The following is a 113,719-nucleotide window of genomic DNA, read 5'->3' as shown; positions in this document are numbered from 1 at the left end:
CTCCAGCCGGACGGTCGCTGGAACGGCCAGATCCGGGCGATCGGCACTTACATCACCGGCGCAGAATTGGAGCGCTCGTCGATCGCCGACTACAACAGGTATGATCCGGGCGCCGGTCCCGACTGGCGTGTGCGGCAGGGCTACGGAACATTGATCGCGCTTTATGGTGCGCCGCTCCGGACAAGGCTTGGCGTCGAAGCAAGACGAGTCGACCACCGCCATGCCGGCCGTATCAGCATCGAGACGAGCCAGGGATTGATCACCGCCCGGACTGTGCTCGTCACTGTTTCCACGAACGTGCTTGCCGCCGGCAGGATCGCCTTCGATCCTCCCCTGCCCGACAAGATCGAAGCGGCAGCTCGTTTGCCGCTGGGGCTTGCCGACAAGCTCTTCCTCGGCCTCGCCGATCCGGAGGCAATGCCGGCGGATACGCATATGCTCGGCTCGACCAGTCGCGGTGCGACCGGCACCTATCAGCTGCGGCCGTTCGGCGCGCCAGTCGTCGAAGCCTATTTTGCCGGCGATCTCGCGCATGATCTGGAGCGAGCGGGGGCAGAGGCTGCCTTCTCCTTCGCCGCGGACGAGCTGGCGGCACAATTCGGCGCCGACATCCGCAAGCAGCTGTCGATGGCGGCGGTCTCGGCTTGGGCCGCGACGCCTCATATCGGCGGTTCCTATTCCTATGCGGAACCCGGCGCCTCCGATCTGCGCGGGGTCCTCGCCGCACCGCATGACGGGCGGATTTTCTTTGCCGGCGAAGCCTGTTCGCGCGCCCGTTATTCGACGGCACATGGCGCCTATGAGACCGGTGTTGCCGCCGCCGATCTGATCGCTGCTCTGTTTCGGCAAAATCCGTAAACGTTGTCGGAAATATTTTTTCCACTTGTCGCACGGGCGCGATTGGCTATTCTGCTCTCGCCCCGCGCTACCCCAGCCTGGGACGCTGTACCTCATCCGGCGGCAGAGGCCGCTTCAAGCTCGATATTGTCATTGGATTGCGGGGCCCCGGCCTCTACCCCGAGCGTTTGCGCGTCGGCTGCGGGCGTCCGCATGAGGAGGAAGACATGCATTATCGCAAGCTCGGTCCGAGCGGGACCGTCGTCACCGCCTATTGCCTGGGCACCATGACCTTTGGCGCGGAGGCCGACGAAGCGGCCTCGCACAAGCTGCTCGACGATTATTTCGCCTGGGGCGGCAATTTCATCGACACCGCCGACGTCTACAGTGCCGGCAAGTCGGAAGAGATCATCGGCCGCTGGCTGAAGGCGCGCCCGACCGAGGCCCGCCAGGCGATCGTCGCCACCAAGGGGCGTTTTCCGATGGGCAACGGACCCAACGATATCGGCCTGTCGCGCCGGCATCTCGGCCAGGCGCTCGACGACTCGCTGCGCCGCCTCGGCCTCGAGCAGATCGACCTCTACCAGATGCATGCCTGGGACGCGCTGACGCCGATCGAAGAGACGCTGCGCTTCCTCGACGATGCGGTTTCATCAGGCAAGATCGGCTATTACGGCTTCTCCAATTATGTCGGCTGGCATATCGCCAAGGCTTCAGAGATCGCCAAGGCGCGCGGTTATACCCGTCCGGTGACGCTGCAGCCGCAATACAGCCTGTTGGCACGCGACATCGAGCTCGAAATCGTCGCGGCCTGCCAGGATGCCGGCATGGGTCTCTTGCCGTGGTCGCCGCTCGGCGGCGGCTGGCTCACCGGCAAGTACAAGCGGGACGAGATGCCGACCGGCGCTACCCGCCTTGGCGAGAACCCCAATCGCGGCAGCGAATCATATGCGCCGCGCAACGCTCAGGAACGCACCTGGGCGATCATCGGCGCGGTCGAGGAGATCGCCAGAGCCCGCGGCGTCAGCATGGCGCAGGTGGCGCTCGCCTGGACGGCGGCGCAGCCGGCCGTGACCTCGGTCATCCTCGGCGCCCGCACCCCCGAACAACTCGCCGACAATCTCGGCGCGATGAAGGTCGAACTCTCCAAGGAGGAGATGGCGAAGCTCAACGAGGTCAGCGCCCCGCAGCCTCTGGACTATCCCTACGGCAAGGGCGGCATCAACCAGCGCCACCGCAAGATCGAAGGCGGCCGCTGAGCCCTCCGGCCGCAACTGAACGAAGCCTGTCTGCTTCGTGCCGAAGTGGACAGGCCGTCCGGGTCGAGGCTTATCGACTCGTGCTTTGGGCTGCTGGTCGGTCGCCCGTGCTGCCGATTGTCTTCAGGTAGATCGATAAAAGCTGCGTCTGCGAGGAGATGCCGAGCTTGCGGTAGACGTTGCGGCGATGGACCTTCACCGTGCCCGTCGAGATGTTGAGCCTGAGGCCGATCGATTCCGAGGAATGTCCCTGCAATACCAGATCGACGATCGCGGTTTCGCGGCTCGTCAACTTGAGGTCGCGCCAGACAGTGTCGGCCGGCTGCAGCGCCTGTGCCGCCGCACCGCTTTTCCTCCCCTTTCGCAAGCCGGCATCGCGTTGCGCGTCGAAGCGGGCGCCGAGCCGCGGCCAGAAATGCCGGACAAGGCTCGCCACCAAAGGTTCGGCCTTTTTCAGAAGCGCGAATTCAGCCGGCGGAAACGGGCCGGTCTTTTCCCGACGCATCAGCGACAGCACGACGGTGATATCGTCGTCGAGTGTCACGAAGAAGCCGATCTCCTCGGCAAGTCCCGTCTGGACATAATAGCTCCGGTAATATTCGCTGGAGAAGAAGCGGTCGGGCGCCAGCTCGCGCATGCGGAAGACGCCCGGGCGGCGCGCGCGGGCAGTATGGTAAAATGGATCGAGCAGGTACGGACCAACCTGATAGAGGGTGACGAAAACGACGTTTTCCTCTGGATCGAAGGTGCTGTAGAGATCAATCGGCCGTTCCTTGCCGCGATAGGCAAAAACCACGACATAATCGAAGCGCACCAGCGCCGCCATCATCCGGCGGAACGTCTCACCAAACTCCGCATCCGCCATGGCGGGCTTTCCGACGGTGACGTCGAAAGCCTGAAACAGCGCCTCGAGATCGATGCTCATCGATAGCCTCTCTCCAAACCGTCTCAGCAGGAATACGCTAAGTTTCATATACACCTTCCACGAAGAGATGTAAGGCAGAATACCTCTTTCGGGGTATATACCGCGCCGACGGCCCTGGCTTACTGTTTCCCCAACGACGGTGGCAAAAAGGCAGCGCTAGACTGCCCATACCAACCAACCGCAGGGAACAGACGCGTGGCATCCGCTTCGACGAACGATATCGAATTCCGTTCGGTCACCAAGAATTATGGCGCGGTGACCGCCGTGACCGACATAAATCTGAATGTACCGAAGGGGGCTTTTCTCGCTCTGCTCGGCCCTTCCGGCTGCGGCAAGACCACGTGTCTGCGCATGATCGGCGGCTTTGAGCAGCCGAGCGAGGGCGCCGTGCTGATCGACGGGCGGGAGATGAACGGCGTTCCGGCCTATCGTCGCCCCGTCAACATGGTCTTCCAGCATTATGCCCTGTTTCCGCATTTCAACGTGGAACAGAACGTCGCCTATGGCTTGCGGCAGATGCGGCCAAGGATTGCGGCGGCCGAGATCAATCGCCGCGCGGCAGAAGCGCTCGAGATGGTGCGGCTTGGCGGTTTCGCCAAGCGGCGCATCCACGAGATGTCCGGCGGCCAGCAGCAGCGGGTGGCCTTGGCGCGCGCGATCGTCAACCGGCCTTCGGTGCTGCTGCTTGACGAGCCGCTGGCCGCGCTCGACAAGAAGCTGCGCTCGGCCATGCAGATCGAATTGCAGACGTTGCAGCGCGAACTCGGCATCACCTTCGTGCTCGTCACCCACGATCAGGAAGAAGCGCTGTCGATGGCGGACGTCGTCTGCGTCATGAGCGCTGGGCGCATTCGTCAGCTCGGTACGCCGCAAGAGGTCTACGACCGCCCGGCCGATCTTTTCGTCGCCGATTTCGTCGGCAAGACCAACCGGATCGGTGCGACGATGGAAACCGGTGGCACGACGCTGCGCCTTGGCGACGGTTCGGCGCTTGCAGCCATTGCCCGCCCTGGCCTTGCGACGGGCGACGTGATCGTTGCGATCCGTCCCGAGGCGATCCGGCTGACGCGGGCTGCGGTCGGCAGCACGTCCTTTGCCGGCACGGTCACGCACCGCATCTTCCTCGGCTCCTCGGCCGAATATGCCGTCACTGTTCCGGGTCTCGGCGATTTCCTCGTCACCGCCGACCGGCGCAGCATGAATGAGAGCGATCTGGTCGAGCCAGGTGAAGCGGTTTTCCTCGGCTTCGATCCCGATATGGCCCACGTTTTTCCAGGCGAGATTTCTTCACCCCAAGTTTCATAAGCATCGAATGCATAAACCAGAACAAGGGAACAGCATCATGAGCAAGGACTACAAGGATCATCTGCCTATTACGCCTGAAGGCTTCATGGACGAGTTCATGCGCCTGAAGCGCGGCTCCGTCAGCCGCCGCCACTTCCTCGGCGTCACCGGCCTCGGGCTTGCGACCGCCGTGCTGTCGCGTTTCCCCGGTGCCCTGTCGACGCCCGCCTACGCCGAGGACCTCGGTACCCAGATGTCGATCGCCACCTGGCCGAACTACCATGACCCTGCGACATTCGAGAATTTCAAGGCGGCGACCGGCGTTGCCGTGGAGGTCAACGTCTTCGGCTCCAATGAGGAAATGCTGGCCAAGCTCCAGGCGGGCGCCTCCGGGTGGTCACTCTTCGTGCCGACCAACTACACGATCTCCACCTACCACAAGCTCGGCCTGATCGACGAACTCGATCTCTCCAAGATCCCGAATTTCAGCCAAGCGACGGAAAATCCGCGCTTCACCAAGGAAGGCATGATCGACGGCAAGACCTATGCCGTGCCGAAGAACTGGGGTACGACGGGGTTCTCGGTCAATACCGCGAAGATCAAGACCAAGCTTTCGAGCTGGAAGGACTTCTTTGACATCGCCCAGACGGAAGCCGACGGCCGCGCCATGGTGCACGACTATCAGCTGACGACGATCGGCAGCGCGCTGGTGTCGCTCGGCTACGATTTCAATTCGATCAAGGCGGACGAACTCGCCAAGGCCGAGGAACTGCTGATTAAAGTCAAACCGCACCTTTTCGCCATCAACAGCGACTACCAACCGGCCATGCGCGCCACCGACGCCTGGCTCACCATGTGCTGGACCAATGACGGGGCGCAGCTCAACCGAGATGTTCCCGAGATCGCCTATGTGCTTGGCACCGACGGCGGCGAGATCTGGACCGACTATTACGCAATCCCGAAGGACGCGCCGAACAAGGCGGCGGGTTACGCGCTGCTCAACTACCTCATGGATCCGGCCAATGCCGTCAAGGAGCACGTCGCCAATGGCGCACCGACGACCGACAGCCGGGTCATCGCGCTGCTGCCGAAGGAGATCACGGCGAACAAGATCGTCTATCCGGACGAGGCTTCATTGACGCCGCTGGAATTCGGCGCGGCGGTGACATTGACCGATCCCGGCCGGGCGGAGCTGATGGCGCGTTTCAAGTCGGCTTGATCGCCGTTCCAAACTCCGGCCCCGCCGCCTTGGCGCGAGGGGCCGGTCTCGTGCCTAGAATCGTCGGATAAAGAACCTTTCGATGCCTTTTGCTCCTGACACCAATCGGCGCCTTGTCACCGCGGCTCTTGTCGGTCCCGCCAGCATCTGGCTGTTCGTGTTCCTGGTGCTGCCCTTCATCGCCATCATCGTCTTTGCCTTCGGCGAGCGGGCGCCCGAAGGTGGTTATCAGGCGGCTTTTACCTTTGCGCAGTTTGCCAATCTTGGGTCGCGCGCCGCAGCCTTCAAGAACACGCTGATCCTTGCGCCGATCGGCGCCTTCGCCTGCCTGCTCGTCGCCTATCCGGTTGCTTATTACCTGGCCGTCAAGGCGAGCGCCAAATACCGGCTGCTGCTGGTCTCCCTCGTCGTCGTGCCCTTCTGGACGAGCCTTCTCGTGCGCACCTACGCCTGGATGTACATCTTGGGCGCCCGCGGCATTCCGCATCTCCTGGAGATGGTCGGCATCGAAAATGTCAGGCTGCTGAACACACCGGGCGCCGTGCTGCTCGGCATCGTCTACGGCTACCTGCCGCTGATGATCATGCCGATCTATGTGAGCCTCGAAAAGCTCGACCGCCGCCTTCTGGAGGCCTCCGCCGATCTCGGCGCGCGGCCGCTTTCGACCTTTTTCGGCATCACGCTGCCGCTGTCGCTTCCCGGCGTGATGACCGGCATCGCCCTCGTTACCATCCTGCTGCTCGGCGAATATCTGATCCCGCAGTTGCTTGGCGGCGGCAAAGTCTTCTTCATCGGCAATGCGCTGGTCGATCTCTTCCTGCAGTCGCGCAACTGGCCGTTCGGCTCTGCGATCGCCGTCACTCTCGTCGTTGTCGTCGTCATCGTGCTGTTGATTGCCATGCGCATCGCCTGGCGCGTTGCCGGTACGCGCCAAGTGGATCTCGTCTGATGCGCGCGCTGGTCACCGCAGTCTACCTGTTCCTCTATACGCCGATCGCGCTTGTCGTGCTGTTCTCCTTTAATGCCGGCCGCAATGCCAGCGATTTCACCGGCTTCTCGACGCAATGGTATGGCAAGGCGCTTGCCAACACCTTCCTGATGGAAGCGCTGCAGAACAGCCTGGCCATCGCCTTTACCAGTGCCGGGCTGGCGGCCATTTTCGGCACAATGGCGGCGATCGGCATGGAGCGGCTCGGCGCCCGGGCGCGAGCGGTCTTCGACGGGCTGTTCGCTGCGGCGATCGTCGTTCCCGGCGTCGTTATCGGCATTGCGACGCTGGTGGCGCTGGTCGAGGTCTTCGGCTTCGTCAATCCGCTGATTGCCGCCGTCTGGCCAGGCGAACAGGCGCCGAAGCTATCACTCGGCTATGGCTCGATCATCGCCGCCCACGGCCTCTTCACCATGGCGCTGGTGACAATGATCGTCAAAGCACGCATCGCCAGCCTCGGCCGTGACATCGTCGAAGCGTCGAGCGATCTCTACGCCACGCCATTGACCTCTTTTCGCCAGATTGTGCTGCCTCAGATCCTGCCGTCAATCCTGGCCGGTTTTCTGCTCGCCTTCACCTTCTCCTTTGACGACTTCATCATCGCCTTTTTCGTCGCAGGCTCGAACACGACACTGCCGATTTATGTCTTCGCCTCGATCCGTCGTGGCGTGACGCCGGAGATCAACGCCATCGCCACGATGGTGCTTGTCGCATCGCTGGGACTAATCCTCATCGCGCGCTTTCTGATGCGCGAGAAAACAACAAACTGAACGGGAAACACCAATGATTCTTGAAAATCGCGTCGCGATCGTCACCGGAGCGGGCTCGGGCATCGGCCAGGCCGGCGCGCAGATCATGGCAGGAGAAGGTGCTTTCGTCGTCGTGGCCGACCTAAATGCCGCCAGTGCCGCCGAAACCGTCGGCCGGATTGAGGCCGCCGGCGGCAGGGCTGAGTGCCTTGTTCTCGACGTCACCGACGACACGGCACTCGAAGCCGGCATCGCTGCGGTCGCCGAACGTCACGGCCGGATAGACATCCTCCACAATCACGCCGGCGCACAGGTGGCGGGCGATCTGGAGCAGGTCGCTGTCGAGGGTTTCGACAGGTCCTGGACCCTGAATGTCCGAGCGCATTTCATGGCGGCTCGCTTCGTCATGCCGCTGATGAAGAAGGCGGGCCGCGGCGTCATCCTCAACACCTCTTCCTCGTCGGGCGTACTCTACGATCGCGAGATGATTGCCTATACGACGACGAAACATGCGGTCATCGCGATGACCCGGCAGATGGCCGGCGACTACGCCAGGTTCGGCATCCGCGTCAACGCGCTCTGCCCGGGCTGGGTGGATACGCCGTTCAACGAACCCTTCATCGCCCAGATGGGCGGCCGCGGCGCGATCGAGGCCTATGTCGCTGAGAAGGTGCCGCTCGGACGCTGGGCTGATGTCTCCGAAATCGCCGAGCCCATTCTCTTCCTGGTCTCGGACCGCTCGTCCTACATGACCGGGCAGATTCTCGTCGTCGACGGCGGCGAGACCATTGTCTGACGGTGGTGGAATGGGTTTGCCCCTAGGTCGGATCTGCTGACCCTCATCGGATCAAATCAAAGAATCAGCGCATGAAAAAGCCGCCATGTTTCCATGGCGGCTTGGCGGCTTTTCTGCTTGGGAGGCGATTTTAAGCCGGAAGCTGAAAGAACCAGTTGGCGAAAAGGACGATTGCCAGGCCGCCGACAAGTGCGAGATAGGGCAGCATGCCGGCTTTCTTGACGCCGAGATCCTGGCCGATGAGGCCGAGATCCTCCATCGCGCCTGCCGGGAACTTGCCGCCGTCGCGGACATAGTGGCGATAGGCGAAGACCGGCAGGATCAGGGCGGCGAAGATGAAGCCAACCCAGAGCGCATTGGAGTAACCCCAGACCTTGGCGCCGGCGCCGAGGAAGAGCGCGTTGACAAAGGCGAGCACGGTGTTGAGGCCGATCAGCCAGCTCGGCGCCTTCCAGGGGCGTTCGATATGGCCGGAATCTATCCGGTGGATCCAGCCGGAATTGAGGTTCAGGAAATTGAAGATGATGTAGCCGACATTCGAGACGGCAAGCACGAAGAAATAGCCGCCGGCATCCGAAGCGATCGCCAGAAGGAAGAGGTTGAAGGCGAAGTCGGTCCACATGGCCCGCGTCGGGGCGCCGTGCTCGTTGGCATGGTCGAGATATTTCGGCAGCCAGCCATCCTTCGAACCCTGGTAGAGCGTGCGCGACGAGCCGGCCATCGCCGTCATGATGGCGAGGAAGAGCGCCAGGATCATCAATACGACGAGCAGCTGGGTGATCACCCGGCCGGCGCCGATCAGGCCGCCGAGCGCTTCGGCAACGCCCGTGCCGTCGACGATGCCCGGGGCGAGCATACCGGCATGGCCGAGAACGCCCTGGAAGGCGAATGGCACCAGGAAGAAGAACAGGCAGCAGGCCAGGCCGGAATAGAAGATCGCCTTGAAGGTATCGGTCTTCGGGTTCTTCAGTTCCCGGGTGTAGCAGACGGCCGTCTCGAAGCCGTAGGTCGACCAGGCGGCGATGTAGAGACCGCCGAGGAAGAGCGTCCAGCCGCCGTTGCTCCAGGTGCCGTCGGAGGCAGTATAGGCGGCCGTCGGCGGCAAGAGGCCGGTGACGTTGGCGGCGACGACCTGGCCGCTGATGATCGGGTAGAGGCCGATGATCAGCAGCGGCACCAGCACGATGATCGCCAGCCACTTCTGCACGCTTGCGGTTTCCGAGATGCCGCGATGCTGGATCGCGAAGATGATCAGCATCAGGATGCCGCCGATGAAGAAGGTGGCGTTGATGTTGGCAGTGGCGAGGTATGGAATGCTGAAGCTTGCGAGCGACCAGCTGCGGATCGCCGGCGTCAGAGCGGCGACGCCGTCGGCGCCGAGCAGCGCCTTGACGGCATCATCAGGCGTCGTGCCGGCATGGGCCGCAATATATTCGGCGACGCGGGGGCTGTCGGCCGCAACGGAAGCGGCATGCGCGGCGATCCAGTCGAGGACCATTTGCGAATCGGCTGCCGGAATCGGGAAAAATGCATTGAGGATGTAGCCGGCGGCGATGGCGCAGCCGAGCGAAAGCACCGGCGACCAGGCAAACCAGTTGCACCAGACCGACAGCGGCGCAATGAATTTTGAATAGCGCAGCCAGGCGGTGGCGCCGTAGACGGAGGCTCCGCCGGATTTGTTGCCGAACATGCCGGCGATCTCGGCATAGGTGAAGGATTGCAGGAAACCCATCACCATCGAGATGATCCAGACGACGAAGGCGAGCTTGCCCGTCGTGCCTGCGATGCCGCCGATGGAGAAGAGAACGAGCGGCGGCACGCCGGCAGCCACCCAGAATGCGCCCTTCCAGTCGAGCGCGCGTATAAGCTTACCTTCGGTGCCGGATGCAATTCCGGCCTCCACAATATCTGTCATCGTTGAAATTCCCCATTCGATTGTTCCGGACGTATCTCTGTACGTCTCCCTGAACGTGTCTCCCTGACCGTCTCAAGCCCGCTCGGATGATTTTGGTGATCCGCGCTCCCGACGGATTCTCCGAGTCTGAACTCTTGATACATAGTGAAGATATTTTCTTTTTAGTCAACATCACTTTACTTTCCACAGGCATTTTGTAACCTGTATGGGTGTATGCCGAAGGGCATGCCGATCCCCATGAGGGTAGAATGCGAGAACTCCATCCTATTATGCCAAGCCCTCGAACGGTCGTTCCGAGCCTCGTCCATTATCCCGGTATTCCAGCCCTGCCGGAGGGCGCTGAACGCTACCGGGCAAAGGGTGGCGGATCGGTGGTCGTGCGCGTGGAGGCGGGCGACCGCGTGAGCGTCATCGACAGCGAAGGCGGGCAGATCTGCGAACTCTCCTTCCTTGACGAAAAAGGTCGCTTCCAGGCAGCCGGTCTCGGAACGCCATTCAGCAATTCAGCCGAGGGTTTGAAGGCCATTCTTCAGGCGGAGGATGAGAGTGCTGCCCGCACGCGCGCGGCACTTCAACGGCGCGGGGCCGATCTCGCAGCCGCCGGAGCGCTCCGCATCTTCGGAGCAGGATCGACCCCGGGCAGCCCGGCAGAGTTCACGATTGCCATGAAGGGTCTGCTGATCGTTGCGGCACCCGCCAGCGCCATGTCGCCAGAGGCGCAGGATACGGCGACGCCGATTGAGATCCGGATCAAGCGCAGCCTGCTCATTCGCGACTATGCCTCCGCCCTGCCGGAACCGGCGGCCGATCCGATCGAGGACATCCGCATCCGGGCGGCAAGCGCAGCCGCTTATTTCGTGCGCGCCGGCGAATTCATTCAGATCATCGACGTCTATGGGCGCCAGTGTACCGATTTCCAGGCCTTTGCCGCCCGCAAGGTCGACAAGGGGCTCGATCTTGCGCTCGATTCGACCGTCACCCGCACCCTGCTCGGCCGCAGCTATCCCACGCCCGGCCTGCCGTCCAAGGCCTTCGACCGTGACTTCGAGCCGCTGGTCGAGGTCGTCCAGGATACCGTCGGCCGCCACGACGCTTTCGCGACCGCCTGCAATTCGCGCTATTACGACGACATGGGTTATCCCGGCCACGTCAACTGCACGGACAACTTCAACGCGGCGCTGGCGCCTTACGGCATCGCCGGGCGCAAGGGCTGGGAAGCGCTGAACTATTTCTACAACACCAATATCGATCACAACAACCAGCTCTATCTCGACGAGCCCTGGTCGCGTCCCGGCGATTACGTGCTGATGCGGGCGCTGACCGATCTCGTCTGCGTCTCATCGTCCTGCCCTGACGATATCGATGCGGCGAACGGCTGGGATCCGACGGATATCCACGTCCGTACCTTTTCCGGAAAAGAGAAATTCTCACGAGCGGTAGCCTATCGCATGACCCCAGATGCCGAAGCCGAACTGACGCGCGAAACAGCCTTCCACCCACGCCTCTCGGCATTGACGCGAGATTTTACGGAATATCGCGGCTACTGGTTGCCGAACCGCTTCTCGTCCGAAGGTCCGGTCGAGGAATACTGGGCCTGCCGCGAGCGCGCCGCCGTCATCGATCTCTCGCCCTTGCGGAAGTTCGAAGTGACGGGCCCGGACGCCGAGGAACTGCTGCAATACTGCCTGACGCGCGATGTTCGCAAACTCTCGACCGGCCAGGTCGTCTATTCCGCGATGTGCTACGAAAATGGCGGCATGATCGATGACGGCACGCTCTTCAGGCTCGGCGACAAGAACTTCCGCTGGATCGGCGGCGATGATTTCAGCGGCATATGGCTGCGTCAGCAAGCCGAGAAGAAGGGCTTCAAGGCCTGGGTTCGATCATCGACCGACCAATTGCACAATATCGCGCTGCAAGGCCCGAGGAGTCGCGATATCCTGAAGGAGATCATCTGGACGGCGCCGCGCCAGCCTTCGATCGGCGAGCTCGAATGGTTCCGCTTCGCGGTCGGCCGCATCGGCGGCTTCGAGGGCGCCCCGGTCGTGGTCTCGCGCACCGGCTATACCGGCGAACTCGGCTACGAGATCTTTTGTCATCCGAAGGATGCGCTGACGGTGTTCGACGCCGTCTGGGAGGCAGGCCAACCGCACGGGCTGAAGCCGATGGGGCTGGAAGCGCTCGACATGGTCCGCATCGAGGCGGGCCTGATATTTGCCCACCACGAATTCACCGACCAGACGGACCCCTTCGAAGCCGGCATCGGTTTCACCGTGCCGCTGAAATCCAAGCAGGACGATTTCATCGGCCGCGAAGCGCTGATCCGGCGCAAGGAGCATCCGCGCCATATGCTCGTTGGCCTTGATATCAAGGCCAACGAGGCGGTCGGCCATGGTGACTGCATCCATATCGGCCGGGCCCAGATCGGCGTCGTCACCAGCGCCACGCGCTCGCCTGTTCTCGGCAAGACGATCGCGCTCGCCCGTATCGACGTGATGCATGCAAGCCCGGGCACCGAGGTCGAGATCGGCAAGCTCGACGGCCACCAGAAGCGCCTGCCGGCGACGATCGTGCCGCTTTCGCATTACGATCCGCAGAAGGCGCGCCCGCGATCGTAACCCACTTCGTGTTCAGGAGACGACGATCGGTTCCGTCCGTCGTCTCCCGGATCTTGCCCTCAAGCGGCCTGTACGGCTGCGTTCAGCGGGATTTCCACGTCGATCTCAAGAGTGGAGACAAACTCGTTGCGGTCGATCGTCACCTGCACCTTGTCGTGGTCGAGCTCGACATGCTTTGCGATTACCGCAAGGATTTCCTCGCGCAGCAGCGAAACAAGGTCCGATCCTGCCGATGAGCGTTCGTGTGCAAGGAGCACCTGCAAGCGTTCGCGGGCGGCGGGTGCCGTTCTCTGCTTGTTGAATAGACGGAAAATGTTCATGCTGCCCTCCGTCCGAAGATCTTGCCGAAAAGATTGCGCTTTTCCTCGGGGATCGTGATCGGCAAGGTTTCGCCGGCGAGCCGGCGAGCCGCATCGAAATATGCCATCGCAGCCGCGCTGCGGCTTTCCGCCAGCGTCACCGGCGCGCCTATGTTGGACGCACGCAGGACGTCCATGCTCTCCGGCACGATGCCGAGGAGCGGGATGGAGAGGATCTCCAGGACGTCGTCGACCTTCAGCATGTCACCGCGTTCGGCGCGGTTGGCGTCGTAACGGGTGAGCAGCAGGTGCTTTTCCATCCGCTCGCCGCGTTCGGCCTTGGCGGTCTTGGCATCGAGCAGGCCAATGATCCGGTCGGAGTCGCGCACCGACGAGACTTCCGGATTGGTGACGACGACGGCTACGTCGGCATGGCGCATGGCAAGTGTCGCGCCACGCTCGATCCCGGCGGGGCTGTCGCAGATGATCCAGTCGAAGTAGCGCTTCAGATCGTTGATGACGCGCTCGACGCCCTCGGCTGTCAGATTGTCCTTGTCCCGGGTTTGGGAGGCCGGCAGCAGGAACAGCGTCTCCAACCGCTTGTCGCGGATCAGCGCCTGGGTGAGCTTGGCGTCGCCCTGGATGACGTTGATCAGGTCGTAGACGACCCTGCGTTCGGCGCCCATCACGAGGTCGAGATTGCGCAAGCCGACGTCGAAATCGACGACGACGACCTTTTCATTGCGTTGCGCCAGCGCCGCTCCCAATGCGGCGGTCGAGGTCGTCTTTCCGACCCCGCCCTTGCCTGACGTGACGACGATCACTTTCCCCATTTCTCTCTCCTTTGCCGTGGCCGCAGCCGAGTCAGATCAGTTTTTCCGCCATGATCGCGTCCTCTTCGAGCCAGAGCTGAACAGCCTGTCCACGAAGATTGGGGGCCATGTCTTCCGCCATTTTGTAGATGCCGTCGATTGCGACGAGCTCAGCCTCGAGCTTGCGACAAAAGATCCGCGCCGATGCGTTTCCGATGGAGCCCGCCATGGCTCGGCCGCGCAACGCGCCGTAGATATGGACGGAGCCGCCGGCGATCACCTCGGCGCCCGAGGCGACTGAGCCGACGATGGTGACGTCGCCTTCCGGGAAGATCACCGACTGCCCCGAGCGTACCGGTTCCCTGATGACGATGGATTGCGTTGTCGTTACGGGGCGGGTCTCGGTCGCTGCCGGCTTGGTCGCCGAATCGGCAGGCTCGTTCGGCTGAACCTCGATGTCGGAGGCGGAGCGGCCGCCTTTCAGCGCCGGAGGCATGCCCGCGCCCAGAATCGACGGCCGAGCGCCCTCGATACCCATGATGCTGACATTGCGCTTGGCAAGTTCGGCGATGAGGTCCTTCAGCTGCGGCCGGTCGATTTGCAGGTCCGTCAAATCGAGCACGACAGGCCGTCCGAGGAAGAAGCCGGCCGAACGGGCAGCCAGATCGTCCAGCCTGGCCAGCCAATCATCGATCGGCAGATCTGGGGAGAGCATGACCGCCAGGAAAGAGCGGCCCTTGATGCGGATAGAGCGAGCGTCTGTTAGCACTTTGGTCATCTATGTGAAGAAATCGTTGACCATGTCTACCGCCGGTATGGTTAACAAAAGGTTAACGCGGCCTTAACATTCCCTGCAACGGCACGAGCTTTTTCGCGGGCGGGATTGTACCAACTCATTGGAATTACAGCGCGACTAGAAGATGCTCGACATAGTTAACCGGACGGCCTTCATCGTGAGCCGCAAATTCAACCATCGCTTGGGTAACGATCAGCCTTGCGCCTTGCGTTGGGCGTCGGAAATGGCGCGTGCGGCCTCTTCCGAGGAGTTGGCGAGCGTTCGCATCTCGGCGGCAAGCACCGCAAAGCCCGATCCGGCGGTCCCGGCGCGCGCGGCCTCGATGCCAGCATTGACGGCGAGCAGCTTGAGATAGCGCAGCGACTGCAGGATCTCGTTGGTTTTCGAGGCGGTGACGCGCATGTCGGCGGTCTGTTCGTCGATTCGCTGATAGAGCGATTCGATATTGATGATGCTGCCCTCGAGATAGAGAAGTTCACCCTTCTCGTCCCAGATGCCGCCACCGGTCTCGGTCACCCAGATGAGATGGCCCTTGGCGTGGCGGATGCGGTATTCCATCGTCCAGTCCGTCCGCTGCTCGAGCGCCCGCCCGACCACCTCGTCCATCAAAGGCACGTCTTCCTCGTACATGATCGAGGTGAAAGTCCGTGTCCTGTTGCCGATGATTTCGTCGGCGGGGTAACCGAAAATGCGCTCGATGCCGTTGGTCATCTCTAGCATCGTGTAGTTTTCGTCGGCGCGGCAGCGGTAAAGAAAACCGCTCATGCGCCCGAGAATGCTCGTTTGGAAATCCATGAAGGCCTCGCTCGAAAGGAGGAGTTGCGAATTGGATTACTCACTTCACTTTAAACGTTGGAGGAGCCGCAACGAACGGCTCTCTTCCTGCCATGCGGGGCCGTAGCACATTGAATTTGCCGAATGATTTTATCCGAAAATCGATTCGGACCTAATAAATATGCGGCATGCCGTCTTCAGTTGCGCAGATATTCCTCCATGGAATCGTCCAGCGCCTCGACCCACGGCGTATGATGCTTCGGCGACATGTTGCCGGTCATGAGCGACCGGTAGGCATGGTCGCGGAAGCCCATGATGTTGTGGGCCTTGTGATGTTCCCATTCCATGAAGGTCCGGTTGGTACCCTCGATGTCGAAGGAGGGATAATCGGTCTCGGCGAGCAGTTCCTTCACGTAGTCGCCCTGATACCAGATCATCTGCTCGGCATCTTCGAGCGTCTCCTCGCGGGCGCGCCACATGTCGAAATTCGCCTTCAGTTCCTCTTCCGGCGGCAGGGTGATGCGGCCCATCATCACGTCGCGCGCCCACCAGGCCTGAACGTCGAACATGTTGAAAGTATAGAACTGGTCCTGCATGCCGATATAGAAGAGCTGCGGGTTCTTGTCGAAGATCACGCCCTTGTAGAGGCTGTCGGCCCACAGGCGGTTGGCCGTCTTCAGCCGGAGGTCGTCGGGCAGGAAGGGGAAATGGTGCTGGTATCCGGTGCAGAGGATCAGGGCGTCGACTTCCTTACTCGACCCGTCGAGGAAATGCGCGGTGCGGTTTTCGAGCTTGGTCAGCAGCGGCCGTTCTTCGAAATTCTCCGGCCATTTGAAGCCCATCGGCTTGGAGCGGTAGCTCGTCGTCACCGATTTCGCGCCGTATTTCCAGCACTGCGAACCGATGTCTTCCGCCGAATAGCTGCGGCCGACGATCAGGATGTCCTTGCCCTTGAACTCGAGTGCGTCGCGGAAATCATGAGCGTGCAGGACGCGGCCGTTGAAGGTCTTGACGCCCTCGAAATAAGGCACGTTCGGGGTCGAGAAATGGCCTGATGCAACGACGACATAGTCGAATTCCTCGTCATACATCCGGTCTTCGATGCGGTTATGCGCCGTCACCGTGAATTTCTTCGTGGCCTCATCGAAGCGGACCATGCGCACCGGCGTGCTGAAGCGCACCCAGTGACGGACATTCGCCTTCTCGACGCGGCCCTTGATATAGTCCCAGAGCACGGCGCGAGGCGGATAGGAGGCGATCGGTTTGCCGAAATGCTCCTCGAAGGAATAGTCGGCGAATTCGAGGCATTCCTTCGGGCCGTTCGACCAGAGATAGCGATACATGCTGCCATGGACCGGTTCGCCATATTCGTCGAGGCCGGTGCGCCAGGTATAGTTCCAGAGCCCGCCCCAGTCCGACTGCTTTTCGAAGCAGACAATCTCCGGGATTTCGGCGCCCTTCTGGGCAGCCGATTGAAAGGCGCGCAGCTGCGCAAGCCCGGAAGGACCGGCACCGATCACGGCTACTCTTGTCATGAAGCATTCCCCTTTTGATTATATGGCATCGTCTCCTGGATAATTCCTCGAATTGAAATCGAAGGAAGATCTAATTATCCAGAAATTCAAAATGTTACGGCATTTCTCTCAATCCGGATAAATACCGGGGCTGGTCGGAGCCCCGTCGTCATATTTGGAAAGCCAGTCGATCGTGGTCTCGCGGTAGCGGGTGAGGCCCTTATAGTCGATGAGTTCCGGCGGCAGCGTCTTCAGCACCCGCGGGAAGCGCCGCGCCCATTTAGGCACAGTGATGAGCTCTTCCATGTTCATCAGGTAGCAGCGGATGACGAAAAGGATGGCGTTGGAGCGTGGCAGGCGCCAGAGGCTTTGCAGCTCGACCCGCAGATGCACCTTCTCGCCGACATTGTCAGGCGTCACCGTCGTGCGGTCGGGACCCCATTTGTGATAATTCTCCGGGCTGGTGTCGAGCCGCGGATTGATCGTCATCGTCCAGTTGAAACGCCGCGTTGGCTTGCCCTGCTGAAGGTTCAGAAGGAATTTCAGCGCCCGGTCGAAGACGCCGATCTGATGGGCGAGCGGCACCGGCCCGTGCCATTCCATGAAGTTCATGCCGATGTCGAAATCGAGCGACCAGTCGGCCTGCGTCGTCACCATGCCGGCATCCATCCACAGATTGCCGTCGCGCTGATCGACGATGCAGAAATCGCCCTGGGCCTGGCGGGTGATATATTCGAAGGGCTCATAGGGCAGCGTCGAGGCATCGCCGAAGGTGAAGCTGTCGTCGATGCCGAGCGGCCGGTTGATCCAGCGCCACTGGTCGCCGTTGCGGATCAGCGTGAAGTGGTCGGGATAACCCGCCGCCTGCTCTTCCATCAGAAGTTCGAGCGTATCCCATTGCGCACTCATCATGTGCGGCAGCGCCTGGTAGCGCAACGGATCTTCCTTCAGCACCAGCGCCCGATCCTGCATCTCGGCGACGTAATGCTCGTCGACATCGATCAGGTTTTCGTAGACGGTTCCCGCCCGGCCGCGCACATGCGGTTCCATGTTGACCGAATACATGTATTCGTCGCGGTCGAACGGAAACGGGAAACGACGGATATTCCCGGGGCTGTTCCGGTAGCTGAAATCGTTCCGGAATGTTTCTTGCTTGAAGGCGATTGCCATGTCCGGTCTCCTTTTCCGATGCCGTCAGAGATCAAGATGCAGCGTGTTCCCCTCGAAGCGGGAAACACAGATCATCACCTTGCTGCCGGATGCCTTTTCTTCGCTCGTCAGATAGACGTCGTTGTGCAGCAGTTTGCCCTCGCAGACGGCGACCGCCGTTTCGCATTGACCGCAGGCGCCGCCGCGACAGAGGAAGGGGGCGTCGACGCCGGCCGCCTCGATCGCCTCCAGCATGCTTTCGTGATGGCCGACCTTCACGGTCTTGCCGGAGCGTAGAAGCTCGATCGTGAAGGGCTTCCCGGGCAGCGACGACAGGAACCGTTCCGAATGCAGGTTCTGCTCCGGCCAGCCGGCGTCGAGCCCCGCTTTCATCACGCCATCGATCATGCCGGAGGGGCCGCAGACATAGAGATGCGTGCCGAGCGGCTGGCACTCGAGCAGACGCGTCAGCGGGATGGCGCCGCCTTCCGCGTCGCAATAGATCTTGATGCGATGCGGACCGTAGCGCTCCAGGAGTTCCCGCCAGTAGGCGCCGCGGTCGCGTGTTCGGATGGCGTAATGGAGCTCGAAGGCGGCGCCTTCGCGGGAAAATTGCTCCATCATCGCGATGAAGGGAGTAATGCCGATGCCCCCGGCGATCAGAAGATGCTTGCGCCCGCGCCAGTCGGGCTGGAAGAGGTTGACGGGATAGCTGACCTTCAGCTCGTCGCCTTCGCTGACCTTCTCATGCATGAAGGTGGAGCCGCCGCGTGAATCCTCGACATGCAGCACGCTGATCTCGTAGGCCGCGCAGTCATGCGGGGGAGACATCAGCGAATAGGCATTGCGGCGCATATGGCCGCCATCGTTCATCGAGACGATGATATGGGCGCCGCCTGAAAAATACGGCATCGGCTTGCCATCCAGTCGCTCGAAGCGGAAACGCTTGACACGCTCGGCGATCGGAGTGATCCGCGCTACGCGCACGGGAATTTCAGTGCCGCCGCTCAAAGGAACAACTCCTCTGGCTGAGGCGCGCTGCCTGGCTCTTCCGCGTCGATGTTGACGCCCTGGAATGCTGCGAGCCGCCGCGAATAGTGATCGCGGACGAGAAGCGTCAGCCCGCAATGGCTGCAGGCGAAGGGGCTGGTGGTGACGTCGTCCGTGATGCCCTTGCAATGGACGCATTGCACCCGCCTGGCCAGCGAGCCGCGATGTTCGGTGACGATGGAGGCGTGGTCCATGCCGTAATCAAGCGCTACGAGCATCGCCTGGCCGATGAAGCCTTCCGTGCCGGAGATATAAAGCCGAGTGCCCATATGGGCCGTCCCGAGCGAGCCCTTCAGCCGGAAGAGCAGCGTTGCGATCGTCGGCGCCGTGAAGAACATGTCGGCGCCGAGCCGGCGTAGCGTCTCGTCGAGGCCGGACCCTCGAGAACCGCGGGCGACGTAGAGAATCTCGCTGCGGGAAAGAGCCGTTTCGTCAAGCGCCGGCTGCTGATCGAGGAGAGCCTTGGCGCCCTCCCCTTCGAGTGCGAAAATGTGCCGCCGGGCGCGCGGCTGGATGGTCAGGCCCTTGTAGACTGGTCGGCTCTTGATGCCTGCAACGAGCATTGGCGTGCTCCTTAACCCACGGCAGTCCTCTTCTTCTTGTCCGGATCGTCGAAGGGAAGCGTATGGGCGGTGGCGCTTGCCTTGACGGTCTTGCCGCGGACTTCGAGTTTCGTCCCGTGCACCGCCTTGTCAACGTCGAGGCGGGCGATCGCCATGGATTGTTTCGTCAGTGATGAATAGCTTGGGCAGGTGATGACGCCGACCTTCTTGCCGTCGGCAAAGACCTCGTCGCCGAGATCGGCCGGTCCGTCGGCGTCAATCAGCATGCCGAAGATCTTGAAGCGCTCCTTGCCCTTGAGGCGCGCATGTTCCTCGGCGCCGCGGAAGCCCGTCTTGCCGGGGCTGACGGTAAAATCGAGCCCGAGTTCCCAGAGACTGTCGCCGGGCTGCTGGTCGGCGAAGGGATACATTTGAGAATTGTCGTAGGGGTAGAACAGCAGGTAGCTTTCGACGCGCAGCATGTCGAGGACCGAGAAGCAGCAGGGGATGATGCCCATCTCCTTGCCTTCCCAGACGATCCTGTCCCAGACCATGACGGCGTCCTGGCCGCGCACGAAGATCTCGTAGCCGCGCTCGCCGGTATAGCCGGTGCGCGAAATCATCACGGGCGCGCCGAACAGCGTCGTCTGCATGTGGTGGAAATATTTGAGCTCGCGGATGCCGGGCACATATTTGGCGAGGTAGTCGACCGCAAGCGGACCCTGAAGCGACAGGTCATGCAGGTCGTCGTCGAAGAGTACTGCGCAATTGCGGCCCGCCGCCTGCTTGACGACTTCCTCGTGACCGGAGCCGGATCCATGCACAAGCATCCAGGAATTCGGGCCGGTGCGATAGACGATGCAATCGTCGGTAAAGTGGCCGCGGTCGTTCAGCATGGTCGCGTAAACCGAGCGGCCGGGATAGATCTTCGTCAGGTCGCGGGTCGTGATGTAGTCGAGGACGGCGATGGCGTGCGGGCCGACCAGATGCACCTTCTTCAGCCCCGAGACATCCATGATGCCGGCCTTGGTGCGGACCGCGACATGCTCTTCCGACATGTCCTTCTCGTAGGTCCAGGCGGTTCCCATACCGCTCCAGTCTTCGAGCTTCGATCCCAAATCGCGATGCCGATCCGCCAAGGCGGAGAAACGCCATGATAGAGCCATTTCCGTTCCCTCTTATTTCCTCTACGGAATATTTATTTCCTGACTATATAAATCTTTCGCGTCATGGCAAGCCCACCAGACGGCATTCCACTCAAAACTTTGGCGGCGTCTGCCCTGCGGCCCGGTGGGCGGCGATGACAGTATTGGCCATCAGCATGGCGATGGTCATCGGACCGACACCGCCGGGAACGGGCGTGATGGTGCTGGCGATCTCGGAGACTTCGCGGAAGGCAACGTCGCCGACGAGCCGGGTCTTGCCCTCGCCTTTCTCAGGAGCCGGGACGCGATTGATGCCGACGTCGATCACCGTCGCACCGGGCTTGACCCAGTCGGCCCTGACCATTTCCGGCCGGCCGACGGCGGCGACCAGGATATCGGCATTGCGGCAGACCTCGGCGAGATTCCTGGTTCTGGAGTGCGCGATCGTCACCGTCGCATTGGCGTTGAGCAGCAATTGCGCCATCGGCTTGCCGAACAGGTTGGAGCGGCCGATGACGACGGCATTGAGCCCGGAGAGATCCTCGCCATGGGTGCGGCGGACGAAGACCATGGCGCCGGTCGGCGTGCAGGAGACCAGCCCGGTCTTCAGGTCGCCGGTGGCGAGCTTGCCGGCATTGACGACGCTGAGGCCATCGACATCCTTTTCCGGCAGGATCGACTGGATGATCGGTTCACTGTCGAGCGGTTTCGGCAAGGGCAACTGCACCAGGATGCCGTGGATCGACGGATCGGCGTTGAGGGCGGCGACGAGGCCTGCCAGCTCCTCCTGTGTCGTCTCGGCCGGCAGCGTGTGCTGAACGGACTTGAAGCCGCATTCCTTGGCCATGCGGCTCTTGGAGCCGACATAGGCATGGCTTGCCGGATCGTCGCCGACGATGATGACCGCAAGGCCTGTCGTGACGCCGCTCATCTTTTCCAGCGCTGCCGTCGCACTCTTGACCGTCTGAATTACGGATGCAGCAACAAGTTTGCCGTCGATGACCTCGACCATCTCTCAGCCCATGCGTTCTGAGGCGTAGCTTCCGGGGCTGGCCGGGAAGACGACTGTGCGATTGCCGTTGATGAAGGTGCGGTGATGGATATGGGCGTGGATGGCGCGCGCCAGCACCTGGCTTTCGACGTCGCGGCCGATCGAGACATAGTCGTCGGGCGACTGCGCATGGGTGATGCGGGCGGTGTCCTGCTCGATGATCGGGCCTTCGTCGAGGTCGGCGGTGACGTAATGGGCGGTTGCGCCGATCAGCTTGACGCCGCGCTGGTAGGCCTGCTTGTAGGGGTTGGCGCCCTTGAAGCTCGGCAGGAAGGAGTGGTGGATGTTGATGATCTTGCCCGACATCTGCTTGCAGAGCTGGTCGGAGAGGACCTGCATGTAGCGGGCAAGCACGATCAGTTCGGTGCCGGTCTGCTCGACGAGGTCGACGAGCTGTGCTTCGGCCTGCGGCTTGTTCTCCTTCGTCACCTTGATGTGGTGGAAGGGGATGTCGTGATTGACCACGACCTTCTGGTAGTCGAAATGGTTGGAGACGACGCCGACGATGTCGATCGGCAGGGCGCCGATCTTCCAGCGGTAGAGCAGGTCGTTGAGGCAATGGCCGAAGCGCGACACCATCAACAGCACCTTCATACGGCTCTCGCTGTCGTGGAAGTCGTATTCCATCTCGAACGGCGCGGCGACGGCGGCAAAATCGGCGCTGATTGCGGAGCCGGAAAGTCCTTCCTCGGAAATGAAGCTGACGCGCATGAAGAACCTGCCGGTATCGAGATCGTCGAACTGGCTGGAGTCGATGATGTTGCAGCCCTTATCGGCCAGATAGCTCGAAATCGCCGCAACGATGCCGCGCGTCGACTTGCAGGATACGGTAAGTATGAAGCTCTTCATGCTGTCTCTTCCTTCGCCCTTTCAGGTACAGAGAGTCCGGTCATGCCGAGCTGTTCAACCCGGCATGGCGAAGACGTCGGTCCGGCTGCTCAGATGTCGAGCGTGCTGTCGCGTTCCCACTGGGTGAAATGCGAGCAGTAGGCATTCCATTCCAGGTGCTTGAGCTTGAGATAGGCGGAGGAAAACTCAGCCCCGATTGCCGCCTTCAAGCCCTCGTCGGCATCAAAGGCGCGCAGCGCATCGAGCAGGTTGAGCGGCAGGCGCGGCGCATCCTTCACCAGGTGGCCCTCGGCATACATATCGATATCATAATGCTGGCCTGGGTCCGCCTGGCTGCGGATGCCGTCGAGGCCGGCCGCAATGATGATCGCCTGTAGGAGGTATGGATTGACCGCGCCGTCCGGCAGGCGCAGCTCGAAGCGCCCCGGTCCCGGCACGCGCACCATGTGAGTGCGGTTGTTGCCCGTCCACGTCACGGTGTTCGGCGACCATGTCGCGCCCGAGGTGGTGCGCGGCGCGTTGATGCGCTTGTAGGAATTGACCGTCGGATTGGTGATCGCGGCCAGCGCCGAGGCATGCTTCATGATGCCGCCGAGGAAGGTTTTACCCTGAGCCGACAGCCCAAAGGCCATTTCCTTGTCCGCGAAGGCGTTTACCCTGCCATCGACGTCCCAGACCGAGATGTGCGCATGGCATCCGTTTCCGGTCAGGCCCTTGAAGGGCTTCGGCATGAAGGTGGCGCGAAGGCCGTGCTTTTCGGCGACCGATTTGACCATGAACTTGAAGAAAGAGTGCTTGTCGGCGGTCTTCAGGACATCGTCATATTCCCAGTTCATCTCGAACTGGCCGTTCGCATCCTCGTGGTCGTTCTGATAGGGCTTCCAGCCGAGTTCCAGCATATAGTCGCAGATCTCGGCGATGACATCGTATCGACGCATCACGGCCTGCTGGTCGTAGCAAGGCTTCTCGGCGGTATCGAACTGGTCTGAAATCACCGAACCGTCAGCAGAGATGAGAAAGAATTCGGGCTCCACGCCGGTCTTTACCCGAAGTCCTTCCTTCGCAGCTTCAGCCACCAGTCTTTTCAGCACGACACGCGGTGCCTGTTCGACAGGCCGTTCGTCCATGACGCAGTCGGCGGCGACCCATGCGACGTCCTTCTTCCAGGGCAATTGGATGACGGAGGAAGGATCGGGAACAGCAAACAGGTCCGGATGGGCCGGCGTCAGATCGAGCCAGGTTGCAAAGCCTGCAAAACCGGCGCCATCCTTCTGCATGTCGGCGATGGCTTCCGCGGGGACCAGCTTGGCGCGTTGACCGCCGAACAGGTCGGTATAGCTGATCATGAAATATTTGATGCCTTTGTCTCTCGCAAAAGCAGCAAGGTCCAGTGTCATTCTCGTTCCCCTTTGGATTTCTTCGAGACACTTTGGTTATGGATATGAGACGGCCGGGATATTGCCCGTCCGGTAGAAATCAGAAGCCTCCCTTGCCAGGGATCCAGTTGGTACCGGCGAGCGGCACCTGCGCCATGGCCGATGCCTCGATCGTCAATGCAACGAGGTCTTCCGGCTCGAGATTGTGCAGGTGGTTCTTACCACAGGCGCGTGCGATCGTCTGAGCCTCGAGCGTCATGACCTTGAGGTAGTTGGCGAGGCGGCGGCCGGCCGCAACCGGGTCGAGGCGTTGTGCCAGTTCCGGGTCCTGGGTGGTGATGCCCGCCGGATCCTTGCCTTCATGCCAATCGTCATAGGCGCCGGCAGTGGTGCCGAGCTTCTGATATTCCTCTTCCCAGCGTGGATCGTTGTCGCCGATGGCGACGAGCGCCGCCGTGCCGATCGCGACCGCGTCGGCGCCTAGCGCCAGCGCCTTCGCCACGTCGGCGCCCGAGCGGATGCCACCCGAAATGATCAGCTGCACCTTTCGGTGCATGCCGAGATCCTGCAGCGCCTGGACGGCCGGACGTATGCAGGCGAGCGTCGGCATGCCGACATTTTCGATGAAGACATCCTGAGTCGCCGCAGTGCCGCCCTGCATACCGTCGAGCACCACGACGTCGGCGCCGGCCTTCACGGCAAGAGCGGTGTCGTAGTAGGGGCGTGCGCCGCCGACCTTGACGTAGATCGGCTTTTCCCAGTCGGTGATCTCACGCAATTCCATGATCTTGATTTCAAGATCGTCGGGTCCGGTCCAGTCCGGATGGCGGCAGGCCGAGCGCTGGTCGATGCCCTTCGGCAGGTTGCGCATATTGGCGACGCGGTCGGAGATCTTCTGGCCGAGCAGCATGCCGCCGCCGCCGGGCTTGGCGCCCTGGCCGACGACGACTTCGATTGCGTCGGCGCGGCGCAGGTCCTTCGGGTTCATGCCGTAGCGCGACGGCAGATATTGGTAGACCAGCGTCTGCGAATGACCGCGTTCCTCATCCGTCATGCCGCCGTCGCCTGTCGTGGTCGACGTGCCTGCGATCGTCGCACCCCGGCCGAGCGCTTCCTTGGCGTTGCCGGAAAGCGCGCCGAAACTCATGCCGGCGATGGTGATCGGCGTCTTGAGCGTGATCGGCTTCTTGGCGAAGCGCGAGCCGAGCACCACTGTCGTATCGCACTTCTCGCGGTAGCCTTCGAGCGGATAGCGCGAGATGGAGGCGCCGAGAAACAGCAGATCGTCGAAATGCGGAACCTTGCGTTTGGTGCCGGCGCCGCGGATGTCATAGATGCCGGTGGCGGCCGCGCGGCGGATTTCGGCGAGCGTATAGTCGTCGAAAGTCGCGGACTTGCGTGGCGGGGTATAGGGGTTGTGATAGCTCATGAGTGTCCCTCGCCTCAGTACGCGTCTGCGTTGTCGATGTTGAAATTGTAGAGCTTGCGGGCGGAGCCGTAGCGTTTGAACTCTTCGGGTCTGACGTCCGTCACGCCTGCCTTGCCGAGCAGTTCGGCAAGCTTCTCCAGATGCTCCGGCCGCATCTCTTTCTCGATACAGTCGGAGCCGAGGCTCTTGACCTCACCGCGGACGAACAGCTTGGCTTCGTAGAGCGAATCCCCGAGTGCATCGCCGGCGTCGCCGAGCACGACGAGATGGCCGGACTGACCCATGAAGGCCGACATGTGGCCGATGCTGCCATGAACGACGATGTCGATGCCCTTCATCGAAATGCCGCAGCGCGAGGCGGCGTTGCCCTTGATGACGAGCAGGCCACCCCGGCCGGTCGCGCCGGCATATTGGCTGGCGTCGCCCTCGATGACGACGGTGCCAGACATCATGTTTTCGGCAACACCCGGTCCAGCCGAGCCATGAACCGTAATCTTGCCGCCGTCATTCATGCCGGCGCAGTAATAGCCGACAGATCCCCTGACAGCGACCGTCACCGGGCTGTCGATCCCGACGGCGACGGCATGGCTGCCGCGCGGGTTGATGACCTCGAATTCAGTGTCGTTCGCACCTTTGGAGAGAGCGTGCAGCGCGCTGTTCAATTCGCGAAGAGGCGTGTTGGAAAGATCGAATGTCGGCATTGAATCCTCATTGGTCCGGGAGACGGTCCGCGCCGCCTCTTGGCTTTCAGCGCGCCTCAGGCCGCCTTGTCGTGATCCCAGAAGTAGACAGTTGCCGGCTCCGGCTCCCAGACGCGGGCATTCTCGATGCCGGGAAGATTGACCAGCGCGCGGTATTCCGAGCCGAAGGCGACATACTGGTCGGTCTCGGCCATGACGGCGGGCTTGCAGGCGATCGGGTCGCGCACCACGCCGAAGCCGGACTTGGTGCCGACGACGAAGGTGAAGAAGCCGTCGAGATCGTCGAGCGCACCGGTCAGCGCCTGGCCGAGATCCTTGCCCTTGGCCATTTCGGCCGTCAGATAGGCGGCGGCGACTTCCGAATCATTCTGCGTCTCGAAGGTCATGCCTTCGCGCGTCAGCTCGCGGCGCAAGTTGTTGTGGTTGGACAGCGAGCCGTTGTGCACGAGGCACTGGTCGGCGCCGGTCGAGAACGGATGGGCGCCGAGCGTGGTGACGGCGGATTCCGTCGCCATGCGGGTATGGCCGATGCCGTGGGTTCCGCTCATCGCGCGGACTCCGAAGCGCGCCACGACCTCTTTCGGAAGGCCGATTTCCTTGTAGATCTCGACGCTCTCACCCGAGCCCATAAGACGAACTGCCGGGCGAATCCGTTCGAGCACCTCGCGCACTGCTACAAGCTTGGAGGCATCAAGCTCAATGACCGCGTGCGTGCTCTTGATCCACACATGGGCCTTGATGCCGTCTGCCTCGAGGTCAGCGGCGAGGCCCTCGAAGTCCGCTCCTGGATTGCTGGACTGAATAGTGATTTTCGCCTTGCCCTCTGCGGAGCCGCCATAGATCGCGATACCGGCCGAGTCCGGCCCGCGATCCGTCATGGTGATCAGCATATCCGAAAGCAGGTTTCCGAGCTGAGGCTCAAGGCTCTTGTCCTTGAGGAACAATCCAACAATGCCGCACATCGCCTGTGCCTCCTTTCATGTTGAGAAAGGACTAGCAGGTCTATGGATGGACTTCAACTGGTAGGAATAAACTTTTCTTCTAAGGCAAGTCAGCTTCGCGAGTTCTGCTGGGGATAGCTGATAATCGAAAGGTACCTGCTCGGCAGTTTTACCAGTTGCTCCGGCCCATGCGGCGCATCGGCGTCGAAGAACAGGCTGTCGCCCGGCTGCATCTGGAAAAGCTGGTCGCCGTGGCGGTAGATGACCTCGCCTTCGAGCATGTAGAGAAACTCCATGCCCTCATGCTGGAAGGTCGGGAAAACATCGGAATCGGCCGTCAGCGTGATGAGATAAGGCTCGACGATGACGCCGCTGGTGTTGTTGTCGATATGGCCGAGCAGATTATATTGATGGCCGGCGCGGGTGCCGCGCCGTTCCAGCTCGACGCCCTGCCCCGCCTTGACGAAGACGGCATTGCGCGGCTCCTCGTAGCGGCGAAAAAAGGCCGTCAGCGGCACGCCGAGCGCCCTCGACAATGACTGCAGCGTCGTCAGCGACGGCGAGATGTTGCCGTTCTCGATCTTCGACAGCATTCCGAGTGAAATGCCGGTCGCAGCCGCGAGATCGGTGACGGTTATGCCGAGTTTCTTGCGGTACGCCCGCACCTCATGGCCGATCGCCATTTCGAGGTTGTTTTCCTTCGGTTCGCGAACGGCGTGCGGGTCCTGGGAAAAGGGGGTGCGTCCGCCCTGCGCCTGTTCCGGTTGGTCTGCCGCTTCACCTTTGGCTTTCATCGGATTTACTGCTGCCTTCTCTTTTGGGTCAAGGCAACGCTATCGCCATAGTGAAAATTTCTCAACCGTGAAGAAAACTTATTCCCGCCGCGCCTCTCGCGGGGCGATGCCGTAGACGACACGGAACATCCGGGAAAAATGGCTGAGGCTGGAAAAACCGGTGGCAACAGCGATCTCCGAGACGGAAAGCGGGCTCTGCTTCAGCAGGCGATGGGCATGCTGAAGCCTGATCCTGCGGTATTGATCGAGGAAGCTGGTGCCGAGATGGGCCGCAAAGAGCCGGTCGAGATGGCGGGTGGTGACACCGGCGATCCGCGCCATTGCGGCGCGCTCGAGCGGCATCTCGATCGTCTCCTCCATCCGTTCGAGAACGCTGAGCAGGCCAGGGTGGTGGACACCGTATCGCTCGGCGAGAGACGCACGCTGCGGAGCAGCGGGTTCGTTGACCTCGGTGTGAAGATACCAGTCGCTGACCCGGCGGGCGAAATCCGGCCCCATCCGCTCGGCGATCAGTACATGCATCATGTCTAGTGGAGCGATACCGCCGCCGCAGGTGATCCTGTTGCCGTCGATCACGAAGCGCGCCTGGCGCGGCGTGAGATCCGGGAAGGCTTCGAGAAGGGCGGCCGCATGCTCCCAATGGATAGTGAAGTCGCGGCCCCCAAGCAGTCCGGCGGCGGCCATCAGATAGGGGCCGCCGGAAATGCCGCCGATCCGGATGCCTTCGCGCGACAACTGCCTTAGGCAGGCAAGCACGCCAGGAAATCGCCAATCCCGAGGCAAGCCGCCGGCGCAGACGAAGGCGGTACTAAGGCCCGATCCCCTCATGGGAAGGGGATCGGCGGGCACGCTGACGCCGGAGGAGGAAAGGGCCGGCGCGCCATCCGGAGAATAGGTGGAGACACGATAGATCTCGCGGCCAGCCAGCAGATTTGCCGCCCGCAGCGGCTCCGTCGCCGAGGCATAGGACATCAGCGCAAATCCTGGAATCAGGATGAAGCCGATCGTCTGAACATTTCTGCCATCAAGTGAGGACATGTCCCTTTCTTAGCGGCATATGTCCGTTTTGTGCAAGTCTCGTCGATTCTTTCTGGCATCATGCAGCTGTTCTTTCCGGGTGACCCATGCGCTATTCCGCTCTTTCGATTTTTCTGAACGGCCTTCGCGGCAACAAGGGCTGGGCGCCCGCCTGGCGCGATCCGGCGCCGAAGCCGCATTACGACGTCGTCATCGTTGGTGGCGGCGGTCATGGTCTGGCCACCGCCTACTACCTTGCCAAGGAGTTCGGCGTCACCAATGTCGCCGTCCTCGAAAAGGGCTATCTCGGCTCCGGCAATATCGGCAGAAACACGACGATCATCCGTTCGAACTACCTGCTGCCCGGCAACAATCCCTTCTACGAACTGTCAATGAAGCTTTGGGAAGGGCTGGAGCAGGACTTCAACTTCAATGCCATGGTCTCGCAGCGCGGCGTGTTGAACCTCTTCCATTCCGACGCGCAGCGTGACGCCTATACGCGTCGCGGCAACGCCATGCGGCTGCACGGCGTCGATGCCGAGCTGCTCGACCGGCAGGCCGTGCGCAGGAAATTGCCCTTTCTCGATTTCGACAATGCCCGTTTCCCGGTCATGGGCGGCCTGTTCCAGCCGCGCGGCGGCACGGTGCGTCACGACGCGGTCGCCTGGGGTTACGCCCGCGGCGCCGACAGCCGTGGCGTCGACATCATCACCCAGTGCGAGGTGACCGGCATGCGTACCGAAAACGGTGAGATTGCGGGCGTCGAAACCAACAGAGGCTTCATCGGCTGCGGCAAGCTGGCGCTGGCGGCGGCCGGCAATTCCACCGTGGTCGCCGATATGGCCGGCCTTCGCCTGCCGATCGAGAGCCATGTGCTGCAGGCCTTCGTCTCCGAAGGGCTGAAACCCTTCATTGACAATGTCGTCACTTTCGGCGCCGGTCATTTCTACGTCTCCCAGTCCGACAAGGGCGGCCTCGTCTTCGGCGGCGATATCGACGGCTATAATTCCTATGCGCAGCGCGGCAATCTCGCCACCGTCGAGCACGTGGCCGAAGCTGGGATCGCGATGATTCCGTCGCTGTCGCGCGTGCGTTACCTGCGCTCCTGGGGCGGGGTGATGGATATGAGCATGGACGGCTCGCCGATCATCGACCGCACCCATATCGACAATCTCTATCTCAACGCCGGCTGGTGTTACGGCGGCTTCAAGGCCACGCCCGCCTCCGGCTTCTGTTACGCCCATCTGATCGCCCGCAACACGCCGCATCAGACGGCGCGTGCCTTCCGGCTCGACCGTTTCGCGCGCGGCTATCCGATCGACGAAAAGGGCGTCGGCGCCCAGCCCAACCTGCACTGAGGACATTTAGACAATGGCAAGCCTGATTTCATGTCCCCATTGCGGCGTCCGGCCCAAGGAGGAATTCTCGATCCGCGGCGATGCGAACCTTGTCCGGCCGGCGCCGGATGCCGGGGCGGATGCCTGGTACGACTATGTCTATCTGCGCGACAATCCGAGGGGCCGGCATAGTGAATATTGGCACCATTCCTCCGGATGCCGCCGCTGGCTGATCGTCGAGCGCGATACTCTCACCCATGCGGTCCATGACGTTCGGGACGCCGCCCTTGCCAAGCTCGGCGGAGAACCGGCATGACGAGCTTCCGTCTTTCCTCCGGCGGTCGCATCGACCGCGACAAGGCACTCGGCTTCACCTTTGACGGCAAGGCGCTGCAAGGCCATCCGGGCGACACGCTCGCCTCGGCGCTGCTTGCCAACGGTATCCAGCTCGTCGGACGCAGCTTCAAATATCACCGCCCGCGCGGCATTCTGACGGCGGGGGCCGCCGAACCGAACGCTCTGGTGATGACAGGCAGCGGTGGGCGCACCGAACCGAATACGCGCGCGACGATGATCGAGCTCTATCAGGGGCTGACGGCCATGAGCCAGAACCGCTGGCCGTCGCTCGGCTTCGATGTCGGCGCGGTCAACGGCCTGCTCTCACCTTTCCTCAGCGCCGGCTTCTACTACAAGACCTTCATGTGGCCGGCAGCGCTCTGGGAAAAGCTCTACGAGCCGGTGATCCGCAAGGCTGCGGGCCTCGGCAGAGCCTCTTACGAGGCTGATCCCGATTCCTATGAGAAATGCTGGGCGCATTGCGATCTACTGGTGATCGGCGCCGGCCCTGCCGGCCTTGCTGCAGCGCTGACCGCCGGCCGCGCCGGCGCGCGCGTCATTCTTGCAGACGAGGGACCCGAACTCGGCGGCAGCCTGCTTTGCGAAAGCGGCGCAGTTGACGGCAAGCCGGCGGGGAGCCTTGTCGGCGAGCTGCTTGCCGAGCTGGAGGGCCTGGAAAATGTGCGCCGCCTGCCACGCACGACTGTTTTCGGCTGGTACGACGACAATGTTTTCGGAGCCGTCGAGCGCGTCCAAAAGCATTTAGCGCTGCCCGATCCGGATCGTCCGGTGGAACGGCTGTGGCGCATCATTGCCCGGCAGGCGATTCTTGCGACGGGGGCCGAGGAACGACCGCTGGTCTTCGGCGGCAACGATATACCCGGCGTGATGATGGCAGGCGCCATGCGCAGCTATCTCAATCGGCAGGCGGTGGCGCCGGGCCGAAGCACGGTGATCTTCACCACCAGTGATAGCGGATATGACACCGCCGCTGACCTCGAATTCGCCGGCCTTCGAGTTGCGGCGATCGTCGACAGCCGCCCCGATGGCGGCGAGAGCTGGCCGGGCCGCGCCGAGGTTCTGCGGGGCGCGCGAATCATCGATGCCCATGGCGGCCGGCGTCTGCGCGGCGTCAGCGTCAAAACCGAAGAGGGTGTTCGCCGGATCGAAGCCGATGCGCTTGCCGTGTCGGGCGGCTGGAGCCCGATCATCCATCTTGCCTGCCATCGCGGCGGCAAGCCGCAATGGTCGCGGGAGGCCGCGGCGTTCCTGGCGCCGGCTGCGCAGGATGGTCTTGCCGTTGCCGGCTCGGCTGCCGGCCTTGCGCAGATTGCCGCCTGCCTCGGCGATGGCGCGGGAAAGGCTGCCGCCGCCCTGAAGTCGATCGGTCTCGCAGCGGAACCGGCCTTTGCCTCAGCTGCCGATATGGCTCAGCGCACGAAGCCGCTCTGGTCGGTCAAAGGCGCGAAGGGCAAGGCTTTCGTCGATTACCAAAACGACGTGCACCTCAAGGACCTCGGCCTCGCCGTCCGCGAAGGCTACGGCCATGTCGAGCTTGCCAAGCGCTATACCACCAGCGGCATGGCGACCGACCAGGGCAAGCTTTCCAACATCAACGCCATCGGCATCCTTGCCGAGGCGCGCGGCGTGTCGCCCGCCGAGGTGGGCACGACGACCTTCAGACCCTTTTATACGCCGATCTCCTTCGGCGCTTTGACCGGCACATCGCGCGGCAAGGATTTCCAGCCGGCGCGCAAATCGCCGTTGCACGGCTGGGCGAAAAAGAATGGCGCGGTCTTTGTCGAAACCGGCCTCTGGTACCGCTCTTCCTGGTTCCCGCGCGCCGGCGAAACGAACTGGCGCCAAAGCGTCGATCGCGAGGTGCTGAACATCCGGAAGAATGCTGGCCTCTGCGACGTCTCGACCCTTGGCAAGATCGAGATCTTCGGCCGCGATGCCGCAGCCTTCCTCGACCGCATCTATTGCAACGGTTTTGCCAAGCTGGCCGTCGGCAAGGCCCGTTACGGCATCATGCTGCGCGAGGACGGCTTCATCTATGATGACGGCACCACCAGCCGCTTCAGCGACGACCATTTCTTCATGACCACAACGACGGCGCTGGCCGCCGGCGTGCTCACCCATCTCGAATTCTGCGCCCAGACGCTGTGGCCGGAACTCGACGTCTGCTTCGCCTCCTCCACCGATCAATGGGCGCAGATGGCCGTTGCCGGGCCGAAGTCCCGCGCGATCCTCTCGGAAATCGTCGACGAGGATCTTTCCGATGCGGCCTTCCCCTTCATGAGCGCCCGCAAGGTGTCGCTATTCGCCGGCCGCCTCGAAGGCCGGCTCTTCCGGATTTCCTTCTCCGGTGAACTTGCCTACGAACTCGCCGTCCCGGCCGGCTACGGCGAAAGCGTTGCCGACGCCATCATGGCATCAGGAGAGAAACACGGCATCTCCGCCTACGGCGTCGAAGCGCTCGGCGTCATGCGCATCGAAAAGGGCCACGTCACCCATGCCGAGATCAATGGCACGGTCACCCCAGGCGATCTCGGCTTCGGCCGCATGGTCTCATCGACCAAGCCGGATTTCATCGGCAAGGCGATGCTTGCCCGCGAAGGCCTGCAGGATCCCGATCGCCCGCGCCTCGTCGGCGTCAAGCCGCTCAACCCGGCAAGCGGCTTCCGCACCGGTTCGCATATTCTTGCCGAGGGCGCTGCGGCGACGCTCGAAAACGATCAGGGCTATGTCACCTCAAGCGCCTTCTCGCCGAGCCTCGGCCATACGATCGGCCTGGCCCTCGTCCGGCGCGGACCGGAGCGCATCGGCGAGAAGGTGACGGTCTGGAACGGCCTGCGCAACGAATTCACCGAGGCGGTGCTCTGCCATCCCGTCTTCATCGATCCTGAAAACGAGAAGCTTCATGCTTGATCTTCCACAGCACAGACCGGTTCTTGCCGGAACGGCACATAACGGCGTGACGGGACCTGGCGTCCGGCTGGAAGCCTTGCCTGAAGGTCATCTCCTGCATGTGCTCGGCGCCATTGCGCCCGCCGAACTTGGCCAGGAATTGGCGAAGGCGGGTTTTGCGAAAAGTTCGATCCGCGAAGCAGGCTTCCGGCAATGGTTCGTCGCCGGCGACGAGCCGCTTCTGCAGGCACGTCTCGAGGCCCTCTCCGCCGCACTCGCCGGAAAAGCCTTCATCATGGACCAGAGCCATGGGCGCGTGCGCATCGGCGTTTCTGGCCGATATTCGCGCGTGCTTCTTGCCAAGGGCACCGCCGTCGATCTCGATCCTGCCGTCTTCCCGGAAGGTCGTTCCGTCATGACGATGGTCGGCCATATCTCCGTGCAGATCGCGCGCACCGGCGATGACAGCTTCGAACTCACCGTTCTGCGCAGCTTCGCCGAAAGTCTCTGGGACGAGCTCAGGCATATGGCGGCGAGCGCCGAAAAGGATAGCGCATAAAGGCTATCGTTGCCGTCAACCGCCAATGTTTGTCCATGGATGGAAAGAGATGATCGGCGTCATTGCTGCTCTATTTCCCCAGTCGCGAGATCGCAAACAAGGCTCTGCCCGCCGCGCTTGCCGTGGCATGTGAGGGCCATAACGCCGGTCAATCCCTGTCAGCTTGCCGGATTGCGCGCCGAGACGATCCACACTGCGCCGTCGATCATCACCGACCGCTCACCGGGGCGGCCCGCGAAGGCGTCACGAACCGCTTCCGAGGCGCGGGCCCGGATGTCGTCGGGTTGATCAGCGAGAGCGCGCGACAGCGGTCCGACCTCGAGTGCCATCTCCACCGCGTCGTCGATTGCCGCGTCCCGCGTCCTCCCCTCGCCGAACGGGATGGAGGCATCGAATGGCGCGATAGCGATATCGGTGAAGCCAGCCGCGGTCAGGATACGCGAAACCCGCCCCCGGTCGCCGAACGAGAATGGGCCGGGCGCTTGGGGATCGGGCGGCGCGGTCGGCGGGAGAATGCCCTTGATCGCGCTCATCGGCAAGCGCACCCAGTCGTTCTCGGCCATGCCGCGCCAGCAGACGAAAGCGACCCGCGCGCCCGGCTTGAGCGCACGGCGCATATGAGCGAACGCCGCCGTAGGATCGTCAAAGAACATCACCCCGAAACGCGAGAACAGGATATCGAACGCGCCCTCGGGCAGCTCGGCGCTGCTGGCGTCAGCCACTTGGAACAGGGCCGGCGTATCCTGCGGCGCTAGTGCGCGCGCTCTGCCGATCAGCGGTTCGGATATGTCCACGCCCAGCACATGACCTCCCGCGCCGACCCGGGCGGCCAAATCCAGAGTAGACGCCCCCGCGCCGCAGCCGACGTCCAGCACGCGCTCGCCCGTCGCGGGCGCGGCGGCTTCGATCGCGGCCTGGCCGAACACCGCCAGCATGGCGTCGAGCCGGGCCTGGTGGGTAACCCAGCGCTCCCCGCTTTGGCCTTTCCAGTCGGCTACCTGATAAACATCTTTCTCTGCCATGCCATATCCTTGTTCTGATCCGTTCTTAACTAGGCTATCCCGCCGCCTGGTCGCTGCCACCGTGCGCGGCGATGAACATGGCGACAGCCGACCGGCAATAGGCTTCAATTTCGTTGTCGTCCTCTGCTCTCGCCTCATCGAAGCGTGCGATAATCAGGAGATCGGATCCTTTAAAAAGCGCGGCAAACAAGCGGGCGGACCGGAGAGGATCGGGCACGTTCAAAGCCGCCTTCGCATGCAACTGACGCAACAGGGCCTCGACTTGGGCGATGATATGGGCGGGGCCGGCTTCGTAATGGAGCTTGCTCAACGACTTTTGGTTCGTCTTGTCGGCCATGACCATGGCTTCGACACTGCGGACGTCTGGGCTCAACAGCGTGCGAAGCAGCGATGATCCCGCCGCCATGAGTTGATCTTCGGCCGAACCGTCGACGCCTTCAAAAAGGGCTTGTGGTGCAAACTGATGGCAGCGGGCGGCGACGGCCGCGCTGAACAGCGCCTCCTTGTTCTCGAAGTGCCGATAGATGCTGAGCTTGGATATCTTCGCTCGCTGGGTGACCTTGTCCAATGTCGTCGCTTGAAAACCCAATTCCACAAAGAGTTCGTATGCTGCGTCGACTATCGTTTGGCCAAGCGCCTCGTTGGCCGGCCGGCCGCGCCGGCCTCGACTATTTTCGGACACGACCATTAAGATCCTTGACAGTATCGTTATTCGTATTTTACGATACCATGTAGTATCAAAAATATGCAAGTCAGAGAGTGGGTTTTATCCTGTCCTCCATCCGCAACACGGAGACCATTACCATGGATGACGTCATCATCATCGGCGGCAGCTTTGCCGGTCTCGCCGCCGCTTTGCAGCTCGGCCGTGCCCGCCGCAAGGTCTCCGTTCTCGATACCGGCCTGCCGCGCAATCGCTTCGCCGGCCACTCCCATGGTCTGCTCGGCCACGATCACAAGCCGCCGCTGGACATCCTGGCCGAGGCGCGGCGGCAGCTGGCGCGTTATCCCACGATCAAGCTGGTCAGTGCCCGGGCTGAAAGTGTCTCCGGCGCAATCGACAACTTCTCCGTCCTCACTGGCGATGGCGAAAGCCTCAAGGCGCGCCGCGTGATCCTGAGCTATGGCATCGCGGACCAGATGCCTGATGTTCCGGGCTTTGCCGAAAGCTGGGGCACCTCCATCGTGCCCTGCCCCTATTGCGACGGCTTTGAAGTCGCCGGCCAGCATTGGGGCCTCGTCTGGTCCGGCCGGCAGTCGCACAATCAGGCCAAGCTTTTCCACGATTGGACCGACAGGTTGACGCTGTTCGCCGATGGTCATGACATTCCGCCGGATATCCGGGCCGATCTCGCACCTCGCAACATACCTGTCGTCGAGGGCCGGATCACCGGGATCGTTCATCACGGGGGCCATGGCACCACCGTCAAACTCGATACCGGCCCCGATGTCGCGGTCGACATCCTGTTCGCCCATCCGCGCAACAATCCGTCGGCCAGCCTGCATGAATCACTGGGCCTCGCCACAGTCGATACGCCCAGCGGCATCGCCCTCAAGATCGATGAGCGCCGCGAGACCAGCATGCCCGGCATCTATGCCGCCGGCGACCTCGCCAATCCCGGAATGCCATCGGTCACCACCGCATCATGGCAAGGCGCGATGGCGGGTATCTTCGCCCAGCAGTCGATGCTGGTTTGAGAGCCGCGAATTCCTTCTCCGGGTTCTGGCGGGGACGAGCGCGCCGCCGGCGCTGGTTCCTCAGCCTCGAAATGTGTAGCCGCTGATCGAAGCCGGTTTCATCTCGATGGAAAAGCCCGGCAGAACCGGCGGCATATAGGCGGCGTTCTCGATCCGGCAGGGGTCGAGGAAGTGTTCGTGCAGGTGATCGACATATTCGATGACGCGGCCTTCTTTGGTGCCTGAGACCGCGACGTAGTCTATCATCGACAGGTGCTGCACATATTCGCAGAGCCCGACGCCGCCGGCATGCGGCCAGACCGGCAGGCCGAATTTGGCGGCGATCAGCAGGACGGAAAGGACTTCGTTCAGCCCGCCCATGCGGCAGGAATCGATCTGGACGATGTCGATCGCGCCTTCGGCAATGAACTGTTTGAACATGATGCGGTTCTGGCACATCTCGCCGGTTGCGACCTTCACCGGTCCGATTGCCTGGCGGATCTTGCGGTGGCCGGCGACATCATCGGGGCTTGTGGGTTCCTCGATGAAGAAGGGCTTGGCGAAAGCAAGCGCCTTGACCCAGTCGATCGCCTGACCGACGTCCCAGACCTGATTGGCGTCGATCATCAGGTAACGATCGGGACCGATCACGTCGCGGGCGATCCTCAGGCGACGAATGTCGTCGTCGAGATCGCGGCCGACCTTCATCTTGATATGGTTGAAGCCGGCATCGATCGCTTCCTGGCAGAGCCGGCGCAATTTCTCGTCTTCATAACCCAGCCAGCCGGCCGAGGTCGTGTAGCAGGCGTAGCCTTCCTTTTCGAGGATGGCAATCCGTTCCGCCTTGCCCGCTTCTGCCTTCTTGAGGATAGCGACCGCTTCATCGCGCGTCAGCACGTCGGTGAGATAGCGGTAGTCGACGATATCGGCGATCTCTTCCGGCGACATGTCGGCGACGAGCCGCCAGACCGGCTTGCCGGCCTGTTTGGCGAGCAGATCCCAGACGGCGTTGACGACCGCACCGGTCGCCAGGTGAATGGCGCCCTTTTCGGGGCCTATCCAGCGCAACTGGCTGTCGCTGGTCAGATGCCGCCAGAATTTGCCGGGATGGGCAAGCACCTCGCCGAGATCGGCCCCGACGACGAGGTGGCGCATCGCTTCGATCGCCATGCAGCAAATGTCGTTGCCACGGCCGATGGTGAAGGTCAGGCCATGGCCGGCAAGGCCCGGGACATCCGTGTCGAGAATGACATAGGCGGCCGAATAGTCGGGATCGGGGTTCATCGCATCGGATCCGTCAAGGCTTTGCGAGGTGGGAAAGCGGAGATCGAAGACGCGAAGGTCGGTGATGCGGGTCATGTTGTTCCTCCCGATTTAAGGTGCCAATTGCGATAGCCGAATCGGCCGGCGCTCTGCCGACCGCTGACGAGCCGACGTCAGATCGTCCAGCCGCCGTCGATGGCGATCGCCTGGCCAGACGTGTAGGTGGCGCCGGCGAGATAGACGGCGAGATCGGCGATCTCTTCCGGCGAGCCGAGCCGGCCCATCGGCTGGCGGGCGATGAAGGCGGCGCGGGCCGCATCGTAATCGCCCTGTGCGCGCATGCGGTCCTGCAAGGACGGACTTTCCACCGTGCCGGGGCAGATCGCATTGCAGCGGATGCCTTGAGCAACATAATCGGCGGCGACCGATTTGGTAAGGCCGATGACCGCCGCCTTGGTGACGCCATAGGCGAAGCGATTCGGCACGCCCTTGATGCTGGAAGCGACGGAGGCCATGTTGATGATCGACCCGTCCTTGCGTTCGAGCATTCCGGGCAGCACCGCCCGGATGGTGCGGATCATCGCCTTGACGTTGAGGTCGAAAGCGAATTCGAGATCGGAATCCGGCATTTCCAGGATCGAGCCGGCATGGACGAAGCCGGCGCAGTTGAACAGAACGTCCACAGTGCCGATTTGGGCGACGAGCGCCGTGACCGCATCCCCGTCGAGCACGTTGAGCTTATGGGTGAAGACGCCGGTTTCCGCGGCAAGGGTTGCCAGCGCATCGGTGTTGATGTCGGTTGCATGGACCTTGGCGCCGGCCGCGGCAAAGGCTGCCGCCGTCGCCCGGCCGATGCCCTGGCCGGCGGCGGTGATGAGAACGGTCTTGCTGGAAAGTCTGTTTGTCATGTCACGGGCCTCTTCTGGATTGTCTACATGAGACGATGCATGCGGTTATCTTGCCGAAGGCCGCGCTGTGATGGAATAGGACGTCCATCAGGGCCTGCCATTTTCTCTCTTTGCGCCTTTCGGCCGGCGTCGGGCAAGGCGCGAAGCCCCGCATCTCGGCGTTTCTGCTGATCGGCTGTCTTCAATTATGATTTGTCTGTTTATAGACAAACAGACGATTGGCCAAGGGTCAAGCGCGAAGTTTTCCTTTTCCGGCCATGGTTCTGCGTATATGCAGAATAATATTCACAGGAGGAAGGAATGGAGACCGACGAGTCAGACCGCTATCGCGCTCCTGCTCTGGACAAGGGCCTCGATATCCTGGAGCTGCTCGCCGGCGTCGACAGCGGCCTCACCCAGGCGGAGATTGCCAAGCGGCTCGACCGCAGTCCCAATGAATTCTATCGTATGCTCGATCGGTTGGTGCGTCGCGGTTACGTCACCCGGCTGGATGGCGATCGCTACTCGCTGACGCTGAAGCTCTTTGGCCTTGCGCAATTGCATGCGCCTGTGCGCCGGCTTGCCTCCTATGCCACGCCGCTGATGCGCGATCTCGCCCAGCGCACCCGTCAGGCCAATCATCTCGCCGTTTTTGACCGTGGCGCCGCCGTTGTCATCGCCCAGCAGGAAGCGCCGGACTATTGGGGCTTCTCGATCCGCATCGGCGCCCATATCAGCCTGTTCGACACCGGCTCGGGGCATGTGCTGCTCGCCTTCCGCAGCGACGAGGAGCGGGAGATGATGATATCGGAACATGCGCGCAACCGCGCCGAGATCGACCTTGGCGCCGAATTTTACGATCGCCTCGACCAGATCCGCGAGCGCGGCTACGAGATGATGGCGAGCGCCCAGACATCGGGCGTCTACAATCTGTCGGCGCCCGTTCTTGGGCCGGATCGGCGTTGCATCGCCGCCCTGACCTGCCCCTTTATCGCCCTTGTCAATGCGCCGTCCGCCCCCGACATCACCCAAACGATCACGCTGGTGCAGAAGACCGCCGCTCAGCTTTCGCTGCTGGCCGGGGCGGATGTCGGCCCGACCTGAGCATCGCGCCGCGGCCCCTCATCCGGCTGCCGCCACCGGGGTCGAGCCACGGGTCTCGACCCATCCTCCGGACCCCCGAGGCGGGGCGAAGGGGATATGCCGCGGCCTCTCCGTCCCTCTCTCCCCTCGCCCCGTTTTACGGGGAGGGTTAGGATGAAGGGCTGCTTTACGGCATGCCAGAGTGAGGCAGCCATGCCCAGGGCAGCATGAAATTTCTATTTGAATAATCCATTCACGAGAAATAGGTTGCGGCAAAGACCATTCCTGGAGGAGGAAAACGTGCTCATCGACACCCATTTGCATATCATCGACCGGTCGGCGCTTTCCTATCCCTGGCTCTCCGGCGTGCCGGCTCTCGACCATGACTTTCTCTATGAGACCTATGCGGCCGAGGCGCGGCGCTGCGGCATTATGACGGTGCTGCATATGGAGGTCGATGTCGATCCGACCGTCATGCAGGCCGAGACCGACCACATTGCCTCGATCGCCAAAAGGCAAGGCAGCCTGATTGCCGGGGCGATTGTCTCCTGCCGTCCCGAGGAGGAAGGCTTTGCCGCCTATCTCGAGCGGCAAAAGGCCGATCCCTTCGTCAAGGGCTTCCGCCGCGTGCTGCATGTCGTGCCCGACACCGTCTCGGAAGGCGTCCTGTTTCGAGACAACATCCGGCGCATCGGTGGCAGCGGCCTGACCTTCGACCTTTGCACATTGCCGCATCAGGCCGGTCGCGTCACCGCTCTCGTCGATCTCGCGCCCGACGTGCAGTTCGTCCTCGATCATTGCGGCGTGCCGGATATCCGCTCCGATGCCTTCGAGCCATGGAAGGCCGGCATATCGGAGATCGCCCGCCGGCCGAACGTGATCTGCAAGATATCAGGCGTCGTCGCCTATGCGGATGCGCAGACATGGACAGCACAGACGCTGACGCCCTATATCGAACATGTGATCGCAAGTTTCGGCTGGGATCGTGTCGTCTGGGGCAGCGACTGGCCGGTCTGCACGCTCGGCGGCGGCCTTTCCACCTGGGTTGCAGCGACCCATGCCGTGCTCGCCGGCAGCAGCGAGGCGGAGCGTTCCAAGCTGCTCTTCGACAATGCCCAGCGCCTCTGGTCATTGTAACTTTTATTTACGCCGTGCCGATCCTTCGGCTGAAAGGTCGGCAGCAAACTTACCATGCTCTGCACCCTGAAATCGGATGATGTAACCCCCCAAAAGTGCTACTTTGGCATGTTTTTTGCTGCTGCTAATATGAAGCGATGCGATGTTTCGGTTTGGGACGACTTTCAGCCAGACAATTGCTAGCTTTGTGTGTCTCAGTTACAAGTGTCAGACACGGATATGGCGAATAACCTCATGTCCGTGTCCTCAGGAGGGAAACAAATGAAAGAAGAACCGCACGCAGTGGATGTTCATGTCGGAAAGACGATCCGCATACAGCGTCTGCTGCGCAAAGTTTCGCAGACGGAATTGGGCGATCGTGTCGGCGTAACGTTTCAGCAGATCCAGAAATACGAAAAGGGCTCCAACCGGGTTTCCGCCAGCATGCTGGTTGAAATCGCCGGCGCGCTGAACGTCGACGTCAGGACGTTCTTCGACGACCTCTCAACGCCCGAGACGGCTAACGACAACCCCGCTCCCAGCGAGGAATTCGTCATTTCGCGCGAGGGTGTGCTTCTGAATGCGGCGTTCTTCTCGATCAAAAACGAAGCTCTTCGCAAGAAGATCCTGAAGCTTGTTCAGGCAATCGCCCACACCGAACAGGTCGAGGGTGAAGCGGCCGAATAGGCCGGATCTCCTTCACGCGATTCTAACGGACGGCATGAAGGTCAATGGCGATCGATCACGATTAGATTCTCGCTAGCGTCCTTCATAGCGATCTTGGCCTTGCTGCCGAGCAGTTTCTCGAGGTTGACGTCAAGTTCCCTGTCCGGATCTATGCCGTCCCAATCGATTACGACCTGCAGCAGTGCCATGTTCGTCAGGTGCATCAGATTACGCAGCTGAAGCTTTTCAGCCTCCTCCTTGGCTGCCGACAGCAGCCGGAAGATCCTTGCGTATTCGCTGCCTGTACCTTCGTTACGTTGTTCAAACATTGTTCCCGCCCCTTTGGCCGTGAAGCCTCAGATTCCATCACCCCTGCATCATCTAGCCGAGACCGTTATTCAAGCGTTACAGGAGTCACGTTGCGGGTGACTTCGGCGTGCAAAAGCTCCCAATGCGAGGTTGCGGCAAAGCGCCAGTCACGGTTGACGGGTGCGAATTGCTCGCGGTGCAGCCACTCCAGCACTAGCCGCGCGTCATCATGTTTGCGTTCGACCCTATTCTTGCGGAGAGCGGCGAGGAGGAGGTCACGACGCGGCCTGCGGAAATGGCACTCGTCGACCACGCGCGCATAGGTGCGCTCGGAGAAATGCAGGAAGCGGCCGGCGAGCAGTAGTTTCTTGCGCTCGGCCGTGGAGATCTCGCCGCGGGCATGAAGCGCATCAACCGTGGGCTCGAAATCGACCCAGGGTACGGAAAGCGGCAGCCAGCCAAGCGCCTGCGGCGCATGCACGAGTGCGACGGCCTCATCATCGAGCAGCCGCCCGGACTCGTAATCCTCGAAGATCGAGCCGAGCCCGACCATGCCGAACGGAGCGCATTCTGCAGCCCGCAATGCGCCCATGCTGGCGCCGCCTGCTACGGCGACATCATGTTCGAGCGCGTAGAGAATTTCCTTGTGCCAGACCGATGGCAGCTCGCCGAAATAGCCGTCGACAAGGCCGATCGCGGTGGCGCCGTCTTCTACTGCCTTCAGGATGTCGCCGCGGGCGGCAGGCGGGCGGAAATCAATGCAGGGAGACATGTTTCTCGCTGCGGCAAGACCGCCACCAAGGCTCGGACCGACGAACAGAACCTTCATGATTGGGCTCCTCTCATGGTGTTGACGGCGCGCAGGCCGAGCTGGACGTATTGGCCTGATATATCGACCTCCAGGCCCGGCACGATCACCCTGACGACCGAGACCGGCAAAGTCGGATGGGCAAAGGGCACGGCGACGATCTGTTCGATCCCGCTCGCCACCAGCCTGTCGGCTATGTGGCGGATGGTCTCCTGGATCGTCGCCACACGGCGATGGCGGTTCTGAAAGGCGCGCATCCGGCCGTCGCTCTTGCAGAGTTCGACCAGCTGCTGCATAGCCGCACTCCGATCGAGCCGCTGGTAGATGCGCGGCGAGAAATCGTCGCGGCTGCCGGCGATCGCCGTCAGCCGGCTCTGGGCCGCTTCGGTGATGGCGCGCAGTGCGGCGCGCACAGGATCGGGATGGCAGCCGCAGCCCCCGCAGACATGTGACCAGCGCGCATCGGCGCGGTCGGAAAGATTGCCAGGCATGATGACGGCCAGAAAAGCCGGAACGCCGATATCTGTGGTCATGTCGAGCAGCAGCAGCCGCATGCCGGCGCGTGTGATCCGGTCGGTCATGACGTCGATGACCGCATCGCCGAAGGAGGCGGGGTCGATGCGGCTCTCCTTCAGGCGCTGTGGTGATTTCAACTGGGTCAGGGCCCAGGCATCGCGCTCGACCAGCTCGCAAAGTCCGTGCAGGACCGCTTCGGACGGCGCATTGCCGGAGGCAAGCCCATCGCTTGATTGCTCGAAGCCCGGCGGCCGCTCGCCGCGATGGTCGAGGCCGACAAGCCACCAGGGGACGAAGACGCTGCTGCCGGACAGAATGTCGAGGCCGGAGCACCAGGGGATGGGGTCACCGCCGATTTCATCGGGCGCGCATCGTGCGACATTGTCGAGATCGATCATGGCGGCGCCTTCCGCTCCCATGCTCTCCACCGTCGCCTGCGTCAGGTCGGCGGGCGGAATTTCCGCGATCCGCGTCTCGATCGCCTCCATGGCGGCCGAGGCCATGGCGGCATCATTGTCGATGCCTTTGCCCTGGAAGACCGAAAGCGTGTGGCTGTTCGGCCTCGTCGCGAAGGCGACGGGGATATTCAGCACGTCGAGAGCGGTCAGCAGGCCGACGCGCGTGATGCCGAATTCGCGCAGATGCGGCTTGATGGCCGCAAGTGTCTGCGCCGGCGTGATTGCACGGTCGTGATAGTCGCTGACGCCAGCCGATGATCGTCTGAGATCATCGGCTAGCGTTTCAAGATCGGCGAAGGCGGACATACCGATCTCGCCCCTTTAGCGGAACTTCAGCGCATGGGTCAGGTTTTCGAGAGCATTTGCCGTGACGTTGAGTTCGTCCTGCTTCATCGCAGCCTTGGCTGCGGCCGAGAAGCGCGGCTGGGAAGGCATTGCTGCATGGGTTTCAACAGTGGTTTTCATTGTCCATCTCCAATGGGATAGGCAGCCGGCTGCCGTTAACCATTGCAGAGGAACATTGTCTGCGTCATTTAACCGTTACAGGCTTCGTTAAAAGGCCATGCAATCAGGGAAGTCCGGCCAGTTGGAGGCCATGAATCAGCGTTTCGGTATAGCGGGGATCGCGGTCGGGAACGAAATGGCGGATGTCCTCGCTGCGGAAATCCGGGAAATTTTCCAGGACAACGTTAGCGTATTTGCCGGCCTTTTTCATATCGCCCGCCATGGCGTGGGCGGCTGCCAGCAGTCGCGCGGTCGCCTGTTTCGACTGCACCGGCTCAAGCGCCTCGATCGCCTGATTATATTCGCCGCGGTCGAAGTGGATGCCGCCACGATTCCAGTAGTAATAATCCGGCGGCAGCGGATTGAGCTTGAATGCCGCATTGTTCAGATCCAGCGCCTTGTCAAAGTCGCCGTAGTGGCACAGCGCGTCGGCGTAATCGGCGAGGATGTCGGCGTCGTTGGGATTGAGATCCTGGGCCTGCTGGAAATAGTCCAGGCTTTCGTCGAAACGGCGGCGGTACAGCGCCACGAAGCCGAGCTCGCGATAGGCCCGGCCGCTGTTCGGGTCGGACTGTTGCGCCAGCCGGGCGGCGCCATTCGCCTCGTCGAGCAGTTCGGTGTCCTGCATGCCGCGGATCAGCCATTCCATGCCGAGCGCACGCGACACGCCGGCATGGGCAGCCGAGAAATTCTCATAACGATTGAGCGAGGATCTGAACCATTTGCGCGCCTGGCGCAGATGCTGCAGATCGGTCTGGGCGATCAGCCGCTTGCCTTCGAGATAGAGACGGTAAGCGGATGGCGGTGCCTCGCCGATCGGCATCGCCAGCTCGTGGCGTTCGACGGTGTCGGCGAGCGAGGAGACGATGCGCCGTGTCAGATGCGCGAAGGATTCGCTGATCTTCTGCATGACCAGGGGCAGTTCCAGAGCCCAGATCACCTCCGATGTCGTCGTCCGCGTCAGACGGCAGGTCGCATAGACATCCTCCTCGCGGCCCTGGATGGTGACGTAAACCGCGTAATCGAAGCTGAGGTCGAGCGCACGGGGCACAGCGCGGGCCGGATCGACCGAACGGCTGAGGATTTCGAGGCTCGTATGGGCTGCGATCACCTTGAAGCCGCGCTGCTGGCTGAGGCCGATGGTGACTTCCTCAAGAAGGGCTCTGCCGACGCGCTCCATCAGCGGATCGGTGAAAATGCTTTCCGGCGGCAGGATGATGATCCGCGGCTGGCCGAGCAGATCGGCGAAGGCGCCGGGCGCTGGCGATGGACGTTCGGCGGCCGCGGGCTGAGCTGCCGGGATCAGGCCGAGTTCGCGGGCAAGCGCGGTGGTGCTTTCCTCCGGTTCGGTTTCGAACTCGTCCTTCAGCTGGCTCTTGCACTTCAGATAGGACTGCCGGGCCGCGGCCGGGTCGTTCATCCTGACATAAATGCGCATCAGGGCCCGATAGGCCGTCTCGCTGGCGGGGTCGAGCTCCAGCAGGCGACGGGCAAAGGCCACCTGCTCTTCGTCCGATCTGTCGTCAGCAGTTTCGACCAGCCGCGTCAGATGGGCGGCGCGCAGTTCATCGATACGCTGGCGTTCGAAGGTCAGCCAGTCCTCGGCGCCCTGCGTCGGCGACTTGGCTCCTTCTAGCAATTCGCCATTCAGAATGTCGCCGTCTTCGGCTGCGAGCGGCGCTTTCTGTTTGAGTATATGGATATCGACTTCCCAGCCGTCGGCAAGGCCGATATGGGTTCGGGTCGCTTTCAGCAGCGGCGGAAGGCCGGCGGGAATGCTTTGCTCGATGCGCGCCAGCAACTGGCGCAAACTGCCTGCGCGTTTTTCCGGCGCTTCCGATTGCCAGAGCTGCCGCCTGACGGTTTCCCGGTCGAGTTCGAGATCGGCTTCGGCGGCGAGCATGGCGAAAAGAAAATAAGACTTCTCCGGCAAAGGGAGTTCCCTCCCCGCTGCCAGCAATCGCGGTCTTCCGAGCAGGCAGAGCCTGTTCGTCGACATCTGTCCGGATGTCCGTTGCATCCCGCTTCTCACCCCTGAAGACCAGGCGCGCATGCACACCGGCCGCGCAGGAACATGTTAGAGCGTTAATTGGCCCGCGCATAGCGCAAAAAGAGGTTTTTACACCGAATATTTGCATTTTCTCACATTAGCCGGCCGGGAATGCTTGCCAACACTTTGCCCCCGGACCTGATTTGGCGCAGTTATTTCCGCTGCGGCCTCCATAGCCGCAACCAATAGCGAGCGAGCCTAATCGATCACAGCATTCGGCGCGATCTATTTGGTGCTGGTTTACGCAGCGCTGGCGGCCTCGACGAAATCGAGGCCGATATCCAGCACGGGCGCGCTGTGCGTGAGCCAGCCGACCGAAATGAGGTCGACTCCGGAAGCGGCGATTACCGCGGCCGTTGCCGGCGTCACCCGGCCCGAAGCCTCGGTGATCGCCCGCCCGGCGACGATGGCGACGGCCTCGCGCAGCTGATCCGGCGTCATATTGTCGAGCAGAACGGCATCGACACCGACCGCCATCGCTTCCTGCAGCTGATCGAGCCTGTCCACCTCGACCTCGATCTTCACCAGATGGCCGATGCCGGCCCGCGCCCTGCGGATCGCCTCGGCCACGCCGCCTGATATGGCCACGTGATTATCCTTGATCAGCACCGCGTCATAAAGCGCGAAACGGTGGTTCATGCCGCCGCCGGCCCGCACTGCATATTTCTCCAGCGCCCGCAGCCCGGGCGTCGTCTTGCGCGTGCAGGCGACCGAGGCCCTGGTGCCGCTGATAGCGGCGGCAATCCCGGCCGTGACGGTGGCGATGCCCGAGAGATGGCTGAGGAAATTCAGCGCGGTGCGCTCACCGGTCAAGAGTCCGCGCGAAGGTCCCTCGATGGTGGCGATGACGTCACCTGATTTGACCGCATAGCCGTCCTCGATGTGGCGGCGCATGACGATTTCGGGATCGACGAGCGTGAAGGCGAGGTCGGCCGCATCAAGGCCGGCGATCACGCCGGGCTGGCGGGCGGCCATCACCACCGTGGAGCGGTGATCCGAGGGAACGACCGACGCCGAGGTGATGTCGCCGGCAAGGCCGAGATCTTCGAGCAGGGCTGCCCGCACCAAGGGTTCAATAATCAGGCGCGGAAGGGGGGCTAGGCTCATGTCAGGCGCTCCTGGCAAGCGAATAGGGTGGTGTGGCGCGGGCAATCTCCAGCGCTTGGGAAAGGCGCATCCGGCGGCGCTGCGCATCGGCGAGCTTCAGGGGAAAATCGGTGCGGGCGTGGGCGCCACGCGATTCCATCCGCAGGCTGGCAAAGACGGCGACCAGCAATGCGACGATGGCCGGATCGGAGGCAGGACCGTCGGCCTCGACAAGTGGCAGCAATGCGGCGATTGCACCGTGAAGGGCATCGGCATTGCGCAGCACGCCGAGATGACGCGAGACAGTCATGCGGATGGAGGATGCGTCGGCCGGCGCCGGTAGCTGTTCTGCGAGGATGGGGCCGGTGCGGTCTGCTGGCATGGCCGATATGTCGCGCGCCGCCCGCATGCCCATGACAGCTGCCTCGAGCAGCGAATTGCTGGCAAGACGGTTCGCGCCGTGCAGACCGGTCGACGCGGCCTCGCCGGCGACCCAGAGGCCGGGAACCGAGCTGCGGCCATTGTCATCCGTCGCGACGCCGCCCATGTGGTAGTGAACGGCTGGGCGCACCGGCACGAGGTCTTTGGCCGGATCAATGCCGACCTCGCCGCAAAGGGCTGATATGACGGGGAAGCGTGCGGCAAAGCGGCTGCCGAGCGCGTTGCGGGCATCGAGGAAGACGCGGCCGCCGCGGGCGATCTCGGCACTGATGGCACGCGCCACCACGTCGCGAGGCGCAAGTTCGGCGCCCGATATGCGGGCCATGAACCGTTCGCCGCGTTCGTTGACGAGCAAGGCCCCCTCGCCGCGCACCGCCTCGCTGACAAGCGCCAGTGGCCTGCGGCGTGAATCGAGCGCCGTCGGATGGAACTGCACGAATTCCATATCCGCAAGCTCGGCACCCGCCCTTGCCGCGAGCGCAATCCCCTGACCGACATTGCCCATCGGATTGGTGGTCGCATCATAAAGCCCGCCGATCCCGCCGGTGGCGAGCACGAGCCTCGCAGTCGGAAGGACGGCGGCCCCGCCGCTTGTGGTCGCGCAAAGCAGGCCGGCGACGCGCTCGCCGTCCATCAGAATACGCCGCGCCTCGAAGCCTTCGAGCACGGTGATGGCGGGCGTCCGCGCCACCGCCCGCACCAACGCTGCGATGATCGCCGCACCCGAGCCGTCGCCTTCGGCATGGACGATGCGGCGGCGGCTATGGGCGGCCTCCAACCCGAGCGAGAGTTGTCCGGCGTCATCGCGGTCGAAGGGAACGCCGGCGCGCGCCAGTGCGGCAATGGCTGCCGCCGCCTCGGCGGTGATGCCCGCGGCAATGCTCCGGTCGCAGAGCCCGTCGCCGGCCGCAAGCGTATCGGCCAGATGCAGCGCGGCGCTGTCGTCGGCGCCGATGCTGGCGGCAATGCCGCCCTGTGCCCAGGCGCTCGAGGTCTCGGCACCGAGCGCGGCGCGTGTGACGACGACGGAAGGTTCCGGCGCCAGCGTCAGCGCCGTCATCAGCCCTGCGAGGCCGCTGCCGACGATGACGGTGCGGCCGCTCAACTGTTCGAGGATCTCGGTCATATCGCCAGCATCCTCTCGACGGCGCGGCGGGCGGCCATGGCGATGGCCGGATCGACCGTCACTTCATGGCGATTTTCCTCAAGTGCGGCGCGGATATTGGCAAGCGTGATCCGCTTCATGTGGGGGCAGAGATTGCAGGGGCGGATGAACTCGACGTCAGGATGGTGCACGGCGACGTTGTCGCTCATCGAGCATTCCGTCAGCAGTACCACTCGTGCCGGCTTCTGCCTGCCGACATAATCGGACATGACAGCGGTGGAGCCGGCGAAATCGGCCTCTGCCACCACGTCGGGCGGGCATTCCGGGTGGGCGAGCACCGTCACGCCGGGATGGTTTTCACGCAGCTGGCGGACATCGTCAGCGGTAAAGAGTTCGTGCACTTCGCAGTGTCCATGCCAGGCGACGATCTCGACATCGGTCTCGCGGGCGACGTTGCGGGCGAGATATTCGTCGGGGATCATCAGCACCTTCGGCACGCCGAGCGACTCCACCACCTGTTTGGCATTGCCCGAGGTGCAGCAGATGTCGGAGGCTGCCTTCACCGCGGCCGAGGTATTGACATAGGTGATGACGGGGACGCCGGGGTGCGCTTGGCGCAGCAGCGCGATATCCTCAGGCGTGATCGAGTCAGCCAATGAACAGCCGGCGCCGAGATCGGGGATCAGCACCGTTTTTTCAGGATTGAGAAGCTTGGCGGTCTCGGCCATGAAATGCACGCCTGCCAGCACGATGACATCGGCATCGACCTCGATCGCCTTGCGGGCGAGTGCCAGGCTGTCGCCGACGATATCGGCCACGCCGTGAAAAATCTCGGGCGTCTGATAATTGTGGGCGAGAATGGCCGCGTTGCGGCGGCGCTTGAGCTCGAGAATGGCGTTGATGTCATCCTCGAACGACATCCATTCGGCTTTGGGAATGACGCGGCTGACGCGGTTGTAGAGCGAGGATGCGGAAACTGGGTGATTCATGACCGACTCCTAATTATGCTCGAGTTGAGCATATCGTGGACAAAGACATATTCTCGCTGTGAGCATATGTCAATTGCGGGAGAGCGGTAATTTCGTTCCTGCGAGCGCCCGTTCTTCGAGCACGGTGTGACGGAAGCGGAAGAGCTTGGCCGGCCGGCCGCCGGTTTCGCTTTCCGTTCGACCGGTTTCCTCGACCAGTTCCTGCTGTTCGATGAGGCGGCGGAAATTCTGCTTGTGCAGCGTCAGTCCGGCCAGCGCCTCGATTGTGCGCTGCAGCCGCAGAAGCGTAAAACTCTCCGGCATCAGTTCGAAGACCACAGGGCGGTATTTGATCTTGGCGCGCAGCCGGGCGATCCCGGTCGCCAGAATGCGGCGGTGATCGGCAAACATCGCTCGCCCAAGATTGGCTTCCACCCCGCATCCGGCTTCGGCCACAAGGCCGGCTTCATACAGCAGTTCGTAGCGCTGCAAGGCCAGATCCTCGTTCCAGCCGCCGCCGTCGAGCCCGAATGTGAAGTCGGCGCGGCGATGGCGATGATCGCGGCGGGCCGGATCGGCATCTGCCCAGGTTTTGAGGCGTGCCACGATCTCGTCCAGCACGGCCGGCCGGCCCTGCCGATGGTCTTCCCAGGGAAAATAGTCGTACCAGCCGTGCCACCCCGGCCGGCCGGCGCCCGCCTGCTCGTTGACGAGGCCGAGATAGCTGATCGAGATCGTCCGCCCGCCAAGAATCTCGTTGTTCCGGTCGCGGTCGGCGAAGGTATAGAGTTGTTCGAGATAACCGACCGGGTGTTCGGTCTGCTCTTGCACCCATTCGCGCAGGCCCGATTGCAGGGTTCGATGGCCCATTTCGAACGGACCTGACGGCAGCGCATTGCCGGAGCGGATGGTCATGACGCGCGGCTCATCCCCCGTCACCGCGACGAGCACTGCAATAAGTTCCGCATGCGCAAAGCCGATCGTCACAGGGGGCCGAATACTCCGTTCCGAATGAATCGAACGGATCATTCCTGCCACAGGCGGCGACGGAAGCCAATGGAACTTTCCCCCTCTCCCCGCTGGGCCCCGCTGGGAAGAAGGGAGTCGCCGGTAAGCGTCAGCGCTTTCCCGTCTCGTTGGTCAACCGGTCGAGGAAAATCTTCAGTTCGGCCTCGTCGATACCGACGCAATGACGCTTTTCCGGATAGGCGCCGGTCCTGACATCCTCGGCGAATTCGGTGAAGGCGGCGATGCGTTCGCGCTGCAGCCTGTCATATTCAGCGGCGAAGTTGCGGTAGACCTTGGCATGGCGCGGATAATGGTCGCGATTGGCGCCGAGCACATCGTCGGCGAAGAGATATTGGGCGTCGCAGCCGCTGCCTGCCCCCATGGAGATCATCAGCATCGAGGTGTTGCTGCTGATGGCGGCGGCGACATCCCCCGGCACGACTTCGATTTCGGCGGCGAAGGCGCCGGCCTCTTCCAGCGCCTTGGTCTGCCGCCAGATCTCGGCCGCACTTGCCGCCGTCTTGCCGACGGCGCGAAAGCCGCCCGTCCAGGTCGCTTTCGAGGGGATCAGCCCGAGATGGCCGCAGACGGGAATGCCCTCGTCGCGCAGGCGCCGAATCGTCTGCAGACTGGCGGCGCAATAGACGGCATCGCCGCCGGCCTTCAGCGCCGCGAATGCGGCGCGCAGATAATCTTCCGCCGAGACATGATCGCCATATTCGAGACCTGGAATGGCAAAGGGCGTGGGGGCGATCTCGCGGAAGACCGGACCGAGCAGCGACGGCGGCACCGAGACAATGTCGATCCCGGCCTTTTCGGCGGCTTCGGCCTCCTCGAGCGAGGTGACGCGCAGCATGGTCAGCTGGCGCTTGCCCCTTTCCGCAAGCAGATCGGCAACGGTTGCACGCTTATGTTTTTTCATCATCAATTCCTTTAAAAATATCGGGAGGCTCAGGCGGCCAGAAGAGATTTCAGCTTGATGTTGCTTGCTGCCAGCGCAGCAGGGTCTGGATGGGCGCCAGCCGCGATCAACATTTCCGCAAGCCTGATGTCACGCGCCACGGCATTGCCCGGTCCGATGCCGCTGGCGGCGATCAACCGGCCATCGAGGTTGAGGTGAAAGAGAATGAACGCGTGTGGGCCGAGGTCGCGACGCAGATGCAGAGCCGCCCCTTCGGAGAGGCCCGCTATCTGCAGCGTCATGTCATATTGATCCGACCAGAACCACGGCACGGATGAAACGGGTTCGCCGAGGCCGAGCATGTTGGCTGCGGCCAGTGTGCCCTGCTCCTGGGCATTGCGCCAGCATTCGAGCCTTACCCGCCGGCCACCATAGACCGGCAGCGGAAATGAGCAGCAGTCGCCGGCGGCAAAAACATCAGGCGCGGAGGTCCGCAGATAAGTGTCGACGGCAATGCCGTTTTCGATTGCAAGCCCCGCCCTTTCGGCGATGTCGACATTAGGCCGCGCGCCGATGCCGACGAGGGCGAGATCGGCCTCTACCACCTCGCCGGTCGATAGTTTGACGACGGCCTTCCCGCTTTCCTCGGTCAATGTCTCGATCGAGACGCCGCAGCGGATATCGACACCTTCGGCCCGGTGGCGTTCGGTGAGCAGATGGGCGATCTCTTCCGGCACGCCGCGTTTCAGCACCCGCTCCAGCCCCTCGATAACGGTGACGTCGGCGCCAAGCAAGCGCGCCGTCGCGGCAAGTTCCAGCCCGATGAAGCCGCCGCCAATAATGGCGATATGCCGCCCCGGCTTCATGGCTTCGCGCAGGGCGGCCGCATCATCGTGGGTGCGAAGCGAACGAATATGCGGATTGCCTTCCGGGGCGCCGGGAAACGATCGGGCGGCCGCGCCCGTCGTCAGCAGAAGCTTGTCGTAGGAGAGCGTGGTGCCATCCGCAAGCATGACCGTCCGGGAGGCAGGATCAAAATCCCTGGCCTCAATGCCGGTCAGTAGCCGGATGGCGCTTTCGGCGTATTTTTCCGCAGCTGCGATGAATTTCGGATCGCCGGCATCGGCAGCAGACGCCTTGGAAAGGGGCGGCCGCTCATAGGGGTGAAGGGGTTCGGCGCCAACGAGCGTTATCTCGCCGGCAAAACCTTTTTCCCGCAGAGCGAAAGCGGCGCGGGCACCGCATTCGCCCGCACCGAGGATGACGAAATGAGCCACATCAGCCTCCCTCAGACCGAAATGAAGACGGAGCCGCCTTCGACCTTTACGGGATAGGTCCTGAGATTGACGCAGACCGGCGCACCCTTGGCCTCGCCCGTCTTGTAATTGAAGCGGCCGTTATGTTTCGGGCATTCGATGATTTCATCCATGACAAGCCCGTCGGCGAGATGGATATGTTCGTGTGTGCAGAGCCCGTCGGTGGCGAAGAATTCGTCGTCGGGGCTGCGGTAGACCGCGAAGGTGCGCCCGCCATGATCGAAGCGGATGACATCCTCTTCGTCGATCTCGTCCTTGCCGCAAACTTCGATCCAGTTTCCGCTCATCTTTCATTTTCCTCGATTGTGATTATTGCGCCGCCGGGGCGAGTTCGTTGTGGAATTCCTCGCGGTAGGGCCGCGCGGTGGCCGGCAGTTCCCGCCTCAAGAAATAATCCTCGTTGCGCAACTGGCGCAGGAAAGCCGGAATCATCTCGCGGTAGCCCGACCAGATGGATCGGTTCGGCGCCGGCAGATCGTGCTTGATCATTGCGTGCAGCCGGGGCAGCGCGTGATAGGGCACCATCGGGAACATGTGATGTTCGACGTGGTAGTTCATGTTCCAATAAATGAAACGGCTGATGGGGTTCATATAGACCGTGCGGCTGTTCAGCCGGTGATCGATGACGTTGTCAGCTAGGCCGCCATGCTGCAGGAGCCCGGTCAGCACGTGGTGCCAGGCGCCGTAGAGGCGCGGCAGGCCGATCAGCATCAGCGGCAGGATCGAGCCGGTGGCGACCGCGACGGCGATCGTCGCCAGATAGACGGCCAGCCAGATACGGGCGAAGCGGATCGCCTTCGGCTGCTCCATCTCCGGAATGAAGGTCTTTTCCGCCGCGCTGATGACGCCGAAGGCGTTGCGCAGCATATCGACCATCGCATGCCAGACATCGAGGATGCCGAAGAAATTAAGAACCAGCCGGAAGAGATCCGGCGGCCGCATGACGGCGATTTCCGGATCGCGGCCGACGATGACCGTATCGGTGTGGTGGCGCGTATGGCTCCAGCGCCAGGTCACCGGATTGCGCATGATCATGAAGCAGGCGATCTGGTAGACGGCATCGTTCATCCAGCGCGTTTTGAAGGCGGTGCCATGGCCGCATTCGTGCCAGCGGCTGTCGGAGGCTGAGCCATAGAGCACGCCATAGGCGAGAAAGAAGGGCAGCGCGATCCAGGAACCCCAAAAATAGATGCCGAGACCGGCAAAGACGACCATGCTGCCGAGCCAGATGGCGGTGTCACGGATCGCCGGCGCATCGGAGCGCTGCATCAGCGCCTTCATCTCCTTGCGCGGAATCTCCGTGTGATACCATTCGGCAGCCGCCAATCCCGTCTCCACCGCGGTGCGACTGCTTTCCCCGAGCAGGTCGTAGTCACGCTTCTTTGTCTGGCTCGCCATTATCCGCCTCCTATACTGTTGCCGAGAGATTAGGTTGACTTTGGGCGACGCTCAATGCAGGCTTGATGTAATCTATCAAAAGCCATCATGAATGGCTCGCATCCATGAGCGAATACATCAGGGACCCCATGCGCCGCCCCACCATCTCCGATCTCGCCCGCGCCTCCGGCGTCAGCGTCGCCACCGTCGACCGCGTTCTCAACGCCCGTCATCGTGTGCGGGAGGAAACGGCGCGGCGGGTCTATGATGCGGCGCAGGAGATCGGCTATCACGCCGTCGGCCTCATCCGGCAGCGCGTCTTCGAAGATCTGCCGCAATACAAGCTCGCCTTCCTGTTGCAGAAGCCGACGCAGGCCTTCTATCAGACCTTCGCCCGCGAAATCGAAACAGCGGCGCGCGCCGTCACCACCGCCCGTCTCCAAATCCAGATCGAATACCCGTCTGCGACGACCCCTGCCGCCATCAATGAGAAGATCAAATCGCTCGGCGCCCGCAATCAGGCCGTAGCCGTCGTCGGCCCGGACTATCCCGCGGTGACCACCGCGGTGGAGGAATTGAAGGAGCGCGGCATCCCCGTCTTCTCGCTGCTCTCCGATCTCGCCACTGGCGTGCGCGACGCCTATGTCGGCGTCAACAACCGCAAGGTGGGACGCACCGCCGCGTGGATGATTGCGCGCACCGCGCACAGGCCAGGCAAGGTCGCCTGTTTTGTCGGCAGTCACCGCTTCCACGGCCATGAACTGCGGGAGATCGGTTTCCGCTCCTATTTCCGGGAGAACGCGCCGGAATTCGATGTCGTCGAAACATTGATCAACCTCGAGACCGCCGAAATCACCCATGAGGCAACGCTGACGCTGCTGCAGAAACATCCCGACCTCGTCGGCCTTTATGTCTGCGGCGGCGGCATGGAGGGGGCAATTTCGGCGTTCCGTGAAGAAGGTGTCGGCGGCCGGATCGTGCTTGTCGTCAATGAATTGACGCCGGAGAGCAAGGCCGGTCTCGCCGACGACATCGTCACCATGGTGGTCGCCACGCCCCTGCCCGCGCTCTGCAAGGAGCTTTTATCGCTGATGCTCGGCGCGATAGAGCATGGTGAGGCCGCCGTTCCCGGCCAATCCTTCCTGCCTTTCGACATCTACATTTCCGAGAATATCTAGGGAATGATGGAATTCTCTCATCTCGGCTGAAATTCTTTCAGCAATGAGGGCGAGCGCCGGCGATGACGGATGGTTTGCCCGGTAAATTCGGATAGAGATTCGCTCGCCCATTCACGAATACCGCTCCGCTTATGTCGCGGAGATGAGGAGGAGATATCCGTCATGACTTCGATCCGTTTTGCGCTGAACCATATGGCTGCGCCGTCCCTCGCAATCGATGATTTCTTCGCGCTGGCAAAGTTGCTCGGCATCGACTCGGTCGAGATCCGCAACGACCTTTCCGGCAATGCCATTCTCGACGGCACCAAGCCCGAAGCGATCAGAGAGGCCGCCGCCCGCCACGGCCTGACGATCATTTCGATCAACGCCCTGCAGCGCTTCAACGAATGGAATGAAACGCGCGCCAGGGAAGCGCAGGAATTGATCGACTATGCCAGCGCATCGGGCGCCAAGGCGCTCGTCCTCGTTCCGAAGAACGACGGCACAGGCTGCGCGGACGGCGAACGGCAGGCCAATCTGCGTGAGGCGTTGTCCGCACTGAAGCCGATGCTGGATAAGGCCGGCATTATCGGCCTCGTCGAGCCGCTCGGTTTCGAGATCTGCTCGCTGCGCTCAAAGACAGAGGCGGCCGAGGCGATCAAGGAGCTCGGCGCCCAATCGACCTTCAAGCTCGTTCACGACACCTTCCACCATCACCTTGCCGGCGAATCCGCGACCTTCCCCGAACTGGCCGGCCTCGTGCATATTTCCGGCGTCAGCGATCCCTCGGTTTCCATTGCCGATATGCGTGACTCCCATCGCGTGCTCGTGAACGGCGACGACCGACTCGACAATGCCGGGCAGATCAAGGCGCTGCTGCAGGCGGGCTATAAGGGTCCGTTCTCCTTCGAACCCTTTGCTGCGGAAGTTCATGCGGTCAAGGACCCGGCCGCTGCGCTGCGCGCCAGCATGGATTATCTGACCACGCGGGTCTGAAGCCCGATGCACGCTTCTCTTCACGATCGGCCGCCGGCGAGCGGTCGATCGTAACCCACTATTCCCGGCTTCGGAATCGACGCTGATAGGCCGGATCATAGAGCGAGCTCTCGCGAAAATCTTCCGCCTCGAGCGACGGTCCGACGAAGATGATCGCCGTGCGTTCGATCGGTTCGGCCGCAACCTTTGCTTCGATATCGGACAGCGTACCGCGCAGGATGCGCTCGTCCGCCCATGAGGCCTTGACGACGATGACGACCGGGCAATCGGCGCCGTAGAGGGGTGTCAGTTCCTCCACGACCTGCTTCAGCGCATGGATTGCCAGATGGATCGCGAGTGTGGCGCCCGTCGCGCCGAATTTCGCCAGCGTCTCGTCGTTCGGCATCGGCGAGGCGCGGCCGGAAACGCGGGTGAGCACCAGGCTTTGGGCGACGGCCGGGATCGTCAGTTCTCGTCCGAGTGCCGCGGCCGCGGCCGCAAAGGCCGGAACGCCCGGTGTCATCGTATAGGCGATTCCGTGCTTCTGCAGCCGGCGCACCTGTTCGGCGACCGCGCTCCAGACGGAGAGGTCGCCGGAGTGCAGCCGGGCGACATCCTGGCACGCGGCGGCAGCGCAGAGATATTCCGCCTCGATCTCATCGAGCGACATCGGGGCAGTATCGATAATGCGCGCCCCAGGAGGGCAATATTGCAGCAGTTCCGGCGAGACGATCGAGCCGGCATAGAGGCAGACCGGGCAGCGGGCCACGAGATCGCGGCCACGCACTGTGATCAGATCCGCGGCGCCCGGCCCCGCTCCAATGAAATGCACCGTCATCCCGCTATCCTTTCGTCCAGCGCCATTGCGTCACCGGCATCGCCGGCCGCCAGCCGCTCATGCTGCCGAGCGGCGCAGCGCGCGATATTTCGATCCGCGTGAGGGAGCCGCCGCGTTTGCCATGTTCGCAGATCAACGCCGCCTCCATGTCAAGCGTCACGCCATTGGCGACGAGCCGCCCTCCCCGCTTCAGCGCAGTGATGGCAGTGTCGATGACATCAGGTACGCTGCCGCCGCCGCCGAGGAAGATCGCATCCGGTTCCGGCAGGCCTCTCAGCGCATCGGGAGCTGAACCCTCGACAACGGCCAGATGCGGCACGCCGAGGGCAGTTGCGTTGCGGGCAATCCGCGCCGCCCGCTCCGGCGATTGCTCGACGGCGATCGTCTTCAGCGATGGATCGGCCAGCATCCATTCGATGCCGATCGATCCCGAGCCGGCGCCGATATCCCAGAGCAGTTCGCCGTGACGTGGCGCAAGCGCCGAAAGCGTCATCGCCCGGATTTCCCGTTTGGTGATCTGACCGTCATGCTTGAACAAATCGTCCTCGAGACCTGCGGCAAAAGGCAGGATGCGAGCCCCCTTCCCTGCCGTAACCTCGAGCGCGCAGACGTTCAGGGGATCGATGTCAGTGAGATCGAAATCCGATGCCACGGCGTGTCTCTGTCGTTCCCGCGCACCGCCCAACGCTTCGAGTACGGTAAGTCTCGACTGACCGAAGCCGATGGCGACAAGCAAGGCAGCAAGTTCGCCGGGACCATTTTCATCAGAGGTCAGAGCAATGATGCGCCGCCCGGGGTGCAGATGCGGTCGGACAAGGTCGAGCGGGCGTCCATGCAGCGAGATCGTCGTCACGTCCTGCTGCGGCCAGCCGAGCCGGGAGGCGGCAAGGCTGAAGGCCGAAGGCGCGGGAATGACGCGCATCTCTTCCGCCGCGACACGGCGGCAGAGGGTTGCGCCGACTCCATAGAGAAACGGATCGCCGGAGGCGAGCACGACGACAGGCGTGCCGCGCCGTTCAAGGACGGCATCGACCGAGCGCTCGAACGGGCTCTGCCAGGCAAGTTTTTCGCCCGATATCAGCGATGCGGCAAGGGCGTGGTGCCGCGTTCCGCCGAACACCGCCGGTGCGGTGGCGATCAGCCTCTTCGCCTCCTCGCCCAGCCCTGCTGGACCATCTTCGCCGATGCCGATAATAGTCAGCCAGCGCTTGCTGCAAGTGGGAAAGACATCAGACATGGGAAGACTTCGCATCCTGATTCTCGGCGGCACGAGCGAAGCGCGCCTGCTCGCCGAAGCGCTCGCGGCGCGTGATGATTGCGATATTCTGCTGTCGCTGGCAGGACGTACCGAGAAACCGGCCGAGCAGCCTGTTCCGGTCCGTATTGGTGGTTTCGGCGGTGCCATGGCGCTGGCCGACTTTTTGAAAGCCGGCGGCTACGGGCTGCTTATCGACGCCACGCACCCTTTCGCCGAACGAATTTCCGAAAATGCCGCCATCGCGGCCGCGGCCTCCCCTCTCGCTGCGATCGCTCTGCGTCGTCCGGAATGGCAACGCTTGCCGGGCGATCGCTGGCGGGAAGTGCAGAGCATCCCGGCGGCCATCGAGGCGCTCGGCCAATCTCCCCGCCATGTCTTCCTGGCGACGGGCCGGCAGGGCGCTCACCACGCAGAAGTGGCGCCGCAACATCAATATCTCATCCGCAGCGTCGACCCCGTCGAACGGCCGCTTAGGCTTGCGAATGCCGAATACATCCTCGATCGCGGCCCCTTCACGCTGGAAAGCGAATGCACTTTGCTGAGGCAGCATCATATCGACGTCGTCATTGCCAAGAACAGCGGCGGCACCGCCACCTATGCGAAGATCGAGGCGGCGCGCCTGCTCGGCATCGAGGTGATGATGGTGGCGCGCGCGCCGTCGCCAATCATCACATGGGTCGAAACCGTCGAGGCGGCGCTTGCGGCGGTCGATCACCTCTTTCCTCCCGCCATGAAACGCGGCGTGTAGACCAGGTCGGGCTTGCCGGAACGCGCGACGATTCGCGTTTCGGCGGAGCCGATGATGATGCAGGTCGCCATATCGGCGATCGATGCATCCGCTTGCGATAGCGGCTGCACCGCGATGTGCTCGTTTGCCCGCCCGGCCGCGCGCCCGAAAATCACCGGGGTTGTTGCCGGCAGATGGTCGCGCAGCAGCTTGAAAGCCTCGCCGAGTTGCCACGGCCGCGCCCGGCTGATCGGATTATAGAGCGCGATGACGAAGCCCGCCTTTGCCGCCAGTTCAAGCCGAGTTTCGATGATATTCCAAGGCTTTAGGTTATCTGATAGCGATATTGCGCAGAAATCGTGCCCAAGCGGCGCCCCGGCTCTTGCTGCCACCGCCAGCATCGCCGTGACGCCGGGAAGCACGGTAAGATCGACGGCGCGCCACGCCGCCGGCCCGTTCTCGATTGCCTCGCAGACGGCAGCGGCCATGGCGAAGACACCGGGATCGCCGCCGGAGACGATGCAGACGTTAGCGCCATCCGCTGCCATGGAAAGCGCCGCCTCTGCCCTGTCGAGCTCCTCGCGATTGTCCGACGCATGCCGCAGCTGATCGGAGCGGAGCTGCAGCCGTTCGAGATAAGGTCCGTAGCCGAAGAAATCCGTCGCCGCATCGACGGCGGCCAGCGCTTCCGGCGTCATCTGCTCGGGATTACCGGGACCGGTGCCGATGACGAAAAGCCTGCCACTCATCGGCTGCCCTCCCAGCCCGGCACCAGCACGAGCGACAAATAGGGCGCATCGCCGTCGCTCCTGTCGGCAAGCTTTTCCATCGCCGCGTTCGCCATGGTGCCGCGCTCGACATAGAGGGCGTCCGCAAGCCGGCCGGCTGCCGAAAGCGCCCGGCGGATTTTCGGCAGATTGCGGCCGACCTTCATGATGACGGCAGCTTGGGTATCGACAAGGCGCCGCGTCAGTTCGCCTTCGGCCATCGTCCCGGGCAGTACGGAAAGCACGTCGTCGCCCTGGACGATCGGCATGCCGGCCAGCGACCAGCAGCCCGACATGGCGCTGATGCCGGGGATCACTTCAGTGGGGTAGTGCGTGGAAAGCCTGACGTGCAGGTGCATATAGGAGCCGTAGAAGAGCGGGTCGCCTTCGCTGAGAACGGCGACGGTCCGCCCGGCGTCGAGATGCCCGGCAATGTCTCTTGCAGATCGGTCGTAGAACTCGGTGATCAGGCTCTGATAGCGTTCGTCATTCTTGTCGATCTCGGTGGTGACGGGATAGTAGAGCGGCAGCAGAGTGACCCAAGGTTTCAGCAGCGGCTCAACGATCGCCTTGCCGTTACCGCCCCTGCCCTGCTTGGCAAAGTAAGCGATGACATCCGCGCGTTCGATGGCGCGCACGGCCTTGAGGGTCAGAAGCTCGGGATCGCCGGGACCCGTGCCGACGCCGATGAGACGGCCTGGTGTCGTCATAGGCCCGGCCTTGCCAGCGCATTGATGGCGGCAGCCGTCATGGCGCTGCCGCCGAGCCGGCCTCGCACGATGGCGAAGGGAACGCCATAGGAATTTTCTGCCAGCGCATCCTTCGATTCGGCTGCGCCGACGAACCCGACGGGCATGCCGAGGATCGCCGCGGGTTTCGGCGCGCCGTCGCGCAGGAGTTCGAGCAGATGAAAGAGCGCGGTCGGGGCGTTACCGATCGCGACGATGCTCCCGCCGAGCCGATCGAGCCAGAGATGCATGGCGGCGGCCGAGCGTGTATTGCCGATCTCGCGTGCGAGCTCCGGCGTTGCGGGATCGCGCAACGTGCAGACCACCTCGTTCAGCGCCGGCAGCCGCGCCCGCGTGACGCCATGCGACACCATTTCCGCATCGCAGAAGATCGGCGCGCCGGCCTTCAGCGCATCGCGTGCGGTGCTGACGAAATCGGTGGAAAAGAGGAAATTCTTCGCCGCTTCCACCAGGCCGCAAGCATGAATCATGCGAACGGCAATTTCAGCCTCGTCTTCGGTGAAAAGCGAAAGATCGGCCTCGGCGCGGATGATCGCAAAGGAACGCTCGTAGATCGCGTCGCCGCTGCGGATGTAATCGTAGTCTGGCATTCTTATTCCTGTCGCGGCGCCTTCGAAACGCCGATTGCGCCAAGCCGTGTAAGGCAGGCGGCGGCCGATTCGCCAGCGTTCCTGTTGTCTTCGATGAACCGGGCGAGCCTCTCTATAGCGAAATCGATCCGACTGCCAGCGATCCGTTCATCCGGCAGATCTGAAGCAAGCCCGTTGAGAATGAGACCGAAACCATCCGCCGATCCGGTCAGCGTCAGCGCCGGCCCGGCATGGGCGCAGCCTTTCGAACAGCCGGAGAGATGGAACGTCAGAGATCCGTCGAAGAGAACGGGTGCTGCGGTAATGAGGCGGTGCGCCAGGGCTCTCGTCTCGTAAAAAGCGGAGCCGCAGGCGCCGGCGCCGGCGCAGGCCGCGACATATTCGCTTTTCTCGCCGGGTTGCACGGTGAAGCCATGTTTGCTCGAAGTTATCTGCAGAGCAGGCGCGGCCCCTGCCGGAAAGCCGGTGAAGAAGAAGCCGCGGCCGGGCGCAAGTCGGATAGCTGTTGCGCCGTGAGCTGTTGCGTCGTCGAGCAGGGCGGTCAAATCGGGGGCCCGCATCTGGCCGAATTCCGGCCGCACACCAAGCACGTGTTTTCCGTCCTTCAGCCGGTGCAAGCCGGAAAGCGGCGTCTGTTTTTGATGTGACGGAAGAAATCGGATGATGTCCATAGCGGGAAAGCGCGCTCGCAGAAGGGCCGGATCGATATCCCTCGCTCGCAGGCACTGCCTGACCGCCAGCAGATCGAAAATTTCGCCAACGGCCGATATCGCCGCTTCTGCTGCACCCTTCGCCACAGGCGTTGCCGTCTCGTCATCGCCGTTGATCGCTACGAGCCATTGTGCGCCGGGCTGTGCGACGATACGGATATCGGCCGAGAGCGCCGACAAACCGAACGCTCCGCCGCCGTCGATAATGAGGGAGAGTTTTGGCGCGAGCCGCGGCGAGGCGAGCAGCTGTGCGAGCTTGCTGCGCAAGGTCTTTTCCAGTGCTGCTGGATCGCCTGTCTCCTCAGGATCGATACCGTGCAGTGGCGATATTTCGATTGCCGGCCCGTCCGGCACGGCGATCCCGGCGGCATCGATATCGGCGGCGAGCCGCTTGACGGTTTCAGCCCGCAGTCCGCGGATCTGCAGGTTGCCGCGGGCGGTGATTTCCAAGATGCCGTTTCCATGCTCTGCAGCCGAGCGGGCAAGCGCTGAGAATTGCGCTAGCGTCAAGGCGCCACCGGCCGGACGCAACCTTACGAGCAAACCATCGCCGGTCGGCATCGGTGCGGCAAGGGCCGGGCAGGCGCCGCGCGGGCGTGGCTTCGCCGTCGGCCGATCATCGAGATCCGCCTCGCCTGTCCTGTCGATTGCCTTGGCGGCCTTCGTGCCCATTCTCAATCCTCTGATCATCTCTTACATGATCGCGGCCGGTGCGGCAAAACATGACGGCGCCGGCTATTCCTCGAAGTCGCGTCCCTTACGCAGCAGATATATGTCCATGATCCAGCCGTGCCGCTGTCTCGCCTCGGAACGCAGCGCCTGAATATCGGCGGCGATGTCTGCGAGCCGTCCCGACCGGATGATCTCGTCCCCGGTGCCGAGATAGGCGCCCCAGAAGATCTCTGCGTCTGGATCGTCGATCTTCGTAAAGGCCTGTTCGCCATCGAGCATGACGACCGTTGAAGCAGCCTGGAGCCCGTCGCGCGCTAGCCTGCGCCCGGTGGTGATCTCAACCGGCTTGCCGACGAGGTTGAGCGGGATTTTGTGGCTGGCCGCCAGGGCCTGGATGCTGGTGATGCCGGGAACGACGCTGAAGTCGAAATCCAGGCCGGCGGCCTGCCGCACGCGTTCGATGATGCGGATCGTGCTGTCGTAGAGGCTGGGATCACCCCAGACGAGAAAGGCGCCGCTGCCTTCATCGGGGAGGCTGGAGATCAGCTGTAGATAGATGCGGGCGATTTCGCCATGCCATGCGTCGACGCTTTCCGCATAGGTTCTCTCTGCTGTCTGCCGTTGCGGCACCTCGAATTCCGATATCCTGACGCCTGGCCGGGTGATGTAGCGCTCGCAGATGTCACGCCGAACCGCGGCGAGCTCTTCCTTGCCTGCGCCCTTGACCGGTAGGAAGATCGCATCGGCGGCATTCATCGCCTTGATCGCTTGCATGGTGAGATGCTCCGGGTTGCCCGTGCCGATGCCGATGATAAGGATGTGCCTCAAGCCGATACTCCCGTGGTTCCTGGCGGTCTTGCCGAAAAAGCCGGCTCGCTGCAAGGGCAGAGCAGCGAGTTGGCCGCGGCCAACCGAGCCTGTGGACGCGCCGGAGCCCTATTCTTGCTGCAAATGCCGAATCGTGTCACTTTCGATACGCTTTTTGACGCTATGTTGACAGAAAAGCGCATCGAAAAGGATTGGGTGTTTTGGACAACATTAGCGTATCGACGACGGACGTGCGGATCGAGCGGCATGCGAACCAGCTTTCGCGCCAACTGAAGCTTCTCCGCGACAAGCTGTTTCCGCCGCTTGCGCAGAAGACGCTGCGCACATTTTCTTCCGGCGAAGCCGCCCAGATGATCGGCGTTTCCGATGGTTATCTTCGCCAGCTTTCGCTGGATGGCAAGGGGCCGCAGCCGGAGCTTTCCTCAAATGGTCGACGCTCCTATACGCTCGGGCAGATCAATGAATTGCGCCACTACATGGCGAACCTCAAGCCGAAGGACGCGCTGAGTTATCTCCCGTGGCGTCGCCCCGGCGAAAAGCTGCAGACGGTCGCCGTCACCAATTTCAAGGGTGGTTCGGCCAAGACGACGACGACACTCTATCTGGCGCAATATCTGGCGCTGGAGGGCTACCGGGTACTGGCGATCGATCTCGACCCGCAGGCCTCGCTCTCCTCCATGCTGGGCGTTCAGCCGGAATTCGATCTTTCCGACGGCGATACACTTTATGGGGCCATTCGCTACGATGCGGCTCGTAAGCCGCTGAAGGAGATCGTCCGCAAGACCTATTTCGACGGACTCGATCTGGTGCCCGGCAATCTCGAACTGATGGAGTTCGAGCATGAGACGCCGCGGGCGCTCAATGATCGCCAGAAGCCGGCCGAGCTGTTTTTCCGCCGCGTCGGCGTCGCGATTGCCGAGGTCGAGGCCGATTACGACGTGGTGGTGATCGACTGCCCGCCGCAGCTCGGCTACCTCACCCTCGGTGCCGTTTGCGCTGCCACGTCGCTGCTCATCACCATCCATCCGCAGATGGTCGATGTCGCCTCCATGTCGCAGTTCCTGTTGATGACCTCGGATCTTCTCTCTGTGGTTCGCAGGGCCGGCGGCGACCTGCAGCACGACTTCATCAAATATGTCGTCACCCGCCACGAACCCTTTGATGCGCCGCAGTCGCAGATCGTCGCGCTGCTGCGCAGCCTCTTCGGTGACGACGTGCTGACGGCAACCATCCTCAAATCGACAGCAATCGCAGATGCCGGGCTGACGAAGCAGACGCTTTACGAAATTGAGAAGGGGCAGGTGCGCCGCTCGACGTATGACCGGGCGCTGGAATCAGTCAACGCTGCCAATGGCGAGGTTCTTGCCGGCATTCACAAAGCCTGGGGCCGCACATGAGTAGACGCGATCGCCTAAAAGGTCTTTTCGACGATACGGCGCAGGAGTTGGCCGCGGCCAACTACGAGGAGCCGTCTTCGCGCGGATCGGCCGGGCCGGTGCGGACAATGGCGCTGACCCTCGGCCGCATGGAGGAAGAGAGCAGGGCGATGCAGGAAGCTTTGCTCTCCGGCGAGCGCATCGTAGAACTCGATCCCGATCTGATCGATTCTTCCTTCGTCCGCGACCGCCTTGCCGACCAGCCGCTCGATCTTGAGGACGAGCTGGTGCAGTCGATTGCCGACAATGGCCAGGAAGTGCCGATCCTTGTTCGGCGACATCCCGAAGTCGGCGAGCGTTACCAGATCGCCTACGGCCATCGCCGGCTGCAGGCCGTCAAGCTGCTCGGACGCAAGGTGCAGGCGATCGTCCGTCAGCTCGACGACACCGATGTCGTTATTGCGCAGGGCATCGAGAATTCTGCGCGCCGGAACCTTTCCTATATCGAACGCGCCGTCTTCGCTCTCAATCTCGAGCTCAAGGGTTTTGAGCGTCCTGTCATCATGAAGGCGCTGTCTACAGACAAGACGGAGCTATCGAAGCTGTTGTCGGTCGCCAAGGCCATTCCGGCCGAAATCATCAGGTCGGTGGGGGCCGCGTCCGGTATCGGACGACGCAAGTGGATGGCGCTTGCCCAAGACTGGAATGGGACGGCGGCGCCGCGGCTTGCGAAGCTTATCGCCTCGGATGGGTTCAGGGCGGAGGAGAGCGACCGCCGATTCGAGCTTCTGGTCGCCGAACTCGCCAGGAAAGAGGCGAAGCCGGAGCCCTCCGAATATGACTGGAAGCCGAAGAACGGCGGCAAGATTGCCGGCCGAATCAGACGCGCCGGCAATTCCTTCACAATCGCGTTGAAAACAGGCGATGCGCCGGATTTCGGCGCTTACATTTCACGCCGTCTCGATGAGCTTTACGAAGCCTATCAGGCCGGCAAGTTGCAAGCAGGAGAGTAGGCCGCAAAAGAAAAAAGCCTCCGAACGTTGCCGTCGCGGAAGCCTTTCTCATATCTGGACAATCTGAGAATCGCACTTCCTCGAATCAGTGTCAAGCATCTTCGGCATCCTTTTGGATGGTAGATTTCTTTTGCCTTGAAAAAAGGTGAGGGACATGGAGCCTCAATATGTATCGACGCCCTTCGGGCGGCGATCGATGACGCTTGGCATGCTGGCAAGTCAGGAAAGCGCCAGCAGGATCGATGCGGACGCATCGGTCGACAAATGGAAGATCTTTCGCGCGCTCTGCGAAGCAAAGAGCATGATCGGCGTGTCCGACCGTGCGCTTGCCGTTCTCAACGCGCTGTTGACCTTCTATCCGAAGAACGAGATTGCCGAGGCCAACGGTTTCGTCGTCTTTCCGTCGAATGAGCAGTTGTCGCTGCGCACCCATGGCATGGCCGGAACGACGCTGCGGCGAAATCTGGCGATGCTGGTGGAGGCAGGCCTGATCATCCGGCGCGACAGTCCGAACGGAAAACGTTTTGCCCGCCGCAACGGCGAGGGCGGGCTTGGGGAAGCCTTCGGCTTCAGCCTGGCGCCACTCCTCGTGCGCGCTCGCGAGATCGAAGCCCAGGCAGCGCAGGTGCTTGCCGACAAGCTTGAATGGAAGCGTCTGAGGGAGCGGCTGAGCCTTTGCCGGCGTGATATCGCCAAGCTCATCGAGATCGCGCTGGAAGAGGAAATTGCCGGCGAATGGATCGAGATGCAGCAGCATTTCAATCACCTCTCGGCAAGCCTGCCGCGCCGGCCATCGACCGCGGAGATCCGGAGTCTGCTGACCGATCTCGAAGGCTTCCGCGAACTGATCGTCAAGACGCTGGAATCGAAGACAAAAGCAAAAGAAACAGACGCCAATGACAGCCAAAACGGTCGGCACATACATAATTCAAACCCACACCCCATCTCTGAACTTGAACCAAGCTTCGAAACGAAGCAGGGCGCAAAGCCGGAGGAAGAAGCGCGGCCGTGGCGGGAGCCACCGAAATCCTTCCCCCTTGCCATGGTGCTGCAGGCTTGCCCCGAGATTGTTGCCTATGGGCCGGGTGGCGGGATCGGCAGCTGGCGGGATTTGATGGTCGCCGCCGTCGTCGTCCGTTCCACTCTCGGCGTCAGTCCCAGCGCCTACCAGCAGGCCTGCGATGTTATGGGGCCGGAAAATGCTGCCACGGTAATCGCCTGCATTCTCGAACGCGGCGGCCATATCAATTCGGCGGGCGGCTATCTGCGTGATCTGACGCGGCGGGCGGAGCGCGGTGAATTCTCGCTCGGTCCGATGCTGATGGCGTTGATGCGGGCCAATGGTCCGATGGCGAGAAAAACCGGATGAACGCCCCAAAAGCTTCGCGTCAGTTGCAGAGGTTAAAGGGATTGTGGATCGGCGATCTTCTTCGCTTCCTTCCCCGCGCTCTTGTTGAAACAAACCGTTAACCATGTCATAGATGGCGGAAGGAAATGGCTATTTTGCTTCCATTTGTGAAAAACCATAAAGCTTAACAATGCGCTATGATATCGACGGTGTAATGCTCCAAACCCTGCTTCCATTGCTTGCCGCGGCGGAGGATGCGGTGGCGCGACTGGACGAGCGGGTGTTGCGTTCGTCGGTTGGTGTGGGATTTGCTGAACGCAGTCACTTTTTCGATGCTGCAGGTGCGTTATGGATTGCCGGCGAGCTCGTTCATGTCGAGGATCTCGTTCTGCACGACGCGCATATGGATAGCCGCGCTCCTAGCCACGAGCTGACGATCGCCCATTCGGTGCTGCGGACGCGTCGGCGCATATGGACCGGCGAACCGTCCTGGGCTCTCGGCGCCTCGGGGCTGGCAACGCTGACAGCGACCACAGGGGAAGGGGAGGGCCTCACTCAGGAAGCCAAGAGCCGTGCGGCTTCGGTCGAGGCCGACGATGAGGGCGAGGATGAAGACGCGCCGCTCGCCGCCGAAATGGCCGAGATCGATGCCATTCTTGCCCGCTCGCAGAAGCTCATCGACATCCATACGGGCAAAGCGCCGCCCGGCGAGGCGGCCGCAATATCGCCGGCCAAGCGCAACGATGACCCTCTCGGCCTGCTTGGCGACGAGGAATGGGATGAGGAGCAGCGGCTTTCGGAGTGGCGGTGTGTGCTGCCCCTGGCCGACAACCTACCGCCGGTTCTAGGCGCCGTGATCCTGTTCGAAGCCTGGGACAGGATCGAGCCGTTGCGGCGTCAGCATTGGCTCGGCGGGCTTCTGGTCGAAAGCTACCTGCGCGCCCGCGGCAAGGTCGCTTCGCATCTCTTTTCCTTTTACGGCGGGCTGAAATTGGTGCGCCACGAGCGGCGTCGGGCCCGTGACCGGGTGACGCGGCTGCAAGCTTTTCTCGAAGCGATGCAGCTGGCTGCGGCGGCCGGCCTCAAGGAAATCGACCGGTTATCGCTGGCCCGCACGCAAATGGAGCTGCGCTTTCGCGGCCGTCGCTCGAACAGCAGCCTGCCGGAGCTTGCCGATTTCATCCTGTCGCGGCCGATGGTGTCGGCAGCGATGATCGCCCGTCAGCTGCGCATCACGCCGCGCGGCGCGCTGAACCTCGTCAACGAGATCGGCATTCGTGAAATCACCGGCCGCGGCCGCTATCGCGCCTGGGGCATCATCTGAAATAAAAAACCGGCCGGGTGGACCTCCGGCCGTACCTTTGAGAGTGAGCGCCCGGTCTGCCATCCTGTCACAGATTGCAGACCGGACGCTCTTGCGCTTCCATTGCCCCCAGAAGCGCGGTCCTATTCCCGCTCGCCGGTGAAGTTGAGCAGAAGCTGGAAGATGTTGACGAAGTTCAGGTAGAGCGAGAGCGCACCGAAAACGGCAAGCTTCTGGTTCGATTCCTGATCGAAATTTTCCGAATATTGTTCCTTGATGTTCTGCGTGTCGTAGGCGGTCAGGCCGACGAAGACGACGATGCCGATCACCGAGATGGCAAACTGCAGCGCGCTCGAACCCAGGAAGATGTTGACGATGGCGGCGATGATGATGCCGAAGAGACCCATCATCAGGAACGAGCCCATCTTCGAGAGGTCACGCTTGGTGGTGTAGCCGTAAAGGCTGGTGGAGCCGAACATGGCCGCGGTGATGAAGAAGGTCTGGGCGATGCTCGTCTTGGTGAAGACCAGGAAGACGGAGGCAAGCGACAGACCCATCACGGCGCAGAAGGCCCAGAAGGTGATCTGAGCGGTGCTCGCCGACATCGTCTGGATGCGGAAGGAGAAGAAGAAGACGAAGGCGAGGGGCGCGAGCATCACCACCCACTTCAGCGGTGAGCCGAAGATCGGGACATAAAGCGCCGGCGTCGAGCCGACGATGAAGGCAACGATGCCGGTGATGACGAGGCCAAGGCCCATATAGTTGTAGACGCGCAGCATATGCTGACGCAGACCCTCGTCGAAAAGGGCCTGTGAGCCGGCGACGGCTCCATAGCGGGGATTGATCGGGTTCATGCTGATCTCCTCGGTTTGAACTAGTAGAGCGAGCGGGCGAGCCGTTCGGCCGCCTGATCGAGATTGAGGCCGCTATCGTCGGCGATCAGCGCATAGGCGACGTCGCCGATCTGCCAATAGGCGGCTTCTGCTTTTTCGAGTGCGAGATGGCTGACCGGCCGGACTTCGAAGGCTCCCGGCCGGACGGCGAAAAGCGACAGCCGTTTTCCATCGGCCACCGTGATCGCCATCTCGACGCTCGGTCCGAATTCGGACGGGAATATCTGCACGTCGGCGATCTTCCAGTCTTTCGGCAACTCAGGCATGACGATCGCGGTGGCGGCGCGGATGTCCTCGGCACTGTAGCTGGTCGGGGTCTGCGAAGGCATCGAGGCGCGAAGGGCCGCGGTCTGATAGGCGCGGACGGCATCCTCGACATAAGCAGGCGCCGGAACGGAAGCCGCCACCTCGGTCGCCGAAAAAGCGCCGAAGGAATTATGTGCCACCCAGCCGGCGGTGACCAGAATGCCGACGGCGGCGATGCGCTGCATGGAATGAAGGATACGGCCATAGGAAAGGCCGCGCTCCAGCCGGCGGGCGGCATCGCGGGTCTCAGGACGGCCGAGGGCATTTTCGCCGGCAAGCGCCAAGCGCAGCTCACCTTTCATGCTGAGATCGGCCATGACCTTGGCGGCAATCGCCGGATTCTCCGAGAGATAGGACTCGACCTGAATACGGCGCGCGACATCGAGCTCGCCATCGACATAGGCATCGAGATCGGCATCGATGATCGGATCAACTGCTTTCATTGCCGCTCCCTCCGATTAATTTGAGATGCGAAACGCGCGGCGTCTTCTCCTCGAATTCGCGCAGTTGCGCCCGGGCACGGGAGATGCGCGACATCAGGGTGCCGATCGGAATACCGAGCGCATTGGCGGCTTCCTGATAGGAAAGGTCTTCGATGGCAACGAGATGCAGCGCCTCGCGCTGTTCCTCCGGCAGGTCGAAGAAGGCGTCGCGCACCTGCTGCAGGCGCACCGCATGTTCCTGGCCGGCCGGCAGCGACTGCTCGCCTTCGACAGCCGCTTCGTCGTGGCGACGCGTCAGCGACCGGTTCCGGCGAAGACGATCGATATGGGCATTGTGCAGGATGGAAAGCAGCCAGGTGCGCAGATTGCCACCGCTTCGGAAGCTTTTTCTCTTCTCTAAGGCGCGCACCAGAGCATCATGCACCAGGTCCTCCGCCTCGTCCGAGTTGCGCACCAGGGCGCGCGCATAGCGCCGCAGCGCTGCAAGCTGTCCGATGACATCGAAGGGGCGGTCTTTGCGTTCCATGCTTGAGTATACGCAACCGCTGCGGATTTTATTCCCGGCGGCATAAAAAATGATGCGGGGAAATACCACCCGTCAGCGCAGGCCCTTAAATCGGCGATTGTTTATGACAATTACATGACAGATCATCACGCCGCTGATTTGCGGGGACGATATAGGATGAAGGAAAAGAAGCGGGTCTACGAAGCTCTCGTGGACGGCGCCATGGAAGGGCTGACGGGTGAGGCACTCTATGATTTCGTCAAGGCGCGATGCCCGAAAGCCACCAGCAAGAAGATCGTCAGAGCTTCGCTTCTCGCTCTGACCGATCCTCATCTCAAAGACCGCAATATTCTCGACGTGATTTACGCGCTTGCGATCAAGCACCGCCTCGATGAGGGCGTGTTTGACGACGGCGACGAGGACGAGCCCGCCGAGCCGGCGCCGTTCCAGACGGTCAGCTAGAGCCTTCCGGCTTTCCCAGGATGGTCAGCGACCCTCCGAGAGCTCTTCGAGAATCGGGCAATCCGGTCGGTCGTTGCCATGGCAGGCATGCACGAGGTGCTCGAGGGTGCGGCGAAGTTCCGTCAGCTCGCGGATCTTGCGGTCGATTTCTCCGAGTTTCGTCTCGGCAATGTCCCTGACATCGGCGCTCGCCCGGGCTTTGTCCTCATAAAGCGCCAGCAACTGCCGGCATTCCTCGACGGAAAAGCCGAGGCCGCGCGAACGCTGCAGGAAGCGCAGCTTGTGAACATCGGCCGCAGCATAGTCGCGATAGCCGTTTCCGCCCCTTTCGGGGCGGATCAGGCCAATATCCTCGTAGTAGCGGATGGTCTTCGAAGGCAGGCCGGACCGCTCAGATGCTTCGCCGATATTCATGGCCGTCTCCTATAATTTTGCAAAGCGCAGTCTCAGCGCATTAGCGATCACCGATACGGACGAGAGGCTCATCGCCGCCGCCGCGATCATCGGTGAGAGCAGCAAGCCGAAAACGGGATAGAGGATCCCGGCAGCGACCGGAACGCCGAGCGCGTTATAGCCGAAGGCGAAGCCGAGATTCTGGCGGATATTGCGCATCGTCGCCTCCGCCAGCCGCCGTGCCCTGACGATTCCATTGAGATCGCCTTTGACCAAGGTAATGCCTGCGCTTTCCATTGCAACATCGGCGCCGGTGCCCATGGCGATGCCGACATCGGCTGTCGCAAGAGCCGGGGCGTCGTTGACGCCGTCGCCTGCCATGGCGATCACCGCGCCCTTGGCGCGCAGTTCCTCGATCAGCGCTTTCTTGCCTTCCGGCAGCACGTCGGCGCGGACCTCGTCGATGCCGAGGCTTCTCGCGACCGCCCGCGCCGTGCGCTCGTTGTCGCCGGTCGCCATGATGATCTTCAGCCCGCTGTCGTGCAGCGCCTTGATGGCAGCTGATGTCGTCGGCTTGATCCGGTCGGCGACGGCGACGAGACCGGCGAGCTTGCCGTCGAGGGTCACGAACATCACCGTCTTGCCATCGCCGCGCAGGGCTTCGGTCTTCTCCGACAGCGCCGACGGATCGACGCCGAGATCGGTGAGCAGCGCCGCATTGCCGAGTGCCACCTTTGTACTGTCGGCTATGCCTTGGACCCCCTTGCCGGTCTTCGCCTCGAACCCGCTCACCTCCACGAAGGCGGCACCGCGCTCTTCGGCGCCGGCAACGATCGCCTCGGCCAGCGGATGCTCCGAGCCGCGCTCAAGGCTTGCGGCCAGCGACAGCAGCCGGTTCGCCTCGACGCCGCCTGCGGCGACGATGTCGGTAAGCACGGGCTTGCCTTCGGTCAGCGTGCCGGTCTTGTCGACAATCAGCGTGTCGACTTTGGAAAAGCGCTCCAGCGCTTCGGCGTCCTTGATCAGCACGCCTTCGCCAGCGCCGCGCCCGGTTGCGATCATGATCGACATCGGCGTCGCAAGGCCGAGCGCACAGGGGCAGGCGATGATCAGAACGGCGACGGCGGCAAGCAGCGCGTTTGCCAGGCTCGGCTCCGGCCCGATCGCTGCCCAGACGACGAAGGCAAGCATGGCGACGGCGACGACGGCGGGCACGAAGAAGGCCGACACCCGGTCGACCGCGCCCTGAATCGGCGCCCGCGAACGCTGCGCCTTCGAGACCATGTCGACGATACGAGACAGCACCGTGTCTGCGCCGACTTTCTCGGCCGACATGACGAGAGAGCCGTTCTTGTTGATCGTGCCGCCGGTCAGCCCGTCGCCCGTCGTCTTCTCGACGGGCAGGGGCTCGCCCGATATCATCGATTCGTCGACCGTCGACTGGCCCTCCAGGACGGAACCGTCCACCGGTACGCGCTCGCCCGGGCGCACGCGCAGCCGGTCGCCGGTCCGGATCTCCTCTACCGGCACGTCACTCTCACTGCCATCGGCATCAATGCGCCGCGCCCTCTTCGGCGCGAGGTCGAGCAGCGCGCGGATCGCCGAGCCGGTCCGCTCGCGTGCCTTCAATTCCAGCACCTGGCCGACGAAGACCAGGGCGACGATGACGGCGGCCGCCTCGAAATAGACAGGCACGGTGGCGCCATGGCCGCGAAAGCTCATCGGGAAAATTCCGGGGACAAGTGTGGCGATGACGCTGTAGACATAGGCGGTGCCGACGCCGAGGCCGATCAGCGTCCACATGTTCGGGCTGCGATTGACGAGAGAGGCCCATGCGCGGCGGAAAAAGGGCAGGGCGGCCCACAGCACGACCGGCGTTGCGAGGGCTAGCTCAATATAGGTTGCCCGTGGCTCGCCGATCGCCTCGCGAAGCGGCAGGCCGAGCATCGGCCCCATGCCGAGCGCCAGCAGCGGCAGGGCAAGGCCGGCGCTGACCCAAAGCCGCCTGATGAAGTCGACAAGCTCCGGGCTAGGTCCTTCATCGGCCGGAGGAATGCCCATCGGCTCCAGCGCCATGCCGCATTTCGTGCAATCGCCGGGCCGGTCGCTGACGACTTCCGGATGCATCGGGCAGGTATAGAGCGTACCCTTCGGCGCCGGCTTTGCCGCCGGACGGGCGCCGTCGCGATAGGCCGACGGACCGGCCTCGAATTTGGTTTGGCAAGCGGCCGAGCAGAAGTAGAATTTCTCGCCCTCGAATTTGACGAAGTATTTTGCCGTCGAACGATCAACGGTCATGCCGCAGACGGGATCCTTCGCCGTCAGATAATCCTGCGGCTGAGCCGCAAACTTCGTCCGGCAACTCTCGGAGCAGAAATGATAGACACGACCCATGTGGTCGAACGAGGGTTTGCCGGCTTGCGGATCGACCGTCATGCCGCAGACGGGATCGCGGATGACCACTTCGGTCGCCTTCTCCTGATGATCATGGCCGCAATGGCAGTGACCGTCGCCGTGGCTGTGGTGATGGTGGTCGTGTTCGTGCTTGGTATCCATGACTATCTCCTATGCCCGAAGGGCAGTTGGAGAGGCTTATCCACCTTCCAGCAACTGGAAGGTCAAGCACCAAATTTAACGATGTCGATTTATCGAAAACTGCCGCTTCGCGTGTCGCTGTGGTGGCATTGCCGGATTTCTCAGGTCCCGCCCGATCCTCAAATCGGGCTGATCAGACCGAGCGGCTGGCTCCCGAGCAGTGCGGCCACCGAAATGCTGCCTCCCGGCTCGATCGTTTTTCCGGTCACGAGATCCGCCTTCAACCCATGAAGAGGGGAGGGGACCGCGATCGCCGTATCTTCCCAGAACTCCGGGCCGGCAAAAAGCGCGCCGGGATCGAGCCAGCCGAACATCAGCCGCGGGGCGACGGTGATCGCGAATTCGCTGTTGTGCACGCGGGCAAAGGCCAGCACGTGATCACGGCGGCTGCCGGTCGTCTTCAACGGCAGATAGTCACCCCGGGCAAAGAGAACCGGGTGCCGCTGGCGCAGCTGCAGGCCGATTGCGATGATGCGCTGCTTCAAGGCCGCCGCCTGAAGCTTGGCGATCGGTCCGGCTTCATCAAGCCAGGCGGCCAGCTGTGCATGATCGACCGGCCGGCGATTATCGGGATCGACAAGACTGAAATCGAAGCCTTCCGCGCCTTGGTAAATGTCGGGAATTCCCGGCGCGGTCAGCTTGAGCAGCGTCTGCGAAAGGCTGTTCACGTACCCCGCCGCAATGAAGGGCTGCAGCACTCTTTCGAAATCTTCCATAAAGGCGTCATTGTCCGGCGACACCAGCGCCGCCGCATAGGCTGTGATCGCCTCCTCGTAAGCGTTATCCTGTTCGGTCCAGTCGCTGCGCAATTTTGCCTCGCGCACCGCCTTGACCGCGTAGTCGGTGAAGCGCGCGCGAAGGTCTTCCCTTTGTGCTCTGTCGAATTCCTCTGGCCAGACGCCGGCGAGCGCCTGATACAGCATCCATTCGGTGTTCGTCTCCGGCGCTGCACCATCCGGCAGATGCTTCAGCCACGGCCGGTTCATGTCGCGCCACCGCCCTACCGCCTGAGCAAAAACATCCGCACCCTCGCTCAAGACATAGAGCCGCGCGCGTGCATCCTCGCCGCGTTTGGTGTCGTGAGTGGAGCTTGCCGAAAGCCCGTGCGGCTGCAGCCGCGCCCGCTCGGCCATGCGACGATGGAATCCTTCCGGCCCCTCGGGTGCCTTTCCGGGTTCGCCGCCGACCTCGTTTGCGGCAAGCAGCCTGTTATAGCGGTAGAACAGCGTATCCTCTGTCGCCTTCGCCATGACAGGCCCGCTCAGCTGCTGGAAGCGGATCCGGAATTCGTGGGCTGCGTCACCGTCAATCTTGCCTTCGAGAAGCTTCAGCACGTGATCGAGCGCGCGCCGGTCGTCGAGACGCGGCATGACCTGCGATGCGGTCGCGGCAAGGACGGCCGAATCCTGCCAGCTCAGCGGACCGCCGTCGCCATAGGTGCGGTAGACGGGGAATGCGATCAGCAGCTCGCGCACGGCGGTGGCGATTTCTTCCCGGTTTATCTCGGGAAAGATCCCCGCTGCCATCGCGACCAGCCGGCCGGTCTCGCCGGCAAAATTGCGCTCGACCATCTGTCGTTTGGCTAGCCGCCGGCCCTCCTCGAGATCGCCCGCCTCGCCGGCGAGGCCGCGATAGGCACCGTCCAGTATCCGCAGGCCGTCGGCGTCGATGTAGAGCTCGCCGAGGGCGGCGATGAATTCATATCCGGTGGTGCCGGCAACCGGCCAGCTTTCCGGGAGGACCTCGCCCGCGCCGACGATCTTTTCGACGACGATGTAGGTGTCGGCCCCGACAGCTGCCCTCAGCCTGTCGAGATAGGCCTTGGGTTCGGCAAGCCCGTCAACATGGTCGATGCGCAGGCCCTGCACCTTGCCATGGCGCACGAGTTCGAGCACCAGCCGATGCATGTCCTCGAATACCTGGGGATCCTCGACGCGGGTCCCGACCAGTCCGGTCACCTCGAAGAAGCGACGGTAACTCAGATGCCGCGCCGCTTCCTTCCAATGCATTAACCGCCAATGCTGCTCGTCGTGCAGGCTTCTCACGAAATCGCGATCAGACGAGACATCCTCGAGTTTCTCCCGAAGGACTGCCTGATCGCCGCCCTCGAAGAGGATGTCGCGCAATGCGCGGTCGAAGTCCTCGCCTGACGTCACCGCCGCGGCCTCGGCCATTCGGGTTGCGACCGGATCATCGAGCCGATTTGCGATCGCGCCGTAGCTGCCGGGTTTGACCGGCAATAGCGTCTGAAAATATGCCAAGGCGAAGTTGCCGTGCATCTCGTCGCGCACGAGGCGCAGTTCGCCTGAAGCCAGCGCCTCTTCGAAATCCTGGCCGAGTTGCGGCAGGGTCAGCGGCTCGCCCCAGTCGATGTCGAAATGGCTGGCATAGGCGCTCTGCGGGCCGAAGGTCAGCACGTCCCGCCACCAGGCGTTGTCAGGCGAAGCGGCCATATGGTTCGGAACGATGTCGAGAACCAATCCCATGCCCGCCGAGGCGAGGCGCTCCGTCAGCCGATCGAACCCCGCGCGGCCGCCAAGCGCCGGATCGATCTCATTGGCGTCGATGACGTCATAGCCGTGAGTCGAGCCGCTGACGGCGGTGAAGATCGGTGAGGCATAGAGATGGCTGATGCCGAGCGTCTTGAGATAGGGAACGAGGTCGCAGGCACGATCAAAAGTCATGCCGTTGCGGAACTGTATCCGGTAGGTCGCTGTCGGAAGAGTCATGAGGCCGTCTGACGTTGGAGGGAGACCTTTTCCAACGGTTGTCGGACTAATTTGGTTCCTTCAGTCGATGAAAACGCCGACACTTGCGGCGCGTCCGACTGAATCGATGACGGTCAGTTTCGAATAGCCGCCGCCGTCGGGCAGCCATTGCTGGGTGCGACGGCGCGAGAGATCGGGTAAGGGCTTGCCGTTGGCAAGCCAGCGGAAGGGCGCACGGCCGCCCTGCAGCTTCAACAGCAGCGGCGACAGATCGCCCCCCTTCGCGCCGAGATCGATATGGGCGCCCTCGGGCGGATAGACGATCAGCGGCGCTGGCTCGCGGCCGGAAGCGACGAGCAGGCCACTGGCATTCAGCGCAAAACGCCGCTGGCTGATCGGCAGCTCCGACTGAGCGATGCGCACGGCGCCTGCCGGCGGGCGGGGCAGGGGCGTGGTGGCGATGCCGGATTTGGCGAAAGCCTCGAACAGGATCGGCGCGGCGGTGCCATAGCCGGTCAGACCGGGCACGGCGCTGTTATCGGGCCGTCCGACCCAGACGCCGAGCACATACCGGCCGTCATAGCCGACCGACCAGGCGTCGCGATAGCCGTAGCTCGTCCCGGTTTTATAGGCGATGCCGCGCTGCGGCGCGCCGGCGGGGGGAATGACGCCGGAGAGGATATCGGCGACGTTCCAGACCGCGACCGGTTCCAGCAGCGGTTCGCCGTCGAGCTTGCCCGGTGTGCCGGTGACACCGTCGCCGAGCCGTGCCGGCTGGCCGCGGTTGGCGAGCGCCGTGTAAAGCTGCACCAGATCCTTCAGCGTGATGCCGACGCCGCCAAGACCGATCGCCAGTCCGGGCGTCTCGTTCGGCGGCAGGACCGGGCGAACCTCGGCGCGACGGAAGCGCACCAGCAGCCGCGACGGCCCGACGGCGTCGAGCAGCTTGACGGCCGGCACGTTCAAGGAGAGCTGCAAGGCCTCGCGCACGGTGACATCGCCTTGGTAGCTCATGTCGAAATTGCGCGGCCGGTAGCCGAAGAAGTCGGCGGGCCGGTCTTCGATGATCGTCTCCTGGGAAACGAGGCCCTGCTCGAAGGCGAGCCCGTAGATGAAGGGCTTCAGCGTCGAGCCCGGCGAGCGGTTCACGCGGGTCATGTCGATCCAGCCGGAGCGGCTGGCATCGAAATAATCGGCCGAGCCGACCTCGCCGACGATCGCACCGGTCTGCGCATCCGCCATTACCATGGCGAGCGAAAGCTTCGGGCCGAGTTTCGTCGTCGCGGCGCGCGCGACGGATTCCAGCCCCTGCTGCACCTGCTTCTTCAGCGTCGTCCGATGCTTGAGGACCAGAGGCTCCTTGCGCAATGCGGCTTCGCCGACATGGGCGGCAAGGGCAGGCAGTTGCAGGCGCCGCGGCGGAATGGCGACAGCTTCGGCCCGTTCCGCCTCGCCATCGCCGACGGCTTCGGCCACTGCGACGCGGTCGAGCACGCGCTTGCGTGCCTCCTGCGCGGCATTGAGATTGCGGTCCGGCCGACGCCGTTCCGGCAATTGCGGCAGGGCGACGAGCAGCGCCGCCTCGGCCACTGTCAGGCGGCGCGGCTCCTTGCCGAAATAGGCAAGGCTTGCGGCGCGCACGCCCTCGAGGTTGCCGCCATAGGGCGCATGCGTCAGATAGAGGTCGAGGATCTCTTCCTTCGACAGCCGCCGTTCGATCTGCACGGCGCGTGCGAGCTGCAGAAGCTTTGCTGAAAACGAGCGTTCGGCGCGCGGCTCGATCAGCCGGGCCACCTGCATCGAAAGCGTCGAGGCGCCGGAGACGATGTGGCCGTTGCGGACGAACTGCAGGCTGGCGCGCCCGAGCGCCCAGATATCGATGCCGCGGTGATCGTAGAAACGCTGATCCTCATAGGCAACAAGCATGCGCAGAAATTGCGGATCGACGTCGGCGACCACAGTCTTCAGCCGCCAACGGCCCTCCGGCGTCGCGAAAGCGCGCAACAGCTGCCCATCGGCATCCAGCACCTCGGGTGAAACCACAGCCGCCTTGTCGAGCGGCGGCGGAAAGGCGCGGTCGGCGGCGTCGAGCACGAGGAGAGCCCCGCCGGCAAGAAGGATGCCGGCGGCGGAGCCGATCGCGAGCTTGTGCCACAGCCTCATTTTTGCGCTGCTACGACCTCCATCTTGCCGGTCGCCGTGCGGGCCGAAAGCTCCGGCCGGTACATGTCCTCGACGCTTGCCGCCGGATGGTCGTAGGTGCCGGGGGTGACGGCGCGCACGACATAGGCGACGTTGAATTCACGCTCGTCGCCCGGCGCGCGGTTGAAGGCGGCGACAAAGCGGTCATAACGGAACTCGGTATGGGCGGCTGATATTTCGCCGATCCAGTCGAAATTCGTCATCTGGGCGCTGTCGACGAGATTCGGATTGTCGATCTCGAAGCCGGCCGGCAGAAGGTCGGTGATAACGATGCGCGATTGCCAGTCATTGGTCTCGCGCACGTGGATTACGACCACGTAGCGCTCGTTCTGCTTCGCCTCGCTGATATTGGCCCCCTCGCCGTCGAGCGTGTAATAGCTGCGCTCGATGAGGAAGCCGTCGCCGCCGGCCGGCAGCGGCACGGTGGGGGCGGCGACTGTGGTGACGACAGCGGAGACGGAGTCGTTCGTCTGGTTGGTCAGCGTCAGCGGATGATCGGCGAGCGCATCGCCGGTCATGCGTGCCATATAGGCGCCGCTGTGGGCGGCGCCATTGACATCGATCTTCAGACCGTCATCACCGCCCTGGAGGGCGCGCGCGGCAAGCAGCATCGAGGCCTCTTCCTGGGTGCTCTTATATTTGCTGCGGCCCCATTCCTTGGCAACGGCCTTGGCGAGATCCGGGATGACAGGCGGTACCGGCCGGCTTTCGGCGGCGAGCGCCAGGATCGCCGCGCCGTCGCGCAGGATCGTGCCGTAATCGGTGCGCGACAGGTTGACGCGCGACACCATCGATTGCTGCGACATCTGCAGCGCGTCGATGAAAATGTTCTTCGAACGCTGGGCGTCGCCATAAAGCGCCAGTGCGGCGGCGATATGCGCCTTGGCAAGCGGCGTCGGGAAGTCGTTGATCATCGTATCGGCGTAATAACGCAGATCGCTGATCGCGGCCTTCTTGTTGCGGGCAAGCACGTAGATGGCATAGGCGATCTGGTCGCCCTGGCCCTTGATGTCGGTGGTGTAGGAAAGCGTGTTCTGCAGGTTTTCGAGCGCCTGCACAAAGGCCTTTTCCGGCACGTCATATTTCATTTCGCGGGCCCGCGTCAGGAAATCGGTGACGTAGGAATCGAGCCAGACGTCGCCGGAATCCGGACCCCAGAGGCCGAAGCTGCCGGCCGAGGCCTGGTAGGAGAGCACGCGATAGATTGCGTCCTGCACTCTGCTGTGAACGTCGTCATCATTTTCGATGCCGGCCTGTTTCGCCACTTCGGCGAAGTAGAGCAGCGGCAGCGCCCGGCTGGTGGTCTGCTCGGCGCAGCCGAAAGGGTAGCGGTCGAGCGTCATCAGCAGCGCCGGAATGTCGAAGGCCGCCGAACGGGTGACGTTGACGCTGATCGAGGCGCCGGGCAGCACGCTGTCGGCCAACAGGTTCTTGTCCACCGTCAGCTTGGCGCCCGGCTTCAGCGCCAGCACCCTGCGTTGGGTGATCGGCAGGGATGAGGGGCGCACCGGCACGTCGATGACCTGGTCGAGTGAAAGGCCGGAGGCGTCCGAAAGGTTGATCGAGACGCTGCCGGCGCCCGGCTGATTGCCGATGAGCGAAAGCGTCAGTTCGGATTTCCCCCCGGCTTCGAGGCGGATCGTCTGCGCGGCGGATGCTGCTTCGATGCCGACTGCGTCGTTGCCGGTCAGCTGCAGCTTGTAGTCGCCGGCCGGCGCATCGGTATTAGCGATGTCGAGGCGCAGATTGGCCTTGTCGCCGGGAGCGAGGAATTTCGGCAGGCTCGCCGTCACCACCACGGGATCGCGGATGATGACGTCCTTGACGCCGTGGCCGACGCCAGTCTTCGACCAGGCGACTGCCATGACGCGCGCCGTGCCGTTGAACTGCGGAATGTCGAAGGAGACCTTCGCCTTGCCCTCGGAGTCGAGCTTGACCGGGCCGGAGAAGAAGGCGACGAGCTTCTGCGTCGGCGGGCTTGCCTGCAGCGCAATGGCGCCACCGTCGCCGCCGCTCCTGAGCTTGCCGGTCGCGCCCAGCGAGCCGTCGATCAGCCTGCCATAGAGGTCGCGGATCTCGAGACCGAGCTGACGCTGGCCGAAGTACCAGTCTTCTGGGTTCGGCGGTTCATAACGCGTCAGGTTGAGAATGCCGACATCGACGGCGGCAACCGTCACATAGGCATCCTCGTTGGCGCCGGCGCTGGTTACCTGCAGGCCGATATCAAGCGGCCCGCGCGGCAGCATCTTTTCCGGCGTATCGATCTTTACCGCAAGTGCACGCTGTTCGGGATCGACCTTCAGCCATTTTATGCCGATCGAGCGCATCGGCATGTGGTTGTCCTGCGCGTCGCCTGGGCGAAAGAGCGTCGCCGTGACATAGGCGCCGGCGCCCCAGTCTGCCGTGACTGGGATGTCGATCTCGCCTCCGGTCTCGCCGATCGTGGCGTTCTCTACGGCCACGAGCTTTTCGGTTCCGGCCGTCACCATCAGTTCGCCGCCATAGCGCGACGTGATTTTCAGCTTGGCTGTTTCGCCGATCTTGTAGCTGTCCTTGTCGAGGGCGATTTCCAGGCCATCCGGCGTTTCGGTCGAGGTCGAGGCGACGAACCAGCCGGCGTCGAATTCGACGCTGGACGTAGGGCCGTCGGCATCAGGGCTTTCCACTTCGAGGCGGTAGCGGCCCCAGGTTACCGGCACGGAAATCTTGCCGCCATCCATCGTCGCGTCGACGCTGCCGTTGGAAACCTGCTCGGCGGTATAGACCGGCTCGTATTTCCAGGCCGTCCCTTCGCGGTACCATTGGTATTCGCGGTTGAGGCTGTAGAACTTCCAGCGCAGGTCCTTCATCTCCTGCTTCTGTCCGTTAGCATCGACTCCAATCACCGTGAAATTGGCGATGGAATTCTCGGGCAACTCGTCGGAAAATTCCGGCTTGATACCGATCGAGGCGCGCTCGTTCTTAACCGGAAGGACAAGCGAGCGCTCGATGGCACGCCCGCCTGCTTCCTGCATGCGTATATAGACGGTGGCGTTGAGCAGCTGCGTCGTTGCCGGCAGGTCGCCGACGGTGAGGTCCGTCGAAGCTTCGCCGTTTTCGTCGAGTTCCGGCAGTCCTTCGATCGGTAGACGCGAATCCTCGTTCGCCTCCTCGTCGGCAAGCCCGAAGAGGTAGCCCTTATAGGCGGCGCTCTCACGCGTGGGCTTGACGACGACGTCGCCCTCGAGCGTCAGGCCGACGGCCGGCGCGCCATAGAGATACTTGCCTGAGATGGTGATGTTCGCCGGCGTATCCGGGCCGATCTCCTTGGCTTCGGTCTTGATCTCCATGTCGGTGCGATCGGGCACGAAGTCGTCGACGAGGAAACTTTTGCTGGCGATCGCGCTGCCCTTCGGATCGGTGTAGATGTTCATCGTCCAAGTGCCGCGCATGGCGTTTGCCTGGGTGGTGAAATCGACGGAATAACCGCCGAGATTGCTGGTCTGGCTGACGATCCGGCGGTCTTCGACGCCATCAGGGCGGCTGAAGATGAAGGTCAGCGGCAGGTTCTCGATGGCGTTGCCGTCGGTGTCGCGGGCAAGCGCCTGAGCGTGGACCGTTTCGCCGGCGCGGTAGATGCCGCGTTCGGTAAAGGTCAAGACGTCGATCGCGCCCGGTGAGGCGCGGCCGGTGACGCCGCGGTCGGAGAGATCGAAGCCGGCGCGCGTCATGTCGAGGAAGACGTAGTCCGAGGCGCCGTTTTTCGCGGTGATGACGGCGGGTGTCAGGGCCGCCGTGCCGCGGATGAGGCCGGCAGTGAAGGTGGCGCGGCCGTTTTCGTCGGTGGTGGCGGTGCCGAGCACTTCATTGTTCTTGGCAAGCAGCTGCAATTCGACGCCCGATATCGGCTTGGCCGAGGCGAGCGAACGGGTAAAGACATTGAGCCCGTCGGTGCCGGCATAGGTGGTGACGCCGATGTCGGAGACGAGGAACCATTGCGTCGCCTGCGAATCCCACTCCTGCGTCGGTCCATTCGGCGCCGTCGCCGTCATCACGTAGATGCCGGGCTTGCGCTCGGGCAGCGCCTCGTCGACGGGGAAGCTGGTGATGATGTCCTTGTTGAGCTCGTTGGCGATGTCGATCGAACCCTGCCAGACGAGTTCGCCGCTTTGATCCTCGATATTCTGGGCGCTGTAGCCGTCGAGCTGGCTCAGGAACTGCGAGTTGGTCAAGAGCGGCGCGATGGCGCGATCGCCGATACGGTAGAGCTTGAGATTGGCGGAAGTCAGGTTGACCGAAACGATCGGGATGCCGCGGCGCGCCGTCGAGGGCAGCACGAAGCTGTCGCCGGTGAAGCGCACCATCTGGCTGCGGTCCTTGATATAGACGTCGATGGTAACAGGTGCATCGAGCGTCTCGTCGACCGACGACGGCAGGCCGTTGCGGAAGGCGATCTTGTAGGTCTGGCCGTGCGTCAGGCCCTCGACGCAGATCTGCTTATCCTTGGTTTCGACCGCCTTTGGCGCCTCGCCGTTCAGCGTCACGAAGGGCGTGTAGTCGGTGGTCTTGATCAGCGCCTCCGAGAAGGTGACGCAGGCCCGCGGCGTGGCGCTGTCGGCGTCGACCGTGTGTTCGGTGATGCGGAAGCCCTGCGTCGATTTCAACTGCAGGTAAGCCGCCTGCACATCCTCGGAGGCAACCAGCGCCAGACTCGCCTTGTAGGCGTTGAGCGCCGCGCGGTAATTTGCGTTTCGATCCAGGGCGTCGGCGAGGACGGCGAGCGCCTCCGCGCGCTTGGGCTTGGTGCGCGTCAGCTCGTAGCCGTTCAGCGCGTCGAGCACGGCCTGGCCTGATGTGTTGGTCTCGGCGCTACCGAGCGAAGCGGCGGCGCGGGCGGTTTCCAGCCAGAGATCGGCGTCGTCAGGGGTGATCGACAGCGCGCCATGGAAGGACTTCAGCGCGTCGGCCAGATTGTTGCCGGTGAGATCGATGCGGGCATTGGCCGTCAGGCTGTCGACGCCCTGGCCCTGCTGGTCGTCGGCAAGCGCGAGATTGTCCTTGAAGTCGTGAGCCTGCTGAATGAGGTCGTTGCTCAGGAAGGTCAGACGCGGCGCGGCGCCGAGATCCGGCTCCTGCTTGGCTGATGTCTCGACGATCTTGCCGGCGACGGCGCCGGGGAAGGCGTTCATCGTCTTGAAATCGGACTTCAGGAAGCACCATTTCACCTTGGGATTGTAGGTGAAGGCCTTGCAGCTCTTGTCGCCGATGCAGGAGGTCTTGCATTGATCGAGCGAGACGTTCTGTTCGGTGCGAAGATCGAAGCCGAAGAAATCGGCATCCTTGATCGTCTGGATGTCACGCTTGGTCTCCGCAGCGGCGGCTGGAAGACCGACGGCGATCGCGGAAAAAAATGCGATGGTGGCGAAAGCAAAGAACGAGCGCACGGACATAGGTTCCCCCCGGAATGCTGGCTCAGATCGGCGGCACTCTCCTCACTCCTCACGAGATTGTCAACTCAACTTGAGCGCTGTTTCGCCTTCAAGCACACGCTTTCATTTAGTTGTCACATCGGCGTGAGTGAACGTCTTGTGATTTGCCGCTTTTACAAGGATGAGCAAGGATTTGAGCGACCCTCAGGAGGTAGCGCGATGCCCATCTCTTCCAACCTTACCTCGCTCCTCGTCACTGTCGTCGTCTCGCTCGGTGCGGGCATGGCATGTGCCGCTGAGGAAGCGGTCGTCATTCCGCCGCCGACCATTGACGAAACCGCCGGGTCCGCTACTGAAACCGCCATTTTCGCCGGGGGATGTTTCTGGGGCGTCCAGGGCGTCTTTCAGCATGTGAAGGGCGTCGAGAGCGCCGTTTCCGGTTATGCCGGCGGCGAGGCTAATACGGCACAGTACGAAACCGTCAGTACCGGTTCGACCGGTCACGCAGAGGCCGTCGAGGTGAGGTTCGATCCGAAGAAGGTGAGCTACGGCAGGTTGCTGCAGATCTTCTTCTCCGTGGCCCACAACCCGACGCAGCTGAATTTCCAGGGACCGGATCGGGGCACCCAGTACCGCTCGGCGCTGTTCGTCACCGCTCCCGAGCAGCGAGAGGTGGCTGAGCGCTATATCGACCAGCTCGACAAGGCGCACGTCTTCCCGCAGCCGATCGTCACCAAGGTGTCCGAGGCCGCCGGCTTCTATCCCGCCGAGGCCTACCACCAGGATTTCCTGACGCGCAATCCGACCTATCCCTATATCGTCTACAACGACCTGGCGAAGATCGAGAATTTGAAGTCGCTGTTTCCCACCGACTACCGCAGCCAGCCGGTGCTCGTCGGGAAGACCAAGGGCTGATCTGAGCCTGCTCGGTTTCGGGGTCGATGCCGGTGAACCGGATCGCAGCCGCTTAAGGCATGATGTCGATGGGCGTATGATCGGGAACGCGAGCCCAAATATCGCGCATCTCCGCATCGGTCACCGCAATGCAGCCATCCGTCCAGTCCCACAGGAAATGGATCCCTCCGAGCAGGCCCCAGCCATTGGGCAGCCCGTGGATCATGATGCTGCCGCCGGGCGGATAGCCATTGACTTCAGCCTCATGCTGCTCATTGGGATTCGGATAGGAAATGTGCAGGCTGAGATGCGCCACGGATTTCGGATTGCGCCAGTCTATCTCGTAGCGCCCTTCCGGTGTTTTCTCGTCGCCTTCGCGTTGCTTGGGACCCGCATCGGCAGCACTTCCAAGGGAAATCTGATAGGCCGAGATTGCAGCGTCGCCTCTGAAAAGGACCATGCGGCGTTCGGACTTGTAAACGCGAATGAGGTCGGCGCGTTGCTCCGGAGGTGCATCCGCGGGCGGCAAGCCCGAACCGATCCTGGCCATCACTTTGGTATAGGCGAACAGGCTGACGGCCACGATGAAAAGGACGATAAATTTGCTTCGCAAGCTGGTCCTCAATCGCCGAGCCCGATGGAATAATCCGATCGTATCATTGCCCGCTCTCATCCAGAAGTAGGCAGGTGAAATTCAAATGATTAAGCGGCGGGTTTTGTTTTTGCGGCTTTTCCTGTTAAGAATTTGTAAACGTTAACAACATGTTAAATGGCGAAAATCGCGTTCCACCGCGGAACATATCGCCAGGTTCCCCGTTACGACAATGAGTTTCGGCAGGGACAGACTACCGAAGCGGCTCCTTCTTTCGAAGTATATGCGTAACAAGAGGACGGATCATGGCCACCAATGTCGTGCGGCGCTACCAACAAGATGATCTCATGAAGCAGAGAGTGTTGATCGTCGAAGATGAATTCCTGATCGCGCTCGATCTCGGCGCGACGGTGGAAGGCATTGGCATGCAGGTCGCCGGCCTTGCGAATGACCGCGAACAGGCGCTACGGCTGGCGCCGTCCTCCGATATCGCCTTCGTCGACGTCAATCTCGCCGATGGCCCGACCGGGCCTGAGCTTGGCAGGCGGCTGGCGGAAGAGCATGGTATCGCCGTCGTCTTCATGACGGGCAATCCCGAGACTGTCGCCGACGGCGTCAAGGGAGCGGTCGGCGTCGTCCAGAAGCCGGTGATGCCTTCGCTTGTCGAACAGCTGTTGAAATATCTTGCGGCGCGCCGTGTCGGCATGTTTGCGGTCGTGCCGGCGCAGATGACGGTTTTTAGCTGATCACAGGGTGTGATCAGCCTGGTATGGCCGCGAGCTGCGGCTCTCCGCCGGCTTTTTCGGCTTTCGGCCTGCCATAGGCCTTCAGAAAGGTCCGCACCGCATTGCGCGCCGCCTTTTCCAGTTCTTCATTGCTGGGTGTGCCGCCGAACAGCGTCATCATCTGCAGGTCTGCATTGGCGAGCGCCACGAACTGCCGGGCGGCGACGTCGAAATCATCGATGGCAAGCGCCTGTTTGTGGTCAAGCCGCGCCAGAAGCGCGGAAAGCGCAGTGGTCAGTTTGCCCGGCCCCTGTTGGCGCCAGCTTTCGAAGAGGTGCGGATATCGCTCGCCCTCCGTCTGCACGAGTTTGCGCAGGAATTTTCCGTCATGATTGCAGATGCAATTTTTGTTGAGGCGCACGGCAAACGCCGTCAGGCCGTCCTCCAGATCGTCAGCGCTGTCAGGAAAAGTCGACAGCACGGAAAAGAGCATGGCGTTGGCGCGGTTCATCACATCCTCGACCACGGCGACGAACAGCGTCTCCTTTTCACGGTAGTGATTGTAGATCGTCTGGCGGGAGACACAGGCGACGGCGGCGATCTCGTCGATGCTGGCGGCTGCAAAACCCTGGCGGCAGAAGACATCGGCGGCGGCGTCGAGGATCGACATACGCTTGGCGCATTGTCCACGCTGCGTATGCCCCATCATCCGGACTGCCGGTGTCATGCTATCTTTCATCGAGCGAAGATAAGACGTCTTGACGATTTAGACAATGGCGTCTAGTTTTACAAGCGTGTCCAAATTTATTGACACTCTTGAGTTCGCTGCTGGAGATCTCCCAACTTCATCTTCGCGCGAACGATCTCATTGAACCCATCGCATCGGCGCGAAAATCGCACTGATTTTCGGAGAGCAGGATGCGTCGATTCCAAAGAGTGCGGAGCGACGATCCGGCGCCTCCGCTGCGCTTTTACGAAAGATCACCACTATGACGGCTTCCTTCTTTCGCATTGCCCTCATTCTCGGCCTGTTGTCGGCCATCGGTCCCTTTGCCATTGACATGTATCTGCCTGCGCTGCCCTCCATCGGCCAGGACCTGCATGCCGATAACAGCGTCACCCAGCTGACCCTGCTCGCTTTCTTCATCTCCTTTGCGATTGCTCAGCTCGTCTACGGGCCGCTGTCGGACATGTGGGGCCGCAAGCTGCCGCTCTATCTCGGTATCGGTCTCTTCGCCGTCGCGTCGATCGGCTGCGCATTTGCTACCGATATCGAAACGCTGATCGCCTTCCGTTTCGTCCAGGGCATCGGCGGTGCCGCCGGCATGGTCATTCCGCGCGCCATCGTCCGCGACATGCACACCGGCGTCCAGGCCGCGCGGCTGATGTCGCTGCTGATGCTGGTCTTCTCGATCTCGCCGATCCTGGCGCCGCTGACGGGCAGCGCCGTCATCGAACTCTCCGGCTGGCGTGGCGTCTTCTGGGCCGTGACGGGTGCGGCGGTAATCGGCCTCGTCCTGCTTTCCACCCAGCTTGACGAAACCCGCCCGGCCGAGGAGCGCAATGGCAGCGGCCTCGGCAGCGCCATGAAGGCCTATCGTCTGCTGCTCGCCGATCGCAATTTCCTGACGCTGACCTTCATCGGCGGCCTCGGCATTTCGAGCTTCCTCGTCTATCTCGCCAACTCGCCCTTCGTGCTGATCCAGCATTACGGGCTGACGCCGACCGAGTACAGCTTCGCCTTCTCGATCAATGCCGTGTCCTTCTTCGCGGTATCGCAGGCGACGGGCTGGCTCGGGGAGCGTTTCGGCCTAGTGCGCGTCATGCGGATTGCCGTCAGCGCTTTTGCGCTGGCCATGATCGTCATGGCTGTGGTGATGGCTGCAGGCTTCAACCAGCTGCATGTTATGGCGACCTTCCTGTTCATCGGCTACGGCTTCCTCGGCCTCGTCATTCCGACGAGCGCGGTGCTTGCGCTGGAGGAACACGGCGCGATCGCCGGCACCGCCTCGTCGCTGATGGGCACGCTGCATTTCGTCATCGCCGCCGTCGCCATGGTTATTTCGAGCCTGTTCTTCGACGGCACCGCCGTTCCGATGGCCGCCGGTATTGCGCTTTGCGCCTTCTCGGCCTTCGTGCTGACGCAGGCGACGATCGGCCGCCGCGCCGCCGTAGCCGCGGCCGAATAGCCGGAAAACAGGCCGCACACGGCAGCGGGTGCGGCCCCGCCATCTTTTAGGAAAGTACAACGAGCGATTGATTATCGGCGATCTGCGCTATCTACGCCTGACGATGCATTGTGATACCGGAGGATGAGCATGGTCGACGAGAAGCGGCTGATTTCGAAAATCACCTGGAAGCTGATGCCGTTTCTCGGCATCCTCTATCTGATCGCCTATATCGACCGGCAGAACGTCAGCTTCGCCAAGTTGCAGATGGTCTATGCGCTCGGGCTGAGCGAATATGCCTATGGCCTTGGCGCTTCGCTGTTCTTCATCGGCTATTTTCTCTTCGAGGTGCCGAGCAACCTCTTCCTGGACAGGCTCGGCGCCCGCGTCTGGTTCGCCCGGATCCTGGTTTCCTGGGGCCTCGTCACCGTGGCGCTCGCCTTCACGCAGAACGCGACGATGTTTTATATTCTGCGTTTCCTGCTCGGTGTCTGCGAAGCCGGCTTCTTCCCTGGGGTCCTCTACCTCCTGACGCTCTGGTTCCCTTCGGCCTATCGCGGCCGGATGGTCGGGCTGTTCATGATCTTCAGCGCCATCGCCAATGCCGTCGGCGCACCGCTCGGCGGCGTGCTGCTCGATCTCGACGGTCTCTATGGTTTTGCCGGCTGGGAATGGGTCTTCCTGGCAACCGGTATTCCGGCTGTTCTCGCCGGCATCGTCACCTTCTTCTATCTTCCCGGCCGGCCGGAAAATGCAGGTTTCCTAACCGGCGAGGAGAAGGCCTGGCTCGAGCGCCGGCTCGCTTCGGAAAATGCCGGCATGGGCGAAAATGCCGGAAACGGCTTCAAGGCGCTGATCGACCCGCGTGTGCTGCTGATGGCGCTCTGCTATATCGCCTTTCCGCTGTCGGCCTATGGCCTCAGCTATTGGCTGCCGACCATCGTCCAGGCTTTCGGCGTCAGCAACACGGTCAACGGCTTCCTCAACATCATCCCCTGGCTGCTGGTCGCCGTCTCGCTCTATGCCGTTCCCGCTATGGCCGACAAGGTGCAATCGAAGACGCCCTATATCGTCATCCCGGCCTTCATCGGCGCTGCATGCCTGCTGCTGTCGGCGCTGATCCCGAACCATACGGTGCAGTTCGCCTTCCTCTGCGTCGCCGCCGCCGGGATTTTCGCGCCCCAGCCGGTGTTCTGGAGCCTGCCCTCGGGTTTCCTGAAAGGGGCGGGTGCGGCGGCCGGCCTTGCCGCCATTAACTCGGTCGGAAACCTCGGCGGCTTCGTCGCCCAGAACGTCGTGCCCTGGATCAAGGATGAGAGCGGCAGCACGATCGCGCCAATGTTCTTCCTGGCCGGCTGCCTTGCTGCCGGCGCCCTGCTGGTCTTCGTCGTCGCACATCAGCTGGCGAGCCGGGAACAGTCGGCGCCGAGCCGGGCCTGAAATCGGCCGTGGTCTCAGCCCGCCAGCGTGAAAGCGTCGCTTTCGCCTGGAACAAGCTCCATCGGCCAGATCCTGTTGCGGGCTCCCTGCGGATAATGCTCGGCATATGCCGGCATGGTGGCGAGCAGGGTTTCGCCGAGCTGGGCGCCGAGATCACGCAGCGACATGCGGAAGGAGGTCAGCGTCGGCTGCAGGAAATGGGTGCGCGGCTCTTCGCGGAAGCCGACGACAGCAAGGTCGCGCCCCGGCACGATGCCGGCCTCGGCCAGCCGCCGGTACAGCCCGATCGCCATCAGTTCGTGGATCAGGATGATCGCGGTCGGCCGCTCTTCGAGCATCAGCAGTTCGTGGCCGGCCTGGTAGCCGCCTTGCTCGCTCGACTTTACACGGATGATGAGGCCGGGGTCGAAGGGAATGCCGTGGCGTTTCAACGCCTGACGGTAACTGTCGATGAAAATATAGCCGAGATTAATGTCGGAGGAGGGGGCAGCCACGGCAATCCGCCGGTGGCCCTTCGCAACGAGCCGGTCGACGCCGCGTGCCGCAACGCCTTCGAAGTCCAGATCCATCCAGGTATAACTGCCGCCCGACGCACTGCGGCCGAGCGCCACGAAGGGGATGCGGGCTTTTTCCAGAAGCTCGATGCGCCGGTCGGTGCGCCGCGTCGCCGAAATGATCAGCGCGTCGACCAGCCGGCGGGCCACCATGCGTTTCAGATATTCATGCGGATCCTCGTCGTCGGGGCAGGGCAGCATGACCAGATCGAGCTTGTGGCGGGAAAAGACGCTCTGCAGCCCATCGGTAACGCCGAGGAAGAAGTCGTCGCTGTTTTCGACCGTCTCGCGGCTGACCTCAAGCATCAGCCCGATGACGTTGGTCATGCCCTGGCGCAGGCTGCGGCCCGACTGGTTGGCGACATAACCGAGCTCTTCGGCGGCGGCGAGCACGCGCCGGCGCGTGTCTTCATTAACGTCCGGCTTGCCGTTCAGCGCCCGGGACACCGTCCCGATCGAAATGTCGAGATGCTCGGCGAGCTGGCGAATTCCTTTCATCTGCAGCGATCTTCCTCCCTGACAACGCCGCGCGATCGAAACGCGCAAAGGACGTAACACCTCGATTGCCAGATCCTTCTTGCCACAGGACGGCGCCTGCGAAAAGCTAAGGCTTGAGGCTCTGTTGATGCTGCCTAAAGCGGTGCGGTTGCGGAGGGGTGAGCGGCAGCCGGAAGCCCGGGCTGATCCGCTGCCCGGATGTGGCCGATGGTGAGCAAAAAAATACCGAGGCTGCGGGGACGCAACCTCGGCTGAAGGCAAACCGGCGGCGCTAACCGGCCGTCGCAACAATTGGGGACTACTCGCAGACCCGTACGGTCTCGGCATGGTAGCCGCCGTCATAGCGGTTGCGCACGTCGCGGTCCTCATACCAGCATCTCGGTTCGACATAGCGGGGGCTTTCGACATACCGCGGCCCCTCATCGACGTAGCGCGGACCTCCATTGGCGAGTGCGCCGCCGATCAGGCCTCCGACGACACCTGCTGCGACGCCGCCGGCGATGATGCGGCCAGTGTTATCGTGATGGTGATGGTGATCGCGTGCGGCAGCAGGCTGAATAGCCGATCCAACAAGGGCCGTCGCGATCAACAAGCTGCTAATAATTCTCTTCATGACATTCTCCTCAGTGGCACTTGCCCCGGATAAGAGGGAAATGCGGCAGGAACGCGTTTGTTCGTTCAATCTTTACGACACGCGTTAATGCAAGTCATCCCCCGTCAGGTCGCCGATCCTTCAGCCGTCGTCTCTTCCAGCACATCCTCGGGAATATCGTCGAACGAGGCGTAGTTGAGGTTATAGAGCCTGGAATAGAGCTTGCCATTCTTCATCAGCTGGCGGTGGTCGCCGCTTTCGATGATTTCGCCGTTCTGCAGCACGATGATGCGGTCGGCTTCGCGGATCGTCGCCAGGCGGTGGGCGATGACGAGCCCGGTGCGGTTTTCGAGCAGCTTCACCAGCGCCTTCTGGATCAGCATCTCGGTATAGCTGTCGATATTGGCCGTCGCCTCGTCGAGCACCAGGATCTTCGCATCCGCCACAAGGGCGCGGGCAAAGCTCAAAAGCTGGCGCTGGCCGAGGGAGAGATTGCCACCGCGCTCGCCGAGAACGCTGTTGTAACCATCGGCCAGACGCATGATGAAATCATGCGCGCCGACGGCCCTGGCCGCCTCGATCACCTGCTCGCGGGTCGCATCTACCTTGTGATAGCGGATGTTTTCAAAGACGGTGCCGGTAAAGAGGAAGGGCTCCTGCAGCACCATGGCGATCTGTGCCCCGAGCGAATTCTGCGTCAGGTCACGCACATCGTGGCCGCCGACCAGCACCTCGCCCTGCTGCACGTCGTAGAAGCGATGGATCAGCGACATGCAGCTCGATTTGCCAGATCCCGTCGGACCCACAAGCGCCACCGTCTCGCCGGGATTGACCTTGAAGCTCACATGTTTCAGCACCGGATGCTTCGGATTGTAGCCGAAGACGACATCCTTGAATTCCACCGATCCGTCCATGTCGCGCGACAATGCCTTGGCGTCGGGTGCGTCCTTGATGTCAACAGGCACGTCGAGCACTTCGGTCAGGCGCTGGCCCGAGGCCATGGCGCGCTGCATCACCGAATATTGCAACGTCAGCGAACGGATGGGGTCGAAGAAGCGCTGGATATAAAACAGAAAGGCGACGAGCACGCCGACATCGAGCGCCTGGTTGAGAACGCGGGCGCCGCCGACGACGATGACGAGCGCCATCGCCACGCCGGTCAGGCTGTCGACGATCGGCACCATGACCTGCGCATAACGCGCCGCGGTCAGATGCGTCTTGAGATTGGCATGCGCCTTGTCGTCGTAGAGCATGAAGTTGACGCCCTGCCGGTCCATGCTCTGGACGGCGCGCACGCCGTGGATGGCTTCGGCGAGCGCGCCATTCGCAACCGAATTGGTCTCATGCGCGGCCATGAAGGACTTGCGGGCGAGCGGCAGCCAGAATAGCCGGACGATGAACAGCACCGGCAGCACGGAGAGGGTCAGCAGCCCCAGCTTGAAATCGAGATAGAGCATCACGAAGATGATGCCGAAGAGCAGCACGATGTCGCCGACTGACAGCACCGAGGTTTCGAGGAATTCCTGCATCGAGTTGACGTCGCCCTGCAGGCGCGACATCAGCCGGCCCACCTCGGTCTTGTCCATGAAGGAGAGCGAGACGCGCTGGAGATGCGAAAACATCGCCTTGCGGATGTCGAAGAGCACCTCTTCCGCGACATTGCCGACCAGCGTCTCCTGGGCGTAGCTTGCCGCATAGTTGATCAGGATGGCGGTGGCAAAGGCGGCGATCGCCCAGATCAGCGCCGCATGATTGCCGCCCGGCGACATGCCGTGGTCGATGGCATAGCGGATGATCAGCGGAATCAGCAATTGCATCGTGGTGAAAGTCAATACCGCGACAACAGCCCAGAGGACCTGGGTACGGTAAGGGCGAACGAAAGCCCAGATCCGCTTGATGATATTGCCGTCGAAGGCCTTGCCGAACATTTCCTCCTCGACGCGATGCGAACCGACCACCGCCCGCGGCGGGCGGCGGCCATCCTCGCGAACGTCGGGACGCTCGGTTTCCAGTTCCTCGGCCATCACATTCCTCCTGCGGCCATGACGTCGGGTGGCCTGCATCCCATTGCTTGTCCCCCTTCTCCCCAGCGGGGGTCCGAAGGACGAGTCGACCGCGGCTCGACCCTGGTCAGTGGCCCGAGGGCGGATGAGGGGGCCGCACGGCACGCCCTATTTGCCCTTCGCTTCCGCTCAGGACACTCGTCGCTCCTCGCTCCCTGATCGCCTCGCTTTGCTCGGCACTTCTCCCAGCTGGGGAGAAGCGGGTATGATTACGCGCTCAACACCTCGTCGCCCGGCCGCACCTGCAGGTCGTAGAGCGCCTTGTAGCGCCCGCCGAGCGAAAGGAGCGCCTGATGCGTGCCGCGCTCGACAATCCTTCCGTCTTCGACGAACAGGATCAGGTCGGCATGCATCAGAGAGCTCAGGCGATGAGCGACGATGATCGTCACGCGGTCGGCGGCATAGCGACGCATGGCGCTGCGGATGCGCTGCTCGGTGGCCGCGTCGATCGCCGCCGTCGAGTCGTCGAACACCATGACAGCCGGCTTGAGCATCAGCGCGCGGGCGATCGACAGCCGCTGCCGCTGACCGCCGGAGAGCGACACGCCGCGCTCGCCGACGACGGTGCCGTAGCCGGTGGGAAGGCCGAGGACGTAATTATGCAGCTGAGCGCTCTCGCTGGCGCGTTCGATGCGGCTTTCCTTCGCCCAGGGATCGCCATAGGCGATGTTGTTCTCGATCGTCGTCGTGAACAGGAAGGAATCCTGCTGGACGACCGCAACGGAACGGCGCAGCGACTGCAGCGTCGCCTTGCGGATGTCCTGGCCGTCGATGGTGATCCTGCCGCGGCTGACATCGTAGAAGCGCGGAATGAGATGGGCGATGGTCGACTTGCCGCTGCCGGGAGGGCCAACGATGCCGATGGTCTGGCCGCGCCTGGCTTCAAAGGAGACGTCGTGAAGCACAGTGCGCTTTTCCGCGCCGGGATAGGCGAAGCTGACATTTTCGAAGCGCAGCACGCCGTCCGTCACCGCCAATTCTCTGGCATCCGGCGCGTCCTTGATCGCGATGTCGAGGTCGAGAAGGTCGAAGAGGCGCGACCCGCAGGTGGAGGCGCGGGCAAAGGCGTTGACCATCAGGCCGAGCTGGCGCACCGGCATCTGCAGGATGGTCATGAAGGTCAGGAATGAGGCGAGCGTGCCGACGGTGATCTCGCCCGACATCACCTTGCCGCCGCCGACCCACAGCACGAGGCCCATGGCGGCGAAGAAGGAGAAGGTCATGGCGCTGGTGTTGACGACACGGATGCCGACGCGTTGATGGGCGAGCGCCAGCGCGTTCTTCGAGGCCGCCTCGAATTTCGACAGTTCGTGCTCCTGTGCGGCAAAGGCGCGCACGACGCGGATGCCGCCGAGATTCTCTTCCATGATGCGGGTCAGCACCGAAAGCCGCTCCTGCAGCTCTAGCCAGGTCGCGCGCAGCCTGAGTTGCGTGACCGAGGAGCGCCAGCCGACGAAAGGCACGAAGGAGAGCGCCAGCAGGCCGAGCACCACGTCGGTCGACAGCAGCATATAGGCGCCGATACCGATGAGGATCGACAGCAGGATCATGCGGACGAGCGCCGTCGAAAAATACATGCGCACGCCCTCGAGATCGAGCAGGCCGACGGTGATCAGGTCGCCGGAATGGACCGTGTCGTGAAAGCTGAAGGAGAGGCGCTGGATCTTTTCGTAGCAGGCCAGCCGCAGCTCGTAGCCCATGTGGTGACCGACGGATTCGCTGAAATAGTTCTGCACCATGGTGAAGAGACCGCGCAGCACGCTGGCGCCGAGCAGCAGCAGCGCCGTGGTCAGAAGCGCATCCTGCGCCGCCTGGCCGTCCGCGCCGCCGCCCATCGCCATCTGGGTGTGGTCGACGGCCCGGCCGAGAAGCCGGGGGATCATCAGCTGGAAGGTGGAGGCAATGAGGGTGGCGCCGATCGCAAAGCCCGCCTGCCAGGGGTGGCGGAAGGCCATCACGGTGATCCGCACCAGTGTATAGAGGCCTCGGCCCCAGCCTGCCGCAGTTGCAAGCGCCATCGAAGCCGAAGGCTTCGTCGCGCGTGTTGACGCATCGCTGCTCACGGTATTTTTCCAATAGATGTGGTGCTCGGACGCTGGCCCGAAAAGACGGCAAATCCATGAAGGGATTGATAGCACCATCATTTTTGCCGATTCCAATTGGGGGTTCAAGTAAAGAATTCACCAATTGGTTATTTACGTGAGGCTACCCCGCGGGAACAGTCAACGCGCGGGTGGGTTGCAGCAGCACCTCCGTCGGGCCGTTGCTGAAGCCTCGCTCATCATACGCTGAAGGCCCGCAGCGCCGCCAAGACGTGTGGACCGGGACACTCTGTTGCTCACATGTTTGCGCTCTCCCTTTGAGGAAAGGGAGAGCGCTTGCCGGCAGGTGTTGAAGTTGCCGATAACGATTGTCAGGCCGGCCGTTCGGCAGCGCTTGTGCGCCACTTGATGAGATGCTTCTCGGCTATGTCCAGAATGCTGTCGATGATCAGGACAAAGATCGCCAGGATCAGAATGCCCGCGAAGACGCCGACCGCATCGAAATTGCCTTCGGCCTGAGCGATCAGGTAGCCGAGCCCGGCAGAGGAGCCGAGATATTCGCCGATAATCGCCCCCACCACGGCGAAGCCGACCGAAGTGCGCAACGACGACAGAATCCAGCTCGCCGCTGCCGGGAAATAGACATGGCGAAGCAGGTGCCTCCGATTGCCTCCCAAAATGCGGGCGTTCGACAGCACCACCGGGTTGACTTCGCGCACCCCCTGCATCGCGTTGAAGAACGTGACGAAGAACACCAACGTCACGGCGAGCGCCACCTTGGACCACAGCCCAAGTCCAAGCCACAGCACGAAGATCGGCGCGAGCACGACGCGCGGTATTGCGTTCAGCCCCTTGATGAAGGGGTCGAGAATGCGCGCAGCCGAACGGCTGAGACCAAGCCACACGCCTGCGGCGACGCCGAGTGCAGTTCCGACGAGGTAGCCGAGCACGGTCTCCGTCAGCGTGATGGCGACATGGCTATAGAAACTGACGTCCGCCACCCAGGATAAGACCTGGTCGAAGATGTCGATAGGAGCCGGGAAAAAGAAGACGTCAATGACGCCAGCCGCGACACCAAGCTGCCAACCGCCGACAATTGCCACGAGCAGCACGATTTGAATCAGGCGTTCAGTCATGACGTTCATAGCTTTTCTCCACTTCACCGCGCAGCGATGACCAGATGTTACGATAGAGATCCAAGAAGCGCGGATCGAGCTTGATTTCGGCGACATCACGCGGGCGTACGAGGTCGACCGGGAAGCTGTCGATGACGCGCGAGCGCGGTCCGGCGGCAAGCACGACGACCCGATCGCCAAGGGCGATCGCTTCCTCGAGGTCGTGCGTTATCATCACCACTGCGCGCCGTTCCTCCTGCCAAAGCCGCAGCAGCTCGTTCTGCATGAGGTGGCGGGTATGGATATCGAGCGCGGAGAAAGGCTCGTCCATCAGGATGACCTTGGGGCCGGTGATCAGCGCCTGTGCCATCTGCACACGCTTGCGCTGACCGCCGGAAAGTTGATGCGGATATCGATGCTCGAACCCTTTCAATCCGACCTTCGCCAGCCATCTCATCGACTGCTCGCGACGGTCGGCAGCGCCGACACCCTTGAACATGGGACCGAGTTCCACATTCTCGATTGCGGTCTTCCACGGAAGCAGTGCGTCCTGTTGGAACAGGTAACCGATATCGGTCTGAACTCCGCGGACCGGCTGACCATCGATGGAAACAGTGCCGCTGGCAGGCTTCAGAAGACCGGCAATCGCGTTGAGTATGGTGCTTTTGCCGCATCCAGTCGGTCCGACGATGGCCAGGAATTCGCCATTGGAGACGCTAAGATTAACATCCTGCACCGCTACGTAAGCACCAAAGGACATGGTGATTGCATCGATGGAAACCATCGGCTTCGAATGATCCGGACGGTTGGTCGGGGGTGCAGTTTTCACGACGGCCAATTCCATGACCTCCTCCTATCAGTTGGCAGCGGCATTCGGGACTTTGCCGACGAACTCGTTCGTGTAGGTTTTTGCAAGGTCGATGTCGGCCGCGGCGACTTTATCGTTGAAGCTCTTCAGGACGGCGAGCGGGATTTTAATGTCATCCTCGTTAATGCGCCCGTCCTTCGAGAAGATCGCCTTCGCGTTCTCGACCGCCTTGACGTAGGTGTCACGATCGCCTGAAATGAACTCCTTCGGGAGCTTCTCCACGATTTCTTCCGCGGAGTGGCTATTCATCCATTCGAGCGCTTTGACGGTCGCATTGGTGACCTTCTGGATCATCTCGGGATTTTCCTCGATATAGCTTTGCGTGGCATAGAGGACGGAGGTCGGATAAATCCCGCCATAGATCGCTCTCGCACCGTCGTCGCTGCGCCCATCGATCAGGATCTTGCCAACGCCCTTGGCTTCGATGAACGTCGCAGCCGGATCGTAGTTAACGAGCAGGTCGACCTTCTGCTGTTCGAGCGCTGCGACGGCGGAAGAGCCGGAGCCAACACCGATCAGCGACACGTCGCTTGCGGACAAGCCGTTGCGCTGCAGGTAATAGCGGACAAAGAAATCGGAGGACGAACCCGGCGAGGTGATTCCGATTTTTGCGCCTTTGATCGTTTCCGGCTTTGCCGGATCGAACTTGCTGCCCTTGCCGCCAGCCAATACGAGCCCTGAATTGCGGGCGAGCTGCACGAAGGCGACGACGGCCTTCTTCTGCGATTGCATCTGGATCGTATGATCATAGAAGCCGACGGCGATGTCGGTTGAGCCGGCAACAAGTGCCTGGAGCGTCTTGGAACCGCCCGACGCAAAATTTTCAACGGTCACCTCCAGCCCTTCCTTTTCATAAAGGCCAAGCCCTTGGGCGACAGGAAAGGGAAGATTATTGAGGTTGTAAGAGCCGACGCTGATACGGACCGGATCCGCAAGTGCGGGGCCGGCGAGCGCGACCGTTGCTGCGAGGGCGAGCATAAGCTTGCGCATGATGACATTCTCCTCCTGTTGTTGGCGCCCTCCTGGCGGCCAGAGCTATTATGCCGCGCAACCCAGTTGCGTGACAGGTTTTGCTAACACATGTCCCTCGAACAGCCGGCGGGCGGTGCGAAGGATACCGGCGACGGTCTTGCCGTCCCGTTCATACAGCTTGACGTCGAGGTGGCCGCTGGGGTGCTCGATGGAAAGAACAAGCGGAGGGGCCCTCCGGCCGATCAGACGCGAAGCGACCGTATCCTCGGTGATGCAGGCTGTGGCAATTCCGACGGCGCCCGTGGTTGCCAGCGACGGATGACATTGATGCGGCATGAAATAACGTACGCTGAGGTCGCCTCCGGCCTTTGGCCGCGATATGAGCACCGGCTTTGGCGTTACCTGATTGCGCACGTTTCCAAGGCCCATCCGTTCGCCAGCCGCAATCCGCAGCTCTTCCAGCCGTTCCAGCAACTCCCTGTCAGCATTGAGTTCGGCTGCCGATTCCAGGCCGGTTGCGCCGATCGAAATTGCCTCGATCAGCATCATCGGCATGGCGCAATCGATGCAGGTGACAGCCACGCCGCCGATCAAGTCGATGGCTTTGCCGGTGGGAAAGAGCTGTCCGGTACGAGCTCCGGCTGCGTCCATGAAAGTAAGCGCGATTGGCGCAGCGCGCCCGGGCACTCCGTCGATTGCAGCTTCACCGAGATAGGAGACGCTGCCATTCGGAGTGGGAACTTCGGCCTCGATCAGCTTGCTGGTGTTGACGTTATGGATCCGAACGAGCGTCTTTTCTCCACGAACCGGAACTAGTCCAGCCTCGATGGCAAACGGGCCGACGGCGGCGAGCATGTTGCCGCAATTCGGCGAGGTGTCGACGATCTGTTGATCGACTCGTACCTGCGCAAAGAGATAATCCACGTCTGCGCCGGGAATGCTGGCAGGTCCGATAATGGCGACCTTGCTCGTAACCGGGTTGCCGCCTCCAATTCCGTCGATTTGCAGCGGATGACCCGAGCCCATGATCGACAGCAGGATCTTGTCGCGCTGGTCGGTGTCCGCGGGAAGATCCCTGGCGAGGAAGAACGGCCCTTTCGAGGTGCCGCCTCTCATCAGTACGCAAGGAATAGGCATCAGATCGTTCATCGGTTGTGCTTTCGCCGAAATTATGCTGCGGCCGTATTAATCGGCGCCGTTTGATCCGATTATTGAAAGAATTTTTTATTTGTAAAATGCTAAGATTTGGAGGATTGATGCGAAATGAGCATTAATTGTGAGATCCTCGACCTGCGAGCCTTCCTGAGCGTCGTAGAACTGGAGAGCTTCAATCGCGCCGCCGATGCCCTGCACATGTCGCAGCCCGCGTTGAGCCGCCGTATTCAAAAACTGGAGCAGGCCATCGGCGCACCGCTCCTGGAACGCACAACCAGGCATGTGTCCGCGACGGCCCTCGGCACGGAACTGGTGCCCCTCGTCCGACGCATGCTGGAGGAGTTCGATGGCTCCCTCTTTGCCGTGCGTGACGTTGGACCCAATCGAGGGGGGTTGGTGACTATTGCATGTCTTCCGACCGCGGCATTCTACTTCCTGCCCACCGTCATTCGCCAGTTCAATGAAGAATATCCGAACATTCGTTTTCGTATCCTCGATCTGCCTGCAACCGACGGTCTTCAAGCCGTAGCAAGCGGGGAAGTGGAATTCGGTATAAATATCATGGGTACCTCCGACCCGGACCTTACCTTCGAGCGGCTTGCGGAAGACCCATTCGTACTTGCAGCGCGCAAGGATCATCCTCTCGCAGCAAAACAATGGGTTGAATGGGCGGAGTTAGAGCCTTATCACGTGATCACCGTTCATCGGTCGAGTGGCAACAGAACGCTGCTCGACGCGGCACTGGCAAAGTCGAACATCAAGCTGCGCTGGTTCTATGAGGTAACTCATCTGTCCACCTCCCTTGGGCTCGTCGAGGCGGGCCTTGGGATCTCGGTGCTGCCACGAATGGCAACCCCGCGGGAAGATCATCCGTTCCTGATCACCCGCCCCATTCGCAATCCCGATATATCTCGTACGATCGGCGTGGTTCGCCGCCGCGGCGGCACCTTGTCGCCCGCGGCGGAGAGGTTTCTCAAGATGTTAATTGGCGTATGGGGCGCTTGATTGAACGTCGCCTTCAGGATCGCCTGAGCAGTTCGAGCAGACTTGGCAAGCACGACCGCGGCGAAGGCAGCGGCGTGGCCACTTTGGGCGCGGCGTGAAAATACTTGGCGTTCTCAGTGGTTTATGCTCGTGTTCAACAAATCTCTTGCCACTTTCGGTTTTTGGCGCTTTCATACACGACCAGATTGATAGACTATCGCGAGGGATCAGGCCCTCGTTCACTTGCGGGCTCCCCGTGGACCCCGAGCTGCGGCGTCAATGGCCGCGTGACCCTCATCAACGCGTGAGCCGCTGTTTACGCGTTGAAACCTCGATCGACCCCAGGCTGCGAATGAAGCGCAAAGGAGTTGCGATGACGGTTCAGGGACTTTTTTCCGGAAGAGCCAAGGCGGCAGCGCAGATCTCGGCCGTGCCGCGCATAGCGATCGTCGGGCGCGGCTTCTCCGGAATGATGACGGCCATTGCGCTGATGAAGACGGTGCGCGCACCCTTCCATCTGCAATTGTTCGATCCGAATTCGTCGGTCAGCGGCGGCCACGCGCTGGCCTCGGCCCGCGCCTCGACGATCCTCAACACCCGCGTGCGTGATCTCTCTGTTTCGGTCGGCGACAGCGACGATTTCAACGACTGGCTCTGTAGCAACGCCGCTTTCCGCGCCGCCGTGCCGGCCGCCATTCCCGGTTTCCGGCAAATCTTCGTGCCGAAGGAGATCTTCAGCGATTATGTCTACCAGCGCTTTTCGGAAGCGCTCGCCGCGCGCCGGGACATCACCGTCCAGGTCTGCAACGATCCCGTGGTGGCGATCCGCCGCAGCCACGGCAACCGCTTCCTGCTCGAAAGCGCCAATCCAGCCAATCCGCTGTTCGATACGGTGATTCTCGCCACCGGCTACGGCCTGGGCGATCCGGATGCCGAGAAGCCGGGCGCGTCGCCGGTCAGGGCCCAGCGCCTCGTCGCGCGGCCGCATACCGTGTTGCTCGGCAGCGGCATTCGCGTCGTCGATCAGTTGCTGCAGCTGCGCGATTCCGGTTATGCCGGCCAGGTGACGATCATTTCCCGGCGCGGCTTCCTGCCCCAGAGCCATACGCCGAATTCCGCCGATCCGGTGTTTCCGGCCGAAGCGCTGCCGGAGAGCCTGCCCGACATTGTGCGTTTCATCCGCCAGGCCTGTCGCGAGGCGGAAGAAGAGGGGCGAAGCTGGCAATCGGTGATGAACGGTCTGAGGAAACATGCCCGCTCTCTGTGGAGATCGCTGCCGGCCCGCCACAAACATCAGTTCAACCGTCATTTGCGGGCGATCTACGACAGCCACCGCAATCGCCTGCCGGAGGCCATGCACCTGCGCCTGAAACGCGAGCTTGCCGAAGGCCGCACGGTGCTGCGCCGCGGCCGAGCCGGGCGCCGGGGCCTGAGCGGCCTGTTCTTCACGCCAGCAGGCTCCTCTACCGAAGAGGTCATCCATGCCGAGCGCATCATCGATTGCCGCTGCCGGGCGCCGGATCTTTCCGCGCCGCTGATGCAGAGCCTGTTTTCCGCCGGTCTCGCCATGCCGGACGAACTTTCTCTCGGGCTGGCGGTCAATGCGCGCGGCGAGCCCTTCCTGGCGGACGGTTCGACGGTTGCCGGACTTTTTGCCGTCGGTCCGCTCGGCCTCGGCAGTCTTCCCGATATCGATCTCGTGCCGGAGATCGTCTCGCAGGCATATGCCGCCGCCGAGCACATCGGTGAGCGGCTCCATCCACAGGTCAGGGCCATGTGAAAAGTGTGATATTTTCGGAACCTTCTGCCCGGTGTAGCGTTAATAGCGCTGGTAACCGAGAGGGGCAGATGGAAGTGCTGGATCGACATGATACGTCTCTTGATGAAGAGGGACGCTTTCGCCTTCTGGTCGATGCCATCACCGACTATGCCATTTACATGCTGAGCCCGGAAGGCATCGTCACCAGCTGGAATACCGGCGCTCAACGGTTCAAGGGCTACAAACCTTCGGAAATTCTCGGCGAGCACTTTTCCCGTTTCTATGTGGAAGAGGATCGAGCCGCGGGCATCCCCGAGCGCGCGCTCACCACGGCGGTGGAGGAGGGCCGGTACGAGGGGGAGGGCTGGCGCCGGCGCAAGGACGGCAGCCGCTTCTGGGCGCATGTGGTCATCGATCCCATCCGCCATCCCTCCGGCGAACTGGTCGGCTTTGCCAAGATCACCCGCGATCTGACGGAACGCAGGGCTGCCGAACACGCGATCCGCCAGAGCGAGGAGCAATTTCGCCGTCTGGTTCAGGGCGTTTCGGACTATGCGATCTACATGCTCGATCCTGACGGCAATGTCAGCAGTTGGAATTTCGGCGCCGAGCGCATCAAGGGCTATCGGCCTGATGAAATCATCGGACGGCATTTCTCGACCTTCTATACGCCCGAGGATCGCGCGGCCGGCCTGCCGGAGAAGGCGCTGCGGGTCGCGCGCGCCGAAGGCCGATTCGAAAGGGAGGGCTGGCGTGTCCGCAAGGACGGCAGCCGTTTCTGGGCGAGCGTCGTCGTCGACGCTATTCGCGACGAAGACGGTGAAGTGCTAGGTTTCGCCAAGATCACCCGCGACATCACCGAAAAGATGGAAACGCAGCGGGCGTTGGAGCAGGCGCGCGAAGAGCTTTTCCAATCGCAAAAGATGGAGGCGATCGGCCAATTGACCGGCGGTATCGCCCATGATTTCAACAATCTGCTGATGGCGGTGCTCGGCAGTCTTGAACTCCTGAAGAAGCGCATGCCGCAGGACCGCTCGCTGACGTCGCTGGTCGACAATGCCATGCAGGGCGCTCAGCGGGGTGCTGCCTTGACGCAGCGCATGCTTGCCTTTTCCCGCCGGCAGGAGCTGCACATGGAGCCGATCGACGTCTCGGGCCTGGTGCGCGGCATGATGGAAATTCTGAGCCGGTCGCTCGGCCCCCTCACCACGATCGAGACTTCCTTCCCAGTCAGGCTGCCGACAATCCTCACCGACCCCAACCAGCTGGAGATGGCGATCCTCAATCTCGTCGTCAACGCGCGAGACGCCATGCCTTCCGGCGGCCGCATCATGCTTCGCGCATCCGAGGAAACGATAGCCGCAGGCAAGGGGCCGCTGCCGGCCGGCCGCTATATAAGAATCGCGGTGATCGATGAAGGCGAGGGCATGGATGCGAAGACGCTGGAGCAGGCGGTCACACCGTTCTTCACCACCAAGGGTGTCGGCAAGGGCACCGGCCTCGGCCTTTCCATGGTGCAGGGTCTCGCGAGCCAGTCCGGCGGCCGGCTCATCCTGAAGAGCACGCTGCGCGAAGGCACGACGGCCGAGCTATGGTTTCCTGTCGTCATTGCCGAACAGACTGCCGAAGCACCGGCCGACATCCCGCAAAAACCGGATACCCCGCAGCAGGGGCTGCGCATCGTCGCCGTGGATGACGACGGCCTGGTCCTGATGAATACGACGCTGATGCTGGAGGATCTCGGACACACTGTTTTCGAGGCGATGGCCGGTCCGGAGGCGCTCGATATTCTGCGCAAGGAGCCTGTCGATTTGGTCATCTGCGATCACGCCATGCCGCGAATGACGGGGGCGCAGCTCGCCGAGGCGATCCGCAGCGAGTGGCCTGAGATGCCGATCATTCTCGCCACCGGTTACGCCGATCTGCCCGACGGCGACGGCGCCGCCAATCTGCCCCGCCTGGGCAAGCCCTTCTCGCAGGCGCAGCTTGCCGAAGCGATCAGCCGGATTGCGGTTTAGCCGTAAGCTGACCGGCGCTTAGGCGCGAAGCTTCTCGTCGCCATTATCCTGAATGACAGTGCGGCCGGGTCCGAGTCCTGAGGTCGTCGGAATTTGCTGTTTATCCGTCGTGGCCGCAGTTGCGCCGTCCAGCAAGCGCTTTTCGGTCTCTTGCAGATCAAGGATCGCCTGTTCGATCGTCTCAGCCGGAGTTTCGCGCGAGGCTGCGCGCCGCCGATGATGCCGCCACCACGCGACGAGCAGGCGTCGGCTCGGGAGTTCTATCGTCTCGTGAATGAACCATCCTCCTGCCGCCGCAACGCCAAGCGCCACCAGGACGAGTACTGGTTCCGGAATCAGACCGTCGAAAGCCCGGCGTACAAGGAACGTGATGGGGACGTGGAAAAGATAGAGCGAAAAGCTGATCGTGCCCAAGAACCGCATGGGCGCCGCTGCCAGGACATGGGCTGCGATCGGAGGCTGTCGAGCGGCGAGCGCCACGATGACGGCTGCCGCGAGCGCACTTTGAAGCCCCCAGAATACAGGCGAGAAACCGGGCAAGACATGCCTGTACGTGAAGAACACCGCCAGAAGGAACAGCGTGAAAGCGCCCGTGAGGGCGGATGGCCTCCACCTGTCCCAGCAGGAATGCATCGCCCCGGCAAGCGCGCCGAACAGAAAATAGGGGAGCTTGGAAAGAAGCAGTATACCTGGTCCTGGCAGCTCGAGCAGACCCTCCACCACGACCAGCACCGCCAAACCTGCGATCACACCGCTATAGCGCTGCGGGCGGGTCAAGCAGAGCCAAAGGATCGGGAAAAACAGATAGAATTGAATTTCGGGTGGAATTGACCAAAACACCCCGCTCGAGCCCATAAGAAAGACATGGCGGAGAAACTCCGTGCCGCCGATGATCGGCTGAACGAAGTTTAGACTTTGCATGCCGGACAGCGCCGCCACGAGCAGGACTGCAGCCAGATAGACCGGATAGATGCGGGCAAAGCGGCTGACAAGAAAATCCAGGACGGTTTCCTTGGTGACCGGTCGTGAGCCGTAGAGATGGGCCATCAGAAAGCCGCTGAGGGCGAAGAACAGGCCGACGGCTTCGCTGCCCATTGTGATGAAATGCAAGGCTGTGTTTGGAAAGACAAGCCCGATATGCGCTTGCACGACCAGAAGCGCGGCGAGACCGCGCAGACCATCGAGACTGGGGATGTAATCCGGCCGGCTCATGTGCAGCTTTATGAGTTCTGTTCAGGCAAGCAGTATCGGACATCGCTTTACAAGAGATTAATCCGAAGCGCGGAGACGACCGCTGTGCAACTGTTGCTTGCCGGAGCGCTTGCACCGCTGCAAAGCGGCAGCGACTTACGTCCGGCGGCCTCTTCCGATCTCGCCGCGAACAACAAACACCAGCAATACCAGCACCATCACCGCCAGCCCGTACCAGGTGATCGCATAGACGAGATGGTTGTTGGGGAAATGGATGATCGTCAGGCCGCCGACGGGCAGACCGCCGGGATTGGCAGCGGCGTCGGCATCGATGAAATAGGGCGCGACCGCGCCGAGGCCGCGCTTTTGGGCGATCGCGGCGACATCGCGCGAATACCAGCGGTCGGCGGCGACGTCGTTTGATTGGAGCAGCGATCCCTTCGGCTCGGTCATCCGCAGCAGCCCGGTGATCTCGATGACATCAGACAGCTGACCCTCGCGGCGCGAGGCGGGGTCGCGCCTGTCCGTCGGCACGAAGCCGCGATTGACGAGGATGGCGGTGCCGTCGGCGAGCATCAGCGGCGTCATCACCCAATAACCCGGACCGAGAACGGTCGAGGCGTAGACCAGCGTTTCCTTGTCGTTTGCCAGCATTCCCTCGACGGTCACACGGCGGTATTCGTCGCTGCCGGCATTGACCTTGTCCCAGTCGGCGCGCCCCGGGGCCGGCACGGCGGCTGCGTGCACGCGCTGGTCGACGCGGGCGGCGAGGTCGCGCTTCCAGCCCAGGCGTTGAACCTGCCAAGTGCCGAGACCAAACAGGATGGCGGCGAGCAGTGCCAGGCAGACGGCGAAAAGCGCGCGTTTTGCCCGGAAATGCCGTCTTTCCGATTTTTGCGTGGAGGCTTCGCTCATTGGTCTCAGGGCGGCGCTGCCGCCACCCTTCGTTTGCCGTTACGGCATGTTCTTCATCATCTCGGGGCTCATCGGCATCATATTGGAGTTGAGATGATGCATGACCCAGAGTGAACCGGAGAGCGCGATGGCGACGATGATGAGGGTAAAGATCAGCGCCATCATCGTCCAGCCGCCTTCGCTCCTGGGATTCATGTGCAGGAAGAAGACCATATGGACGACGATCTGGATGGCGCCGATACCCATCACCAGCACCGCCGTCAGCGCCGGGCTGGCGAACACGCCGGCCATAACAAGCCAGAAGGGGATGGCGGTCAGGACGACGGAGAGCGCGAAGCCCACCATATAGCTGTGGAACGTGCCATGGCCGGCCTGGTGGCCGTGGCTGTGGCCGTGATGCGCCTCGTGGGCATCCTCATGGGTGGGTGCTTGCGAACTCATCCGAGAACTCCGAGCAGATAGACGAAGGAAAAGACGCCGATCCAGACGACGTCGAGGAAGTGCCAGAACATCGAAAGGCACATCAGGCGGCGGCGGTTGGCCTCGATCAGCCCGTGCATCGACACCTGGACCATCAGCGTGATCAGCCAGATGATGCCGAAGGTGACGTGCAGCCCGTGGGTGCCGACGAGCGTGAAGAAGGAGGAGAGGAAGGCGCTGCGGGTCGGCCCGGCGCCCTCGTGGATCAGGTGGATGAACTCGTAAAGTTCCAACCCGATAAAGGCCGCGCCGAACAGGCCGGTCACGGCGAGCCAGAACAGCGTTTCCGCCTTGGCGTTCCGCTCCATCTGCAGCATGGCGAAGCCGTAGGTAATCGAGGAGAAGAGCAGCATCGAGGTGTTGAGGGCGACGATCGGCAGATCGAAGAGATCGGCCGGCGACGGGCCGGCGGCATAGTTGCGGCCGAGCACGCCGTGCGTCGCAAACAACACCGCAAAGATCAGGCAGTCGCTCATCAGGTAGAGCCAGAAGCCGAGATTGGTGCTCCCCTCCGGATGATGGTCTTCCGTCAGGTAGAATTCAGGCTTTTCGGCCGTATCGATGGTTTGATCGCTCATGGTCATTACACCTGCTCGGCAAGCAGCGCCGTGCGCTTGCCTTCCGTTTCGGTCACCTTGCCGGCGGGAATGTAGAAGTCGCGTTTGTAGTTGAAGGTATGGCCGATCGCCACGGCAAGCAGCGCGATGGCGGAAACGATCACCAGCCACCACATGTACCAGATCAGGCCGAAGGCAAGCGCGACGCTGATTGCCGACAGGATAGCGCCGGTGCCGGTATTCTTCGGCATGTGGATTGGCTTGAAGCCGCCGAGCGGGCGCTCGTAGCCGCGCCTTTTCATGTCGTACCAGCTGTCATGGTCGTGGACCACGGGCGTGAAGGCGAAGTTGTAGTCCGGCGGCGGCGAGGAGGTCGACCATTCCAGCGTACGGCCGTCCCAGGGATCGCCGCTGTCGTCACGCAGTTCCTCGCGTTTCATGAAGCTGACGACGATCTGGATCAGGAAAGCGGCGATGCCGAGCGCGATCAGTCCGACGCCGAAGGCGGCGATGATGAACCAGATCTGCAGCGACGGGTCCTCGAACTGGCTCATGCGGCGGGTGACGCCCATCAGGCCGAGCACGTAGAGCGGCATGAAGGCGAACCAGAAGCCGATCTGCCAGAACCAGAAGCTCATCTTGCCCCAGAAGGGATCGAGCTTGAAGCCGAAGGCCTTCGGAAACCAGTAGTTCACGCCGGCGAACATGCCGAACAGAACGCCGCCGATGATGACGTTGTGGAAATGGGCGATGAGGAACAACGAATTGTGCAGCACGAAGTCCGCCGGCGGCACCGCCAGCATGACGCCGGTCATGCCGCCGATGACGAAGGTCACCATGAAGCCGACCGTCCACAGCATCGGCACCTCGTAGCGGATACGGCCGCGATACATGGTGAAGAGCCAGTTGAAGATCTTCGCTCCCGTGGGGATCGAGATGATCATCGTGGTGATGCCGAAGAAGGAGTTGACGCTGGCGCCTGAGCCCATCGTGAAGAAATGGTGCAGCCAGACGATGTAGGACAGGATCATGATCACGCAGGTGGCGTAGACCATGGAGGCATAGCCGAACAGGCGTTTGCCGGAGAAGGTGGCGACGACTTCCGAAAAGATGCCGAAGGCCGGCAGCACCAGGATGTAGACCTCGGGATGGCCCCAGATCCAGATGAGGTTGATGTACATCATCGGATTGCCGCCAAGGTCGTTGGTGAAGAAATTCGTGCCGGCATAGCGGTCGAGCGACAGCAGCGCTAGCGTTGCCGTCAGGATCGGGAAGGAGGCGACGATCAGCACGTTGGTGCAGAGCGCCGTCCAGGTGAAGACCGGCATTTTCATGAACGTCATGCCGGGCGCACGCATCTTGACGATGGTGGCGATCAGGTTGATTCCCGACAGCGTCGTTCCGACACCCGCCACCTGCAGGCCCCAGATATAATAGTCGACGCCGACGCCCGGACTGTAGGCGGCTCCCGACAGCGGCGGATAGGCGAGCCAGCCGGTCTGGGCAAATTCGCCGATGAAAAGCGACAGCATGATGATGATCGCGCCGGCGGTGGTCATCCAGAAGGAGAAGTTGTTGAGGAAGGGGAAGGAGACGTCGCGCGCGCCGATCTGCAGCGGCACCACGAAGTTCATCAGACCGGTGACGAAGGGCATCGCCACGAAGAAGATCATGATGACGCCGTGGGCGGTGAAGATCTGGTCGTAGTGGTGCGGCGGCAGGTAGCCCTCGGAACCGTTGAAGGCGATCGCCTGCTGGACGCGCATCAGGATCGCGTCGGAAAAGCCGCGTAGCAGCATGATCACTGCGAGTATCACATACATGATGCCGATCTTCTTGTGATCGACGCTGCAGATCCAGTCGTGCCAGAGCGGACCCCAGAATTTGAAATAGGTGATGGCGCCGAGCACGGCGAGACCGCCGATGACGACGCCGATGAAGGTCACGACCAGAATCGGCTCGTGATAGGGGATGGCGTCGAGGGTCAACCGGCCGAAGATCAACTTCAGGAGGTCAGGATTGGAAAACATGGAACAACCCGTTCATTATGTCTTGCGACGCAAAGCGCCAGGTTAATTGTTGTTGTTGAGCTGCGTCGGCGCCGGATCGGCGCCGTTGCCCGAGCCGGGCATGGAATGGCCGTCATGCTGCATATCCATCCCGGGCATGCCCTGCATGCCGGGCATGTCGTGCTGCATGCTGCCCCCAGAATTGCGCGGCGGCTCTGCCTTTGCCGGGACGCCTGTTGCCGGCACGGTGGCCCCAGGCTCGACGACGCCTTCACCGGCATGGCGGTTGTCGTATTGCAGCTTCTCGCGGTTTTCAGCACTTTCCTTGCCGCCGCCACCCATCATATCGATGTGCATCATCTCGTTCATGCACATCTTGCCTGGCGTGGCGCACATGTTGAGGATGGCGTCGTAGAGATCGGCGTCGGCGCCTGCATAGTAGCGCACCGGCTCCTTCTCGCTCGGCTTCTCAAGCGTCAGATAGGCGTCGCGGTTGAGCATCGTGCCCTGCTGCTTGACCTTGGCCATCCAGGCCTCGAAGCCTTCGCGGGTTAGGCCATGGAACTTGAAACGCATGTGCGAGAAGCCGGCGCCGCTGTAATTGGCGGAGAAGCCTTCATATTCGCCCTCCCGGTTGATGACGGCGTGCAGCTTCGTCTCCATGCCGGGCATGGCGTAGATCTGGCCGGCAAGAGCCGGGATGTAGAAGGAGTTCATCACCGAGGAGGCGGTGATCTTGAAATTGATCGGCGTGTCGACAGGGGCGGCCATCTCGTTGACTGTGGCGATGCCGAGTTCGGGATAGAAGAACAGCCATTTCCAGTCGAGCGCCACGACCTCGACGGTCAGCGGCTTGGTATCGCCCGGGATGGCGCGCTCGGCATCGAGGCGGTCGAGCGGTCGGTAGGGATCGAGCTTATGCGTGGAAATCCAGGTGACGGCCCCGAGCGCAATGATGATCGCCAGGGGGGCCGCCCAGATGACGATTTCGAGGCGGGTCGAATGATGCCATTCCGGCGCGTAAGCGGCGGCCGTGTTGGAGCGGCGGTAGCGCCAGGCGAAGAGCAGCGTCAGGAAGATCACCGGGACGATGATCAAAAGCATCAGCACCGTCGAGATGACGATGAGATCGCGCTGTTGCACGGCGATGTCGCCTGAGGGCGCCATGACCACCATGTTGCATCCTGCCAGGAAAAGCAGCGGCAAGACGGATAGAAGGCGGGAAAACTTCACGAGTTTTTGCACGTCTCTAAGCTCTTGTTGTTTCGTTTTGACCGCGACTAAAGCACTGAACCCGATAGCGACATGAGGCGGAAAGTCGCAGTGCAGCAAAGATGCCGCAGTGCGGCAGAAATCATGTTGCGCTACGGCTTTGAAATCCTGATGAGATCGAGAAGGATTTTTTGCGCGCGCATGTCCCCTCAATATATCCGCAAGAGACGGCCAGGCCAGCTTTTGCACCGGAAAATTAGCGGCTGGGGCCACGCAATTTTTCCTGACACGGCTCGATTTGCGCCGCGATGATGAACTATTTCCATATTGCGGACTTGATAAGCCTGCGGGTTTGATCAAGATCAGCCTGGGGCGCCTTGCCGGAAGCGCCTTAACGAGGAGGCGTTTTTCATGGCTACAACATCGCATTACGGACCGTCATCGTCGTCGCTCGAACGCGACGCGCGGCGCATTCACGACGACAAGCCGGTTTCGCCGGGCAGTATCGCCATCGGCGTGGTGATCGGCCGCATGTCGGAATTCTTTGATTTCTTCGTCTATGGCCTCGCCTCGGTCCTCGTTTTTCCGCAGCTCGTCTTTCCCTTCGCACCGGACAGGCTGACGGCGACGCTCTATTCCTTCGCCATCTTCTCGCTCGCCTTCCTCGCCCGCCCCGTCGGGTCCGTGGTCTTCATGACCATCGACCGGATGTACGGGCGCGGCACGAAGCTCACGATTGCACTCTTCCTGCTCGGCGGTTCCACGGCCTCGATCGCTTTCCTGCCCGGATATGCTGAGATCGGCGTCTGGTCGATCGCCCTGCTGGCGCTCTTCCGTCTCGGCCAGGGCTTCGCGCTCGGCGGCGCCTGGGACGGTCTGGCATCGCTGCTCGCGCTCAACGCGCCGCCCAATCACCGCGGCTGGTACGCGATGATCCCGCAGCTCGGCGCGCCGATCGGCTTTGCGCTGGCAAGCACGCTCTTCGGTTATTTCGTCGCCAACCTGTCCAGCGAGGATTTCCTCTCCTGGGGCTGGCGTTATCCCTTCTTCGTCGCCTTCGCGATCAACGTCGTGGCGCTGTTTGCACGTCTGCGCCTGGTCATGACCAAGGAATTCGGCACGCTTTTGGAGCAGCATGAGCTGGAGGCCGCACCGATCCTCCAGGTGCTGCGCGTTCACGGCCGCGACATCCTGATCGGCGCCTTCGTGCCGCTCGCCAGTTTCGCCATGTTCCACCTGGTCACCATCTTCCCGCTCGGCTGGATGAGCCTTTACGGCAACCAGCCGATCGGCGCCTTCATGGTGGTGCAGGTGGTCGGCGCCATGGTAGGCGTCGTCGCCATCGTCACTTCGGGCCTGATCGCCGACCGCATCGGCCGCCGCGCCCAGCTCGCCATCTGCGCCGTGATCATCGCCATCTTCAGCTTTATCGGGCCGATCCTGATCGGATCGGGCAGTAACGGCCACGACGCCTTCGTCATCATCGGCTTCGGCGTGCTCGGTCTGTCCTTCGGCCAGGCGACCGGTTCGATCTCGTCACGCTTCGGCCGCGGCTATCGTTATACCGGCGCCGCCTTCACCTCGGACCTTGCCTGGCTGATCGGCGCCGGCTTCGCGCCGCTGGTCGCCCTCAGCCTCTCCAGCCGCTTCGGCCTGACCTTCGTCGGATACTACCTGCTCTCCGGCGCCATCTGCACGCTGGCGGCACTCGCCTTTAGCAAGGCGCTGGAACAGCGCGAATAGGCGGAATGACGGCACGTCCGCGCTCCAGACCCGGCCCAAAATCCGGCCGCTGCCACCGATCGGGGTCGAGCCACGGGGCTCGATCCGCTTTCGGACCTCTGTAAACGAGCGAAGGATATGCCGCGCCGTCCTAGCGCTGGTTTGCCTCACATCCCGATCAAATGCGGGCCGCTCCTAGTAAACTAACAAGAAGTCATTAGCAGCCAAATTGCTCTCGTTGACCCCCGCAAGACGCAGTGTTGTGTCGCCGTCGATCGTGAGGAGCCAGTCCGTGCCGGTGTCCTCTCCAGCCTCGAGGATATCGGCGAAGCTTTCGAAAGCGCTATTAGCGATGCTTATCAAGTCCCCTGCGCCCGGGCCTTCCTCGAAATCCACGATCATGCTGTTACCGGCCAGATTGGCGGCAAAGACGAAA

At 62.3% G+C, this 113,719-nt stretch carries 99 protein-coding genes and 1 pseudogene (1 of these 100 cut by a window edge); 32 read left to right on the top strand and 68 right to left on the bottom strand.

Translation table 11 applies throughout. The annotated features are described in order from the left end of the window. A protein-coding gene (locus AC13QO_RS16720) for a flavin monoamine oxidase family protein (protein ID WP_488541285.1) crosses the window boundary here: on the top strand, positions 1 to 858 show its 3' portion. The gene continues 411 nt to the left of window position 1, outside the view; the window shows 858 of its 1,269 coding nt (coding positions 412-1,269); its start codon lies off the left edge, out of view; the stop codon is at positions 856 to 858. A 206-nt stretch (positions 859 to 1,064) separates the two neighbouring features. Then, complete coding sequence (locus AC13QO_RS16715) at positions 1,065 to 2,096, top strand: aldo/keto reductase (RefSeq protein ID WP_488541284.1); 1,032 nt, start codon at positions 1,065 to 1,067, stop codon at positions 2,094 to 2,096. Positions 2,097 to 2,166: 70 nt separating this feature from the next. On the opposite strand, the gene AC13QO_RS16710 is transcribed toward AC13QO_RS16715, so the two are convergent. Continuing rightward, positions 2,167 to 3,021: a helix-turn-helix transcriptional regulator gene (locus AC13QO_RS16710; protein WP_085781190.1), complete on the bottom strand. Its 855-nt coding sequence runs from the start codon at positions 3,019 to 3,021 to the stop codon at positions 2,167 to 2,169. A gap of 195 nt (positions 3,022 to 3,216) precedes the next feature. Between AC13QO_RS16710 and AC13QO_RS16705 the strand changes: the two genes are divergently transcribed. The 5 genes from AC13QO_RS16705 to AC13QO_RS16685 all read left to right on the top strand — a co-directional run bounded on the left by AC13QO_RS16705 (position 3,217) and on the right by AC13QO_RS16685 (position 8,057). Then, complete coding sequence (locus AC13QO_RS16705) at positions 3,217 to 4,326, top strand: ABC transporter ATP-binding protein (protein ID WP_488541283.1); 1,110 nt, start codon at positions 3,217 to 3,219, stop codon at positions 4,324 to 4,326. Positions 4,327 to 4,363: 37 nt separating this feature from the next. Continuing rightward, entirely contained in the window at positions 4,364 to 5,524 is a 1,161-nt protein-coding gene (locus AC13QO_RS16700) for an ABC transporter substrate-binding protein (RefSeq protein ID WP_085781192.1), read from the top strand. An 82-nt stretch (positions 5,525 to 5,606) separates the two neighbouring features. After that, complete coding sequence (locus tag AC13QO_RS16695; protein WP_285195106.1) at positions 5,607 to 6,473, top strand: ABC transporter permease; 867 nt, start codon at positions 5,607 to 5,609, stop codon at positions 6,471 to 6,473. Next, the gene (locus tag AC13QO_RS16690; RefSeq protein WP_488541282.1) at positions 6,473 to 7,282 is read left to right on the top strand and encodes an ABC transporter permease; all 810 of its coding nucleotides are present in this window, start codon (positions 6,473 to 6,475) and stop codon (positions 7,280 to 7,282) included. Before AC13QO_RS16695 ends, AC13QO_RS16690 begins: the two co-directional genes overlap by 1 nt. Before the next feature lie 13 nt (positions 7,283 to 7,295). Next, on the top strand, positions 7,296 to 8,057 hold the full coding sequence (locus tag AC13QO_RS16685; RefSeq protein ID WP_488541281.1) for an SDR family NAD(P)-dependent oxidoreductase: 762 nt from the start codon (positions 7,296 to 7,298) through the stop codon (positions 8,055 to 8,057). Positions 8,058 to 8,187: 130 nt separating this feature from the next. Here the strand turns inward: AC13QO_RS16685 and AC13QO_RS16680 are convergent, their stop codons facing one another. Further along, positions 8,188 to 9,972: a trimethylamine N-oxide permease gene (locus AC13QO_RS16680; RefSeq protein WP_183702028.1), complete on the bottom strand. Its 1,785-nt coding sequence runs from the start codon at positions 9,970 to 9,972 to the stop codon at positions 8,188 to 8,190. Between the two features lie 248 nt (positions 9,973 to 10,220). Between AC13QO_RS16680 and AC13QO_RS16675 the strand changes: the two genes are divergently transcribed. Further along, positions 10,221 to 12,590, top strand: a complete 2,370-nt coding sequence (locus AC13QO_RS16675; RefSeq protein WP_488541280.1) for a trimethylamine N-oxide demethylase — start codon at positions 10,221 to 10,223, stop codon at positions 12,588 to 12,590. A gap of 59 nt (positions 12,591 to 12,649) precedes the next feature. Here the strand turns inward: AC13QO_RS16675 and minE are convergent, their stop codons facing one another. From minE to AC13QO_RS16590, 17 genes are all read right to left on the bottom strand, one after another. Continuing rightward, a complete protein-coding gene (minE, locus tag AC13QO_RS16670) occupies positions 12,650 to 12,910 on the bottom strand; it encodes a cell division topological specificity factor MinE (protein ID WP_011428260.1) in 261 nt (86 codons plus the stop codon). Next, positions 12,907 to 13,722, bottom strand: a complete 816-nt coding sequence (minD, locus tag AC13QO_RS16665; protein ID WP_064684611.1) for a septum site-determining protein MinD — start codon at positions 13,720 to 13,722, stop codon at positions 12,907 to 12,909. Before minD ends, minE begins: the two co-directional genes overlap by 4 nt. A gap of 31 nt (positions 13,723 to 13,753) precedes the next feature. Further along, a complete protein-coding gene (gene minC / locus AC13QO_RS16660) occupies positions 13,754 to 14,479 on the bottom strand; it encodes a septum site-determining protein MinC (RefSeq protein WP_285195093.1) in 726 nt (241 codons plus the stop codon). A gap of 210 nt (positions 14,480 to 14,689) precedes the next feature. Next, complete coding sequence (locus AC13QO_RS16655; RefSeq protein WP_085781199.1) at positions 14,690 to 15,292, bottom strand: methyl-accepting chemotaxis protein; 603 nt, start codon at positions 15,290 to 15,292, stop codon at positions 14,690 to 14,692. 176 nt (positions 15,293 to 15,468) lie between these two features. Beyond that, entirely contained in the window at positions 15,469 to 16,806 is a 1,338-nt protein-coding gene (locus AC13QO_RS16650) for a trimethylamine monooxygenase (RefSeq protein WP_085781200.1), read from the bottom strand. Positions 16,807 to 16,914: 108 nt separating this feature from the next. Then, positions 16,915 to 17,955: a heme-dependent oxidative N-demethylase family protein gene (locus AC13QO_RS16645; RefSeq protein WP_488541279.1), complete on the bottom strand. Its 1,041-nt coding sequence runs from the start codon at positions 17,953 to 17,955 to the stop codon at positions 16,915 to 16,917. A 24-nt stretch (positions 17,956 to 17,979) separates the two neighbouring features. Then, positions 17,980 to 18,945, bottom strand: a complete 966-nt coding sequence (locus tag AC13QO_RS16640; protein WP_488541278.1) for a PDR/VanB family oxidoreductase — start codon at positions 18,943 to 18,945, stop codon at positions 17,980 to 17,982. Beyond that, on the bottom strand, positions 18,942 to 19,547 hold the full coding sequence (locus AC13QO_RS16635; RefSeq protein WP_488541277.1) for a dimethylamine monooxygenase subunit DmmA family protein: 606 nt from the start codon (positions 19,545 to 19,547) through the stop codon (positions 18,942 to 18,944). Before AC13QO_RS16635 ends, AC13QO_RS16640 begins: the two co-directional genes overlap by 4 nt. A gap of 11 nt (positions 19,548 to 19,558) precedes the next feature. Further along, entirely contained in the window at positions 19,559 to 20,692 is a 1,134-nt protein-coding gene (locus AC13QO_RS16630) for an aminomethyl transferase family protein (protein WP_488541276.1), read from the bottom strand. Positions 20,693 to 20,783: 91 nt separating this feature from the next. Further along, complete coding sequence (gene folD / locus AC13QO_RS16625) at positions 20,784 to 21,683, bottom strand: bifunctional methylenetetrahydrofolate dehydrogenase/methenyltetrahydrofolate cyclohydrolase FolD (protein ID WP_488541275.1); 900 nt, start codon at positions 21,681 to 21,683, stop codon at positions 20,784 to 20,786. A gap of 3 nt (positions 21,684 to 21,686) precedes the next feature. Continuing rightward, complete coding sequence (gene purU, locus AC13QO_RS16620) at positions 21,687 to 22,571, bottom strand: formyltetrahydrofolate deformylase (RefSeq protein WP_085781206.1); 885 nt, start codon at positions 22,569 to 22,571, stop codon at positions 21,687 to 21,689. Between the two features lie 89 nt (positions 22,572 to 22,660). Further along, positions 22,661 to 23,968 carry a type III glutamate--ammonia ligase gene (gene glnT / locus AC13QO_RS16615; protein ID WP_097598747.1) on the bottom strand — a complete coding sequence of 436 codons (1,308 nt, stop codon included), beginning with the start codon at positions 23,966 to 23,968 and terminating at the stop codon, positions 22,661 to 22,663. 79 nt (positions 23,969 to 24,047) lie between these two features. Further along, positions 24,048 to 25,376 (bottom strand): FMN-binding glutamate synthase family protein, encoded by a 1,329-nt coding sequence (locus AC13QO_RS16610; RefSeq protein WP_285195083.1) that lies wholly within the window; start codon positions 25,374 to 25,376, stop codon positions 24,048 to 24,050. A gap of 14 nt (positions 25,377 to 25,390) precedes the next feature. Then, positions 25,391 to 26,077 (bottom strand): GltB/FmdC/FwdC-like GXGXG domain-containing protein, encoded by a 687-nt coding sequence (locus AC13QO_RS16605; protein ID WP_285195082.1) that lies wholly within the window; start codon positions 26,075 to 26,077, stop codon positions 25,391 to 25,393. Between the two features lie 56 nt (positions 26,078 to 26,133). Then, on the bottom strand, positions 26,134 to 27,039 hold the full coding sequence (locus AC13QO_RS16600; RefSeq protein WP_285195081.1) for a class II glutamine amidotransferase: 906 nt from the start codon (positions 27,037 to 27,039) through the stop codon (positions 26,134 to 26,136). 89 nt (positions 27,040 to 27,128) lie between these two features. Then, entirely contained in the window at positions 27,129 to 27,812 is a 684-nt protein-coding gene (locus tag AC13QO_RS16595; protein WP_085781211.1) for a helix-turn-helix domain-containing protein, read from the bottom strand. A gap of 78 nt (positions 27,813 to 27,890) precedes the next feature. Beyond that, positions 27,891 to 28,850 carry a GlxA family transcriptional regulator gene (locus AC13QO_RS16590; protein ID WP_488541274.1) on the bottom strand — a complete coding sequence of 320 codons (960 nt, stop codon included), beginning with the start codon at positions 28,848 to 28,850 and terminating at the stop codon, positions 27,891 to 27,893. A gap of 86 nt (positions 28,851 to 28,936) precedes the next feature. Here AC13QO_RS16590 and AC13QO_RS16585 point away from each other — a divergent pair, with 86 nt between their 5' ends. From AC13QO_RS16585 to AC13QO_RS16570, 4 genes are read left to right on the top strand one after another with little or no spacing between them, the layout of a single operon-like run. Next, the gene (locus AC13QO_RS16585) at positions 28,937 to 30,187 is read left to right on the top strand and encodes a sarcosine oxidase subunit beta family protein (RefSeq protein ID WP_488541273.1); all 1,251 of its coding nucleotides are present in this window, start codon (positions 28,937 to 28,939) and stop codon (positions 30,185 to 30,187) included. A gap of 13 nt (positions 30,188 to 30,200) precedes the next feature. Beyond that, on the top strand, positions 30,201 to 30,482 hold the full coding sequence (locus tag AC13QO_RS16580) for a sarcosine oxidase subunit delta (protein WP_488541272.1): 282 nt from the start codon (positions 30,201 to 30,203) through the stop codon (positions 30,480 to 30,482). Further along, positions 30,479 to 33,433 (top strand): sarcosine oxidase subunit alpha family protein, encoded by a 2,955-nt coding sequence (locus AC13QO_RS16575; protein WP_488541271.1) that lies wholly within the window; start codon positions 30,479 to 30,481, stop codon positions 33,431 to 33,433. The genes AC13QO_RS16580 and AC13QO_RS16575 overlap by 4 nt, the downstream gene beginning before the upstream one ends. Next, positions 33,426 to 33,971: a sarcosine oxidase subunit gamma gene (locus AC13QO_RS16570; RefSeq protein ID WP_285195076.1), complete on the top strand. Its 546-nt coding sequence runs from the start codon at positions 33,426 to 33,428 to the stop codon at positions 33,969 to 33,971. The genes AC13QO_RS16575 and AC13QO_RS16570 overlap by 8 nt, the downstream gene beginning before the upstream one ends. A 158-nt stretch (positions 33,972 to 34,129) precedes the next feature. Here AC13QO_RS16570 and AC13QO_RS16565 read toward each other — a convergent pair whose 3' ends face one another. Together AC13QO_RS16565 and AC13QO_RS16560 are read right to left on the bottom strand one after the other, a co-directional pair. After that, positions 34,130 to 34,993 (bottom strand): class I SAM-dependent methyltransferase, encoded by an 864-nt coding sequence (locus AC13QO_RS16565; protein ID WP_285195074.1) that lies wholly within the window; start codon positions 34,991 to 34,993, stop codon positions 34,130 to 34,132. Positions 34,994 to 35,027: 34 nt separating this feature from the next. Next, positions 35,028 to 35,675 (bottom strand): TetR/AcrR family transcriptional regulator, encoded by a 648-nt coding sequence (locus tag AC13QO_RS16560; RefSeq protein ID WP_285195161.1) that lies wholly within the window; start codon positions 35,673 to 35,675, stop codon positions 35,028 to 35,030. 122 nt (positions 35,676 to 35,797) lie between these two features. On the opposite strand from AC13QO_RS16560, the gene AC13QO_RS16555 reads away from it, so the two are divergent. Further along, a complete protein-coding gene (locus tag AC13QO_RS16555) occupies positions 35,798 to 36,691 on the top strand; it encodes an NAD(P)/FAD-dependent oxidoreductase (RefSeq protein ID WP_285195072.1) in 894 nt (297 codons plus the stop codon). A 60-nt stretch (positions 36,692 to 36,751) separates the two neighbouring features. On the opposite strand, the gene AC13QO_RS16550 is transcribed toward AC13QO_RS16555, so the two are convergent. Together AC13QO_RS16550 and AC13QO_RS16545 are read right to left on the bottom strand one after the other, a co-directional pair. Beyond that, entirely contained in the window at positions 36,752 to 38,029 is a 1,278-nt protein-coding gene (locus tag AC13QO_RS16550; RefSeq protein ID WP_488541270.1) for an L-fuconate dehydratase, read from the bottom strand. A gap of 77 nt (positions 38,030 to 38,106) precedes the next feature. Continuing rightward, entirely contained in the window at positions 38,107 to 38,841 is a 735-nt protein-coding gene (locus AC13QO_RS16545) for an SDR family oxidoreductase (RefSeq protein ID WP_488541269.1), read from the bottom strand. A 300-nt stretch (positions 38,842 to 39,141) separates the two neighbouring features. Between AC13QO_RS16545 and AC13QO_RS16540 the strand changes: the two genes are divergently transcribed. The 3 genes from AC13QO_RS16540 (at position 39,142) to AC13QO_RS16530 (ending at position 41,706) form a co-directional block, all read left to right on the top strand. Further along, a complete protein-coding gene (locus AC13QO_RS16540; RefSeq protein ID WP_285195067.1) occupies positions 39,142 to 39,924 on the top strand; it encodes an IclR family transcriptional regulator in 783 nt (260 codons plus the stop codon). Between the two features lie 279 nt (positions 39,925 to 40,203). Continuing rightward, positions 40,204 to 41,040 (top strand): amidohydrolase family protein, encoded by an 837-nt coding sequence (locus AC13QO_RS16535; RefSeq protein ID WP_285195065.1) that lies wholly within the window; start codon positions 40,204 to 40,206, stop codon positions 41,038 to 41,040. 261 nt (positions 41,041 to 41,301) lie between these two features. After that, positions 41,302 to 41,706: a helix-turn-helix domain-containing protein gene (locus tag AC13QO_RS16530; protein WP_085781220.1), complete on the top strand. Its 405-nt coding sequence runs from the start codon at positions 41,302 to 41,304 to the stop codon at positions 41,704 to 41,706. Positions 41,707 to 41,747: 41 nt separating this feature from the next. Here the strand turns inward: AC13QO_RS16530 and AC13QO_RS16525 are convergent, their stop codons facing one another. From AC13QO_RS16525 to AC13QO_RS16465, 13 genes are all read right to left on the bottom strand, one after another. Further along, on the bottom strand, positions 41,748 to 42,014 hold the full coding sequence (locus AC13QO_RS16525; RefSeq protein WP_488541268.1) for a hypothetical protein: 267 nt from the start codon (positions 42,012 to 42,014) through the stop codon (positions 41,748 to 41,750). Positions 42,015 to 42,079: 65 nt separating this feature from the next. After that, the gene (locus tag AC13QO_RS16520) at positions 42,080 to 42,823 is read right to left on the bottom strand and encodes a TfuA-like protein (RefSeq protein WP_488541267.1); all 744 of its coding nucleotides are present in this window, start codon (positions 42,821 to 42,823) and stop codon (positions 42,080 to 42,082) included. Continuing rightward, entirely contained in the window at positions 42,820 to 44,082 is a 1,263-nt protein-coding gene (locus tag AC13QO_RS16515; RefSeq protein WP_285195063.1) for a YcaO-like family protein, read from the bottom strand. The genes AC13QO_RS16520 and AC13QO_RS16515 overlap by 4 nt, the downstream gene beginning before the upstream one ends. Positions 44,083 to 44,097: 15 nt before the next feature. After that, positions 44,098 to 44,241, bottom strand: coding sequence for a hypothetical protein (locus tag AC13QO_RS16510; RefSeq protein ID WP_176536271.1), 144 nt, complete (start codon positions 44,239 to 44,241; stop codon positions 44,098 to 44,100). A 103-nt stretch (positions 44,242 to 44,344) separates the two neighbouring features. Continuing rightward, positions 44,345 to 46,300 carry a BTAD domain-containing putative transcriptional regulator gene (locus AC13QO_RS16505; protein ID WP_488541266.1) on the bottom strand — a complete coding sequence of 652 codons (1,956 nt, stop codon included), beginning with the start codon at positions 46,298 to 46,300 and terminating at the stop codon, positions 44,345 to 44,347. A 270-nt stretch (positions 46,301 to 46,570) separates the two neighbouring features. After that, positions 46,571 to 47,437, bottom strand: coding sequence for a carboxylating nicotinate-nucleotide diphosphorylase (gene nadC, locus AC13QO_RS16500; RefSeq protein ID WP_488541265.1), 867 nt, complete (start codon positions 47,435 to 47,437; stop codon positions 46,571 to 46,573). Between the two features lies 1 nt (position 47,438). Further along, the gene (locus AC13QO_RS16495) at positions 47,439 to 48,983 is read right to left on the bottom strand and encodes an L-aspartate oxidase (RefSeq protein WP_488541264.1); all 1,545 of its coding nucleotides are present in this window, start codon (positions 48,981 to 48,983) and stop codon (positions 47,439 to 47,441) included. Further along, on the bottom strand, positions 48,980 to 49,951 hold the full coding sequence (nadA, locus tag AC13QO_RS16490) for a quinolinate synthase NadA (RefSeq protein WP_488541263.1): 972 nt from the start codon (positions 49,949 to 49,951) through the stop codon (positions 48,980 to 48,982). Before nadA ends, AC13QO_RS16495 begins: the two co-directional genes overlap by 4 nt. A gap of 69 nt (positions 49,952 to 50,020) precedes the next feature. Continuing rightward, the gene (locus AC13QO_RS16485; protein ID WP_488541262.1) at positions 50,021 to 50,959 is read right to left on the bottom strand and encodes an NUDIX hydrolase; all 939 of its coding nucleotides are present in this window, start codon (positions 50,957 to 50,959) and stop codon (positions 50,021 to 50,023) included. An 88-nt stretch (positions 50,960 to 51,047) separates the two neighbouring features. Next, positions 51,048 to 51,863 (bottom strand): 3-methyl-2-oxobutanoate hydroxymethyltransferase, encoded by an 816-nt coding sequence (locus AC13QO_RS16480; protein WP_488541261.1) that lies wholly within the window; start codon positions 51,861 to 51,863, stop codon positions 51,048 to 51,050. Between the two features lie 26 nt (positions 51,864 to 51,889). Then, complete coding sequence (locus AC13QO_RS16475; RefSeq protein WP_488541260.1) at positions 51,890 to 53,116, bottom strand: NAD(P)/FAD-dependent oxidoreductase; 1,227 nt, start codon at positions 53,114 to 53,116, stop codon at positions 51,890 to 51,892. 11 nt (positions 53,117 to 53,127) lie between these two features. Further along, the gene (locus AC13QO_RS16470; RefSeq protein WP_097598764.1) at positions 53,128 to 53,442 is read right to left on the bottom strand and encodes a MocE family 2Fe-2S type ferredoxin; all 315 of its coding nucleotides are present in this window, start codon (positions 53,440 to 53,442) and stop codon (positions 53,128 to 53,130) included. A 22-nt stretch (positions 53,443 to 53,464) separates the two neighbouring features. Further along, positions 53,465 to 54,553, bottom strand: coding sequence for a fatty acid desaturase family protein (locus tag AC13QO_RS16465; protein WP_488541259.1), 1,089 nt, complete (start codon positions 54,551 to 54,553; stop codon positions 53,465 to 53,467). Positions 54,554 to 54,681: 128 nt separating this feature from the next. Between AC13QO_RS16465 and AC13QO_RS16460 the strand changes: the two genes are divergently transcribed. After that, positions 54,682 to 55,710 (top strand): LacI family DNA-binding transcriptional regulator, encoded by a 1,029-nt coding sequence (locus tag AC13QO_RS16460; protein WP_085781298.1) that lies wholly within the window; start codon positions 54,682 to 54,684, stop codon positions 55,708 to 55,710. Positions 55,711 to 55,872: 162 nt separating this feature from the next. Further along, positions 55,873 to 56,685 carry a TIM barrel protein gene (locus AC13QO_RS16455; RefSeq protein ID WP_488541258.1) on the top strand — a complete coding sequence of 271 codons (813 nt, stop codon included), beginning with the start codon at positions 55,873 to 55,875 and terminating at the stop codon, positions 56,683 to 56,685. 58 nt (positions 56,686 to 56,743) lie between these two features. Here AC13QO_RS16455 and cobM read toward each other — a convergent pair whose 3' ends face one another. Further along, on the bottom strand, positions 56,744 to 57,502 hold the full coding sequence (cobM, locus tag AC13QO_RS16450; RefSeq protein ID WP_488541257.1) for a precorrin-4 C(11)-methyltransferase: 759 nt from the start codon (positions 57,500 to 57,502) through the stop codon (positions 56,744 to 56,746). 4 nt (positions 57,503 to 57,506) lie between these two features. After that, the gene (gene cbiE, locus AC13QO_RS16445) at positions 57,507 to 58,739 is read right to left on the bottom strand and encodes a precorrin-6y C5,15-methyltransferase (decarboxylating) subunit CbiE (protein WP_488541256.1); all 1,233 of its coding nucleotides are present in this window, start codon (positions 58,737 to 58,739) and stop codon (positions 57,507 to 57,509) included. Here cbiE and AC13QO_RS16440 point away from each other — a divergent pair. Continuing rightward, positions 58,738 to 59,508, top strand: coding sequence for a cobalt-precorrin-6A reductase (locus AC13QO_RS16440; RefSeq protein WP_085781235.1), 771 nt, complete (start codon positions 58,738 to 58,740; stop codon positions 59,506 to 59,508). The two genes, cbiE and AC13QO_RS16440, sit on opposite strands and share 2 nt — an antisense overlap. Here the strand turns inward: AC13QO_RS16440 and AC13QO_RS16435 are convergent. The 5 genes from AC13QO_RS16435 to cobF form a co-directional block, all read right to left on the bottom strand. After that, positions 59,472 to 60,236 (bottom strand): precorrin-3B C(17)-methyltransferase, encoded by a 765-nt coding sequence (locus AC13QO_RS16435; protein ID WP_488541255.1) that lies wholly within the window; start codon positions 60,234 to 60,236, stop codon positions 59,472 to 59,474. The two genes, AC13QO_RS16440 and AC13QO_RS16435, sit on opposite strands and share 37 nt — an antisense overlap. After that, positions 60,233 to 60,964: a precorrin-2 C(20)-methyltransferase gene (locus AC13QO_RS16430; protein WP_488541254.1), complete on the bottom strand. Its 732-nt coding sequence runs from the start codon at positions 60,962 to 60,964 to the stop codon at positions 60,233 to 60,235. Before AC13QO_RS16430 ends, AC13QO_RS16435 begins: the two co-directional genes overlap by 4 nt. Further along, entirely contained in the window at positions 60,961 to 61,593 is a 633-nt protein-coding gene (locus AC13QO_RS16425) for a precorrin-8X methylmutase (RefSeq protein ID WP_285195045.1), read from the bottom strand. The genes AC13QO_RS16430 and AC13QO_RS16425 overlap by 4 nt, the downstream gene beginning before the upstream one ends. 2 nt (positions 61,594 to 61,595) lie before the next feature. Beyond that, a complete protein-coding gene (gene cobG, locus AC13QO_RS16420; RefSeq protein ID WP_488541253.1) occupies positions 61,596 to 62,975 on the bottom strand; it encodes a precorrin-3B synthase in 1,380 nt (459 codons plus the stop codon). Between the two features lie 63 nt (positions 62,976 to 63,038). Further along, on the bottom strand, positions 63,039 to 63,803 hold the full coding sequence (gene cobF / locus AC13QO_RS16415) for a precorrin-6A synthase (deacetylating) (protein ID WP_085781240.1): 765 nt from the start codon (positions 63,801 to 63,803) through the stop codon (positions 63,039 to 63,041). Between the two features lie 200 nt (positions 63,804 to 64,003). Between cobF and repA the strand changes: the two genes are divergently transcribed. The 4 genes from repA (at position 64,004) to AC13QO_RS16395 (ending at position 68,864) form a co-directional block, all read left to right on the top strand. Next, complete coding sequence (repA, locus tag AC13QO_RS16410) at positions 64,004 to 65,200, top strand: plasmid partitioning protein RepA (protein WP_085781242.1); 1,197 nt, start codon at positions 64,004 to 64,006, stop codon at positions 65,198 to 65,200. Then, positions 65,197 to 66,192 (top strand): plasmid partitioning protein RepB, encoded by a 996-nt coding sequence (gene repB / locus AC13QO_RS16405; RefSeq protein ID WP_488541252.1) that lies wholly within the window; start codon positions 65,197 to 65,199, stop codon positions 66,190 to 66,192. The genes repA and repB overlap by 4 nt, the downstream gene beginning before the upstream one ends. A gap of 154 nt (positions 66,193 to 66,346) precedes the next feature. Further along, positions 66,347 to 67,561 (top strand): plasmid replication protein RepC, encoded by a 1,215-nt coding sequence (gene repC, locus AC13QO_RS16400; RefSeq protein WP_488541251.1) that lies wholly within the window; start codon positions 66,347 to 66,349, stop codon positions 67,559 to 67,561. A gap of 169 nt (positions 67,562 to 67,730) precedes the next feature. Continuing rightward, entirely contained in the window at positions 67,731 to 68,864 is a 1,134-nt protein-coding gene (locus AC13QO_RS16395) for an RHE_PE00001 family protein (protein WP_488541250.1), read from the top strand. A 122-nt stretch (positions 68,865 to 68,986) separates the two neighbouring features. Here the strand turns inward: AC13QO_RS16395 and AC13QO_RS16390 are convergent, their stop codons facing one another. From AC13QO_RS16390 to AC13QO_RS16380, 3 genes are read right to left on the bottom strand one after another with little or no spacing between them, the layout of a single operon-like run. Further along, on the bottom strand, positions 68,987 to 69,697 hold the full coding sequence (locus tag AC13QO_RS16390; RefSeq protein WP_488541249.1) for a Bax inhibitor-1/YccA family protein: 711 nt from the start codon (positions 69,695 to 69,697) through the stop codon (positions 68,987 to 68,989). 20 nt (positions 69,698 to 69,717) lie between these two features. Further along, entirely contained in the window at positions 69,718 to 70,485 is a 768-nt protein-coding gene (locus AC13QO_RS16385) for an anti-sigma factor family protein (protein ID WP_488541248.1), read from the bottom strand. Beyond that, the gene (locus AC13QO_RS16380; protein ID WP_085780616.1) at positions 70,472 to 71,011 is read right to left on the bottom strand and encodes a sigma-70 family RNA polymerase sigma factor; all 540 of its coding nucleotides are present in this window, start codon (positions 71,009 to 71,011) and stop codon (positions 70,472 to 70,474) included. The genes AC13QO_RS16385 and AC13QO_RS16380 overlap by 14 nt, the downstream gene beginning before the upstream one ends. 156 nt (positions 71,012 to 71,167) lie before the next feature. On the opposite strand from AC13QO_RS16380, the gene AC13QO_RS16375 reads away from it, so the two are divergent. Continuing rightward, positions 71,168 to 71,452 (top strand): hypothetical protein, encoded by a 285-nt coding sequence (locus AC13QO_RS16375; protein WP_221138897.1) that lies wholly within the window; start codon positions 71,168 to 71,170, stop codon positions 71,450 to 71,452. Positions 71,453 to 71,476: 24 nt separating this feature from the next. Here the strand turns inward: AC13QO_RS16375 and cueR are convergent, their stop codons facing one another. From cueR to AC13QO_RS16350, 5 genes are all read right to left on the bottom strand, one after another. Next, positions 71,477 to 71,866, bottom strand: coding sequence for a Cu(I)-responsive transcriptional regulator (gene cueR, locus AC13QO_RS16370; RefSeq protein ID WP_085780618.1), 390 nt, complete (start codon positions 71,864 to 71,866; stop codon positions 71,477 to 71,479). 9 nt (positions 71,867 to 71,875) lie between these two features. Further along, positions 71,876 to 74,401, bottom strand: coding sequence for a heavy metal translocating P-type ATPase (locus AC13QO_RS16365; RefSeq protein ID WP_488541247.1), 2,526 nt, complete (start codon positions 74,399 to 74,401; stop codon positions 71,876 to 71,878). A gap of 158 nt (positions 74,402 to 74,559) precedes the next feature. Next, positions 74,560 to 77,169 (bottom strand): malto-oligosyltrehalose synthase, encoded by a 2,610-nt coding sequence (treY, locus tag AC13QO_RS16360; protein ID WP_488541246.1) that lies wholly within the window; start codon positions 77,167 to 77,169, stop codon positions 74,560 to 74,562. Positions 77,170 to 77,229: 60 nt separating this feature from the next. Then, complete coding sequence (pbpC, locus tag AC13QO_RS16355; protein ID WP_488541245.1) at positions 77,230 to 79,311, bottom strand: penicillin-binding protein 1C; 2,082 nt, start codon at positions 79,309 to 79,311, stop codon at positions 77,230 to 77,232. Beyond that, complete coding sequence (locus AC13QO_RS16350; RefSeq protein WP_488541244.1) at positions 79,308 to 84,779, bottom strand: MG2 domain-containing protein; 5,472 nt, start codon at positions 84,777 to 84,779, stop codon at positions 79,308 to 79,310. Before AC13QO_RS16350 ends, pbpC begins: the two co-directional genes overlap by 4 nt. 198 nt (positions 84,780 to 84,977) lie before the next feature. Between AC13QO_RS16350 and msrA the strand changes: the two genes are divergently transcribed. Beyond that, entirely contained in the window at positions 84,978 to 85,673 is a 696-nt protein-coding gene (gene msrA, locus AC13QO_RS16345) for a peptide-methionine (S)-S-oxide reductase MsrA (RefSeq protein WP_488541243.1), read from the top strand. Positions 85,674 to 85,725: 52 nt separating this feature from the next. Here the strand turns inward: msrA and AC13QO_RS16340 are convergent, their stop codons facing one another. Further along, entirely contained in the window at positions 85,726 to 86,265 is a 540-nt protein-coding gene (locus AC13QO_RS16340; RefSeq protein WP_488541242.1) for a L,D-transpeptidase family protein, read from the bottom strand. Between the two features lie 284 nt (positions 86,266 to 86,549). On the opposite strand from AC13QO_RS16340, the gene AC13QO_RS16335 reads away from it, so the two are divergent. Continuing rightward, positions 86,550 to 86,990: a response regulator gene (locus AC13QO_RS16335; RefSeq protein WP_183702176.1), complete on the top strand. Its 441-nt coding sequence runs from the start codon at positions 86,550 to 86,552 to the stop codon at positions 86,988 to 86,990. 13 nt (positions 86,991 to 87,003) lie between these two features. Here the strand turns inward: AC13QO_RS16335 and AC13QO_RS16330 are convergent, their stop codons facing one another. Then, on the bottom strand, positions 87,004 to 87,708 hold the full coding sequence (locus tag AC13QO_RS16330; RefSeq protein ID WP_488541241.1) for a TetR/AcrR family transcriptional regulator: 705 nt from the start codon (positions 87,706 to 87,708) through the stop codon (positions 87,004 to 87,006). 250 nt (positions 87,709 to 87,958) lie between these two features. Between AC13QO_RS16330 and AC13QO_RS16325 the strand changes: the two genes are divergently transcribed. Both AC13QO_RS16325 and AC13QO_RS16320 read left to right on the top strand, forming a co-directional pair. Further along, positions 87,959 to 89,158, top strand: a complete 1,200-nt coding sequence (locus tag AC13QO_RS16325) for a multidrug effflux MFS transporter (RefSeq protein WP_488541240.1) — start codon at positions 87,959 to 87,961, stop codon at positions 89,156 to 89,158. Between the two features lie 129 nt (positions 89,159 to 89,287). Then, positions 89,288 to 90,577 carry an MFS transporter gene (locus AC13QO_RS16320; RefSeq protein WP_488541239.1) on the top strand — a complete coding sequence of 430 codons (1,290 nt, stop codon included), beginning with the start codon at positions 89,288 to 89,290 and terminating at the stop codon, positions 90,575 to 90,577. Between the two features lie 14 nt (positions 90,578 to 90,591). Here the strand turns inward: AC13QO_RS16320 and AC13QO_RS16315 are convergent, their stop codons facing one another. From AC13QO_RS16315 to AC13QO_RS16280, 8 genes are all read right to left on the bottom strand, one after another. Then, positions 90,592 to 91,629, bottom strand: coding sequence for a LacI family DNA-binding transcriptional regulator (locus tag AC13QO_RS16315; RefSeq protein WP_488541238.1), 1,038 nt, complete (start codon positions 91,627 to 91,629; stop codon positions 90,592 to 90,594). 298 nt (positions 91,630 to 91,927) lie between these two features. After that, positions 91,928 to 92,242 (bottom strand): hypothetical protein, encoded by a 315-nt coding sequence (locus AC13QO_RS16310; protein WP_085780630.1) that lies wholly within the window; start codon positions 92,240 to 92,242, stop codon positions 91,928 to 91,930. Between the two features lie 104 nt (positions 92,243 to 92,346). Next, complete coding sequence (locus AC13QO_RS16305; protein ID WP_488541237.1) at positions 92,347 to 94,245, bottom strand: ABC transporter ATP-binding protein; 1,899 nt, start codon at positions 94,243 to 94,245, stop codon at positions 92,347 to 92,349. 248 nt (positions 94,246 to 94,493) lie between these two features. Then, positions 94,494 to 96,455 (bottom strand): ABC transporter ATP-binding protein, encoded by a 1,962-nt coding sequence (locus AC13QO_RS16300; RefSeq protein ID WP_488541236.1) that lies wholly within the window; start codon positions 96,453 to 96,455, stop codon positions 94,494 to 94,496. Positions 96,456 to 96,697: 242 nt separating this feature from the next. Next, entirely contained in the window at positions 96,698 to 97,471 is a 774-nt protein-coding gene (locus tag AC13QO_RS16295; RefSeq protein WP_488541235.1) for an ABC transporter permease, read from the bottom strand. Then, positions 97,455 to 98,285, bottom strand: a complete 831-nt coding sequence (locus tag AC13QO_RS16290) for an ABC transporter ATP-binding protein (RefSeq protein ID WP_085780633.1) — start codon at positions 98,283 to 98,285, stop codon at positions 97,455 to 97,457. The genes AC13QO_RS16295 and AC13QO_RS16290 overlap by 17 nt, the downstream gene beginning before the upstream one ends. 12 nt (positions 98,286 to 98,297) lie before the next feature. After that, positions 98,298 to 99,299: an ABC transporter substrate-binding protein gene (locus tag AC13QO_RS16285; RefSeq protein WP_488541234.1), complete on the bottom strand. Its 1,002-nt coding sequence runs from the start codon at positions 99,297 to 99,299 to the stop codon at positions 98,298 to 98,300. Between the two features lie 48 nt (positions 99,300 to 99,347). Beyond that, a complete protein-coding gene (locus AC13QO_RS16280; protein ID WP_488541233.1) occupies positions 99,348 to 100,430 on the bottom strand; it encodes a 4-oxalomesaconate tautomerase in 1,083 nt (360 codons plus the stop codon). 114 nt (positions 100,431 to 100,544) lie between these two features. Here AC13QO_RS16280 and AC13QO_RS16275 point away from each other — a divergent pair, with 114 nt between their 5' ends. The 3 genes from AC13QO_RS16275 (at position 100,545) to AC13QO_RS16265 (ending at position 105,197) form a co-directional block, all read left to right on the top strand. Continuing rightward, positions 100,545 to 101,441: a LysR family transcriptional regulator gene (locus tag AC13QO_RS16275; protein WP_085780636.1), complete on the top strand. Its 897-nt coding sequence runs from the start codon at positions 100,545 to 100,547 to the stop codon at positions 101,439 to 101,441. A gap of 352 nt (positions 101,442 to 101,793) precedes the next feature. After that, positions 101,794 to 103,200 (top strand): FAD/NAD(P)-binding protein, encoded by a 1,407-nt coding sequence (locus AC13QO_RS16270; RefSeq protein ID WP_488541232.1) that lies wholly within the window; start codon positions 101,794 to 101,796, stop codon positions 103,198 to 103,200. Between the two features lie 68 nt (positions 103,201 to 103,268). Further along, complete coding sequence (locus AC13QO_RS16265; protein WP_488541231.1) at positions 103,269 to 105,197, top strand: hybrid sensor histidine kinase/response regulator; 1,929 nt, start codon at positions 103,269 to 103,271, stop codon at positions 105,195 to 105,197. An 18-nt stretch (positions 105,198 to 105,215) separates the two neighbouring features. On the opposite strand, the gene AC13QO_RS16260 is transcribed toward AC13QO_RS16265, so the two are convergent. From AC13QO_RS16260 to cyoA, 6 genes are all read right to left on the bottom strand, one after another. Beyond that, entirely contained in the window at positions 105,216 to 106,409 is a 1,194-nt protein-coding gene (locus AC13QO_RS16260) for an acyltransferase family protein (RefSeq protein ID WP_488541230.1), read from the bottom strand. A gap of 135 nt (positions 106,410 to 106,544) precedes the next feature. Then, positions 106,545 to 107,303: an SURF1 family protein gene (locus tag AC13QO_RS16255; protein ID WP_085780639.1), complete on the bottom strand. Its 759-nt coding sequence runs from the start codon at positions 107,301 to 107,303 to the stop codon at positions 106,545 to 106,547. A 39-nt stretch (positions 107,304 to 107,342) separates the two neighbouring features. Next, positions 107,343 to 107,744 carry a cytochrome o ubiquinol oxidase subunit IV gene (gene cyoD, locus AC13QO_RS16250; RefSeq protein ID WP_488541229.1) on the bottom strand — a complete coding sequence of 134 codons (402 nt, stop codon included), beginning with the start codon at positions 107,742 to 107,744 and terminating at the stop codon, positions 107,343 to 107,345. Continuing rightward, the gene (cyoC, locus tag AC13QO_RS16245) at positions 107,741 to 108,361 is read right to left on the bottom strand and encodes a cytochrome o ubiquinol oxidase subunit III (RefSeq protein ID WP_085781247.1); all 621 of its coding nucleotides are present in this window, start codon (positions 108,359 to 108,361) and stop codon (positions 107,741 to 107,743) included. Before cyoC ends, cyoD begins: the two co-directional genes overlap by 4 nt. A gap of 5 nt (positions 108,362 to 108,366) precedes the next feature. Next, positions 108,367 to 110,370 (bottom strand): cytochrome o ubiquinol oxidase subunit I, encoded by a 2,004-nt coding sequence (cyoB, locus tag AC13QO_RS16240; RefSeq protein ID WP_097598797.1) that lies wholly within the window; start codon positions 110,368 to 110,370, stop codon positions 108,367 to 108,369. A gap of 42 nt (positions 110,371 to 110,412) precedes the next feature. Continuing rightward, positions 110,413 to 111,594, bottom strand: a complete 1,182-nt coding sequence (cyoA, locus tag AC13QO_RS16235; RefSeq protein WP_488541228.1) for a ubiquinol oxidase subunit II — start codon at positions 111,592 to 111,594, stop codon at positions 110,413 to 110,415. 378 nt (positions 111,595 to 111,972) lie between these two features. On the opposite strand from cyoA, the gene AC13QO_RS16230 reads away from it, so the two are divergent. After that, positions 111,973 to 113,304, top strand: a complete 1,332-nt coding sequence (locus tag AC13QO_RS16230; RefSeq protein ID WP_488541227.1) for an MFS transporter — start codon at positions 111,973 to 111,975, stop codon at positions 113,302 to 113,304. A 174-nt stretch (positions 113,305 to 113,478) separates the two neighbouring features. On the opposite strand, the pseudogene AC13QO_RS16225 reads toward AC13QO_RS16230, so the two are convergent. Further along, positions 113,479 to 113,719 (bottom strand): annotated as a pseudogene (locus AC13QO_RS16225) (hypothetical protein); the annotation flags it as partial.

It is taken from the genome of Rhizobium sp. CNPSo 3670, assembly GCF_057784555.1.
Note: the sequence above shows the minus strand (reverse complement) of the source record. Positions and strands in the feature narration are given on the sequence as shown.

What these genes read in the sequence shown, in the direction of transcription:
- AC13QO_RS16715 (WP_488541284.1), top strand. Translation starts at nt 1,065, where the DNA reads ATGCATTATCGCAAGCTCGGTCCGAGCGGGACCGTCGTCACCGCCTAT.
- AC13QO_RS16710 (WP_085781190.1), bottom strand. Translation starts at nt 3,021, where the DNA reads ATGAGCATCGATCTCGAGGCGCTGTTTCAGGCTTTCGACGTCACCGTC.
- AC13QO_RS16700 (WP_085781192.1), top strand. Translation starts at nt 4,364, where the DNA reads ATGAGCAAGGACTACAAGGATCATCTGCCTATTACGCCTGAAGGCTTC.
- AC13QO_RS16695 (WP_285195106.1), top strand. Translation starts at nt 5,607, where the DNA reads ATGCCTTTTGCTCCTGACACCAATCGGCGCCTTGTCACCGCGGCTCTT.
- AC13QO_RS16690 (WP_488541282.1), top strand. Translation starts at nt 6,473, where the DNA reads ATGCGCGCGCTGGTCACCGCAGTCTACCTGTTCCTCTATACGCCGATC.
- AC13QO_RS16685 (WP_488541281.1), top strand. Translation starts at nt 7,296, where the DNA reads ATGATTCTTGAAAATCGCGTCGCGATCGTCACCGGAGCGGGCTCGGGC.
- AC13QO_RS16680 (WP_183702028.1), bottom strand. Translation starts at nt 9,972, where the DNA reads ATGACAGATATTGTGGAGGCCGGAATTGCATCCGGCACCGAAGGTAAG.
- AC13QO_RS16675 (WP_488541280.1), top strand. Translation starts at nt 10,221, where the DNA reads ATGCGAGAACTCCATCCTATTATGCCAAGCCCTCGAACGGTCGTTCCG.
- minE (WP_011428260.1), bottom strand. Translation starts at nt 12,910, where the DNA reads ATGAACATTTTCCGTCTATTCAACAAGCAGAGAACGGCACCCGCCGCC.
- minD (WP_064684611.1), bottom strand. Translation starts at nt 13,722, where the DNA reads ATGGGGAAAGTGATCGTCGTCACGTCAGGCAAGGGCGGGGTCGGAAAG.
- minC (WP_285195093.1), bottom strand. Translation starts at nt 14,479, where the DNA reads ATGACCAAAGTGCTAACAGACGCTCGCTCTATCCGCATCAAGGGCCGC.
- AC13QO_RS16655 (WP_085781199.1), bottom strand. Translation starts at nt 15,292, where the DNA reads ATGGATTTCCAAACGAGCATTCTCGGGCGCATGAGCGGTTTTCTTTAC.
- AC13QO_RS16650 (WP_085781200.1), bottom strand. Translation starts at nt 16,806, where the DNA reads ATGACAAGAGTAGCCGTGATCGGTGCCGGTCCTTCCGGGCTTGCGCAG.
- AC13QO_RS16645 (WP_488541279.1), bottom strand. Translation starts at nt 17,955, where the DNA reads ATGGCAATCGCCTTCAAGCAAGAAACATTCCGGAACGATTTCAGCTAC.
- AC13QO_RS16635 (WP_488541277.1), bottom strand. Translation starts at nt 19,547, where the DNA reads ATGCTCGTTGCAGGCATCAAGAGCCGACCAGTCTACAAGGGCCTGACC.
- AC13QO_RS16630 (WP_488541276.1), bottom strand. Translation starts at nt 20,692, where the DNA reads ATGGCTCTATCATGGCGTTTCTCCGCCTTGGCGGATCGGCATCGCGAT.
- folD (WP_488541275.1), bottom strand. Translation starts at nt 21,683, where the DNA reads ATGGTCGAGGTCATCGACGGCAAACTTGTTGCTGCATCCGTAATTCAG.
- purU (WP_085781206.1), bottom strand. Translation starts at nt 22,571, where the DNA reads ATGAAGAGCTTCATACTTACCGTATCCTGCAAGTCGACGCGCGGCATC.
- glnT (WP_097598747.1), bottom strand. Translation starts at nt 23,968, where the DNA reads ATGACACTGGACCTTGCTGCTTTTGCGAGAGACAAAGGCATCAAATAT.
- AC13QO_RS16610 (WP_285195083.1), bottom strand. Translation starts at nt 25,376, where the DNA reads ATGAGCTATCACAACCCCTATACCCCGCCACGCAAGTCCGCGACTTTC.
- AC13QO_RS16605 (WP_285195082.1), bottom strand. Translation starts at nt 26,077, where the DNA reads ATGCCGACATTCGATCTTTCCAACACGCCTCTTCGCGAATTGAACAGC.
- AC13QO_RS16600 (WP_285195081.1), bottom strand. Translation starts at nt 27,039, where the DNA reads ATGTGCGGCATTGTTGGATTGTTCCTCAAGGACAAGAGCCTTGAGCCT.
- AC13QO_RS16595 (WP_085781211.1), bottom strand. Translation starts at nt 27,812, where the DNA reads ATGAAAGCCAAAGGTGAAGCGGCAGACCAACCGGAACAGGCGCAGGGC.
- AC13QO_RS16590 (WP_488541274.1), bottom strand. Translation starts at nt 28,850, where the DNA reads ATGTCCTCACTTGATGGCAGAAATGTTCAGACGATCGGCTTCATCCTG.
- AC13QO_RS16585 (WP_488541273.1), top strand. Translation starts at nt 28,937, where the DNA reads ATGCGCTATTCCGCTCTTTCGATTTTTCTGAACGGCCTTCGCGGCAAC.
- AC13QO_RS16580 (WP_488541272.1), top strand. Translation starts at nt 30,201, where the DNA reads ATGGCAAGCCTGATTTCATGTCCCCATTGCGGCGTCCGGCCCAAGGAG.
- AC13QO_RS16575 (WP_488541271.1), top strand. Translation starts at nt 30,479, where the DNA reads ATGACGAGCTTCCGTCTTTCCTCCGGCGGTCGCATCGACCGCGACAAG.
- AC13QO_RS16570 (WP_285195076.1), top strand. Translation starts at nt 33,426, where the DNA reads ATGCTTGATCTTCCACAGCACAGACCGGTTCTTGCCGGAACGGCACAT.
- AC13QO_RS16565 (WP_285195074.1), bottom strand. Translation starts at nt 34,993, where the DNA reads ATGGCAGAGAAAGATGTTTATCAGGTAGCCGACTGGAAAGGCCAAAGC.
- AC13QO_RS16555 (WP_285195072.1), top strand. Translation starts at nt 35,798, where the DNA reads ATGGATGACGTCATCATCATCGGCGGCAGCTTTGCCGGTCTCGCCGCC.
- AC13QO_RS16550 (WP_488541270.1), bottom strand. Translation starts at nt 38,029, where the DNA reads ATGACCCGCATCACCGACCTTCGCGTCTTCGATCTCCGCTTTCCCACC.
- AC13QO_RS16545 (WP_488541269.1), bottom strand. Translation starts at nt 38,841, where the DNA reads ATGACAAACAGACTTTCCAGCAAGACCGTTCTCATCACCGCCGCCGGC.
- AC13QO_RS16540 (WP_285195067.1), top strand. Translation starts at nt 39,142, where the DNA reads ATGGAGACCGACGAGTCAGACCGCTATCGCGCTCCTGCTCTGGACAAG.
- AC13QO_RS16530 (WP_085781220.1), top strand. Translation starts at nt 41,302, where the DNA reads ATGAAAGAAGAACCGCACGCAGTGGATGTTCATGTCGGAAAGACGATC.
- AC13QO_RS16525 (WP_488541268.1), bottom strand. Translation starts at nt 42,014, where the DNA reads ATGTTTGAACAACGTAACGAAGGTACAGGCAGCGAATACGCAAGGATC.
- AC13QO_RS16520 (WP_488541267.1), bottom strand. Translation starts at nt 42,823, where the DNA reads ATGAAGGTTCTGTTCGTCGGTCCGAGCCTTGGTGGCGGTCTTGCCGCA.
- AC13QO_RS16515 (WP_285195063.1), bottom strand. Translation starts at nt 44,082, where the DNA reads ATGTCCGCCTTCGCCGATCTTGAAACGCTAGCCGATGATCTCAGACGA.
- AC13QO_RS16510 (WP_176536271.1), bottom strand. Translation starts at nt 44,241, where the DNA reads ATGAAAACCACTGTTGAAACCCATGCAGCAATGCCTTCCCAGCCGCGC.
- AC13QO_RS16505 (WP_488541266.1), bottom strand. Translation starts at nt 46,300, where the DNA reads ATGCAACGGACATCCGGACAGATGTCGACGAACAGGCTCTGCCTGCTC.
- nadC (WP_488541265.1), bottom strand. Translation starts at nt 47,437, where the DNA reads ATGAGCCTAGCCCCCCTTCCGCGCCTGATTATTGAACCCTTGGTGCGG.
- AC13QO_RS16495 (WP_488541264.1), bottom strand. Translation starts at nt 48,983, where the DNA reads ATGACCGAGATCCTCGAACAGTTGAGCGGCCGCACCGTCATCGTCGGC.
- nadA (WP_488541263.1), bottom strand. Translation starts at nt 49,951, where the DNA reads ATGAATCACCCAGTTTCCGCATCCTCGCTCTACAACCGCGTCAGCCGC.
- AC13QO_RS16485 (WP_488541262.1), bottom strand. Translation starts at nt 50,959, where the DNA reads ATGATCCGTTCGATTCATTCGGAACGGAGTATTCGGCCCCCTGTGACG.
- AC13QO_RS16480 (WP_488541261.1), bottom strand. Translation starts at nt 51,863, where the DNA reads ATGATGAAAAAACATAAGCGTGCAACCGTTGCCGATCTGCTTGCGGAA.
- AC13QO_RS16470 (WP_097598764.1), bottom strand. Translation starts at nt 53,442, where the DNA reads ATGAGCGGAAACTGGATCGAAGTTTGCGGCAAGGACGAGATCGACGAA.
- AC13QO_RS16465 (WP_488541259.1), bottom strand. Translation starts at nt 54,553, where the DNA reads ATGGCGAGCCAGACAAAGAAGCGTGACTACGACCTGCTCGGGGAAAGC.
- AC13QO_RS16460 (WP_085781298.1), top strand. Translation starts at nt 54,682, where the DNA reads ATGCGCCGCCCCACCATCTCCGATCTCGCCCGCGCCTCCGGCGTCAGC.
- AC13QO_RS16455 (WP_488541258.1), top strand. Translation starts at nt 55,873, where the DNA reads ATGACTTCGATCCGTTTTGCGCTGAACCATATGGCTGCGCCGTCCCTC.
- cobM (WP_488541257.1), bottom strand. Translation starts at nt 57,502, where the DNA reads ATGACGGTGCATTTCATTGGAGCGGGGCCGGGCGCCGCGGATCTGATC.
- AC13QO_RS16440 (WP_085781235.1), top strand. Translation starts at nt 58,738, where the DNA reads ATGGGAAGACTTCGCATCCTGATTCTCGGCGGCACGAGCGAAGCGCGC.
- cbiE (WP_488541256.1), bottom strand. Translation starts at nt 58,739, where the DNA reads ATGTCTGATGTCTTTCCCACTTGCAGCAAGCGCTGGCTGACTATTATC.
- AC13QO_RS16435 (WP_488541255.1), bottom strand. Translation starts at nt 60,236, where the DNA reads ATGAGTGGCAGGCTTTTCGTCATCGGCACCGGTCCCGGTAATCCCGAG.
- AC13QO_RS16430 (WP_488541254.1), bottom strand. Translation starts at nt 60,964, where the DNA reads ATGACGACACCAGGCCGTCTCATCGGCGTCGGCACGGGTCCCGGCGAT.
- AC13QO_RS16425 (WP_285195045.1), bottom strand. Translation starts at nt 61,593, where the DNA reads ATGCCAGACTACGATTACATCCGCAGCGGCGACGCGATCTACGAGCGT.
- cobG (WP_488541253.1), bottom strand. Translation starts at nt 62,975, where the DNA reads ATGGGCACGAAGGCCGCCAAGGCAATCGACAGGACAGGCGAGGCGGAT.
- repB (WP_488541252.1), top strand. Translation starts at nt 65,197, where the DNA reads ATGAGTAGACGCGATCGCCTAAAAGGTCTTTTCGACGATACGGCGCAG.
- repC (WP_488541251.1), top strand. Translation starts at nt 66,347, where the DNA reads ATGGAGCCTCAATATGTATCGACGCCCTTCGGGCGGCGATCGATGACG.
- AC13QO_RS16395 (WP_488541250.1), top strand. Translation starts at nt 67,731, where the DNA reads ATGCGCTATGATATCGACGGTGTAATGCTCCAAACCCTGCTTCCATTG.
- AC13QO_RS16390 (WP_488541249.1), bottom strand. Translation starts at nt 69,697, where the DNA reads ATGAACCCGATCAATCCCCGCTATGGAGCCGTCGCCGGCTCACAGGCC.
- AC13QO_RS16385 (WP_488541248.1), bottom strand. Translation starts at nt 70,485, where the DNA reads ATGAAAGCAGTTGATCCGATCATCGATGCCGATCTCGATGCCTATGTC.
- AC13QO_RS16380 (WP_085780616.1), bottom strand. Translation starts at nt 71,011, where the DNA reads ATGGAACGCAAAGACCGCCCCTTCGATGTCATCGGACAGCTTGCAGCG.
- AC13QO_RS16375 (WP_221138897.1), top strand. Translation starts at nt 71,168, where the DNA reads ATGAAGGAAAAGAAGCGGGTCTACGAAGCTCTCGTGGACGGCGCCATG.
- cueR (WP_085780618.1), bottom strand. Translation starts at nt 71,866, where the DNA reads ATGAATATCGGCGAAGCATCTGAGCGGTCCGGCCTGCCTTCGAAGACC.
- AC13QO_RS16365 (WP_488541247.1), bottom strand. Translation starts at nt 74,401, where the DNA reads ATGGATACCAAGCACGAACACGACCACCATCACCACAGCCACGGCGAC.
- treY (WP_488541246.1), bottom strand. Translation starts at nt 77,169, where the DNA reads ATGACTCTTCCGACAGCGACCTACCGGATACAGTTCCGCAACGGCATG.
- pbpC (WP_488541245.1), bottom strand. Translation starts at nt 79,311, where the DNA reads ATGAGGCTGTGGCACAAGCTCGCGATCGGCTCCGCCGCCGGCATCCTT.
- AC13QO_RS16350 (WP_488541244.1), bottom strand. Translation starts at nt 84,779, where the DNA reads ATGTCCGTGCGCTCGTTCTTTGCTTTCGCCACCATCGCATTTTTTTCC.
- msrA (WP_488541243.1), top strand. Translation starts at nt 84,978, where the DNA reads ATGCCCATCTCTTCCAACCTTACCTCGCTCCTCGTCACTGTCGTCGTC.
- AC13QO_RS16335 (WP_183702176.1), top strand. Translation starts at nt 86,550, where the DNA reads ATGGCCACCAATGTCGTGCGGCGCTACCAACAAGATGATCTCATGAAG.
- AC13QO_RS16330 (WP_488541241.1), bottom strand. Translation starts at nt 87,708, where the DNA reads ATGAAAGATAGCATGACACCGGCAGTCCGGATGATGGGGCATACGCAG.
- AC13QO_RS16325 (WP_488541240.1), top strand. Translation starts at nt 87,959, where the DNA reads ATGACGGCTTCCTTCTTTCGCATTGCCCTCATTCTCGGCCTGTTGTCG.
- AC13QO_RS16320 (WP_488541239.1), top strand. Translation starts at nt 89,288, where the DNA reads ATGGTCGACGAGAAGCGGCTGATTTCGAAAATCACCTGGAAGCTGATG.
- AC13QO_RS16315 (WP_488541238.1), bottom strand. Translation starts at nt 91,629, where the DNA reads ATGAAAGGAATTCGCCAGCTCGCCGAGCATCTCGACATTTCGATCGGG.
- AC13QO_RS16310 (WP_085780630.1), bottom strand. Translation starts at nt 92,242, where the DNA reads ATGAAGAGAATTATTAGCAGCTTGTTGATCGCGACGGCCCTTGTTGGA.
- AC13QO_RS16305 (WP_488541237.1), bottom strand. Translation starts at nt 94,245, where the DNA reads ATGGCCGAGGAACTGGAAACCGAGCGTCCCGACGTTCGCGAGGATGGC.
- AC13QO_RS16295 (WP_488541235.1), bottom strand. Translation starts at nt 97,471, where the DNA reads ATGAACGTCATGACTGAACGCCTGATTCAAATCGTGCTGCTCGTGGCA.
- AC13QO_RS16290 (WP_085780633.1), bottom strand. Translation starts at nt 98,285, where the DNA reads ATGGAATTGGCCGTCGTGAAAACTGCACCCCCGACCAACCGTCCGGAT.
- AC13QO_RS16285 (WP_488541234.1), bottom strand. Translation starts at nt 99,299, where the DNA reads ATGCGCAAGCTTATGCTCGCCCTCGCAGCAACGGTCGCGCTCGCCGGC.
- AC13QO_RS16280 (WP_488541233.1), bottom strand. Translation starts at nt 100,430, where the DNA reads ATGAACGATCTGATGCCTATTCCTTGCGTACTGATGAGAGGCGGCACC.
- AC13QO_RS16275 (WP_085780636.1), top strand. Translation starts at nt 100,545, where the DNA reads ATGAGCATTAATTGTGAGATCCTCGACCTGCGAGCCTTCCTGAGCGTC.
- AC13QO_RS16270 (WP_488541232.1), top strand. Translation starts at nt 101,794, where the DNA reads ATGACGGTTCAGGGACTTTTTTCCGGAAGAGCCAAGGCGGCAGCGCAG.
- AC13QO_RS16265 (WP_488541231.1), top strand. Translation starts at nt 103,269, where the DNA reads ATGGAAGTGCTGGATCGACATGATACGTCTCTTGATGAAGAGGGACGC.
- AC13QO_RS16260 (WP_488541230.1), bottom strand. Translation starts at nt 106,409, where the DNA reads ATGAGCCGGCCGGATTACATCCCCAGTCTCGATGGTCTGCGCGGTCTC.
- AC13QO_RS16255 (WP_085780639.1), bottom strand. Translation starts at nt 107,303, where the DNA reads ATGAGCGAAGCCTCCACGCAAAAATCGGAAAGACGGCATTTCCGGGCA.
- cyoD (WP_488541229.1), bottom strand. Translation starts at nt 107,744, where the DNA reads ATGAGTTCGCAAGCACCCACCCATGAGGATGCCCACGAGGCGCATCAC.
- cyoC (WP_085781247.1), bottom strand. Translation starts at nt 108,361, where the DNA reads ATGAGCGATCAAACCATCGATACGGCCGAAAAGCCTGAATTCTACCTG.
- cyoB (WP_097598797.1), bottom strand. Translation starts at nt 110,370, where the DNA reads ATGTTTTCCAATCCTGACCTCCTGAAGTTGATCTTCGGCCGGTTGACC.
- AC13QO_RS16230 (WP_488541227.1), top strand. Translation starts at nt 111,973, where the DNA reads ATGGCTACAACATCGCATTACGGACCGTCATCGTCGTCGCTCGAACGC.